The sequence below is a fragment of the Leptospira weilii serovar Ranarum str. ICFT genome (assembly GCF_000332415.1).
Classification (GTDB): Bacteria; Spirochaetota; Leptospiria; order Leptospirales; family Leptospiraceae; genus Leptospira; species Leptospira weilii_A.
Genome location: NZ_AOHC02000041.1, coordinates 207,501 through 322,843, shown reverse-complemented (window position 1 = coordinate 322,843; position 115,343 = coordinate 207,501). Strand labels below are relative to the sequence as shown.

99 protein-coding genes, 1 tRNA gene and 8 pseudogenes (2 of these 108 cut by a window edge) are annotated in these 115,343 nt (G+C 42.1%); 51 read left to right on the top strand and 57 right to left on the bottom strand.

The annotated features are described in order from the left end of the window. The 9 genes from LEP1GSC060_RS14740 to LEP1GSC060_RS14700 form a co-directional block, all read right to left on the bottom strand. On the bottom strand, positions 1–972 hold the 5' portion of the coding sequence (locus LEP1GSC060_RS14740) for an NAD-dependent epimerase/dehydratase family protein (RefSeq protein ID WP_003006680.1). The gene continues 66 nt to the left of window position 1, outside the view; 972 of the gene's 1,038 nt are visible here — the first part of the coding sequence; its start codon is at positions 970–972; its stop codon lies off the left edge, out of view. Between the two features lie 42 nt (positions 973–1,014). Beyond that, positions 1,015–2,460: a sugar phosphate nucleotidyltransferase gene (locus LEP1GSC060_RS14735; protein WP_080634584.1), complete on the bottom strand. Its 1,446-nt coding sequence runs from the start codon at positions 2,458–2,460 to the stop codon at positions 1,015–1,017. Between the two features lie 137 nt (positions 2,461–2,597). After that, positions 2,598–2,855, bottom strand: a complete 258-nt coding sequence (locus tag LEP1GSC060_RS14730) for a hypothetical protein (protein ID WP_003005925.1) — start codon at positions 2,853–2,855, stop codon at positions 2,598–2,600. A gap of 290 nt (positions 2,856–3,145) precedes the next feature. Beyond that, positions 3,146–3,817 (bottom strand): hypothetical protein, encoded by a 672-nt coding sequence (locus tag LEP1GSC060_RS14725; RefSeq protein WP_003006395.1) that lies wholly within the window; start codon positions 3,815–3,817, stop codon positions 3,146–3,148. 11 nt (positions 3,818–3,828) lie between these two features. Continuing rightward, complete coding sequence (locus tag LEP1GSC060_RS14720; RefSeq protein ID WP_036096652.1) at positions 3,829–4,035, bottom strand: hypothetical protein; 207 nt, start codon at positions 4,033–4,035, stop codon at positions 3,829–3,831. A gap of 198 nt (positions 4,036–4,233) precedes the next feature. Then, positions 4,234–5,250 carry an endolytic transglycosylase MltG gene (gene mltG, locus LEP1GSC060_RS14715; protein ID WP_003006225.1) on the bottom strand — a complete coding sequence of 339 codons (1,017 nt, stop codon included), beginning with the start codon at positions 5,248–5,250 and terminating at the stop codon, positions 4,234–4,236. A gap of 47 nt (positions 5,251–5,297) precedes the next feature. After that, positions 5,298–5,861 (bottom strand): phosphoribosyl-AMP cyclohydrolase, encoded by a 564-nt coding sequence (locus tag LEP1GSC060_RS14710; protein ID WP_003006571.1) that lies wholly within the window; start codon positions 5,859–5,861, stop codon positions 5,298–5,300. A 27-nt stretch (positions 5,862–5,888) separates the two neighbouring features. Then, a complete protein-coding gene (locus LEP1GSC060_RS14705) occupies positions 5,889–6,167 on the bottom strand; it encodes a hypothetical protein (RefSeq protein ID WP_051061445.1) in 279 nt (92 codons plus the stop codon). Between the two features lie 68 nt (positions 6,168–6,235). Further along, positions 6,236–7,633, bottom strand: a complete 1,398-nt coding sequence (locus tag LEP1GSC060_RS14700; protein ID WP_003006389.1) for a hypothetical protein — start codon at positions 7,631–7,633, stop codon at positions 6,236–6,238. A 148-nt stretch (positions 7,634–7,781) separates the two neighbouring features. Between LEP1GSC060_RS14700 and LEP1GSC060_RS14695 the strand changes: the two genes are divergently transcribed. The 10 genes from LEP1GSC060_RS14695 to LEP1GSC060_RS14650 all read left to right on the top strand — a co-directional run bounded on the left by LEP1GSC060_RS14695 (position 7,782) and on the right by LEP1GSC060_RS14650 (position 17,659). Next, complete coding sequence (locus LEP1GSC060_RS14695) at positions 7,782–8,726, top strand: helix-turn-helix transcriptional regulator (RefSeq protein WP_003006466.1); 945 nt, start codon at positions 7,782–7,784, stop codon at positions 8,724–8,726. Positions 8,727–8,848: 122 nt separating this feature from the next. Continuing rightward, positions 8,849–9,742 (top strand): 4-(cytidine 5'-diphospho)-2-C-methyl-D-erythritol kinase, encoded by an 894-nt coding sequence (locus LEP1GSC060_RS14690; RefSeq protein ID WP_003006186.1) that lies wholly within the window; start codon positions 8,849–8,851, stop codon positions 9,740–9,742. A gap of 4 nt (positions 9,743–9,746) precedes the next feature. Next, positions 9,747–9,822, top strand: a tRNA-Gln gene (locus LEP1GSC060_RS14685). A 24-nt stretch (positions 9,823–9,846) separates the two neighbouring features. Continuing rightward, the gene (locus LEP1GSC060_RS14680) at positions 9,847–10,605 is read left to right on the top strand and encodes a sugar phosphate nucleotidyltransferase (protein ID WP_080634587.1); all 759 of its coding nucleotides are present in this window, start codon (positions 9,847–9,849) and stop codon (positions 10,603–10,605) included. After that, entirely contained in the window at positions 10,602–11,540 is a 939-nt protein-coding gene (locus tag LEP1GSC060_RS14675) for a ribose-phosphate diphosphokinase (RefSeq protein WP_003006227.1), read from the top strand. The genes LEP1GSC060_RS14680 and LEP1GSC060_RS14675 overlap by 4 nt, the downstream gene beginning before the upstream one ends. 18 nt (positions 11,541–11,558) lie before the next feature. Continuing rightward, positions 11,559–12,191: a 50S ribosomal protein L25/general stress protein Ctc gene (locus tag LEP1GSC060_RS14670; RefSeq protein ID WP_003006749.1), complete on the top strand. Its 633-nt coding sequence runs from the start codon at positions 11,559–11,561 to the stop codon at positions 12,189–12,191. Between the two features lie 47 nt (positions 12,192–12,238). Continuing rightward, entirely contained in the window at positions 12,239–12,802 is a 564-nt protein-coding gene (pth, locus tag LEP1GSC060_RS14665; protein ID WP_003006538.1) for an aminoacyl-tRNA hydrolase, read from the top strand. Positions 12,803–12,967: 165 nt separating this feature from the next. Then, positions 12,968–14,926: an ATP-dependent zinc metalloprotease FtsH gene (ftsH, locus tag LEP1GSC060_RS14660; protein WP_003005765.1), complete on the top strand. Its 1,959-nt coding sequence runs from the start codon at positions 12,968–12,970 to the stop codon at positions 14,924–14,926. Then, positions 14,923–15,393 carry an EVE domain-containing protein gene (locus tag LEP1GSC060_RS14655; protein ID WP_003005914.1) on the top strand — a complete coding sequence of 157 codons (471 nt, stop codon included), beginning with the start codon at positions 14,923–14,925 and terminating at the stop codon, positions 15,391–15,393. The genes ftsH and LEP1GSC060_RS14655 overlap by 4 nt, the downstream gene beginning before the upstream one ends. A gap of 52 nt (positions 15,394–15,445) precedes the next feature. Continuing rightward, positions 15,446–17,659, top strand: coding sequence for a 7TM diverse intracellular signaling domain-containing protein (locus LEP1GSC060_RS14650; RefSeq protein ID WP_003006773.1), 2,214 nt, complete (start codon positions 15,446–15,448; stop codon positions 17,657–17,659). A gap of 87 nt (positions 17,660–17,746) precedes the next feature. Here the strand turns inward: LEP1GSC060_RS14650 and LEP1GSC060_RS14645 are convergent. Continuing rightward, positions 17,747–18,121 (bottom strand): annotated as a pseudogene (locus LEP1GSC060_RS14645) (hypothetical protein). Positions 18,122–18,410: 289 nt separating this feature from the next. On the opposite strand from LEP1GSC060_RS14645, the gene LEP1GSC060_RS14640 reads away from it, so the two are divergent. Next, positions 18,411–18,629: a hypothetical protein gene (locus LEP1GSC060_RS14640; RefSeq protein ID WP_036096553.1), complete on the top strand. Its 219-nt coding sequence runs from the start codon at positions 18,411–18,413 to the stop codon at positions 18,627–18,629. Between the two features lie 382 nt (positions 18,630–19,011). On the opposite strand, the gene LEP1GSC060_RS14635 is transcribed toward LEP1GSC060_RS14640, so the two are convergent. Next, the gene (locus tag LEP1GSC060_RS14635; RefSeq protein ID WP_003005836.1) at positions 19,012–19,347 is read right to left on the bottom strand and encodes an LIC10421/LIC12816 family protein; all 336 of its coding nucleotides are present in this window, start codon (positions 19,345–19,347) and stop codon (positions 19,012–19,014) included. 1,379 nt (positions 19,348–20,726) lie between these two features. Here LEP1GSC060_RS14635 and LEP1GSC060_RS14625 point away from each other — a divergent pair. Next, positions 20,727–21,149: a VOC family protein gene (locus LEP1GSC060_RS14625; protein WP_003006550.1), complete on the top strand. Its 423-nt coding sequence runs from the start codon at positions 20,727–20,729 to the stop codon at positions 21,147–21,149. Between the two features lie 181 nt (positions 21,150–21,330). Here LEP1GSC060_RS14625 and LEP1GSC060_RS14620 read toward each other — a convergent pair whose 3' ends face one another. After that, entirely contained in the window at positions 21,331–22,377 is a 1,047-nt protein-coding gene (locus LEP1GSC060_RS14620) for a helix-turn-helix transcriptional regulator (protein ID WP_003006284.1), read from the bottom strand. 108 nt (positions 22,378–22,485) lie between these two features. Between LEP1GSC060_RS14620 and LEP1GSC060_RS14615 the strand changes: the two genes are divergently transcribed. Both LEP1GSC060_RS14615 and LEP1GSC060_RS14610 read left to right on the top strand, forming a co-directional pair. Then, positions 22,486–22,701 (top strand): hypothetical protein, encoded by a 216-nt coding sequence (locus tag LEP1GSC060_RS14615; RefSeq protein ID WP_003006481.1) that lies wholly within the window; start codon positions 22,486–22,488, stop codon positions 22,699–22,701. 1,280 nt (positions 22,702–23,981) lie between these two features. Further along, entirely contained in the window at positions 23,982–24,197 is a 216-nt protein-coding gene (locus tag LEP1GSC060_RS14610) for a hypothetical protein (protein WP_196221655.1), read from the top strand. 26 nt (positions 24,198–24,223) lie between these two features. Here the strand turns inward: LEP1GSC060_RS14610 and LEP1GSC060_RS20640 are convergent, their stop codons facing one another. Beyond that, positions 24,224–24,385: a hypothetical protein gene (locus tag LEP1GSC060_RS20640; protein WP_003005748.1), complete on the bottom strand. Its 162-nt coding sequence runs from the start codon at positions 24,383–24,385 to the stop codon at positions 24,224–24,226. 197 nt (positions 24,386–24,582) lie between these two features. Here LEP1GSC060_RS20640 and LEP1GSC060_RS14605 point away from each other — a divergent pair, with 197 nt between their 5' ends. From LEP1GSC060_RS14605 to LEP1GSC060_RS14595, 3 genes are all read left to right on the top strand, one after another. Continuing rightward, a complete protein-coding gene (locus tag LEP1GSC060_RS14605; RefSeq protein ID WP_036096647.1) occupies positions 24,583–25,686 on the top strand; it encodes a DegT/DnrJ/EryC1/StrS family aminotransferase in 1,104 nt (367 codons plus the stop codon). Between the two features lie 455 nt (positions 25,687–26,141). Continuing rightward, the gene (locus tag LEP1GSC060_RS14600; RefSeq protein ID WP_003006269.1) at positions 26,142–29,462 is read left to right on the top strand and encodes an efflux RND transporter permease subunit; all 3,321 of its coding nucleotides are present in this window, start codon (positions 26,142–26,144) and stop codon (positions 29,460–29,462) included. A gap of 254 nt (positions 29,463–29,716) precedes the next feature. Further along, positions 29,717–30,517 (top strand): enoyl-CoA hydratase/isomerase family protein, encoded by an 801-nt coding sequence (locus LEP1GSC060_RS14595; protein ID WP_003006580.1) that lies wholly within the window; start codon positions 29,717–29,719, stop codon positions 30,515–30,517. A gap of 166 nt (positions 30,518–30,683) precedes the next feature. Here LEP1GSC060_RS14595 and LEP1GSC060_RS14590 read toward each other — a convergent pair whose 3' ends face one another. The 3 genes and pseudogenes from LEP1GSC060_RS14590 to LEP1GSC060_RS14585 all read right to left on the bottom strand — a co-directional run bounded on the left by LEP1GSC060_RS14590 (position 30,684) and on the right by LEP1GSC060_RS14585 (position 33,786). Further along, on the bottom strand, positions 30,684–31,082 hold the full coding sequence (locus LEP1GSC060_RS14590; RefSeq protein ID WP_003005912.1) for a DUF3052 family protein: 399 nt from the start codon (positions 31,080–31,082) through the stop codon (positions 30,684–30,686). Continuing rightward, positions 31,082–31,273: pseudogene (locus LEP1GSC060_RS20635) on the bottom strand (LIC10604 family protein); the annotation flags it as partial. The gene LEP1GSC060_RS14590 and the pseudogene LEP1GSC060_RS20635, both read right to left, overlap by 1 nt. A 128-nt stretch (positions 31,274–31,401) precedes the next feature. Beyond that, the gene (locus tag LEP1GSC060_RS14585; protein WP_080634583.1) at positions 31,402–33,786 is read right to left on the bottom strand and encodes a sulfatase; all 2,385 of its coding nucleotides are present in this window, start codon (positions 33,784–33,786) and stop codon (positions 31,402–31,404) included. A 171-nt stretch (positions 33,787–33,957) separates the two neighbouring features. Between LEP1GSC060_RS14585 and LEP1GSC060_RS14580 the strand changes: the two genes are divergently transcribed. From LEP1GSC060_RS14580 to LEP1GSC060_RS14570, 3 genes are all read left to right on the top strand, one after another. Next, complete coding sequence (locus LEP1GSC060_RS14580; protein ID WP_036096543.1) at positions 33,958–34,902, top strand: alpha/beta hydrolase; 945 nt, start codon at positions 33,958–33,960, stop codon at positions 34,900–34,902. A 116-nt stretch (positions 34,903–35,018) separates the two neighbouring features. After that, complete coding sequence (locus tag LEP1GSC060_RS14575) at positions 35,019–35,471, top strand: FAS1-like dehydratase domain-containing protein (RefSeq protein ID WP_003006787.1); 453 nt, start codon at positions 35,019–35,021, stop codon at positions 35,469–35,471. A gap of 1 nt (position 35,472) precedes the next feature. Continuing rightward, complete coding sequence (locus tag LEP1GSC060_RS14570) at positions 35,473–35,889, top strand: MaoC family dehydratase (RefSeq protein ID WP_003005987.1); 417 nt, start codon at positions 35,473–35,475, stop codon at positions 35,887–35,889. Here the strand turns inward: LEP1GSC060_RS14570 and LEP1GSC060_RS14565 are convergent. Then, complete coding sequence (locus tag LEP1GSC060_RS14565; protein ID WP_036096542.1) at positions 35,886–37,985, bottom strand: SpoIIE family protein phosphatase; 2,100 nt, start codon at positions 37,983–37,985, stop codon at positions 35,886–35,888. The genes LEP1GSC060_RS14570 and LEP1GSC060_RS14565 overlap by 4 nt on opposite strands. 487 nt (positions 37,986–38,472) lie before the next feature. On the opposite strand from LEP1GSC060_RS14565, the gene LEP1GSC060_RS14555 reads away from it, so the two are divergent. Then, positions 38,473–39,252, top strand: a complete 780-nt coding sequence (locus LEP1GSC060_RS14555; protein WP_003006158.1) for a tetratricopeptide repeat protein — start codon at positions 38,473–38,475, stop codon at positions 39,250–39,252. Between the two features lie 579 nt (positions 39,253–39,831). Here the strand turns inward: LEP1GSC060_RS14555 and LEP1GSC060_RS14550 are convergent. Then, a complete protein-coding gene (locus LEP1GSC060_RS14550) occupies positions 39,832–40,887 on the bottom strand; it encodes a 2-dehydropantoate 2-reductase (protein WP_003006611.1) in 1,056 nt (351 codons plus the stop codon). A 631-nt stretch (positions 40,888–41,518) separates the two neighbouring features. Here LEP1GSC060_RS14550 and LEP1GSC060_RS14540 point away from each other — a divergent pair. The 3 genes from LEP1GSC060_RS14540 to LEP1GSC060_RS14530 are packed head-to-tail and all read left to right on the top strand — an operon-like array spanning position 41,519 to position 45,280. Further along, entirely contained in the window at positions 41,519–42,883 is a 1,365-nt protein-coding gene (locus tag LEP1GSC060_RS14540; protein WP_003006467.1) for an MBL fold metallo-hydrolase RNA specificity domain-containing protein, read from the top strand. Between the two features lie 8 nt (positions 42,884–42,891). Next, entirely contained in the window at positions 42,892–44,394 is a 1,503-nt protein-coding gene (locus LEP1GSC060_RS14535; protein ID WP_003006047.1) for a thymidine phosphorylase family protein, read from the top strand. A gap of 10 nt (positions 44,395–44,404) precedes the next feature. Further along, positions 44,405–45,280: a ribose-phosphate diphosphokinase gene (locus LEP1GSC060_RS14530; RefSeq protein WP_003006640.1), complete on the top strand. Its 876-nt coding sequence runs from the start codon at positions 44,405–44,407 to the stop codon at positions 45,278–45,280. Between the two features lie 84 nt (positions 45,281–45,364). On the opposite strand, the gene LEP1GSC060_RS14525 is transcribed toward LEP1GSC060_RS14530, so the two are convergent. Together LEP1GSC060_RS14525 and LEP1GSC060_RS14520 are read right to left on the bottom strand one after the other, a co-directional pair. Then, on the bottom strand, positions 45,365–47,968 hold the full coding sequence (locus LEP1GSC060_RS14525; protein ID WP_003006518.1) for a SpoIIE family protein phosphatase: 2,604 nt from the start codon (positions 47,966–47,968) through the stop codon (positions 45,365–45,367). Between the two features lie 213 nt (positions 47,969–48,181). Continuing rightward, the gene (locus LEP1GSC060_RS14520; RefSeq protein WP_003006355.1) at positions 48,182–49,546 is read right to left on the bottom strand and encodes an OmpA family protein; all 1,365 of its coding nucleotides are present in this window, start codon (positions 49,544–49,546) and stop codon (positions 48,182–48,184) included. Positions 49,547–49,690: 144 nt separating this feature from the next. On the opposite strand from LEP1GSC060_RS14520, the gene cutA reads away from it, so the two are divergent. From cutA to LEP1GSC060_RS14505, 3 genes are read left to right on the top strand one after another with little or no spacing between them, the layout of a single operon-like run. Then, the gene (gene cutA, locus LEP1GSC060_RS14515) at positions 49,691–50,011 is read left to right on the top strand and encodes a divalent-cation tolerance protein CutA (RefSeq protein ID WP_003006014.1); all 321 of its coding nucleotides are present in this window, start codon (positions 49,691–49,693) and stop codon (positions 50,009–50,011) included. 24 nt (positions 50,012–50,035) lie between these two features. Further along, positions 50,036–50,869 (top strand): patatin-like phospholipase family protein, encoded by an 834-nt coding sequence (locus LEP1GSC060_RS14510; protein ID WP_003006625.1) that lies wholly within the window; start codon positions 50,036–50,038, stop codon positions 50,867–50,869. Between the two features lie 5 nt (positions 50,870–50,874). Then, positions 50,875–51,618: a GNAT family N-acetyltransferase gene (locus LEP1GSC060_RS14505; RefSeq protein WP_003006469.1), complete on the top strand. Its 744-nt coding sequence runs from the start codon at positions 50,875–50,877 to the stop codon at positions 51,616–51,618. Positions 51,619–52,286: 668 nt separating this feature from the next. Here LEP1GSC060_RS14505 and LEP1GSC060_RS14495 read toward each other — a convergent pair. Beyond that, positions 52,287–52,544 (bottom strand): LIMLP_16025 family protein, encoded by a 258-nt coding sequence (locus tag LEP1GSC060_RS14495; RefSeq protein WP_003005960.1) that lies wholly within the window; start codon positions 52,542–52,544, stop codon positions 52,287–52,289. A 133-nt stretch (positions 52,545–52,677) separates the two neighbouring features. On the opposite strand from LEP1GSC060_RS14495, the gene LEP1GSC060_RS14490 reads away from it, so the two are divergent. Next, positions 52,678–53,748, top strand: a complete 1,071-nt coding sequence (locus LEP1GSC060_RS14490; protein WP_003006042.1) for an NHL repeat-containing protein — start codon at positions 52,678–52,680, stop codon at positions 53,746–53,748. A gap of 76 nt (positions 53,749–53,824) precedes the next feature. Here the strand turns inward: LEP1GSC060_RS14490 and LEP1GSC060_RS14485 are convergent, their stop codons facing one another. From LEP1GSC060_RS14485 to LEP1GSC060_RS14465, 5 genes are all read right to left on the bottom strand, one after another. Then, positions 53,825–54,475, bottom strand: coding sequence for an SGNH/GDSL hydrolase family protein (locus LEP1GSC060_RS14485; RefSeq protein ID WP_003005788.1), 651 nt, complete (start codon positions 54,473–54,475; stop codon positions 53,825–53,827). After that, complete coding sequence (locus LEP1GSC060_RS14480; protein WP_036096536.1) at positions 54,472–55,971, bottom strand: ArnT family glycosyltransferase; 1,500 nt, start codon at positions 55,969–55,971, stop codon at positions 54,472–54,474. Before LEP1GSC060_RS14480 ends, LEP1GSC060_RS14485 begins: the two co-directional genes overlap by 4 nt. A 35-nt stretch (positions 55,972–56,006) precedes the next feature. After that, a complete protein-coding gene (locus LEP1GSC060_RS14475) occupies positions 56,007–56,342 on the bottom strand; it encodes an STAS domain-containing protein (RefSeq protein WP_003005878.1) in 336 nt (111 codons plus the stop codon). Positions 56,343–56,406: 64 nt separating this feature from the next. Then, the gene (locus tag LEP1GSC060_RS14470) at positions 56,407–56,985 is read right to left on the bottom strand and encodes a tyrosine-type recombinase/integrase (RefSeq protein WP_003006631.1); all 579 of its coding nucleotides are present in this window, start codon (positions 56,983–56,985) and stop codon (positions 56,407–56,409) included. 481 nt (positions 56,986–57,466) lie between these two features. Continuing rightward, the gene (locus LEP1GSC060_RS14465; RefSeq protein ID WP_036096642.1) at positions 57,467–58,150 is read right to left on the bottom strand and encodes a hypothetical protein; all 684 of its coding nucleotides are present in this window, start codon (positions 58,148–58,150) and stop codon (positions 57,467–57,469) included. Between the two features lie 629 nt (positions 58,151–58,779). Between LEP1GSC060_RS14465 and LEP1GSC060_RS14460 the strand changes: the two genes are divergently transcribed. The 8 genes and pseudogenes from LEP1GSC060_RS14460 to LEP1GSC060_RS14425 all read left to right on the top strand — a co-directional run bounded on the left by LEP1GSC060_RS14460 (position 58,780) and on the right by LEP1GSC060_RS14425 (position 67,731). Next, entirely contained in the window at positions 58,780–59,064 is a 285-nt protein-coding gene (locus tag LEP1GSC060_RS14460; RefSeq protein ID WP_003006342.1) for an LIC10235 family protein, read from the top strand. 285 nt (positions 59,065–59,349) lie between these two features. After that, a pseudogene (locus LEP1GSC060_RS14455) lies at positions 59,350–59,902 on the top strand (tetratricopeptide repeat protein). Between the two features lie 48 nt (positions 59,903–59,950). Then, positions 59,951–61,168, top strand: a complete 1,218-nt coding sequence (locus LEP1GSC060_RS14450) for a cyclic nucleotide-binding domain-containing protein (protein WP_003006165.1) — start codon at positions 59,951–59,953, stop codon at positions 61,166–61,168. 19 nt (positions 61,169–61,187) lie between these two features. After that, entirely contained in the window at positions 61,188–61,874 is a 687-nt protein-coding gene (locus LEP1GSC060_RS14445) for a DNA-3-methyladenine glycosylase family protein (protein WP_003005827.1), read from the top strand. 140 nt (positions 61,875–62,014) lie between these two features. Beyond that, positions 62,015–63,472 carry an SBBP repeat beta-propeller lipoprotein, LipL53 family gene (locus tag LEP1GSC060_RS14440; RefSeq protein WP_003006688.1) on the top strand — a complete coding sequence of 486 codons (1,458 nt, stop codon included), beginning with the start codon at positions 62,015–62,017 and terminating at the stop codon, positions 63,470–63,472. Between the two features lie 75 nt (positions 63,473–63,547). After that, a complete protein-coding gene (locus tag LEP1GSC060_RS14435) occupies positions 63,548–64,246 on the top strand; it encodes a hypothetical protein (protein ID WP_003006155.1) in 699 nt (232 codons plus the stop codon). A gap of 82 nt (positions 64,247–64,328) precedes the next feature. Continuing rightward, entirely contained in the window at positions 64,329–65,414 is a 1,086-nt protein-coding gene (locus LEP1GSC060_RS14430; protein ID WP_003005856.1) for a metallophosphoesterase family protein, read from the top strand. A gap of 1 nt (position 65,415) precedes the next feature. Further along, positions 65,416–67,731 carry an ATP-binding protein gene (locus LEP1GSC060_RS14425; RefSeq protein WP_003005796.1) on the top strand — a complete coding sequence of 772 codons (2,316 nt, stop codon included), beginning with the start codon at positions 65,416–65,418 and terminating at the stop codon, positions 67,729–67,731. A gap of 182 nt (positions 67,732–67,913) precedes the next feature. Here the strand turns inward: LEP1GSC060_RS14425 and rlmD are convergent, their stop codons facing one another. Then, the gene (gene rlmD, locus LEP1GSC060_RS14420) at positions 67,914–69,095 is read right to left on the bottom strand and encodes a 23S rRNA (uracil(1939)-C(5))-methyltransferase RlmD (RefSeq protein ID WP_003006656.1); all 1,182 of its coding nucleotides are present in this window, start codon (positions 69,093–69,095) and stop codon (positions 67,914–67,916) included. A 59-nt stretch (positions 69,096–69,154) separates the two neighbouring features. Then, complete coding sequence (locus tag LEP1GSC060_RS14415; protein WP_003006309.1) at positions 69,155–69,757, bottom strand: ankyrin repeat domain-containing protein; 603 nt, start codon at positions 69,755–69,757, stop codon at positions 69,155–69,157. A gap of 136 nt (positions 69,758–69,893) precedes the next feature. Between LEP1GSC060_RS14415 and LEP1GSC060_RS14410 the strand changes: the two genes are divergently transcribed. After that, on the top strand, positions 69,894–72,032 hold the full coding sequence (locus tag LEP1GSC060_RS14410; RefSeq protein ID WP_003005780.1) for an adenylate/guanylate cyclase domain-containing protein: 2,139 nt from the start codon (positions 69,894–69,896) through the stop codon (positions 72,030–72,032). A gap of 128 nt (positions 72,033–72,160) precedes the next feature. On the opposite strand, the gene LEP1GSC060_RS14405 is transcribed toward LEP1GSC060_RS14410, so the two are convergent. Next, on the bottom strand, positions 72,161–73,429 hold the full coding sequence (locus LEP1GSC060_RS14405; RefSeq protein ID WP_003005945.1) for an amidohydrolase family protein: 1,269 nt from the start codon (positions 73,427–73,429) through the stop codon (positions 72,161–72,163). Between the two features lie 102 nt (positions 73,430–73,531). Further along, complete coding sequence (locus LEP1GSC060_RS14400; RefSeq protein ID WP_036096638.1) at positions 73,532–74,143, bottom strand: LIC_10572 family protein; 612 nt, start codon at positions 74,141–74,143, stop codon at positions 73,532–73,534. Between the two features lie 156 nt (positions 74,144–74,299). Here LEP1GSC060_RS14400 and LEP1GSC060_RS14395 point away from each other — a divergent pair, with 156 nt between their 5' ends. After that, positions 74,300–75,589, top strand: coding sequence for a homoserine dehydrogenase (locus tag LEP1GSC060_RS14395; RefSeq protein WP_003006621.1), 1,290 nt, complete (start codon positions 74,300–74,302; stop codon positions 75,587–75,589). 79 nt (positions 75,590–75,668) lie between these two features. Beyond that, complete coding sequence (locus LEP1GSC060_RS14390) at positions 75,669–76,040, top strand: STAS domain-containing protein (RefSeq protein WP_036096533.1); 372 nt, start codon at positions 75,669–75,671, stop codon at positions 76,038–76,040. Positions 76,041–76,132: 92 nt separating this feature from the next. Here the strand turns inward: LEP1GSC060_RS14390 and LEP1GSC060_RS14385 are convergent, their stop codons facing one another. Beyond that, the gene (locus LEP1GSC060_RS14385; RefSeq protein ID WP_003005897.1) at positions 76,133–77,056 is read right to left on the bottom strand and encodes an Rpn family recombination-promoting nuclease/putative transposase; all 924 of its coding nucleotides are present in this window, start codon (positions 77,054–77,056) and stop codon (positions 76,133–76,135) included. A gap of 111 nt (positions 77,057–77,167) precedes the next feature. Further along, positions 77,168–78,995 (bottom strand): annotated as a pseudogene (gene hflX, locus LEP1GSC060_RS14380) (GTPase HflX). Between the two features lie 93 nt (positions 78,996–79,088). Between hflX and LEP1GSC060_RS14375 the strand changes: the two are divergent. Then, a complete protein-coding gene (locus LEP1GSC060_RS14375; protein ID WP_036096530.1) occupies positions 79,089–80,537 on the top strand; it encodes a HEAT repeat domain-containing protein in 1,449 nt (482 codons plus the stop codon). Here the strand turns inward: LEP1GSC060_RS14375 and LEP1GSC060_RS14370 are convergent. The 5 genes from LEP1GSC060_RS14370 to LEP1GSC060_RS14350 form a co-directional block, all read right to left on the bottom strand. Further along, complete coding sequence (locus LEP1GSC060_RS14370; protein WP_003006544.1) at positions 80,526–80,939, bottom strand: response regulator; 414 nt, start codon at positions 80,937–80,939, stop codon at positions 80,526–80,528. The genes LEP1GSC060_RS14375 and LEP1GSC060_RS14370 overlap by 12 nt on opposite strands. Beyond that, on the bottom strand, positions 80,936–82,834 hold the full coding sequence (locus LEP1GSC060_RS14365) for an ABC transporter ATP-binding protein (RefSeq protein WP_003006653.1): 1,899 nt from the start codon (positions 82,832–82,834) through the stop codon (positions 80,936–80,938). Before LEP1GSC060_RS14365 ends, LEP1GSC060_RS14370 begins: the two co-directional genes overlap by 4 nt. After that, the gene (locus tag LEP1GSC060_RS14360) at positions 82,831–83,409 is read right to left on the bottom strand and encodes an anthranilate synthase component II (RefSeq protein ID WP_003006421.1); all 579 of its coding nucleotides are present in this window, start codon (positions 83,407–83,409) and stop codon (positions 82,831–82,833) included. The genes LEP1GSC060_RS14365 and LEP1GSC060_RS14360 overlap by 4 nt, the downstream gene beginning before the upstream one ends. Continuing rightward, positions 83,409–84,830 carry an anthranilate synthase component I gene (trpE, locus tag LEP1GSC060_RS14355; RefSeq protein ID WP_036096635.1) on the bottom strand — a complete coding sequence of 474 codons (1,422 nt, stop codon included), beginning with the start codon at positions 84,828–84,830 and terminating at the stop codon, positions 83,409–83,411. Before trpE ends, LEP1GSC060_RS14360 begins: the two co-directional genes overlap by 1 nt. Before the next feature lie 86 nt (positions 84,831–84,916). Continuing rightward, positions 84,917–86,080: an acyl-CoA dehydrogenase family protein gene (locus tag LEP1GSC060_RS14350; protein WP_003006024.1), complete on the bottom strand. Its 1,164-nt coding sequence runs from the start codon at positions 86,078–86,080 to the stop codon at positions 84,917–84,919. 133 nt (positions 86,081–86,213) lie between these two features. On the opposite strand from LEP1GSC060_RS14350, the gene LEP1GSC060_RS20080 reads away from it, so the two are divergent. Continuing rightward, positions 86,214–86,381, top strand: a complete 168-nt coding sequence (locus tag LEP1GSC060_RS20080; RefSeq protein WP_003006262.1) for a hypothetical protein — start codon at positions 86,214–86,216, stop codon at positions 86,379–86,381. A gap of 349 nt (positions 86,382–86,730) precedes the next feature. On the opposite strand, the gene LEP1GSC060_RS20625 is transcribed toward LEP1GSC060_RS20080, so the two are convergent. The 5 genes from LEP1GSC060_RS20625 to LEP1GSC060_RS14325 form a co-directional block, all read right to left on the bottom strand. Beyond that, positions 86,731–87,144 (bottom strand): hypothetical protein, encoded by a 414-nt coding sequence (locus tag LEP1GSC060_RS20625; protein WP_036096634.1) that lies wholly within the window; start codon positions 87,142–87,144, stop codon positions 86,731–86,733. 60 nt (positions 87,145–87,204) lie between these two features. Then, complete coding sequence (locus LEP1GSC060_RS14340) at positions 87,205–87,921, bottom strand: YwaF family protein (protein ID WP_003006444.1); 717 nt, start codon at positions 87,919–87,921, stop codon at positions 87,205–87,207. 73 nt (positions 87,922–87,994) lie between these two features. Beyond that, entirely contained in the window at positions 87,995–88,675 is a 681-nt protein-coding gene (locus LEP1GSC060_RS20075; RefSeq protein ID WP_003005883.1) for a vWA domain-containing protein, read from the bottom strand. Between the two features lie 157 nt (positions 88,676–88,832). Then, on the bottom strand, positions 88,833–90,014 hold the full coding sequence (locus tag LEP1GSC060_RS14330; protein ID WP_003006762.1) for an acetyl-CoA C-acetyltransferase: 1,182 nt from the start codon (positions 90,012–90,014) through the stop codon (positions 88,833–88,835). 117 nt (positions 90,015–90,131) lie between these two features. After that, a complete protein-coding gene (locus tag LEP1GSC060_RS14325; RefSeq protein ID WP_003006357.1) occupies positions 90,132–90,815 on the bottom strand; it encodes an acetoacetate decarboxylase family protein in 684 nt (227 codons plus the stop codon). 434 nt (positions 90,816–91,249) lie between these two features. Between LEP1GSC060_RS14325 and LEP1GSC060_RS14315 the strand changes: the two genes are divergently transcribed. Next, positions 91,250–91,864 carry a TetR/AcrR family transcriptional regulator gene (locus tag LEP1GSC060_RS14315; RefSeq protein ID WP_003006190.1) on the top strand — a complete coding sequence of 205 codons (615 nt, stop codon included), beginning with the start codon at positions 91,250–91,252 and terminating at the stop codon, positions 91,862–91,864. Positions 91,865–92,141: 277 nt separating this feature from the next. Here LEP1GSC060_RS14315 and LEP1GSC060_RS14310 read toward each other — a convergent pair whose 3' ends face one another. From LEP1GSC060_RS14310 to LEP1GSC060_RS20070, 3 genes are all read right to left on the bottom strand, one after another. Then, positions 92,142–92,477 (bottom strand): rhodanese-like domain-containing protein, encoded by a 336-nt coding sequence (locus LEP1GSC060_RS14310; protein WP_003006244.1) that lies wholly within the window; start codon positions 92,475–92,477, stop codon positions 92,142–92,144. Between the two features lie 204 nt (positions 92,478–92,681). Continuing rightward, positions 92,682–94,616: an ABC-F family ATP-binding cassette domain-containing protein gene (locus LEP1GSC060_RS14305; protein WP_003006200.1), complete on the bottom strand. Its 1,935-nt coding sequence runs from the start codon at positions 94,614–94,616 to the stop codon at positions 92,682–92,684. A gap of 75 nt (positions 94,617–94,691) precedes the next feature. Beyond that, positions 94,692–94,862: a hypothetical protein gene (locus tag LEP1GSC060_RS20070; RefSeq protein WP_003005939.1), complete on the bottom strand. Its 171-nt coding sequence runs from the start codon at positions 94,860–94,862 to the stop codon at positions 94,692–94,694. Between the two features lie 430 nt (positions 94,863–95,292). On the opposite strand from LEP1GSC060_RS20070, the gene LEP1GSC060_RS14300 reads away from it, so the two are divergent. Continuing rightward, positions 95,293–95,742 (top strand): DoxX family protein, encoded by a 450-nt coding sequence (locus LEP1GSC060_RS14300; RefSeq protein ID WP_036096528.1) that lies wholly within the window; start codon positions 95,293–95,295, stop codon positions 95,740–95,742. 108 nt (positions 95,743–95,850) lie between these two features. Here the strand turns inward: LEP1GSC060_RS14300 and LEP1GSC060_RS14295 are convergent, their stop codons facing one another. Next, positions 95,851–96,903 carry a FecR family protein gene (locus LEP1GSC060_RS14295; protein WP_003005756.1) on the bottom strand — a complete coding sequence of 351 codons (1,053 nt, stop codon included), beginning with the start codon at positions 96,901–96,903 and terminating at the stop codon, positions 95,851–95,853. A 161-nt stretch (positions 96,904–97,064) separates the two neighbouring features. After that, positions 97,065–97,613: an RNA polymerase sigma factor gene (locus LEP1GSC060_RS14290; protein WP_036096632.1), complete on the bottom strand. Its 549-nt coding sequence runs from the start codon at positions 97,611–97,613 to the stop codon at positions 97,065–97,067. Between the two features lie 103 nt (positions 97,614–97,716). On the opposite strand from LEP1GSC060_RS14290, the gene LEP1GSC060_RS14285 reads away from it, so the two are divergent. Next, positions 97,717–98,559, top strand: coding sequence for an LA_0442/LA_0875 N-terminal domain-containing protein (locus tag LEP1GSC060_RS14285; protein ID WP_051061441.1), 843 nt, complete (start codon positions 97,717–97,719; stop codon positions 98,557–98,559). Between the two features lie 262 nt (positions 98,560–98,821). Here the strand turns inward: LEP1GSC060_RS14285 and LEP1GSC060_RS14280 are convergent, their stop codons facing one another. After that, positions 98,822–100,840 (bottom strand): hypothetical protein, encoded by a 2,019-nt coding sequence (locus LEP1GSC060_RS14280; protein ID WP_003006547.1) that lies wholly within the window; start codon positions 100,838–100,840, stop codon positions 98,822–98,824. A gap of 274 nt (positions 100,841–101,114) precedes the next feature. On the opposite strand from LEP1GSC060_RS14280, the gene gpmI reads away from it, so the two are divergent. Then, positions 101,115–102,755, top strand: a complete 1,641-nt coding sequence (gene gpmI / locus LEP1GSC060_RS14275; protein ID WP_036096526.1) for a 2,3-bisphosphoglycerate-independent phosphoglycerate mutase — start codon at positions 101,115–101,117, stop codon at positions 102,753–102,755. Positions 102,756–102,816: 61 nt separating this feature from the next. Here the strand turns inward: gpmI and LEP1GSC060_RS14270 are convergent, their stop codons facing one another. From LEP1GSC060_RS14270 to LEP1GSC060_RS14250, 5 genes and pseudogenes are all read right to left on the bottom strand, one after another. After that, positions 102,817–103,425 (bottom strand): DUF1003 domain-containing protein, encoded by a 609-nt coding sequence (locus LEP1GSC060_RS14270; protein WP_230458335.1) that lies wholly within the window; start codon positions 103,423–103,425, stop codon positions 102,817–102,819. A 210-nt stretch (positions 103,426–103,635) separates the two neighbouring features. Further along, on the bottom strand, positions 103,636–104,235 hold the full coding sequence (locus tag LEP1GSC060_RS14265; RefSeq protein ID WP_003005776.1) for a hypothetical protein: 600 nt from the start codon (positions 104,233–104,235) through the stop codon (positions 103,636–103,638). A gap of 320 nt (positions 104,236–104,555) precedes the next feature. Continuing rightward, positions 104,556–105,101: a YceI family protein gene (locus tag LEP1GSC060_RS14260; protein ID WP_036096628.1), complete on the bottom strand. Its 546-nt coding sequence runs from the start codon at positions 105,099–105,101 to the stop codon at positions 104,556–104,558. A gap of 24 nt (positions 105,102–105,125) precedes the next feature. Then, positions 105,126–105,353 (bottom strand): annotated as a pseudogene (locus tag LEP1GSC060_RS14255) (hypothetical protein); the annotation flags it as partial. A 126-nt stretch (positions 105,354–105,479) separates the two neighbouring features. Continuing rightward, a complete protein-coding gene (locus LEP1GSC060_RS14250) occupies positions 105,480–106,445 on the bottom strand; it encodes an NAD-dependent epimerase/dehydratase family protein (RefSeq protein ID WP_036096523.1) in 966 nt (321 codons plus the stop codon). Between the two features lie 202 nt (positions 106,446–106,647). Between LEP1GSC060_RS14250 and LEP1GSC060_RS19595 the strand changes: the two are divergent. From LEP1GSC060_RS19595 to LEP1GSC060_RS14230, 3 genes and pseudogenes are all read left to right on the top strand, one after another. Continuing rightward, a pseudogene (locus LEP1GSC060_RS19595) lies at positions 106,648–108,317 on the top strand (efflux RND transporter permease subunit); the annotation flags it as partial. Between the two features lie 341 nt (positions 108,318–108,658). Then, positions 108,659–109,207: pseudogene (locus LEP1GSC060_RS14235) on the top strand (TolC family protein); the annotation flags it as partial. Positions 109,208–109,332: 125 nt separating this feature from the next. Next, a complete protein-coding gene (locus LEP1GSC060_RS14230) occupies positions 109,333–111,093 on the top strand; it encodes an acyl-CoA dehydrogenase family protein (protein WP_003006115.1) in 1,761 nt (586 codons plus the stop codon). 107 nt (positions 111,094–111,200) lie between these two features. On the opposite strand, the gene lfb1 is transcribed toward LEP1GSC060_RS14230, so the two are convergent. The 3 genes from lfb1 to LEP1GSC060_RS14215 all read right to left on the bottom strand — a co-directional run bounded on the left by lfb1 (position 111,201) and on the right by LEP1GSC060_RS14215 (position 113,240). Next, a complete protein-coding gene (gene lfb1, locus LEP1GSC060_RS14225) occupies positions 111,201–111,563 on the bottom strand; it encodes an LIC10280 family protein (protein ID WP_003005754.1) in 363 nt (120 codons plus the stop codon). Positions 111,564–112,003: 440 nt separating this feature from the next. Continuing rightward, the gene (locus LEP1GSC060_RS14220; RefSeq protein WP_003006595.1) at positions 112,004–112,420 is read right to left on the bottom strand and encodes a hypothetical protein; all 417 of its coding nucleotides are present in this window, start codon (positions 112,418–112,420) and stop codon (positions 112,004–112,006) included. Between the two features lie 31 nt (positions 112,421–112,451). Beyond that, the gene (locus tag LEP1GSC060_RS14215; protein WP_036096521.1) at positions 112,452–113,240 is read right to left on the bottom strand and encodes an ArsR/SmtB family transcription factor; all 789 of its coding nucleotides are present in this window, start codon (positions 113,238–113,240) and stop codon (positions 112,452–112,454) included. A gap of 183 nt (positions 113,241–113,423) precedes the next feature. Between LEP1GSC060_RS14215 and LEP1GSC060_RS14210 the strand changes: the two are divergent. From LEP1GSC060_RS14210 to LEP1GSC060_RS14200, 3 genes and pseudogenes are all read left to right on the top strand, one after another. Further along, positions 113,424–113,669: pseudogene (locus tag LEP1GSC060_RS14210) on the top strand (SRPBCC family protein); the annotation flags it as partial. A 439-nt stretch (positions 113,670–114,108) separates the two neighbouring features. Continuing rightward, positions 114,109–114,324, top strand: a complete 216-nt coding sequence (locus LEP1GSC060_RS14205; protein ID WP_036096519.1) for a hypothetical protein — start codon at positions 114,109–114,111, stop codon at positions 114,322–114,324. Continuing rightward, entirely contained in the window at positions 114,321–114,842 is a 522-nt protein-coding gene (locus tag LEP1GSC060_RS14200; protein WP_155119690.1) for a hypothetical protein, read from the top strand. Before LEP1GSC060_RS14205 ends, LEP1GSC060_RS14200 begins: the two co-directional genes overlap by 4 nt. Positions 114,843–114,858: 16 nt before the next feature. On the opposite strand, the gene LEP1GSC060_RS14195 is transcribed toward LEP1GSC060_RS14200, so the two are convergent. Then, positions 114,859–115,343: the 3' end of a potassium/proton antiporter gene (locus LEP1GSC060_RS14195; protein WP_003006406.1), read on the bottom strand. The gene runs 982 nt beyond the window's last position; 485 of the gene's 1,467 nt are visible here — the last part of the coding sequence; the start codon falls outside the window, past its right edge; the stop codon is at positions 114,859–114,861.

Here is a 115,343-nt window from a genome sequence, read left to right as displayed (position 1 = left end):
TTTCGGTTTGAATTTAGGATTGAATCCGAATCCTTTCGCCTTGGCGATATCGCAGATAAAATAACGCATATCACCCGGTCTTTCCACGTCGAATACAATCTCCTGTTTTTTACCGAGGATATCTCCAATCATATGAATACATTCTAATAAAGAAATTTTATGATCCGGACCTCCGCCGATGTTAAAAACTCCCGGAGTCTGATGTTCGAACCATCGGAGATAACTTTCCGCTCCGTCGGCCGCGTAGAGAATATCGCGGGCTTGTTTACCGGTTCCGAAAATCCGCAAAGGCCAACCGAACACGGAACGAATCGCAAAGTTCGCGACCCAACCGTGATCCTCCCCGCCAAACTGGCGTTCGCCGTAAATTCCGGTAAAACGAAACGAAGCGGCTTTAATCTTATACATGTCCACATACGTTCGGACGTAATATTCCGCGCTCATCTTAGAAGCGTGAAGAGGAGAAATTTCTCCGACCATCACCGGCTGATCCTCTCCGATCGCGATCGGATTTCTTTCGTAGGAAGTGGCTCCTTCTTTGAGAGTGTCGTTGATCGAATTGCCGTATACGTGGATGGAACTCGTATTAACGACGGGAATGTTCCGTCTGCGTGCGACCTCAAGAACATTAAAGGTTCCTAATGCGTTTGTGGTAAAATCAAGTTCGGGGTCTTCCCAAGAAATGGTCATCGCGGGTTGTGCGGCGGTATGAACGATAAAATCGCAACCTTCCGTCCGATCCATAAGATGTTCGAGGTTTCGGATATCCCCTTTTACCGTCGTAACTCCCAGGGCTTTTAAAAAATTCCAGTTGTACTCGCGGGTGGCCTCGGTTCCGTATCCGGTTCTTTTCAATTCGTATTTGGTCATACTATCGTAGCTGATCACGTCCCAACCCTGTTTACGAAACGTTTCACAAACGTGAGAACCCAGAAATCCGCATCCGCCGGTCACTAAAACTTTTTTTGCCATATATATCCCTTTTCTAATATTCTATAATTACAAAATTCTAAATTAGTTGCCGAACCATTTTTTCTTCAGCATCAAACGGACGATCGAGAGAAATTCGCGGACCGTGTTCTTCGGGATGGATTCGATCGGACGATAATAGGAGATCGGAATTTCGATACAACGCATATAAGAACGAACGGTTTCCATCATCAGTTCGGGAATGATTCTCCGGTCATTCATCTCCAGATCGGGTTCGATTTTAGAGTAAGAATCCTTCCAGATCGCAAAGTAAGAACACATCGCATCCGTAAAACGCGGTTCCATTCCCCACCAAAAAACCTCAATGAGTTTTCCGAGGATCAAATTGACCACACGAACTCCGGGAAGAAGATTGGAACCTTGTTCGATCATCTGTCTAGTGGTTCTAGTACCGATCACCATATCGGAGTCTTTCAGATATTCCAAAAGTTTCGGATAATCCTTGGATCGGTACGATCCGTCGGGGGTAACGATCACTGCGATATCTCCGGACGCGGCCCGGATTCCTTCCCGAATCTGTTTTCCGAAATGATCCTCGTCTCCCGCGGTTTTACAGGAAAGAACTTTAGCTTTTTCTTTTTTAGAAATTTCTAATGTTTTATCCGAAGATCCGGCGTCGACCACTAAAATTTCATCCACCTTCCCCCGAAAATCAACGATCACGTCCGCGACGGATCTTTCGTTGTTTTTAGTGGGAACGATCAACGTCGTTTTAAAACGAGCAAATTCCTCGTTACGGATCTCGTAAACCGCGTGATGATAATCCTGCATGGAATTGATATTGAAGTATTCCACGTCGAGTTCCGTCGCAAACACCTTGCCGCTTTCCTTTGCCATCAGATCGATCACGTCCGTGATTTCGATCACGCCGCTTTTGAGAGAAGGAGAAGTTTTTTTAAAATATTCGAAATAGGCCGGAGTAAAAAGATAACTTCCCAAACCGAGAAGGTCGTTCGGAGGATCGGAAGGTTTTTCCACGAGTTCCAAGATCCGATCCCCTTTCAGTTCCACGGAATAATTCTTTCGGATTCTGGAAAGAAGGGTGGTCTTTTGAACGCCGATCGAAGCGATCAGTTTCGGGTGTTTTTGAAACGTTTGAATGAATTTTTTATGATCCGGATGAAAGTAAAACTCGTCCCCCAGGATCGTGATAAACGGAGAACGGATTTGTGGTTCCAAACTTGCGATATCACTCGCAAGACCTTTTGTGGTCCAAGGAGAAGGAATGATTTCCACGTTGTGGTGATTCTTCCGAATCCTTTCGATTTCGGAGACGACCATCTCTTTGAGATGACCGACGAGTACGTAGATTTTTTTTACGCGGAACGTGTTTTGCATCAGTTCGACGTTTCGTTCCAGGATCGTTTTTCCCTGAAACTCGAACAAAGGTTTAGGAATGTATGTCGACCGGGGGTAGGCCCGTGTTCCTTTACCGGCCGCGGCGATGACTCCTACTTCAATTTTTTCCACTGGGGGATACGCTATTTTTACAGGCCCGGGAATGTCAAAAACGATACGGGGATTCGTACGTTATAGGAAGCTTTTTTTAAGGCACAAGACTTTCCGTCGAAAGCGAATATGAGAACTTGAATATACGAACAGAGATTTCAAGAAGCTTGATTTCGAACTAAAGAGGCGCGGATTTTCAACAGATTGTTTTTGATTCTTCTCTTTTGATCGTCCGTCAAAAAAATTTCATTTCTTTCGGCCCTTTGGACGACCAAATCCGCCTTGGTTACGAATTCTACCGCCGCTTCGTCCAACGATTCCCGGTTCTTTTGCTTTTCCCGAAAAACGTTCAAAGCCTTTTGAACTTCCATCAATTCCTGGGTAACATTTTTGATTTCCAAATCCGGAGTAGCCATGTTTATCTACCTGCCAAACAAAAGTTCATAGAGTTTCTAAAAAGTGGATTTGAATTCTCTTCCATTTAGAATTAAGGCGCGATGTTTCATTTTCTGTACAGAAGAATTTTCCTTTTTCAAAAAGTTTCCCTGAGGTTTCGATTCGATTTCCGTTTTACAACCGCGAGGGATCGATGCGGGTTCAAGTGATTGCACCCAACTTTAAATTCTGAAATACCGTTCAAACCCAATAACTTGACCAAAGCGGAGAGCCCGACCTCGCAAATTGTGTCAAAAAAATAAAAACTAGACTACTTATGAGATTTTACGATTGATTCGTTGGCGGTTGACAAGGGGAAAATTTTCCAAAACATGTCTTTAATTAAAGACATGTTTATAGAGATGCAGGATGCAAAAACTCCAATGAAAAAAGAAGCAAGAATTTGTATTACATTAGATTTTATCCAATTCCATACTCTGAATCGTACAAAAGAATTGCTTTTTAATTTATCATGTTTTTGTATTATTTCCCAGGCACAGTTGATTGCATTGTAATAAGACTCTATACAACTTTCAGGACTTATACCCACATTCTGTAGTTCGCTTTTTCTTGCTTCTTGACCTTTTATAAGAAATTCATTATATAACCTTAAAAATTCAGATTCCGAGAGATTATAACTATATTTTGAAATTGAAAATTTTTTAAATTCATTATCTAAATGTTTCTTCATCTCTATCCAAAGCATTTTTGAAGCATCAATAGTACAGCGAACTAAATGATTATGTGCTTTCGTTAAATTATCTTTTCCGGTTTGTGATTTAGGATCTGATAAATAAACTACAAGATGAGCATTTATATTTTCATTTTCAATGAGTAGCTGAGTTGGCTTTACACCAACAAAAGAAGTAAGATCGGAATAAATTTTTACATATTTATCTTTGTAGAAATTTACAAAGTTTTTTACAGAAGGAGTGGTCGTCACAATAATCGAAATTACAAAAATTTATCTATGTCAGTGTTCAATTTTTCAATTTGAAAGACATTACCTCTCATCGGCGTAAGGTTACTCCCACTTTCTTTGACAATGGTCTTTGTAATATTTTTCTTTTTTACTATTACTTTCCAAGAAGTTAAAACTGAATTTGGTAAAGATTCTTGAGTTATTGCTTCAAAGATATGCCCATAATTGATAAGAGCCATATTTAGTATCCTTGCCTTTTTCCCAGGCTCGATTTGGATAAAAAGTAACAAATGTTGCTTTTTTGTCAATAGTGAAAAACAGATTTTTGCTATATTTATAATAAGTAAATATATGTTGTCGGAACCATTAACATATATTTACTTATTATTTATTAAAAAACCTAATGCGAAGGGCGCGGCAATAATTTTTTTTTCGGCTCAATCGTAAAGAACGTCGATGTATTTCTTCTTCGCTTCCAAATGTTCTTTGAGAGATTTTGCGAAGTAATGATAACCGTCCCCTTTTAAGAGGAAAAAAAGATGTTCGGTTTCTTTAGGATAAAATGCGGCTTCCAAGGCGGGAAAACCGGGATTGGAAATCGGTCCGGGAGGAAATCCCTTGTTCAAATACGTGTTATACGGAGAAACGATTTTAAGATCCTTCTCGAAAATCCTGCTGTGCGGTTTATCAAAAAGATATTGAATCGTAGCGCAGGATTCCAAGGGCATATCCCGTTTTAAACGGTTGTTAAAAACTCCCGCCATCAAAGGTCTTTCTTCGTTTCGTTTCGCCTCGCGTTCCACGACGGAGGCAAGTATTACAAATTTATGAAGTTCTAAAGGAGAAAGGTTTTTCGCCTTTTCGATTTTTGCGACTCGAACATAAAATCTTTTGATCATCATACGAACGATTTTATCGACCGGATAATGGAACGGAACGCTGTATGTTTCCGGAAAAAGATAACCTTCGGCGGAAGTCGAAGGAATTTTGAATTCTCTCAAAAGCTCCGGCTCACTCGCCGCGAGTAAGAAGTCCTGACGTCTGGAAATGATTTTTTTGGAAACGAGAAGATCGCCGATCTGACGATTGTTGTATCCTTCCGGAATCGTAAAGTTTACGAGTTTTACTTTTCCTTCCGTGATTACCTGAAGGATCTTTCTGGAATCCATTCCGTCGTTGATCTCGTAAAGCCCTTGTTTGATTTTCCCGGAGCTTCCCGTAAAACGAACCAGATAAAGAAAATATTTGGAGGACTTGATCATTCCGTGTGTGGAAAGGGTTTCGACGATCTTTCCGGAAGTATCCCCGGATTCGACGAGAAGATCCATCTTAGTTTGTCCGGAACCGACCGCACCTCCTTTGAGTTCGTCTACGACAAAAAATGCAGTGACGGCGATCAAAAGTAGAACTCCGATGAAAAGCCCGGAAAAAATCAAAAATTTCTTAATATTCATAAATTCATCTATTTCCTTCGACAGGTTTCAAAAGGCAGAATACGATTTCAGCTCTTTTCTGGAAGAAAATTTCTCGGGATCGGAAGCGGTTTCCACGTAACTCCGGCGATCCTTTCCCTAAAAAAACAACTGTAGTATCCTTCGTGACAGGCCGCAACCTCCTGCTCCACTTGATAGACCAAAAAAGATCGATCGGGCGGCGAGAGGATTTGAAGAATTTTTTGAGTATGTCCCGAAGTATCTCCCTTTTTCCAAAGTCGGTTTCTGGATCGACTGAAATAATGCGCGTATCCGGTTTTTAAAGTCAGCCCTTGGCTTTCCTCGTTTCCAAACGCCTGCATGAGAATTTGACCTTGGGGATCGATCGCAACGATGGGAATCATATCGTTTTTCGGGAGAATGAGGAGTTCCCGCATTTTTTCGAACATTAACGGCGAGAAGTCGGGATGCAAAAACAAAACCGTGTCCTCGTCGCAGTCCACTTCTTCTCGAAAACCTGGGGGAAGGCCGTTTCGATACCGAGGTAATTCTTCCTCGGAAATTCGAGTGAGGGACGAAATCGATCGAGTCGGTTCCTGAACTTCTAAGATCGTGATTTTGCGGGAACTCATACGGATCTGAAACTTTGAACGGAGATTTTACCGATTTGGTTTATACAAAGCCGGATCGACGAGATTCGGATTGGCAAAACAACTCAAGGAAAGGCCCTCGACCATATAACAAATCGCCTCGGCGGACACACATTTATGACCGTCGTCGTATCTCTGTCCGTTAACGATGAGTTCGATCTTTTGGCAGATCATTTTTTCCTTTACGATTTGATTCTCTTCTTGAGCTCGCAAGTTTGAAGAAAAAACCGCGATCCACAAAAAAGGAAAAATCAATTTAAGAAACATAGTGTACGAATTCAATTTCATAACGATTCTTTGGATACCTTTACTTTCAAATATTGGTTCTCGGAACGTTTCCATGTCAACCAAAGGATTCAGACCGATTTGGCTTTACGAATGTTCCGAATCCACAGATAACTCAGTGTTAATATCGGCAGAAAAAAAATTCCGATCCAGATCCAATTTACGAAAGCCTTCCCGGACAAATCCGGATCGGTCCAGGACGGTAAATAAGGAAGAACTTTTTCCGGAAAAAAGCCGGGTCTTTTTTGAGGGTTCGGTTCCATAACGTGATACAAAGAACTAGTATGATCGAACCAATACTTTCCGATCCAGATTTGATAAACGACATAAAGGAAAAGAATTTTCCAAGCTATTATTTTAGAAAGGGAACCGAACATTTTCCAACCCGCGAGAAAGGGAAGGAAGAATAAAGCCGCGGCGCCCCACTGAAATCTACCGGGAAGAGAAAGGCAACCGTAAGAGCAAGGATGTCCCGCGTTCAAACCGAGTTGCAAAATCAAAACGAATAAAAGAAGGATTCCGATTTGTTTTAAATTTTTCTCACGAATGAGAAAAAGAAATCCGACGATTCCCGGAATCCAAATCAAAGGATTTTGAAAAAAGAGTCCTTGGTTCCGATCCATAAAAAGACCGAGAAAAACAGTGATCCAATGCGAAAAATTCGGATCCAGCGTCGGCGGAGAATTTGTTCTTCCGTAAGGACCGAGGATCGAATCGAACCAAAAAAAGTTACAAATCAAAAAACAGAAAATGAATAAGATCGGAATTCCGACTAGAATCGTTTTGGATCGTAGATTCCGTTCTTTTTTGATCATAATTCCGAAAAGAATCGGAATTACGATCGGAAGATTTTTAGCGTGCAACCAGGTCAAACATCCGATCGCGGTTCCACATGCAAAAAACAGAATATTCCGTTTTTTGAACGATAATTTCGTTTCCAAAGAAAGCAGGATCGTAAAAACGCCGGTTAAAAAAACGCCGGTCGGTAAGTCCGGAAATATTTGTCCCGCGGCCATGGGAAACGGAAGACCGATCGAATAAAAAACGGCGATCAAAGCGGCTTCCTTCCTCGAAAGACGAAGGATTCTACCCATTCGATAGAATAAAAAAGGAAGAAGTCCCGCCAAAAGCGCCAGACTGATTCGAGCGCCCGTGATTCCGAAAAATGAATATCCGATTAACGTAATATACGAAGTACCGATCGAATGAATGCTGTGATATTTACCGTTCCTTACGACCGTATGATTTTCCACGTCTACGGGACCGATGATTTTTTGTGTGATCCGATCTTCTTCGTAGTTATTCTTAAGATCGAAATCCCCGTCTTTTCGAATACTTTCCGCGATCATCAGGTAATGGGGTTCGTCGCCGGTGATCGGAATTTTCTTTTTTTTCTCCCAGCTTAGAACGGTTCCGACGTAATAGAAAACCGGCAAACAGAGAACGAAAACGAGAAGAATTTTTCGCATCCTTGAAAGAATCTTTTTTTCTATCGGATTGTCAATCAGGATGCAACTTTTTGAATTTAAGGAAATTTCTTAAAGATTCTTTGATTGGGCGCCTACTTTTTATATTTCCGGTTTACAGAATGCGCGGGATTTTTATTTTTGAGGCTCCATGAATCCAAGTACGGTCCGACTGAATTTCAAATTGAATCTGATTCGTCATCTTCGGGACGGCAAACGATTGACCCTGGAAGAACTTTCCGGCATAACCGGAATAGGCAATCAAAAGGATTTGAAGGAGCAATTGGGAGAACTTTTTTTCATAGGAGCCACTCCTCACGTCGCCGATTTGATTCAAGTCGATTACGATTCGCAAACCGATACAGTCGGTTTGATTTTGCCGTTTCGTTTCGATTCGAGTTTACGTTTGAGCATTCGAGAATGGTTGGTTCTCCGAAAAATTCTGGAAGAGATTGTCGAAACCGGCGCCGATCCAAAGACAAATTCAATCGCTCGAAAGATTCTTGAGAAGATCGTTTCGATCGTTCCGGTGGCCGGACAGGACGCACTTTCGACTTACAAAGCCGATATTCAGGAGGCGATTCGGGGCGGAAAATCAGTGATCCTTGAATACCAATCCAGAACCGAGGAGAAATTTTCTCGGAGAAAAGTGGACCCTTGGTTTTTATTTCATTCATTAGAAGATTATTTATTAGGATATTGTCATGAACGAAAAGCTCCCCGCAATTTTCGCCTGGACAATATTCTTTCCTTGGAAATAGGCGCCGATCCGATCTCGCAATCGGCCGGTCAAAAAAAATCGGAATACATTCGCGAGTTCGAAGAGTTTCGTAAAAATCGGGAAAATTCGTCCGGAGTCGCCGAAATCTGGCATACAAAGGAAGTGTTTTATAATCTCGATCGAAAACTCGGTTTGAAAAGAACGGCTGAAACAAAAACGCTGGATAACGTCGTTTATCATTTATCCGAGGCGAAAATCCGGGAGGAAAGCTGGTTTTTAGAGACGATCCTTCCATTCGGAAAAAACGTGATCCTCAAAAATCCTCCACACTTAGTAAAACGGATTTTCGGCGAAATAGAATCGATCCTTCGCTAAAAAACGACACGGACATCCTCTTTCGCTAAAACATTAAAAAAACATGAAATTTGAATGTATTCAAAATACTCCTATATTAAAATTCAGGAGCGCGGCATCAAACTCGATCAGGGGACTTTTTTTTGTTATCTCCCGCTAAGATCAATCTCGGATTGGAAATTCCGTTCCGACGTCCGGACGGGTTTCACGAAATTCGGAGCGTATTTTTAAAAATCTCCTGGGGGGACGATATCCAGATCGAACCCGCAAACAACGGAGTTTTCGAACTTTTTTCGGAAAACGAAATCATATTAGAAAAACGTAAATTATACGATCAGGTTTCGGAGATCGGAGATATCAAAAAGAATATTCTTTATAAAACCTTTACAAAGGCCAGATCTCTTTTTCCGGAACTTCCCGGAGTCAAAATCCATCTTACAAAACGAATCTCTCCGGCGGGAGGACTCGGCGGAGGAAGTACAAACGCGGCCTCTCTTTTGAATTTTCTTTTTTCTTTGCGTCCTTTTTTTACATCCGACGAAATGCGCGCGCTCGCCGCCGAAATCGGATCGGACGTTCCTTTTTTTCTGGGCGAAGGACATGCGTTTGTCACAGGAAAAGGAGAAATTTCGGAAGAGATCGAAGTACATCCCGGTCAGGGAATTCTCGCCTTAACTCCGCAGGTGATGAACACGGCGGAAATGTACTCCTTGTTGAAAAAACCTTTACAAGAGAGCGCTTCTCGGAAAAATGGAAACACGCTGTCGGAAGATCTGATGTCTGTTCTAAAAAACGGGGATTGGAGCGAACTACAGGGTAGGCTCTTGAATGATTTTGAACCGGTTGCCTTCCAACTTCATCCGGAATTGGGAGTTCTTAAGGATAGATTCCTGGAGTTTGGATCCAGTTATTGTTCGTTGACCGGTTCGGGTTCGAGTATGTACGGACTGGTTCAGGGTCTTGAGATCCAAGAAGAACTGCTGCACAGGCTGAGGCAGGAATTCTCAAATCTCACATTCGTACGATTTAATTTTTAGAAACTGGGCTGTCGCCAAGTGGTAAGGCAGCGGTTTTTGGTATCGCCATTTCCTAGGTTCGAATCCTAGCAGCCCAGCCATTGAATTACTAACATTGATTGATGATGAAACCTAATCAGGATAAGGTCGCTGTGGTATTGGCCGCAGGGAAGGGCACCCGTATGAAAACGGATCAGCCTAAGGTTGCGGTAGAGCTAAATGGCAAACCGCTACTTCTCCACGTACTCGATCACCTGAAAACATCCGGCGTGGAACGGATCGTAGTCGTAGTAGGTTACAAAAAAGAATTGGTTCAATCCCTTTGTTCCGGAATTTCCGGAGTTTCCTTTGCGGAACAAAAAGAACAACTGGGAACCGCTCACGCACTCCTCTGCGCAGAACCCGGACTCAAAAACTTTCAAGGTTCCGTAATCGTTGCTTGCGGCGACGTTCCCATGATCACTTCCGAAACTTTTGCCGACATCGTAAAAGAACATAAAGAAAATGAATTTTCCGCGACGATACTTTCCGCTGTTGTCGAAAAACCGACCGGTTATGGAAGAATCATACGCAACACATCCGGCGATGTTACGGCTATCGTGGAAGAAAAGGATTCGTCCGCCGAAGAAAAAACGATCCGCGAAATCAACACGGGAACTTACGTATTCGACGGGGACGGTCTTTTTGAGTCTTTGAGAATGATCGGAAATTCCAATGCGCAGGGAGAATATTATCTTCCCGACTTAGTGAAATTATATAGAAACTCCGGAAAAAAACTCGGAGCCATGAAACTGAAAAACCACCTCGAAAGTCACGGAGTAAATTCTCCCGAGGACCTACAGATGCTCTCCGCTTTGATCAAGGGGGAGGCAGTCCATCCATGAACGGAGACATCGCGGTATTTGCGGGCAGTTCCAACAAACAAATCGCCGAGGAAATCTGCACTCATCTTAACATCCAACCCGGCAAGATGAACTTAAAGAAATTCTCCGACGGAGAAATTTCGGTTAAGATCGAAGACAACGTTCGAGGAAGAGAAGTTTTTATCGTTCAATCCACTTCCGCTCCGGCTAACGATCATTTGATGGAACTGATCCTGATCATGGACGCGTTCCGCAGAGCTTCCGTATCCAGCATCAGCGTCGTAATTCCTTACTACGGTTACGGACGTCAGGATAGAAAGGTGGAGCCTCGTGTTCCTATTTCCGCGAGAATCGTAGCGGATCTTCTGGAAGTTGTGGGTCTCGACAGAATTCTTACGATGGATTTACACGCGGATCAGATTCAGGGATTCTTTCGTGTTCCGGTGGATAATCTTCACTTTGCTCCCGTTTTAGCGGAATACGTCAATACGAAAAACATCGACGACCTTGTGATCGTTTCTCCCGACTCGGGCGGGGCGGAAAGAGCGAGGGCTTTCGGTAAAAAAGTAAATGGTTCATTAGCAATCATTGATAAACGAAGACCGAAGGCGAACGTCTCCGAAGTGATGAACGTGATCGGCGAAATCGAAGGTAAGAATTGTATCCTTCTCGACGACATGATCGACACCGCCGGAACGATTTGTAAGGCCGCGGACGCTCTTTTGAAACACGGGGCCAAGTCGGTTTATTGCGCGGCGACCCACGGAGTTCTTTCCGGAGAAGCGGTGGATAAAATCAACGCGACCGACTTCGCCGAGGTCGTTCTCGCCAATACGATCGCGATTCCCGAATCCAAAAAGATTCATAAATTGAAATCATTGTCCGTAGCCCCTCTGTTCGCAAACGCGATCAAAAGGATTCATACAAATCAATCAGTCAGCACTTTATTCGATTAAGGTTAGGTAATTAAAAATATGAGCCAAAACACGATTCACAAAATTGCGGTTAAAAAAAGAACGGAAACCGGTAAAAACGAAAACAATCGTCTCCGTTCCTCCGGAATGATCCCCGTAAATATTATCGGAGCCGGAGTTGCAACTTCCGGCGCGGTCAACGAGAAAGAACTTGAAAAGATGGTTCATTCCGGAATCCGCCAGTCCACTCTGATCGAACTCGACGTAGAAGGTCAAGGCCGACAAAAAGTATTCGTGAAAGAAATCCAAAGATTTCCCGAAATCGACAGAATCCGTCACGTGGATTTTTATAAGGTCGTACCGGGTCAAAAGATCGTTACCAAAATCGGTATCGAAACGACCGGAATCGCGAAAGGTTCCAAAACCGGCGGCCAATTCGAACATATCATTCACGAACTACGCGTTAAGACGATCCCTGAAGATCTTCTGGAAAATCTTACGATAGACGTTACCGATCTCGACGTGGGTGATGCGATTAAGATCAGTCAATTGAAAGTTCCTGCGAGTTGGGAAATTTTAATCAACGGTGATCCGATCGTGACCTCCGTGAATAAAACAAAAGCTCTTCTTGCCGCTGAAAGAGCGGAAGCTAAAGGCGCTGACGACGCTAAAGCTAAGAAAGGTAAGAAGTAATACGAAACATCCGTCAGATCTAATCTGATAAAAACAGATAGGTATTCATGAAGCTGATCGTCGGACTCGGAAATCCAGGGGACAGATACAACAATAACCGCTCAAACATCGGTTTCAAAATTTTGGATGTTATCGCAAATAACATCAATGTTGAAATTAAGACCAAGAAGAAGAAGTCCCTAATCGGTCGCGGTGATTTTGAGGGAGAAGAAGTTGTACTTTTAAAGCCTCAGACCTTCAGTGATCTGTCAGGCGAGTCCGTTTTATACATCGCTTCGTTTTTAAAAATCCAAGTGGGGGAAATTCTTGTCATCCAAGAAGACTGGATTCTTCCGCTCGGAAGAATCGTCGTCGATAAGGGAACCCAAGAAACCGATCACCCCGGAGTGAAATCCATCATTCAATCTCTTCGTTCCCCTAATTTTATTCGAATTAGAATCGGAATCCAGAACGAAGGATTCAATCTGAAAACTCGGGATTCTTTTTTGAAGGAAGATTTCGAACCGATGGAAAACTTAAGTTTGATTCAGATCATCAACGACGCGGAAGCCGCGATTCGTTCGATTTCTCTCGGAGATATCGACGACGTAATCGAAAAATATCATCTTTGACTTAAAAAAAAATCCGCAGGATTTTTCGTTTCCTTCCGAATTCCTTTTAGAAGGTTTCGGCTAATTCTTCCTTGCCTTTTTGAAGAAACGTGAAATCCTATCAGAGAAGGAACCTCTTGCCTGTTTTGTGTATCTCACAGGCGTCTAAGTTAACGGGAGAACTCCATGAACAAGAACTTAAAAAACGTATTTTTCGTTTTAATCATTATGATGGTCGTTTTGATCATCGCCTACAATTATGAAAATAACGCAGGCGCAACCAAGGATATCTCCTACTCCGACTTTTTGAATATGGTCGAACCCGTGGAGGGAAAAAAACCTCTCGGTAAGTTGTATAAAGGAAACGTTGACAAGTACAACAAAATCCAAATCGAAAAAGACGTGATCGAAGGTTTTTACATTCCTTCCGAATACGCGGAATCCAAAACCGCAAAACCCGTAAAGTTCAGAACGACGGTCGCTCCTTTGGACAAGGATCTGATCTCTTCGTTAAGAAGAGCTAACGTTTCCTTCGACGCTCGTTCCGCAGAGGAAGGAAAATTTTGGAGTGTGATCGGAAGTAATATTCTACTTATCGTAATTTTAATCGGTCTCTTCTGGTTCATCATGATGAGACAGATTCAATCCACCGGAAACAAAGCGTTCTCCTTTGGGAAATCCAAAGCGAAGATGAGCGTGGATCCGAAAGTAAAAATCACCTTTGAAGACGTCGCGGGTTGTGAAGAAGCCAAAGCGGAATTGGTCGAAATCATCGAATTTCTCAAAGATCCTAAAAAGTTTCACGCGATCGGCGCGAGAATTCCCACCGGTGTTTTGTTAGTCGGTCCTCCGGGTACGGGTAAAACCTTACTCGCAAGAGCCGTTGCGGGGGAAGCGGGTGTTCCCTTCTTTTCCATTTCCGGTTCGGATTTCGTGGAGATGTTCGTCGGGGTCGGAGCTTCCAGAGTAAGGGACTTGTTCGACCAAGGTAAGAAAAATTCTCCTTGTATCATTTTTATCGACGAGATCGACGCGGTCGGCCGTTTGAGAGGAGCCGGACTCGGAGGCGGTCACGACGAAAGAGAACAAACTCTGAATCAGATGCTCGTGGAAATGGACGGTTTTGAAAAGAACGAGGGTGTGATCGTAATGGCTGCGACAAACCGCGCCGATGTTCTCGATCCCGCTCTTCTTCGTCCGGGTCGTTTCGATCGTCAGGTCATGGTGGATCTTCCGGACATCCGAGGAAGAGAAGAAATTCTAAAAGTACATTCCCGTAAGGTTCCGATGACCAGCGATATTTCCCTGCATTCGATTGCGAGAGGAACCCCCGGTTTTACGGGAGCGGATCTTGCGAACCTCATCAACGAAGGCGCGTTACTCGCCGCTCGTAAAAATAAAAAAAGAGTCACTCAAGACGAACTCGAAGAAGCTCGCGATAAGGTAATGATGGGACCGGAAAGAAAATCATTTTTCATTTCCGAAAAGGAAAAAGAAGTTATCGCGTATCACGAAGCCGGTCACGCAATCCTCGGAACCCTTCTTCCATACACCGAGCCGGTTCATAAGGTTACGATCATTCCCAGAGGACGCGCACTTGGACTGACACAATCTCTTCCAAAAGAAGACAAACACATTCTCCCCAAGACATATTGGTTGGATCAGATTGTCGTGGCGATGGGAGGTTTTATCGCCGAGGAATTCAAGTTCGGCGTAACTTCCACCGGATCCAGCAACGACATTCAACAAGCTTCCAACATCGCGCGTAAGATGGTTTGCGAGTGGGGAATGTCCGAAAAACTCGGAACCGTAAATTACAGCGGAGACCAAGCAAACGTTTTTATCGGAAGAGACATGGGTCATAGCACCAAATATTATTCCGAAGAATTTGCGGCGATGATCGACAAGGAAGTTCGTGAAATTATTTTGATCTGTTTGAACAAGGGGCGGGATCTGGTTCGTAAAAACGCTTCCAAGTTCGAAGGTTTAGCGAAAGCTCTTCTCGCCAAAGAAACCATTTCTCACGAGGAATTGATGGCGATCGTACATCCGGCGAGCGAAGAAGGCACAAAAAAAAAGCCGGAAAAAACCGTGAAATCTAAAAAACAAAACGGAATTAAAACGAATCCAGCTTACAACGAATGAAACATTGGCTGTTTAAGACGGAACCCGACGTCTTTTCGATCGACGACCTTTACAACGCTCCTTCTCGGATTGCACCTTGGGAAGGTGTCAGGAATTATCAGGCCCGAAATTTCTTGCGTGATAGTATTCAAAAAGAAGATTTGGTTCTCTTTTATCATAGCAGGGCCAATCCCCTTTCCATTGTGGGAATTGCGGAAGTTGTAAAACCCGGTTATTCGGATCATTTCGCTTTCGATCCTAAGAGTAAGTATTTCGATCCTAAGAGTAAAACCGAAAACCCGACGTGGTATATGGTGGATATTAAATTCAAAAAGAAATTTCCCGAGCCCGTTACGACGGAAGAAATGAAAAAACACAAACAATTGAAGAATATGGTGCTTCTACAGAAAGGATCGCGCCTTTCCATCCAACCTGTTTCCCCTGCGGAGTTTCAGTTCATTCTGGGACTTGCGGGTGTGAAACTTTGACTCCCCAAAACTCAAATTTTCGATTTCGAAAAAACTCAAAGTCGGAAACTCAATGTTACGCTTTTTGCATATTCAGGAGCTCGGACGGCTTTACTTTTTGAATCCCATGCGACGCTATCTACAAAACGTATTGCAGATGATCGGCCGGGATTCTTTTCATACCCGTTGCGTCGGGCAAGGTATAACGGAATTTTTGTCGAGACGGTTTACCGATGTTTTTTCTTTTCTCATCTTGATCTTCATCGGAATTCTTTTTGCGGTTCCTAAGGACGTTATCTCCCAGACAAAAACGAACTTTTTAACCGAAGAATTCGTATTCTTTCTTTCGAGTGAAATGCGAGGAGAATATCTCGGAAAGAATCTTCAAATATTAGAAGATTCTAAAAATGTAATTCGAATCGAGGACTTTTCAAATTTAAACTTTAATCCCGATTGGAAAAATTTCCAAAAGGAAACTCTTTCCAAAGGATTTACGCGTTCTTCCTTTTGGATTCGATTCAAGACGCGTTATAAAAACCGCGAATTGGGTTTTCATCCTTGGTTTTTGGAATTAGCCAATCCGGCGGCGGAAGAATTTGTAGTTTATAAAAAAATTTCCGGCTTTCCGATTCGTTACGAAGAGATCCCAAAAGAACAGAATATACGTTATTTTCATCCCGTCTATCGTCTCGTTTCCCAAAATTCGATCACGGACGAATATCTAATTCGCGTATCGTCTCGTAGATCTTTGATTTTGAATTTTAAGACCTGGAGCGTGTACGAGTTCATCGTAAACGTTCAGATTCAAAATATTTTGTTCGGTTTATTTTTCGGCGCGATTTTGGTGATGCTTGTTTACAACGGTTTTGTGTTGTTTACGGTAAGGGAAGCGGGTTATCTTTTTTACGTTTTATATCTTTTGTTTTTTACGTTGTGGCAGTTGTCCGTCACGGGCGTCGGCAATCAGTATCTCTTTCCGGGCGTTTTAAAAATTTGGAACGACTTTTTGGTTCCGTTCGCATACCTTGCAATCGTTTTTTCGATTCAATTTACGAGGTCGTTTTTACACACATATCGGAATACGAAGGTTATCGATCGAATTTTGATTCTTTTTACGATTCCAGGTTCGGTCGGATGTATACTTTCCATTTTCGATATATTCTATTTTTGGAATATGCAGGCTTTAACTTTACTTCCGATTTTTGCTTCGGTGATAATCATCTACGCGGGAATCGATCGTTATCGGCGAGGATATAGACCGGCCCGATTTTTTCTTTTGGCTTGGTCGGTTTTAATCGTTTTTATTCTCGTTACCGTTTTGAAAAATTTTTCCGTTTTGCCGAGTAATTTGTTCACCGATTGGGGATCTTTGATCGGTTCTTTGTTTGAAATGACACTTCTTTCTTTTGCGCTGGCGGATCGATTTAAATCCTTACAAGCGGAAAGCCTACAAACGAACGTTGCCGCGTACGAAAATCAGATCAAACTTTCCGAGATCGAACAGGAACTCAGGATCGCCAGAGAACTTCAGAAATCGATTCTTCCCGATAAACTTCCGAAAATAGAAGGGATCGAACTTTCTGTGAGGACGGAATGCGCCAGTTTCGTGGGTGGAGACTTCTACGACTTCCACGATTACGGAGACGGAAGACTCGGGGTTTTTATCAGCGATGTTTCGGGTCACGGAATTCCCGCCGCGATTATTGCTTCAATGGTTAAGTTGGCCTTTTCGATCGAAGTGAGGAAAATGGCCGAACCGGCGGACTTATTAAAGAACGTTAACCGCGCTTTGATGGGAAAATACGGAAAACATTTTATTACCGCCGCCTATTTGATCGTCGATTTAAACAAAGATATCATAACGTATTCGAATGCGGGTCATCCTCCGATTGCGATTCTCAATCAATCCGGTGAATTCAGGGAAATATTTTTACCCGGTTGGATCATGGGACTGGACGGAAATCTTAAAAACGGAGAACTGATGATTCCGATCAAACGGAACGATCGAATCGTTTTATTTACGGACGGCGTCACCGAAGCTCGCAATAAGTTCGGTCAGATGTTCGGTTATCAAAAGTTTTACGATCTTTTAAAATCCAATTCCAAAATTCAAGGTCGAATCTTAAATCAAATCGTGTTCGATACCGTAAGAACTTGGTCCGGGAGAGAGGATCAATTCGAAGACGATATCACTCTGTTGATTCTGGATTTGAACGGAAAAGGGGAGAAGGATGCCGAAGAAGCGATTGCTTCTCCGTATCAGGAGATTTCCAAAACAGGAAGTTAAGCAGGTCTGATCTCCGCGAGTTTGTCGAATGGCGGCTAACGTGATCAAACCCGGATAAGATCCGTCCGCGGCCGAAAGGTTTGATCGTTATTTCTTAAGATCCTTCAAATAAGAAATCAGTTCCGGAGAAACCTGAATCGGCCGTTTGCGGTAGGTTTTTTGTATTCCTTCTTGAATTCCTTATGACAAGACTTACAGGATTGCTCATAGTCTTTCGACTTCAACGCTTCCTGGGAAATTTCGTTCCATTTCGCTTTTTGTTCGTCGAGCGCAAAGTTCGGAAGTTCGATTAGAATCTTTTCGATGTATTCCGGTTTTCCCTTTTTGGCGGCTTGACAGCGGGTTTTGCATAGTCTTCCATAAAATTATGAACGTTGTTTCGATTTTGCGCACCGATTGGGCTGAAAGAGTTGCGGTTAATATAATGGAATAGATTGTGAAAATGTAGATCGTTTTTTTCATTTGGTTCTCCTGTGTAGAGAATTTTTTGAAACGAATATAACCTTTAAATTCTAAAAGATTTTAATTCTTATTTTACGTATTCATTATGAAGGTTATTTAAGATTCTAATTGCAAAGAATTCTGTCAATCTTAGAAGAACCTGATAACGTCCAAATTCTTTCGTATATTTAAGCATCGACGAGAAGGCTCTCCTTGCGATTGAGAATGTATAAGCAAATTCAAAAAAAGAAGAACCTGAAATGAGGGCGGAAGAAGAGATAGAAACTATTTACGCAACTGGAGGAGGAAAATGGTGAAAAAAATCGAAATTCCCTTAGACGATCTAAAACGTATTTTTAAATTTTTAGAAAACGTTCATGATTGGATGCATCAGCCGTTGTACTATCGAAATATAGAACTCGTTGAAAAGTTTGTTAATGAAAATTATGAGGAAGTAAAAGAACTCTATTATCATGTTATTTGGAATCGACTACCTGAGGGAACTCGGAATGAAATAGAAGAAAATTAGTTTTTTCTGATTTTATATACCGACTTTGTTTTTTGGAAACTCAAAAGATACGTGTTTACAACGCGGAAACGACCGAGGCGGGGTCAAGAAATTGGTATTATAAAAATAGCATATTGAGTCAATGGAACTCAATTTCTTGACCGGAGCTGAGGGCGCGGTCCTGCCGTTTCGCCGAACTGTGATTTCGGATTGATCCCGGCAGGAGCCGCCCCTCTCAAACAAATCGGTAAAAAAAAGAGACGCCTTAAAGCATCTCTTTTTTATTCTTAATTTTCAGCGCGTCCCAAAACCTAATTTTACTTTATCAGAAAGATCAAGCTTGCTGGGTAACTAAAACGTCCCGCTTCTTTCGGAACGGGTTCTTATATGAAAAGAAAATGAATTAAAGATTTCCAAGAACGGACTGATATCTTTGAGCTTCTTTTTCGAGCGCTTGCGCTTGTCTCAGATATTTTTGAGATTGAACATTGCTCGTTACAAATTTTCCGCCTGTGGACCTTCTTGCAAGTTCGCGCAGTTCTTCCGATCTAGTCGCTTTTTGTTGCGCAATCGCTTTCAAATAATTTCCAACGGCCGTTTTCTGTTCCTTAGTAACCGCACTCTCAACGATCGCTTTTTCCAAAAGTTGATCCTCAACTTCTTCCGATACGGCAAATGCTGCGCTCGTAGCGAAAAAGCCGAGAAGGGAAATTACAGAAATCAGTCTGCTTATTTTCATGATTGAAACCTCAGATGAGTATTTTTTTGAAGAACGAATCTTCAATACTCATTTGACCTACCTACCCCAAGAAATAAATCAAAAAAAATTTTCTTACCTCCTTTTATTAAAAATTCATTCAAATACTTTATAAATTCTGTATATTCTATTTTTATTAAACATATCCGACTAAAAGCGGCTCGAAAAATACATTATTACTTTAGTGAGCTTAGTTTTTAAGATTTCACCTTTGCAATTGATCACGATGAATACAATATAAGAAAGTATGCCTAATCGGAATACGATTGTCCGACTTGGATACAATCATCTTCATTTTATAAACAATTCCTCTTAAAATTGCTTTTAAAAACGGAGAAATTGCATTCATTATAATCACTTAAAGTCTCATTTTGAAAAAAATAAGAATAAATGTTAAACTAATAAACATTGCTTAATTTTTAAGCATTTATTTTTAAAAGAAACTGAAATAATATTAAGCAAATTCTCGAAAAAACGAAGAGATCTTATCTAAAGTGAAATTGAGTTCTCCAAAATTCGTCAAACTGACTCATTTCAGCTTAAGGATTTTTTAGTTGAGTTTTTTGAACAAGCAGGAGTTCCCACATTTCAAATGGCGAGCGATTATAACGAACCCATAATTCTTGGATCTGAAGATAAATCTGTCGGAATTACGACAATCCTCCGTGAAAAGCTCGGCCCTATCGAACGACCCTTAGGGAGTGAGATTGAGTTTAGGAAGCGTTGTGCTTTAGTTTCCCCCGCATTTGGGCGGCGGAGAAGAAACTCTATTTCGCTCTCTAAGGATCGCGAAATAGGTGGTGGGAAGACTCGTGAGACTTTTCCCTATCAGAAAATCATACTTTCTGCGAGTAAAAAGTTTCATTCTTGTCGGAACACTTGAAAAATGTGCGTTTTTGATCCTTCTGATTCCAAAACCCATCTCAACTTGCGGGGCGGTTATGGTTAGTGAGTAGCAGTTAGGTCAAAATTTTTCCAGTTGTGGCCTTCAATGAGACATAATAATTATCCTCAATAAAAGTCTTTTGAGGAAACCTCTAAAACCCACATTTTTTAAAAATCTATATTCTAGAATTCTTTAGAAGAGCGTATTGCGTTTATCCAAAGATTAAAACGAAAGCTTTAGAAGGTTCCTTAGAAAAGGAAGATTCTACTTTTTCGGCCTACAAAATCCAGATATTGTAAAGAGCAAAAAAAAATTCTCCCAAAATCCTCAAAACAAGATAAAACCAAATTGAATATTGAAAACTTTATGGGAGTTCCCGCAAAGTTTTCAAAAAATTAAAAAGATAAACCTAAAAAAATTTCAATTTTACGAATCGCCGTTCTCCAAATCATGAGAATTTGGAAGAGGAGAAACCATGAAATACCTTCACACCATGATACGAGTCTTAGATCTTGAAAAAGCTCTCGATTTTTTCTGTATGACTCTTGAACTCGTCGTCGTTCGTAAAAAAGAACACCCTGAAGGTAAATATACTTTGGTGTTTTTATCAACCGGAGAAACCGACGCGCCTGAAATCGAATTAACTTATAACTGGGGACAAAAAGAAACTTATACAAGCGGAAGGAACTTCGGTCATTTGGCGTTCGAAGTGGAAAATATTTACGAAACTTGTTCCAGAATCGTTTCCAGAGGAATCACGATCAACCGCCCTCCCCGCGACGGAAGAATGGCTTTCCTACGCTCCCCCGATCTCATCTCGATCGAACTCCTACAAAAAGGGCACGCACTTCCACCGGAAGAACCTTGGATGTCCATGCCCAACACGGGAGAATGGTAAATTCGATTTTTTCCGTAAAAAATAACCTACGGATCCTATTCGACTTTCAAAATCGAACAACTTCTTCGTCCATACAGGAATAAATCGATTTAAAAAACAGAACGCAGAAACGAAAAAAATAATTATAAAATTATAATTTTATAAAATACTAATTCAATCCTGCGATATCTCAAATCGACTTTCAACCCTTTGAAAAGGATTTATAGTTGATTACGATTTGTTCCACATTTTTTCGGAAGTCTGCGGCCATGGATTCCGGGAGAATTTTCCGAATCGAGTCCCTTGCTTCGATCAACAATGGAAAAAGTCCTTCCCGGTTTGTGACCTTAAGTCGAAACGAATCCCTGGAAAATTCTTCATAAGGAATTTCCGATATTGAATTTCGAACTTTGTAAGAGAATTCGGGATCGCAAACCAATTCCACTTCCATCGGATCGTGAACCTGAAAAAGCGCCGGATGCAAAACCCAGTCCTGCGAATTCTCTCTTTTTTGTCCTTGAGGTTGATAGAGTGAATTTTCCGCAATCGTTTCCACTCTCGTGATTTTCGGAATGATAAATCTTCTTCTTTCTTTTTTCTTTCTGTCGTAAGCGAGAAGATAATAGTCCTCGGAATTTTTCCGGATCAATCGAATCGGATCGACTTCCACTCGATAGGTTTCTTCCGGAAACGTTTTGTAATATAAAAACTGAACGGGAGATTTTGTTTTTAAAGCCTCTAAAAGTTTTTTTAAAAGTTCTTCCGACGCGCTTCCTTCCGCCTGACTCAAGGACTTCTGCGTTTTCAAATCCATTTCCAACTCGGGATAAACGTCCAATTTACCTTCAAATAATTTTTGAGACAAGGAATACAATTCTAAAGAAGGAGCTTCCTGATACGATCTGAGAATCGTTTCCGCAAGAACCCGCAATTCTTCCTTTTCCAATCGCAATTCCCGATTGGCTACGTTTCGATCGAGAACGTAACCTTCCTGCGTGGAACGTACAAAAAAACCGAGTTCTCCCAACTCCTCCAGGTCTCTGGAAAGTTTTTTTCGATCGGAATCCGGATTTTCCAAATTCTGATAATGATCCGGAAGCAAAGAACGGATTTTTGTAAAACTCATCGGGGAATGCCGACCGAGTAGATTGAATAATAAAGCGGAAAGCCTGGATTCCGTTTTTCCGGCTTCTTTTACGGGAATCGGAAAATCTTCCTCATCCTCGTTCCAGTTTTGAGTTTCTGACATAGCTGAAACTTTCCGAAACTTCAAATTCTAATCAACTCGAAAACCACTTGAACCCATTCGCTTTTTCTGCAAAATCTCCCATTGTAAACTTTACTCAAAGGAATTAAAATGAATACGATTTTGAATTACATCATTCCCCACACGATCGGTCTCATTCTCATCGGGATCGGTTGGTATATCAGCATCTTGAATGTGGGATTGACCCGTTTTACGGAAAACGTCCTGATTACGAAATGGACGATCGGCGGCCTGGCCCTGATCATAACTGGCGCTTATCTTCCTGAAATCTGGATCGGCATCCGAAATCTTTTCAAGAAGAAGTAAAAATTGAAAAATCCAAAGAACCGGATGATGAGAATCCGGTTTTTTCTTTTTTACTACGCAACTGCAACCGGTAATTTTGAGCTGCGCGCTATCGCCGGATTTTCATGATTCAAAAAGGTTCGTCTCGACCTGTTTCCAATAACGTCGCTTATTAATAAAATTAAACAGACACGAATTAAAAGTTAGTAGGTAAAATAAAACAACTAAATACTCAAACTTTTATTTCACAAACGTTAACTACTCTCTTTTAAAAACAAAAATCATTGACTTGAACAATCGCTTCTTTTTTATGCCTTCTCATAGGAGTTTTTTAGTGAAAAAAATCACATCATTCTGTTTTACACTCACATTAATCTTTACCATGATGAACGGCTGTAGTTCTTTAATAAAAGAAGCAGAGGACGAATCCTTCAAAAATCTTTTGCTACTGATTGCGCTTAGTCGTGTTAGCACCCAACCGTCATCATACTACGTTTCAGCCCAAGTAAACGCATCTTCGCTTAACAATCAAGGTGTCGCAAATATTTCGGTTCACAGCGGATCCTCCTGTACGGGTAATATTGTAACGAGTGCAAATAACGTGGCTGGGCTAAATGTAAAAACCTTAAACGTAACCAAAGGCACATTTTCAGTGAGAGTTTTTTCTGGGACCGATAGCTATTGTTCATCTGAATTTACTCTCAGTGAAAGTAAATTTGCAGCATCTTGTTTCGTGAACACAACTTCTATAACCTGTTTATAGATATCCTTCAAGGGAAGGAGTAAAACTCCTTCCTGAAATCTGGATCGGCATCCGAAATCTTTTCAAGAAGAAGTAAGAATTAAAAAATCCAAAGAACCGGATGATGAGAATCCGGTTTTTTCTTTTTTGGCGTATTTTTTTGATCCGCCGGTCTTCTTTACTTTACAAACTATTGAGTATATTATAATGTACGAATATATAGTCATTCCAAACACGTCGAAGGAAGCAATTTTCTCAATCTTTTAAAAATATTCCCCACAGCAAACCATATTCATAAATTCAATTGTCAAACTAAAACAAATTCCAAAGCCGATTTGGCTTCTGCGTAAATTTATTTTTTCCTTACTGCAATTACAATTGGAGGATTTTATGAAAAAGAAAATTTTCGTTGGCTGCGTTACGCTCATCTTATCGATTTTTTTTTCGGATGCAATCCAACCGGAATCGGCACAAACGATACGTAGAATCTCAAGGAGCAAGCCTTACTCGCTTCGTTGTTATTTTTTTGGAAGGAAATAAAAATCGAATTTCCGTTTCGGTGAACAGCACATCCTTAAACAACCAAGGAACCGCAAATGTAAGCGTTTACTCGGGAGCAGGTTGCACCGGAACTTCGATCTTGAACGAGAATGGTATCGTAGCGACAACGTCAAAAACGTTTATTCTTGCGGACGTGGGAACCTATTCCGTCAAAGCAAGCGCCGGAGCGAAACACCGCATGTTCGGCTCCCGCAATTGTACTTTCCGAAAGTAAAAGATCCAGCGTTTGTTCCGTAAATCTTACGACTTTGGATTGCCTCTAAAACTTTTAGCGTGAGTTCCTACTTTTGTTTTTTGAACCAAATGACGGGATTCGTATTTGTAGGAACTGCAACGTCTTTCTGAAACTCGTTTTATCTTTGCAGGAGTTCCTACTTTTTTACGGAAAACGACTTCACTCATGAAAAATTCCGTCCTTTCCAGGACGAATCTCAATTTTCGCTGGAGTTCCCACAAAATCCCGGTTCCAGAGCGAATTTTTCTTGTACTTTTTGGATCCTCCCACAACCTGCGTTTGTAAGGCAAAGAAAAAGATCTTTACGAGATCGAATTCAAGTGCATAATGCGACATAATTAAATTATAAGAGCCTATGTTGGATATGAGTAGCACCGAAACTGAAATTCTGGAAAAAAATCCCAAAAAAAAGACAGAAATCGAATTTCACAAACCCACTCTTTCCAGAGAGGACTTGAAAACCGTTCTGGAATGTCTCGTCGAAGACCACCTAACTACCGGAAATGTAACGACACGTTTTGAAAAAACGTTCGCCTCCACCTTTCGTTACAAACAAGTCATTTCCAGCAATCATCTCACTTCTGCCTATCACCTTGCTCTTCTTGCGCTCGAAATCCAAGCGGGCGATAAAATTGCAATTTCAACCTTCGCACCCGTTTCCGCACTCGATGCGATTTTTCTCTTAAAGGCCACTCCGATCGTAATCGATTTGGACAAAAATTCTTTCCATTTGAGTCCGGAAGGACTGGCTGCGGCTTTGGAAGAATCTTCCATAAAAGCGATCATTCTGGATCATTCTTTTGGATCCATCGCCGACGCAAAACGTTACGACTTTAAAGGAATTCCGGTTATCGAAGATATTTCCGAAGTTTTAGGTGCGCAAAGCGCGACATTCACTCCGGGGAAACAGGGAAACATTGCGGTTTGCGGACTATCCGTGGATCAGATGATCACAACCGGAAACGGTGCGATGATCATTACCGATCAGGAAGCGCTGGCTAAAAAAATACGCGCAATGAAAGCGGGAAAAGAACCCTACCAAAGAAAAGAAGGGCAACCGAAATTGGATTACAATTTGATCGACTACCAAGCCGCGCTTGGAATCGAACAACTTTCCAAAATCGGAATCATCTTAGAAAGAAAAAGAAAAATCGCACAGGTTTATCTTCAATCCATCTCCGGAACTTCGGTAAAAACTTGGTACGGGGATCCGAACCTGGACACGTTCAATCGTTTTATCATTCTCGCTCCGGGAAGTTACGAGCAGGTGGAAAGATATTTCCGTTCCTTACACATCGGAACTCAAAAAGTAACAGAAGAACCGATTCATCATATTTTAGAACTTCCGAATACGAATTTTCCCAATGGGGAAAGGCTTTTTCAAAGAGGTCACTGTATTCCGGTTTATCCTAACTTGACAAAAGATAATATCCAAAGAATTTCCCAGGCAATTCGTAGAATTTACTAATCAAGAAAAACGTTACGGTTTTTCCGAATACTCTATGTTCGTTTCAACGAATAGTATGATTAACGTGAGTTGGGTTTAACCCAATGCGAAAGCGATTGTCCACAAAAAATAGAGAAGAATACTTTTCCCTATTTTGAGTAAAGTTATGCTTCTTATGGATCGGCATTCAAAAAAAGATTGAGTTCTTTCGATTCGCAAATATCGATTTCCGAAAGATTTTATTCTTTCGAGGTTGTTTTTCAAATCGATGGATTTCCAAACAAACTATCTATAAATTCGCAGATTCTATTCCGATAGAAAGAGAACTTTCATTGGATTCGAAAATAACAATCAACAGAATACGATGATAAACTATTTTGAGAGTAAAGATATTCAAAATTTCTTTACAAAAATTTGATATTGATATCTTTTTTAAGAAGTTCGGCGTCCATTGGTAAGTTATACTGAGGTAGTCCATGAATATCGCCCGCCTATCGATCAAACGACCTATTTTTATTTGCAGTATCGTTCTTCTAATGCTTCTCACCGGTTGGGTCGCTTTGGGAAGAATGGGAGTGGATCTTTTTCCGGACGTAAACATTCCCGTTGTCTCCGTTGCCACCATTTATCCGGGAGCCGGTCCGGAAGAAATCGAAGAGCTCGTTTCCAAACCGTTGGAAGAAGAACTCTCTTCCATCTCCGGTCTGAAAAAAATTTCTTCCAGAAACCAGGAAGGTGTCTCGGTCGTATTCGGCGAGTTCACGCTCGACACGGACATCAAATACGCGGAACAACAATTCCGAGATAAAGTCGGTCTCGTAAAACCGAAACTTCCCACGGGAATCAAAGAACCGAAAGTGGTTCGTTTCGATCCGGCGGATCAGCCGGTTGTTCGTCTTGCCTTATTTGCGGATTTGGATCAGTCCAAACTTTACGACCTCGCAAAAGAAACCGTTAAAGCAAGATTGGAACAGGTTCAAGGAGTCGGCTCGGTTAAACTCGTCGGCGGAACCAGAAGGGAAATTCAAATCGAACTGGACCGAGACAAACTGATTTCCTATCAAATGCCGACGGTCGTGATCGCCAATAGATTGAAAACCGCAGGTTTGAACGTTCCGGTCGGAAAGTTCGAGACGGGTACTAAAGAAACTTCTTATAGAACTTTGGGTAGATACGAATCTCTTTCTCAAATCGAAAACACGATCGTTTCCTTCAGCGGCGAAGTGGGGAACGCGATTCTCATCAAACAATTAGGAACCGTCCGCGACGGTACGGAGGACGAAGAAACCATCGGTTATCTCTGGGCTTCGAAAGAGGACAACACCGTTGGAGAAAAAGTTTCCTTCTTCACAAAAATCGGAAACCTCTTCAAAGGAAAAAAAGATAACGCAGCTTCGGTGAAGGAGATCAAACCGGCTCTGTTCATCGACGTTTACAAACAATCGGGCGCCAATACCGTTTCCGTTGCGGACGAGGTTCTCAAACGAATCGGTAAACTCAACGAAGGAATTCAGAACTTAGACGGAAAACCGAAAATCCGTCTGATTCGGGACGGATCGAAATGGATTCGTTATAACGTAGAAGACGTGACCGAAGCGATCGTAATCGGAATTTTACTCGCGGTCATTACCGTTTACTTCTTTTTAGGAAACTTTCGTTCTACGGTTATTACGGGACTTGCGCTTCCGAACTCCATGCTCGGCGCTTTCGTTTTAATGTGGGCGATGGGTTTTACCATCAACGTTATGACTCTTTTGGCTCTTTCCTTGGCGGTGGGCTTACTCGTCGACGACGCGATCGTGGTTCGGGAAAATATTTTCCGAAAACTGGAGGAAGGAAAAGGAGTTATGGAAGCGGCGGAAACCGGAACTACGGAAGTAACGTTAGCCGTCATCGGAACCTCCTTAACTGTGATCGCGGTGTTTTTGCCGGTGGGGTTTCTTTCCGGGATCGTAGGACAGTTTTTCAAACAATTCGGTTTAACGGTCGTATTTGCGATGCTCATTTCTCTTTTCGACGGTCTCGCGGTCGCACCGATGCTTTCCGCCTATTTCGCCGGAAAAATCGATCACAACGCAAAACCGAATAAGGCCGTAGAACTTTTCGACAAATTCCAAACCTGGCTCGAAAGACAGTATGGAAAAGTAATGAAAGTCGCACTGAAAAGACCGGGAATCGTTCTTTTGATTTCTCTCGGAATTTTTATTCTTTCGATCCTTTCCTTAAAATTGGTGAAAAGTACATTCTTACCCGCAAACGATCAGGGAGAGTTCTTAGTCACGTTGGACTTACCGCCCGGAACCAGTCTCAACGGAACCAGACAGGTCGCGGATCAGGTCCTGGACGTTTTGAAAAAAATTCCGGAAATGGAAATGATCGCGGTAACGATCGGTAAACCGGACGGAGGAGAACCGAACGCGGGAACTCTCGCCATTACATTAGTAGATTCTAAAAAACGAAAACGTAATACGACTCAGGTAAAGGACGAAATCCGCGAACTTTTACAACCTTTCGCGTATGCAAGACCTGCGGTATCCGATTATAGCGCCGTCGGCGGAGGAATTCAATATCCGTTCCAGCTTGTGATCAAAGGAGAAAATCTCGCCGAAATGGAAGCGTATTCCAAAAAGGTGGTCTCAAGATTAAAATCCCTATCCGATCTTGCGGACCTCGATACGGATTACAGAGCCGGAAAACCGGAATATCAAATTCATTTGGACAATATGAAAATGCAACTCGTGGGAGTTCTTCCCGGAGTTGCGGGTTCCGAACTTCGTTATCAGATCGCGGGCGACGAGGTCAGTAAATTTTACGATAAAGGAATCGAATACGTAGTCAAGATGAGACTTCGTCCCGATCAAAGAAACTTGAGAATGGCGTACGGACAAACCAAAGTTCCGAACATCGCCAACAAACTCATTCCACTTTCCGCGATCAGCGTCGGAAAGGAAACCGCCGGACCTTCTCGGATCAACCGAATCGATCGTGCAAGAACCATCGTGATCCAGGCGAACTTAGCGCCGGGAGGTGCGGTCCAAGACGCGACCAAAATTACGGATGAAATTCTCAGAAAGGAACTTCCTCCGCCGCCCGGAATTCGATACAACTTCCAAGGACAGTCCGAAGACTTCAAAGAACTTTTGGCGAACATCGTTCTCGCATTCGGCTTGGCTCTTGTGTTCATTTATCTCGTACTCGCTTCCTTGTATGAATCTTTTATCACGCCGGTTACGATTTTGTTCGCGATTCCTCCCGCGATCTCGGGAGCCTTCTTCGCACTCGCGCTTACGAACGAGATGCTGAATTTATTCTCGATGATCGGTTTGATTCTTCTCATGGGTCTCGTTGCAAAGAACTCGATTCTTCTTGTGGATTACGCAATGCAAGCGATGCGTGAAAAAGGTATGTCTCGAAACGACGCGATCTACGAAGCGGGACTGGTCCGGCTTAGACCGATCTTAATGACTTCCCTTGCGATGATTATGGGAACCGTTCCGATCGCGCTCGGATTCGGGGAAGCGGCTAAATCCAGAACCGCGATGGGGATCGCGATCATCGGAGGATTGATTCTTTCCACGGTAGTAACGCTCGTGGTTGTACCGTCGATTTTCGGATTTATCGATCGATTCAGAGAATGGATCGAAAGTAAATTCCGGCCCGAGTATGATATGAACACGGCTCAACACGGACATTCTTCCGGTAAACAAGAGGTTCGCGAAAAACAATGGAATTTCATTCAGGAAGAAGTGGAAGTGGAACTTCCCAAAAAATCCGAGTCGAAAAAACCCAAAAAATAATATTAGATTTTTTGAATGGAGAACCCGTATCCAACGGGTTCTCCGCAAATTTCCCGCCGATTAAAAACCTTTCCGAACCGCCGCGATTGAAACGATCGAAATTTCAATAGGAGCCTCAAACGATAGTTTCAAATTCAAACCTTTTATTTCTTTCTCCGGAAGGAAATAAGTTTGATCCAAAATTATCAAACATCCACTTTGGAAAATAAGAAAACGAACGGATTTGAAAATTCGGGGAGATCGATAGAAATCGTATGAAACTTGCAAAGGAAATAATTACTTCCAAGGATTCAAAAATCGGAGTGATGAAGTTGGTGTCGGACGGACCGATGACGCTTACACTTCCGTTGATACGCGAAATGGGTAATATCCTGGGGGAATTTACCATGGACCAAGACATCCGAGCGGGAATCATTTCCGGACCCGACGGGGATTTTTGTGTGGGCCTTGATCCGGACGCGATTCTCAATGCGTCCACCGATGAGATCTCCAAAATCATGGCCGGAATTTTTGAGATGTTCGGATCGCTCATGAGTTTTCCAAAACCATTGATTGCGGAAGTGGGCGGAAACGCGGTCGGAGGCGGAGCGATCATCGCCTATTGTTGCGACTACAGATACATGGTGGACGGAAAGGGAAGAATCGGTTTCGCGGAACCGTTAGTCGGCTTGCCGATCACAACGGCGTTGATTCTTAGAATGAGACAGGTGATGGTACCGTCCTTCGTATCGGAAGCGGCGTTGGAAGGCGCGCTTTACAAACCCGCTGAAGCGGTACGGAACGGATTGTTAAGCGAAGTGGGCGTTTCCTTAGAAGAATTGAGAAAAAAATCCTTGAGCAAGATCAATGTCCTCAACCGAATTCCCGCGTCTGCGACGGTCGAAACAAAAAGAGCTTTGAACAGAGAAGCGTTGGAAGCGGCAAAGGCCGCGCCGAAAGAACTCGGCGAACTTTTTAAAAAACAACCCGCTATGCTCAAAAACCTTTTGGAAGCGATGAAGGCGAACAAAGAAAAAAGAAGACCTTCGATGACCCACGAAGCGAACTACGCATAAGAAAAAACTAAAATGCCACTGTGACCTGAATTGCGACCCTTAGAAAGTAATTCATTGAGTTCAAGGAGCCGTGGCGTTTTAGTTTCCCCGCTATTTACATTTTCGATAAAGTAAACCCGATAATATTTTGAGGCGGCTCCCGCTCCATTTTTTTGGAATTAGAATCTTATGTTTTTCTTCTATAAAACTTCAATCCGGACCAAATATCCGAAACGGCGCAGACTTTTACGTCCACAATTCCCAATTCCAAGCCGATTTCACGAACGATATTTTCATTGATATCGGTCTGGACCTTCGAGGAACCTTTGGGCCAGGAAATCCAAATCATACCCTTTTTCCCCAAGTGTTCCACAAGTTTAGGAAACTGTTTCCGTAGATCCTCGGATTCTTTCACAAATATATGCAAATAGTCGAATGAACCCTTTAAGGTTTTTATCATTTCCACGTTTCCAAGATGATCCGTAAGATCCTTTTGAACTTCTTCCGGAAGATCTTTAAAAAACGCTTTCATACCCGCTTTGAGTCCGAGTTTATCTCCCAAAGATTTGCCTGAATATCCCGCCATTATTTTTCCCGATTTTCCCCGATTCTTTTATCCATAAAATCCAAATATTCTTTTATCGTTGCCGTATGACCGAAAACGAATTTGAAAAAAACGAAAGACCGGAGAAAAAACCTTATCGTTTTCGGTGATCTTCAGTTTTTCCCTCCGACAACGGAACTCAATTCGAAAGTCCAAGAACCTCCGAATGTTCTTAAAACAACGGGAACGGCCGCTTAAAAATATATTATAATCTTTTAAAACATCGTTTCCGTTTTGAAAAGCCTTTATCTACGTTGATACGTAAAAAATCCGAGCTTACCGTAAAACAAAAACCTTTCGATTATTGATGGATATAACCCCAACTTTCCAAAATCTTACGCACTTCTTTTCCCATAGCCGCCTCTTCCTCGGACTCTTTGCCGCCGGAGAAACCGGTATGATAGTATAAAAACGGAATTTCGGAAGAAGTATATCGATACGGATCTTTTCCCAGAGAAACGTAATCCGGTTCGTATCGTAAAATTTCCGACACAACGTCGGAACGAATCCCCCACTTACCCACGCGATAATCCTCGTGTTTCCCGTCTCTCAAAATCCGAAGGTTAAAACTCGGGGAAACGTCCACGGTTTTTACGGTCAAAACCTGATCAGAATCGTTTGATTCATTCAAAATTCTTAAAGTAATATTTTTCGAATCCTCTTGTAAAACGTTCGAACTTCCCGTAAAATCATAACGATAAATTCCACCCTTAACAAAAAGACGGACTTCACGATCGCAAGTTTTTTCACACTTGGGAAGTCGCAAAAAAAAGGAATTTTTATCCAGATGATTTTCTTTTAAGACGTTCCTCGCTTCGTTTAACAAGGGAAGATCGGAAGAGGAAATGTTTTTCAATTCTTTCGGATCCTTTTGCAAGTCGTACAATTCTTCGGGCATCTTGTGTGGAATTCCTTCCCTTGACCTCCGAACGGAATCGTAACCCGGATATCTTCGTATGTATTTAAAATCCTTGGTGAGAATGGATTCGGAATATCTTCCCTCTGTATAAATGACGGGCTCGAACTCCGGTCCTTTTTCACCGAAAATCGCTTTGGAATAATCGTTTCCTTTTAACTTTCCTTCCGGATACGAAATCCGATTGAGACCGAGCAAAGTAGGCGTCAAAGAAAGAAGGGAAACCTGATTTTCAAATTCTCTTTTTTGAATGCGATTCAGGAACGACTTCGGCGGATGTATGATCCAAGGAACTCGAATCTCTTTTTCGTAATGTGTTTCCCCGTGTGCGTAAACGGTTTCGGCAATAAAATGATGATGGTAATAATGCGACTTCTCAAGCAACTCGCCGTGATCGCTCGTAATTACGATCCAAGAATCCTCGAAAAGACCCTGCTTTTTTAATTCCTCGAAAATTCTTCCCAAAAGAGCGTCCGTGTAACGAATTTCTCCGAGATATTTTTTTTGGTATTCGTCCAACTCGTTCCAAAGCAAAGGATCGGACGCGTCTTTCAATTCCTGCAAATATTTTGCGGGAGGTCGATAACCCCAGTGCGGAGTATTCAGATTGAGATGCAAAAAGAACAAGTCTTCCCTGTGTTCTTGAAAGAAAGTTTCCGCCCTGGAAACCAATTCTTCCGTATCCAAAGTATCCTTTCCCACCTGTTGAATATTATGAAATCCTAAATCGACTCCCACCGAAGTATAGTCCATTAGAAAAACGTTATTCATAATACTTTCCGTAAAATATCCCTCTTCTCGAAACGCGTTCGGTAATGTCAGAGGTTTTTTGGAATAGAAAATCTTTCTTTGTTGGCCGGAAGTATAAAACCAGGCGTTTCCAAGTCCGAGATTGGACGCGATCTCGGAAGTAAAAAAGGAAAGCATAGAGGGTTTCGTCCAATTTCCATTTGCGATCGTTTTTTTGAATACGATTGATTCCTTGGAAAATAAGTCCAGCGCCGGCGTTGTCGGAAACGGGGAACCGCCGGACGACAAGGAATCCTGCCTGAACGCGTCGATCACGATCAAAATCACATTCTTTTTTTCTGTATTTTGTTTTTCTAATAGAACCGGAGAACCCAAAAACAATCCGGAACCGGACTTGGAATCCCATCGAATTTTAAGAAACGATTTCGATTTACAATTCATCTTTTCCGGCACATCTTGCGTTCCGAAAAGTTTTAAACTTTGCGGACTCTGTTTTTCATTCTTACTTAAGTTTTTGTCGTTCCGAGATTGTAAAGAAACGGAATAACGATTCCATTCTTCCTTTTGCGATTTGAAATTTTGTTCGAAGATTTTGATATCATCCAATAAGATCCGCAAATCTCCGTCCCCGGCGGTTCCGTTCGAAAGCAGCGCGGCGTAAAATTGAAAAAGATTTCCGCAAACGTCCGAACTCGAATCCTTTAATTTTAGAATACATTCCTCTCCGGCCGGAACAAAAACGGAATCCTGCGACTCGTTGATATAAAGAGACTCGTCCGTATAAAGAGTCATCTGAACGTTCTTCCAACGATCCTTAGGATTTAAATGAGAATATCTTCCCGGATTTTTTTTCCAATGAGATCGAAACTTCTCGATCTCACGATTCGTATCGCCCGTACATTGAAACTCGTCGTTTTTGAGAAGACGCGTAAGATCCCCTTTAACCACGTTCTTATCCGAACTCGAAATTCGATTACATCCTTCCAAAATCGGAATTGAAAGTACAAGAATCATAAACATCCGATCGAACGACCCTAAGAGTGAGATCTGAGTTAGAGAACGAGCCGCCGAGTTCACGCGGCTTAACCTCTCTGATAAAGAAAAATTAAGTTTTTGAGAAAGGTGCGAGAACATGAATCCAAGAAACTCGTTTCGTTTTTTGAGACAACAGAAAAGAACCTTCTGATCGGAATGAATTTTTCCCAAACGAAATTTTTTTCTCTTTTCAAAGGAGTCTTTGTGTTTATAACACGTCTCGCTATGTCATGGGTTAATTCTTACAATCTACAAGACGATGTTTTCGCGGGAAGCGGAGAATCAAAAATCTTTTATCGTACCTACCAACCTAAGGAAGGTAGGAAAGGAAACCGAGTTCTCGTCGTTCAACACGGAATCGGAGAACACAGCGGACGTTACGAATTCTTAGTGGAAGCTTTTGCAGGAACCGGAACGGCGTTTTATCTCATCGATTCCAGAGGACACGGACGTTCCGAGGGAAAACGAGGCGCGGTGGATTCTTTCTCGGATTTTCTTTCCGACTTGGACAAACTCATTTCGATCGCAAAGGAAAAAGAAAAGGTTTCGAAGGTCACTCTACTCGGTCACTCGATGGGAGCCGCAATTTCCACATTCTATGCCGAAGAAGGCAGCAATCAAGGAAGTCTGAACGCGCTCGTTATTTCCGCCCTTCCGATCCGAGTGAAAACGGATCTCGTGATGAAAATCAAAAAGGGAATCGCTCCTTTGATGTCCGATCTTTTGCCGAACCTGACCCTTCCTACCGGATTGAACATTCATTTCTTGAGCCATGATAAGTCCGTGGTCGAGGCTTACAGAACCGACCCGCTCGTTCACGGAATGGCTTCGGCCTATCTCGGTAACATGCTTTTGAACAGCGAAGAACCGATTTTAGCCAACGCCGGAAAAATCAAAATTCCGATTTATATCTTTCACGGAAAGGAAGACAATATCGCCGATTACACCGGAAGCGAAAGTTTTTTTGAAGTTGTAGGCGCCTCCGATAAAACCCTCAAGATCTACGAAGGTCTTTATCACGAAACGATGAACGAACGATTAGAAGACAGAACCAAGGTTTTAACCGATTTAAAGAAATGGTTTGAATCCCACTCCAACTGACAGACAGAACGTTTGTTCTGTTTTTCTCTAAAAAAATCATCGACCGGATTCTTCCGTTCCGGTAAGATTGAATTCGGTCAAAAGCCCTTTTTAAAAACAAAACTCAGGAACTTTATATGTCAGTAAAAGGAATATCCAAAGACCTGATCGGAACCAAACTGGATCGCTACGAATTCGACGTAGAAAGAGGAAAGATCCGCGAGTTCTGTCAGGCAATCGGAGAAACCAATCCGATCCATTTCGATGTGGAAGCCGCTAAAAAAGCGGGTTACGAAGATATCACCGCTCCTCCGACCTATCCGACCGTAATTCAATTTTGGGGTTATCCTAAAATTTGGCAGGATATGGAAAACATGGGAGTGGACACTTCCCGGATTCTTCACTTAAAGGAAAAATACACGTATCTAAAACCGATTTATCCGGGAAGAGTTTCTTCTCAAGGCGAATGTATCAACGTAACCGTCGGCAAAATGGATACGATGACGTTCAAAACTACGGTTAAAAACGCAAAAGGCGAAACGATCGTAGAACAGGAAATGTCCATCTTCATCAGAAAACCGGAGGTATGATATGAGTAAAATTGAATATGATAAAATCGAGGTCGGATACGAACTTCCTCCCTTAAAAACGGACGTTATCACCCACGCAAACTTGGTTCGTTACGCGGGCGCATCCGGAGATTTTAATCCGATTCACAACGATCCCGACTTCGCTCGTAAGACCGGACTTGACGGAACGATCGCACACGGTATGTATGTGATGGCGCAACTCGGAAAACTCTGCACTTCTTGGGTGGATCAAAAACAAATCAAAGAATTCGGAGTTACGTTTAAAAACATGACCAAACCCGGCCAAAAACTCACCTGCACCGGAAAAGTAAAACGTAAGAAAGAAGAGAACGGCGAGAAATTGATTACGGTTTCCCTGGAAGTCGTCGACGATTCCGGAGAAATCAAATGTTCCGGCGAAATGGTAATTATCGCTTAAACTTTTTTGGACGAATAAGATTCCACGGCTATGACGGTGATATCGTCGTAACGTGGATTTTCCCCTCTCGTTAATTCTTCTATTTTAATGATCTCTTGGATTAATTCGTTCAGCCCGCGTTCTCTTCCTTCGTGAAGGGTTTTTGTGATCAGTTCCATGTTGTACTGTTTCGTATTTAAGGAATCCTTCATGCGATTTTCTATCAGTCCGTCCGAGAACAATAAAAGTCTCGAACCCGTCGGAAATGCGATTGTTTTGGAAACGATCTCCAAAGATTCGAACAAACCGAGAATCGGCCCGGTCTTGTGAATTAAGGAAGGAAATTCTCCGGGTAGTTGAAGAATTTGATCGGGATGCCCCGCGGACGCGTATGTAAATTCCTCTTTTTGAATATTGATGTCCCCGATCATACAAGGAAAGATACTTTCCAAAGAATCGAATTTTTTTAAGAACCTGAAATTCAATTCCTTAAGAATCTGAGCCGGATTTTCCAGATTCTTCAGCTCTTCGTATTCCGTCTTTAAAGCCATCGTCATCAAGGACGCCTGAACTCCGTGACCGACCGCGTCCGCAATCACCACTCTTACTTTTCCGGGCAAAATTTCGGATATGTCCAAAAAGTCGCCTCCCACTTTTTCAAGAGGTTTGTATTCGTAATAAAATCGGATTCCGGAAATGGTTCGATCCAAAGGAGTCAAAATTTTTCTCTGAACGTTCTGAGCGATTTCCAATTCTCGATTGATCTGAACGATGTTATCGTTTAAAACGCGGGTTCTATCTTCGATCTTTTGAACCAACTGCTCTTTCATCTCGAACAACTCCAAATTCGAAGTTCTCAAGTTAAGAGCCAATTCCCTCGTTTCGGCGAACTTTCTGGATCTTTCGGAGGCGAGAAGAAGAGACTGGAGAAATACGAAAAAAACGAGGGCGTAATGCGAAGTTTGAATACTGCCCGTTTGTAAAACTCTCGCATAGAATAAATCCACAAGCACCGCGATAAAAAGAATTCCGGAACCGTAGAGAATGTAGGTGTAATTTCTTTCCTTATCGAAATCGATCTTCAGAATCGTGTAAAACAAATAACAAATCGTAACGAGAATGAAGTAATGATAGATCGAAATATTCCGATTATTGAACTCCATATCCCCGAATAAGGTTACGATGGAAAACAATATCGAAAAAACCACTCCCGCATTGATGAGTTTTCGGCTTACGTACGGAGCGAATACCGAACTGAAAAACAAAAGAAAAAACGGAACTCCCACCGACAAAGTCAAATGATTGATCTTATTGATCCAAGTCCAAGGGATCTGAGGAAAAAATAACATGAGTATTTTAGAATTTATTAAAGATGTTCTGAGGCAAATCACAAGGCTGTACATTCCGAAATACAGAGGGGACACGCTACTTCTTAAATAAAGATATTGGAATATATGATAAATTCCCATGATCAGGAGACTGCTGAAAGAGAATATGTCGAAAAACAGGGTGATCGCCCTCGAAACTCCGGCGGAATCGGAAGGCCCGATCGAAATGGGAAGTAAAACTCCCGGCATCGTGGAGGCGTAATTTGATACGAAAATTTCGATTTGTATTTCGTCTTTGTCCGCAAAAAATAAAAAGTCTCTCGGTTCGATTCTTGGAATCGTAGAATCGGCGTCGAAGCCGGGCGTTCCGCATTCACCGACGGTTTCTCCGTTAATCTTAACTCGATACGCGGAAGCTACCGCTCCCAAAGTTACGGAAAGAATTTTCTTTTTCCAAACTTCCGGAAGAAAAACTTTCAATCTATACGTGGCATAACCGAACTTCGGATAAGCCGGATGATTTTTGGATTCGTTGGTCCAAGCGCCGGGGATTCCGATAAATTCGTTGGAATGATTTTCGATTCCCACACCCGGTTCCTGAAGCCAATGGAACTCCCATTCTCCGTTGAGTTTGGTCATCCCGAAATCCGGGTCTTGAATGCCTCTGAGATCGATTTTACCTTGGTAGGCCCTGAGTCCGTCCCGCGCTTGCCAAGGAGAAGAGATCATGACAAGAATGATGAGCGCAAACGGACCGATTAAGAAAAAAAATATTTTTGAAAATTGCATCTCGAATTCAGATCCGTTCGGAATTAAAATTGGAATTCAATTCAAAGGCGTCAATTGCATATAACAACTGACGTAAGATTAAATCTAAAAAAAATATATAGGCTCGGGATCTTTTTTGTTTTTTTAAAGAATCTTATGGAAAAAGAAATCATACTTTGAAAAAAATAAGTATTATTTCCAAACTGATGCAACAACTTCATCGATTCTAAAATCGAAACGACTGCTCTTGGCGGACGATCGGCTCGAGAAGGAAGTAATTCGGTTTTACGGACATGTTTTTCGAAGTTGGTCGTCGTTTTGCGAAGGATGGAGTTCCCACATTTTAGGATTCAGGTCTTTACATTCCAAGAGGAACTTGTGGATCGTATTTTCGGATTGCGTTATCAAAACGATCTTGGATTCTTTCTGAGTGGGGAAAATCGAATTCCGACTTTCGCAAAATTTCGAACGGTTCCGTAAAAAGAAAAATAAGGATTCAAAATAAAACATGAATAGACTCCGCGGTTTAAGAACTTTTTTTCACTCCTTCTTGATTACGATTTCGTTATTTTTTTCGATCGTAAACTGCGATAAAAAAGAATCGATTTCCATCTTGGAAATTCGGGACCTCACCGAAAAAGAAAATCTAATGGAAGCCCTTCAAAAAGCGGATGAAAACCTGAAGCAAAAAGGTGATACCGCCGAATTACTCTACGTCCGCGGTTGGATTCGTTATCTTCAAAAAAATCAAGAAGCGGCGTTGAAAGATTTCAAAAAATGCCTCGTTATCAACTCCAAATCTCCGGATTGCAAAAGAGGTCTAGGTCTCGTATACGAATCCAACAAAGAATACAAAGAAGCGGAAACCGCATACCAAGAAGCTCTCACACTTGCTAAAGAAAAAGGGCCCGATTTTGAAGCGCTTATTCATGAAAATATCGGAAGTCTTTATCTCAGACAAAATCGGAGAAAGGAAAGTTTAAGCGAATTTCAAAACGCAATTTCCATTTCCGACAAGGGCGACGCGTACTACGGTTTTAGTTTGTGTCTGATTATGGAAGGAAACTCGGAAGGTGCGATCGCTTCTTTGGAGAAAGGAATTTCCAAATCGTTTCGTACCAAAGCCTTCCAATCGGAATCTCATTTCCTGTTATCTAAATTCTACTTTGAAAAAAGAAAGGACCCCGCAAAGGCCCAAGCGGAAATCAAAAAGGCGATCCGGATATTCCCTCTTCATAAGGAATACTTAAACGCGTTACAAACCTATACGATCGAATCCGATTTTTAATTTCAAACATGATAAAAACGGCATATAGACTCGTTCATCGATAAATCATCGTTCCGTTTCAACAATCACATTCAACGGATTCGGGAAAACAAGCCGCACAAGAAGGCATCCGCCTGAAAGAATGGGAAGAAAAATACGTTCGAAAAGAATCGAATTCAATCGATCATTTTAGAATATTCTAAAAAATTAAATTACCGTGAGTTCGGTATAACAAATGCGAAAGCGATTATATATTTCGACCTATCTCACGACTCATAGGGAGTGAGATTGAGTTTAGGAAAGCTCTGCGTTGAGTTACTCGAACGACTTGGGTAACTAAAGTGGCACTGCTCCCTAAGGGTCGCAGCACCAGGGAGAAATATTGAGTTTAATTCCGAAGGAATTGGAGCGAAAACGAACAACTCAGCGTCTCGCTTCTACGGTCGCTCGGGAAACTCAAAACGTTGCTGCCTGCTGTCGCAACGTTAGGTCGCGAGCCCATTTTAGCTATGAAATTCGCGAGCTGCGGAGCGACCCGGGAAACTCAGTGAACGCACCTGAGTTTCTTATTCGCCCAAGATTTCAACCGTCGAACTCACGTTAATTTAGATTGATTTTCAGTTTTTGGGCGAGTTCTTCCGGACTCAGATTTAGAATTTCGGGATTCGATTCGGCTTTTTTGATCAAACTTACGATTTCCCGATTTAGAGGAGCGGGATGTCCCATCACGTCCGCGAGTTTGATCACTTCTCCGTTCAAAGAATCGATTTCGGTCGATCTTTTATGAATTAGATCCTCCCACATAGAAGATCGCGCCTGCGGATCGATCTTGACCATACCCGAAGCGATTCTGAAAAAGAGAAAATCCGGAAGATTCAAAATGATCGGAGCCAAACTCGGGATCATCTTTCCGGAACGGATCGGCCTGATTTCGGCGAGTCTCAGGATTTCAAGGGCTTCTTTCATCAATCTGGAAAGAATTTTTCGATAACCCGATTTTGATATTTCGGTTTTTAAGGTGAGTCCCGAAAGAGCGTTCAAAGAATTATTCAAATTGAAGACGAGTTTGCCCCAAAGAATTCCGCCGATATTTTTATGTGTACAGGTCGGAAGTCCGGCTCGATTGAAAATCCCGGCCAGAGAACGGGAAGATTTGGAAGATTCGATCACGAGATTCCCGCTCGTCCCTTGGTGAAAATGACCGTTTCCTTTCGAAAGGACGTTAAAGGGAACCATTCCCGCTAAAACTTCCACGGGAAGATCCCGGAGTCCTTCCTTTAAAATCTCGGCGTTTCGAACTCCGTTTTGAAAACTGATTACGATCGGAATCGAACGCGAAACGGAATGTTTGTTTTGTCTTTTTTCAAGAATTCCTTTGAGTTCCTTGGTAAGATCCTTCGTATCCTTGGATTTTACCGTGACTAAAAAAACATCGGCGCCGGAAACACTCGAAAGAGAAGTGGAAAAAGAAATCGTTTCGGGAGAAATGCGGATTTCCCGATTCGTATAATCGGTGATTTTGGCGCCGAAGGTTTTCAATTCGTTCCGAATTCTTTCCCGCCCGTACAGTGTAACCTCGTTCCCAGCCGCCAGCAACCTACAACCGATATATGTTCCGATACTTCCGGAACCTAAAACCGCAAAAGAAAAATTCATGGGATACGCATCCAATCAGGATTTAAGATTTAATTCTACAACTATTGGTAGTTTTAGTCGGGAAAAAAATAAAAAAAGACTCCGCAAACTGCGGAGCCAATCTAGCAAGGTACAGGAATTTATAGCTTACGGCTTCCCAAAACTCAAAGCATTCTTCTTACCAAAACTTCAAAGTTTCACGAGCCATTCTGCATCGGAGAGTCGATGATAAATTTTTGTAAAAGCTCAATTCTCTTCACTATTCTGATTTTTTTTTAAAAAACTTCACTTTATTTTTTTAATTATAAAGTTTGTCTCACCGTAGTGAAAACTTAAACGGAGACGATTCACTGTCAAGAGGATTCGGGATATTTTTTGCTTTTTAAAATAACAAACGATATTTAACTATTTCAAATACATTCAAATTGTTTTATTAAATCTATAGACTCCAGCCGGTTCATAAAAGATCAAGAATCGCCATTTTCGCCGATTTTATCCATAACAAGCGATTCATAATACTCTTTGTACTCAATAAAATTCTAATATTGCCGATCTTCTCTCCTCTTATTTTGCAGTTAGGTACATTCGATTTCGATTCCAAATTGGAAATTTATGATTTCATTTTAACGATCCGGCGATACTCCATTCCATCATGAAACCTTCCCTCCATATTCATTTCTTAGGCGCTTCGGGAACCGTAACCGGTTCCAAATATCTGATCGATACCGGCACGTTCAAAATTCTTGTGGATTGCGGTTTATTCCAAGGGTTGAAGGAACTCAGACTTCTGAACTGGTCCCCGCTTCCGGTGAAAGTTCCCGAAATCGATATCGTTCTTTTAACCCACGGTCATCTCGATCACGTCGGTTATATTCCTCGATTGGTCAAAGAGGGATTTCAAGGAAAAATTTTCGGGAGCGCTCCTACTTTAGAAATCACTGAAATCATTCTCAAGGATTCCGCCAAAATTCAGGAAGAAGACGCGGATCGCGCCAATCATTATTCCAAACACAAACCGGCAGTTCCATTATACGATCTCAAGGACGCTGTGGATTCTCTTTCCTATCTTCATTCGATCGATTTGGATCGTTGGAAGGATCTTGCGGAAGGTATCCGGACCCGATTCAGATACAACGGACATATATTAGGAGCTACTTATATAGAATTGGAAATTTTCGGTAAGTTATTCGTCTTTTCCGGAGATATAGGAAGACCCGATGATATTCTTTTGTATCCGCCCAATCGTCCCGAAAACGCGGATTATCTTTTTATCGAAAGTACTTACGGGGGTAAAATTCACGCCCAAAATTCCGAAAGTCAATTGCTTACGATCTTAAATGAAACCTTGGAAAACAAGGGAACCGTAATTCTTCCCAGCTTTGCCGTGGAAAGAACGCAGAGTCTTATGTACCTCCTTTGGAAATTAAAATCCGCCGCTAAGATCCCGAACGTCCCTATGATTTTGGATACTCCGATGGGGAAAAACGTATTTGAAGTTTTTCAAACTTATACGAAATGGCATAAACTTTCTCCGATGGATTGTTCTCAAATCTGGGATTGTTTCCAAAAAACGGAATCGATGAAAGACACTTACAAACTCGCGGAAGATCGATCCCCAAAGATCGTAATCGCCGGTAGCGGCATGGCGACAGGAGGTAGAGTGCTTACTTATCTTCAGTATTATTTAGGCGATCCGAACTCGACGATTCTTTTATGCGGTTTTCAAGCGATGGGAACGAGAGGGAGACAACTTCAGGATGGAAATCACGAAATCAAGATTTACGGAAAGTTCTACGAAGTAAAAGCGAAAATAAGCTCCGTCGACGGTCTGTCTTCCCACGCGGATCAAAAGGAAATTTTGTATTGGTTAGGCGCGTTAAAAGGAAAACCCGAAAAAGTTTTTATCGTTCACGGTGAAAAAGGATCTTCGGACGCGCTCCGCGTTAAACTGACCGACAGCTTGGGATTCGAATGTGAGATTCCTACGTTATTCGATATCGTAGAATTAAGATTTTAAGAGATACAATGTCCGAAAAAAAAGAACCTCTCTCTCTAATCAATTTGGGAATCGATACCAATCAAGAGTACGTCGTCTTTTTACGAAGAGATTCTCCCGTTTGTAAGTCCGAAGGATTTATCGCGCTCAATCGAATCGAAGTAGATGTGCGTAACAAAAAGATCATCGCGTCCTTGAACATCGTCGAAACCGAAATTCTCCAGATTGGACAAGTCGGCTTATCAGAAAGCGCCTGGAAAGCGGTTAATGCAAAGGAAGGAGATCCCGTAATTCTTTCCCATCTTCAGCCCGTTTTGTCCATGCACGACGTCCGATCAAAAATTTACGAAAACCGTCTGAACGAGGAATCCTTTCGGAGGATCATCCAAGACATTAAAGATGAAAAATATTCTAATATTGAAATCGCTTCCTTTATCACGGCGTGTTCGGGCGATCATCTCAACTTGGACGAGATAAAATCCCTCACTAAAGCGATGATCAAAGCCGGTTCCGTTTTAAAATGGGACAAACATCCCATAGTCGACAAACACTGCATAGGCGGTCTGCCCGGAAACAGAACGACTCCGATCGTCGTTTCCATCGTGGCCGCCGCCGGTTTGACCGTTCCTAAAACTTCTTCCAGAGCGATCACTTCTCCAGCGGGAACGGCGGACGTTATGGAATCGATTACCGATGTGAACCTTAAACTTTCCGAAATGAAATCCGTTGTGGAAAAAGAAGGAGGTTGTATCGTTTGGGGAGGTTCCATCGGACTTAGTCCCGTTGACGATATTCTTATCCGAGTGGAAAGAGCTTTGGAAGTGGATAGCACGGGTCAAATGATCGCTTCCGTTTTATCCAAAAAAGCCGCCGCCGGTTCCACTCACGTCGTGATCGATATCCCGATCGGAAAAACGGCAAAGGTTCGTACGGAAGAAGATGCAGAAAAGCTAAAGTATTATTTTACGGTAGTCGGGAAATCGGTCGATTTAAAAGTCAAAGTATTGATTTCGGACGGCTCTCAACCGGTCGGGCGAGGCATCGGTCCCTCTCTTGAAATTAAGGATTGTATCGAAGTATTAAAGAACGATCGAAACGCTCCTCAGGATCTGAAACAAAGAGCTTTGACGATCGCCGGTGAAATGTTGGAATTTGCCGCCCCGCATCAATTCAAGAACGGAATTCAAACCGCGTCGGAAATTTTAGAATCCGGAAAGGCATGGAAAAAATTCGAAAACATCTGTAAGGCTCAAGGCGGATGGAAAGAACCTTCTCTCTCAAAATTTCACCAGAACGTGATTTCCAAATCTTCGGGTATGATTTCCGAAATCGACAATCGAAAGATAGCCAAAGTGGCAAGACTCGCTGGAGCGCCTAACAGTTCTTCGGCGGGCGTTTATTTCCTTTCGCCTATCGGTAAAAAAATCGAAAAAGGAGACGTTCTTTATACGATTCATTCCGATTCGGAAGGAGAGTTGGAATACGCTTTCGAATATCTGAATTCACAAAACGGAATCATCACAATTCTTTAATGGAAGGATCATGAACAACATTCTATTCCACTTTCCCGAAAATTCGTCTTTGGCAAAATCCGTCTCCAAATTTTCGGGGATGAAAATCGGCAACGCGGAGTTCGGAAGATTTCCGGACGGGGAATCCAAATTCAGAATCGAAGAAGATCTTAACGGTTCGCAAGTTTATCTGCTCTGTTCTCTAAACCAACCCGATTCCAAAATCGTTCCCTTGATATTTTTTTGCGAAACGGCAAGACAACTAGGGGCGGGAAAAGTCCATCTCATAGCGCCTTACCTTTGTTATATGAGACAGGACAAAGTTTTTCATCCAGGCGAAGGAATGAACGCTAGATTTTTTGCCGCTTTGATTTCGCGTTATATCGATTCCATACTGACGATCGATCCACATCTTCATCGAATCGGCAATCTGGAGGAAATCTTTAACGTCCCCGCAAGGGTTTTACATTCTACGGAACTTTTTGCAAACTATATTCAAAAAAATGTAAGTAATCCCGTATTGATCGGACCGGATAACGAAAGCAGTCAATGGGTTCGAGAAGTGGCGGGTTATTCCGGCGTTCCTTTTACGATTCTTGAAAAAAATCGAAAGGGGGATCGAGACGTGGAAGTCAGCGTTCCAAAAATGGAAACTTATCCGGATCGTACGCCCGTTTTGATAGACGACATCATTTCGACGGGAAGGACTTTGATTCAAACGATCATTCATCTGAAAAAAACGAAAATGTTACCGCCCGTTTGTCTTTGTGTTCACGGAGTTTTTGCCGACGATTCCTTTCAGGAACTGCTACGAAGCGGAGCTAACGCCGTGATTACCACAAACACGATAGAACATAGCAGCAACTTGATCGACGTCGGAAAGTTGATCGCCGACCGTTTGTTCTAAGAACCATCCCAACCTCAAAGGAAATCGGAGATAAGGCCGACAACAATAAAAATCTTGTAGGTTTTGGAACGGGTTCTAAGGATTTTAACGATCCGGAATCGGGGAATCCAATTGAATTCTGATCTTTTTTGCCTGAGAATTGTTCGGATCCAACCGATCGATTTTTTCCAACAACTGAACGGTTATTTCCCGTTTGTCGACAGAAAGATAAGACTCGGCAAGGTGTACGACGTTGTTTAGAAATTCAGGTTCTCTTAACATAACTCTCTCACCCAACTCGATCGCCTGATCAAAACGTTTGAATCTTTTATGGATCAAAGACGCGTTAAACATCATTTCAACGTCTTCCGGAAACTCGGAAATCAACTCTTCAAATAAAAAAAGCGCTTCCTCATACTTTCCGATTTTATAATATACTTCAGCCAGTTCTTTTTTAAAAACGGGAGGTATCATTTCGCCCGTAATCTTACTTTTCAGATTTTCGAGATGATAAATCGTATGTTCCCAGTTTTCGTCTTGAAGATATTTCAAATACGTTTCGTCCGGAAATTTAAAAGATAAAGTATCCACAGTCGATTCTAAACGTGCGGGCTCCTTGAGATAGAACAATTTGACGAGGCTTAAATCGTCGGTCAGTTCTCCGTAATTTTGCAGACCTTGCACCAATAATTCGAGATCACCTCCGGATTCCTCCACTCTCTTTAAAAATTGAAATTCGTCCTCGTTGATCAAGGGAATCCCGTCCGGATCGATTCCGAGTAATAGATCGTCCCTTCCGTCCGAGCCGATAAAAATAGAATCTCCTTTTTCCAGAAAGAAGGTTTTCACTTTCATCTTACTTTCCAAACCGGTAATTCCTATTTTACGAAGTTCTAATTTATCCTCTATAAAAGAAGCCTTTCCGTTTCTGTAAAGAACCGTAGGAGGATGTTCCGCATTCAAAAAAAATAAAATGCCCGACTTCAAGTCGACCAATCCCAATACGACGGAGGCCAACATCGAACCGTCAAAGGATTCGAAAATATTCTGAAGTTCTAAAAAACATTCTTTGAGCCACAACTCGGGGGGTTGAGAATGATAAGAAGAAACGGTTTTTGTCCTAGACACGAATGAACGAAATACAACTCCTAAAACCAAGGCTCCGCCCGCTCCTTGAATGGATTTTCCCATCGCATCCCCGTTTACAAAAACGAGATACTTTCTATCTTTTAAAACGATTTCATCGGCAATGACGATGTCCCCGCCGATTTCCTTTTTCCATTGTTTAAATTCGAATTTTTTTTTCTGACGACTGAGACCGTCCACGAGGATAAAATCGTTTCGGACCTTATATCGGTTCAAAGGGTCCAGAATTAGGGAGGTTAAAAAATAATCCCCGTCCTGATGTATCTTTAACTCCCGAACTTGTTTTAACGTGGTTTCCAATTGATCGGTTCTTTCTTTTACTTTTCGATCCAAGTCGAGATTCAATTCCTCCACTTCGTTATGAACTTTTAAAAATCGATTCGCCAAGATGAACGCGATCCCGAGTTCGAAAGCAAAAAATCCATACTTTAGAAGTCCATAATTTTCTAAATTATGAATCAATTGCATAGAACCTACAAGATCGGCGATCCCCGAAACTAAAAGGATGATAAAACCCGCAATCAAACGAATAGAGTCCCGATTTTTCCGAATCAGAGCTTTTACGATGATAAAAAGACAATAGAATGAGAATATAAAAACGGAAAATTGCCAGATCTGCAAAATTAATAAACAGACAGCCCTATTTGAAAAGGGAATCAAAGACGTAAGCGCGAGTGCGAAAAACCGATAGAAGCGGGTAAAGAAGCCGACCTTGGATTCGAAAAACGTATCAAGAAACAAAAGGAAAAAGGTCGTTATGTTGAAAACGACCATATATTCCAACTTCATCTGTAGAAGCGGATCTAAATCGAGTTCATAGACGGCATTACTTCTAAGATAGATATAGATCGAAAACAACATCGAAAAAAGTCCGAAGAACAAATTGTATTTTTGCCGAGGACCTTTGAAATAAAACAGGAAGTGATAAAACCCTACGAATAAATATAAGAACGCAAGTATCAACCTGGGACTCTCGAATAAAATCGATACGTTCCTAGATTGTAAATCCACTACGAGAGGCGCGGAATCAAAACTCGCATACACATCCAACTCTTCCCCCGGGTTCCATGACAAAATCACTCTGATTTCATTCTTACCGATCTTGATCTTGTTCTCGGGAATCGGGAGAATCACGTGTCTCTTAAATCCGTTCCTAACGATCTTTTCTCTTAAAACGAGACCTCCGTCTCCGATTTTTTCTCCGTTGAAGTAAACTTCGTAGACGTTTGACAAGAAAGGAAAATGGATCGAGAGCCCGTCTAAAGAAAGTTCTTGAACTTCCCGCGCGGAAACTTCGAAAGTTTTCAATAAAGTTAAAGTAGAGATCGCATCTTTCGGAAAAGAAAACAAATCAACCGTGTCTTTGGGAATCGGAAGGGATTTTAAATCTTTCCAAGAAACGTCTTCGATCGAAGCGTTTAAATTTTTTCCCGCAACGATTTTCCAATCCGTTGTGAGGTTAATCGGAAATGCGAAAACCGGAGTGGAGAATAGAAAGACTACGAACCAAAAAAATCGATCGTAAAAAAATTTCCGATTCGGTTTTATAACGTAATTCGCCATTGTTGCGTTAAAAATCCCCGATAACGTAACGGAGAACTCGGGTTTTGCAAGAATTAATGACCGACGTTCGCAATAAAATAAAAGTTAAAATCGATCTCATTTTAGAAATCAAACTCACGTTAGATTATGGTAATGATCGTTAAGCGGTTTTACTAACGCGACGATCTTTTTTATGAAATATCTTTTTTCCAAAAAATATGCCAGGATTTTAAACTACTCCATTACAATAGTAATATCCACTCGACGATTTTTCCGTCTGCCTTGAATCGTGGAATTATCGGAGATCGGTTTTGATTTTCCGTATCCTTCGTAAGACATCCTCTTTTCCTCCAAACCTTGTTCGTCTCTAAGCTCTTTTAAAACGGAAAGAGCTCGTTCTCTGGAAAGTTTTCGGTTGTATTCTTCCCCGCCCGAGTTGTCGGTATGACCGCTGATCCTGATTTCCCTATCTTCGTATTTTTTCAACACGGATGCGATTTTTTTTAATTCGAGTTTTGCTTCCTCTTTGAGTTCGGAGCTGTCGTGATCGAACAAGACCGAGTTCAAAGAAATCGCGATTCCCTCCTCCGTTCTTCGAATTTCAACCGGAGGAGCGGAAGATTTTTCCGGTTCGACCCGATTCTCGTCCTCGTCCGGCCATGAAAGAGTTTCTCTTTTGGATTTTTTTTTCGGATAAGAATTCGATTCGATTCCGGTGGTAAGTTCTCCGCCTAAAATTTTTCGAATTTCTTCCGCGAACTTATCCTTGTCGTTGTCCGTAAGCTTTACATTTTTATTATATAATCCGTGAATGTCGAACGACATTTCCTGAGCGGCCCCGTTCGCATAAACGAATGTGTAAACCAACTGAACTCTTTTGTATTGAGGAAGACCGAGTTCACGATCGAAAAAAACCATCCCTCTCGCAAACCCGTGGATTTTTAAAGGAACTCCTTCTCGGCCCGTTTGAGAATCGTAATATAACGTATAATTGTATTCGATACGATCTCCTTTGCCGGAAAGTTTTTGAAACTCCCATTCGTCCATTCCGTGATACTTGTACTTTGCAAATACGGTAATCATTACCCTTCCACCCGGAAACTGAAAACTTTCCGTTGCGGGTTGAACCCACTCTTCTCCGATTGAAACCGGCTTTTCGGAAAAACTCGGAAGAGAACGGAGATTCGGCATCGCGTATTCTTGCGGAACCTTATATTGCCCCAAGTCGGTAATTTGAAATTTGCTCGTAAACGTTTTATCTTTTCGAAACGCGGGATCAACTTCCGGAAAACGACTGTAGGTATCGAAAAATCCGTCCAGCAGACACGTTTTATTTTCGCACGAGAGGGTTTGCAAAAGGATCCGATTCTTATCCTCTCTTTTGATCTTTTGTCCGCGGTTTACCAATTGAACCCTATGATATTCGTTCAACTCGACGTTCTCTCCGGGAGTTAACTTCCAACGAAATAAAATCTTCTCCGGTTCTTCCGAAAAAAGAGGATCAAGATTTATAAACGCGATCATAACGCAGAATAGGATTTTAAGAAGTCGGAGTTTCATAGTTTCGGATTTCAAATATTGATTCGGAAGTTTCCTCATAGTTATAGTTTCGTAAGTTTTCAATAAAACATAAGAAAAGCGTAAAAAACTTTCCGAAAAAAATGGATTCCGGACGAAATTTAAAATTAACGTGAGTTCAAATGCGAAAGCGATCGAAACGAGATCAACAAATTGGAGAATGAAATGGAAGCGAGACTCGTTTACGTTACGGTCGGTAACGAAAAGGAAGCACTTAAAATCGGAAAAACCGTCGTAGAGGAAAGACTGGCGGCGTGTGCGAATATTCTTCCCAAGATCAAGTCGATTTATCATTGGGAAAAAAAATTGGTCGAAGAAGAGGAAGCCGTTTTGATTCTGAAAACAAAAAGCGACCTCATGACGGAACTTACATTAAGAATCAAATCCTTACATAGTTATTCCGTTCCTTGTGTAGTCGGACTTCCTTTATTGGAAGGAAATCGGGAGTATTTTTCATGGATCTTCGGCGAAGTGATCGCGGAATAAAATACATTCAAAAAAGGTTATATTGTGCAAATCCACGTTAAACAAAAATTTACGGCTCTTACGTTTAACTCCGCTTTTTTCGGCTTTTACGCGCATGCCGGTTTTGCGAAAGGACTTTCCGAAATCGGCTTTCGTCCTTCCAAAATCACCGGTTGCAGTTCCGGGGCTTTGATCGGTTCTCTCGTTGCGGCCGGGGTGCCTATCGATACCATGAGCGATCTAATTCTGAATTTAAAGAAGAAAGATTTTTGGGAAGGGAATTTGGTCACGAACTTCGTAAAACCGATTCGCAAAGGACTCAAAAATTATTCCGGAATTCTTTCGGGTAAAAAGGTCAAAGAATTATTAAAACCTCAGTTGGGTCATAAAAAGATAGAAGACCTTCCCATTCCGATGGGAATCTCCGTTTCAAACATCACGAAACAAATCAGAGAACTCAAAACAAAAGGCGATTTGATCGATCAGATTCTCGCTTCGATGACTTTTCCTTTCCTTTTCGAAATTCAAAAGTTGGGCGAGGAGGAATTCATCGACGGAGGAGTAGCCGATCAGGAACCGATCAAAGAATTGATCTTGGATAAATCCATACGTAAGATCGTCGTCCACAGCGTTCGCACAAAAAAAGACCGTTCGGAAAGGGCGATGATTCGCGCCTTCCATTCTTCGGTTCAGATCATAGAAAACGAAACGAGGGAACTGAAGGAACTCCTCGCAAAACATTACAAAAAACAAATATTACGAGTGGAAACGATAACTCCTTATATAGACGCAAATCAACTTAAACACGGCAATGAAGCGTTGGAAGAAGGGAGAAAAAACGCGCATCATTGGAAGAAAAAAATTCTCGCTCTCGTTTAATTCAAATGCAACCGAAAGTCGTAGAGATCACGGAGAATTACGTAAAACTTCATAGGACGCTTTCAGACCTAACGAAAGCGCCGATCTTCAACTATAAAAGTTTCGATTTCTACTCGAATCCGGATTCGAGTTGGTTTACGAGAATCGTCTTAAAAGGAAACCTTAACCCTTCCGATTTAAGCTCGGAAATCAAAGACCTGAGAAACAAGGAATTTAATCCGTATATTTTAGATTTTCTGAATACAAGAACCCACGAAACTACGATCCGCGAACTCGGATATAATTTCTGCAACGAACAAATCGGGATGTTTTTAAAAGGAAATCCGACTTCGCTTAACAAAAAACGGAATTTCAAACTCGATATTCGAAATATTGAAACCGAAAAAGATCTGAAAGTTTGGCTGAGAATTGTAAACGATTCTTTCGAATCCGAAGATCGGGAAAATCTATATCTTAAATTATTGGACCAAGATTCGTTTCGTATATACGGCGGCTTTGTAAACGGGGAAATGATCGCGACCGGAATGACATTTTACGACGGGGAATCCTTCGGTTTGTATTCGATCACAACCGATCGGAATCATAGACGTTTCGGTTACGCTTCGGAACTCGTTGAACATCTATTAGGCGAAATTAGAAAGAATTTTTCAGGATTTATCGTGTTACACGCGACTGAGATGGGCAAGGAAATCTACGAAAAGTTCGGTTTTGAAAAGTCGATTCTTTTGAGACATTGGAGTTGGGTTTAAGCCGATTTTAAAAATCGAATATTAAATAAAGATTAACTTAACGTGAGCTCGGTATAACCGATGCGAAAGAGATTGAAGCGGAATCAACAAATTGGAATGAAAAAAAATTTCTCTTTTAAAGCGTTCTATCAATTTGTTGATTGGAGCGGAAAGCGCGGTCCGGTTCCGGTTTTTTCTTACGGAAAATACCGGAACCGGATTCGCCCAAGATTTCAACCGTCGAACTCACGTTAATTTAAACCAGGAATTCCAGAGTTCCGCTAATTCATCCTAATTGTTTCTTAGGAGTAAATTTACAGAATAAGGAAATTAACTTTTGATAAAGTCCAATCGCTTCTATTAGGAAAAGATAACCGACCTCTGAAATCTATTCACTGATTCCTATTACATTTCAGAAATCAGAGTTCAGAATAATTTACAGAATTGGAAAATCAGCCTTTGTCAAAGTGCAATTCGGTTCTATTAGGAAAAATCCTCTGAACCCTGATTTCTAACCGCTGATATCTGGAAAGTGTATTTGAAGTTTCCTTTGAAAAACCGTTTCTCCCCGAAAACTCGGGGAGAATTCTGCGAAACGGGAAATCAATGTAATTTCCTTGGATCGGATTTCTCCGACGGAAATTAAAATTCGAATGTAAAAAATAAAACTCTGACGTTGAACAAAAGTTTTATTTTTTAATGAAGTGATTGAGGATATTGTCCCGGATCTCTTCGAACCGAACCAATCCCCAGGCTAAGTTGATTTTTAATTTAAGGGCGTTATCGCTCATATCCTTTTCGCCCTGGGTCTTTAACTGATCAAATCTGGCTTCGATCTTTTCTTTGCCTTCATTCAGGTCGTCCACGAGTTTATCAAAAATCTCGCGTGAAGTCTGAACGGCTCCGATTCCTACATTGATTATGTCGTTTAATTTTTTGTTTTCCATACAACAACCTCTCAATTTGCTTTCGAGGATCTCGTTCACTATTTTTGTGCAGTGCATAAAAATAGCAATTACTTTTTTCCTTTTTTTTCTTACTTGCCCACTGATTTTTAGCAAGTTCGGAGACCTTAAAACAATGAAACATTGCAATTTATTAAAACGGCCTGAAAAATGTGGGAACTCCCAGCTCCTTTTTTTCGGTGCGATCCTCCTATCCCTAAACCTGTGGAATTGCGGCGTGGAAATTAAAGCTGTCGGTCCTTCGGGAGCAGCCTGCACAAAAATCGAAGGAATTCCCGGTCCCGAAGATTTGGCGATCGATTGGGAAGAGAAAGTTCTTTATGTCTCGAGTCATGAAAGAAGAACCAAAAATCAAACCGGAAAAATCTTTACGATCGATCTGGGGAATCCTTCCGCTCCGACGGAACTTTCCGTAAAATACCCGCCGGAGTTCCGACCACACGGGATCAGTCTTCTCAAAACCAAGGACATTTATAGGCTTTATGTAATTTCCCATCCAAAATTGTACGAGGTTCACACGATTGAAATCTTCGAACGCAAGGGAAAAGAATGGTCGCATGTGGGAACTCTTACAGATCCTCTAATTACAAGCCCCAACGATCTCTCGGTCGTGTCGGAAAATGAAATTTTTCTCTCCAACGACCACGGAACGGGAGGAATCCCAAGATATCTCTGGGACGATTTGTTCAGATTCAAACGTGCGGAAATTTCTTATTACGACGGCAAAAACTGGTCGAACCTCGGAAACCCTCTCTCCCTCGGAAACGGAATTTTATACGCGAAAGATTTTCAAGGAAACGAATTTTTGTATCGATCCGGTTACTCGGACAAAAGCGTGTTTCAATTTGCGATCCGCAGAGAACAAGGAAAACCGATGCTCGGAGAACCGAAAAAAATCCCTATCAATTTCGGTCCCGACAATCTTACGTTGGACTCCAAGGGAAGAATTTTCGTAGTCAGTCACGGTTCCACGTATCAATTTCTAAGACACGTGAAAAACCACGATTATCTCTCGCCGACTCTGGTATTTCGAATTTTTCCCGACGGAAATTTTCAGGAAGTGTTCACTAATTCGGGAGATTTAATTTCAGCCGGAAGTACCGCGATTCCGTTCGAAGGAAGATTGTACATAGCCCAGATATTCAACCCGTATATTCTAAATTGCGAATATTCAAATTCGGATTAACATGAATTCGGCCTAAGAAAGTTTGAGCGAATCCGGCCCTTGACATGCAAGGGCCGGATTCTCAATGAAAACCGATTTATCGAACGTAAAGTTTACGAATGGAATCGGCGTAGGCGGTTCCCATCAAATCGTATCCGACGGGATTCGGATGAACAGGGTCCGTTTGTGAATATAAGGGAACCGTCTTTTCCGTTTCTAAAAAAACCGATTCCATGTCCGCAGTCGGATAACGGGAATTCAACCCTCTCAGATACGGATTGATCCGAAGAATATTCTCCCGGTAACCGGATTGAATCGTCGGCGGAAGAATCGTCACCAAAATCGCCGCGTTGCTATGAATTTGGATTGAAGTAAGAAGATTCTCGTAGTATTCCGGAAATTGATCGACCGAATAATGCGCAACGTCGTTCGTTCCCAATTCTAAGATCAACAAATCCTGACGTTCCGTTAAAGCGGTTCCGATCATTTGTGTCCAACCCGGAACGTCCCTTCCGGAAACCGAATAATCCGTGACCGTAAATCGCAACCCCAGTTTTTCCCTCAGACCGAATCCGTCCGATCTTTGGGATAGAGAATCCCCTATGATCCCGACTTTCAAAAGCGGGCCGGCCAAAGGCAACAGAAACGAAAGCCCTTGTTGTTCGCGTTCCTTAGCGACACAGGAAATAAATAATAAAAATAGAATATTCCAAAATTGAAAAATTCCGCGGAATTGAAAATATCTCATTTTTTCTTCCGGAGATAAATTTCCGCCTGAGCGCGCACCAATTTTCGAGTTGTGGAAGGAGAAACGGATACGTTTCTTTTATAAAAAGAGGACGAATTTTCCTTAAGATAATTTTCGACGGTTTCGTTCCGTTTTGTTCCTTCGCTGAAAACGAACGTGTCGATGGAATCCAAAGTGGCTGAAAACATCTCCGGAGGAACCGGAAGTTCTCCCGGAATGAATTCCAAAATTTTCTGATTCGGATATTTTGCTCTCAAATGGAAATACGGATCCGGAATCGCTTGCAGGTAAACCTTTTTGGAATATTTCAATTCCGTCGCAATTTCCTCCGAAAACTTCTTTCCGAGATCGAACTCCGGATTGATAAAACCGACCTTTCGATACGCCAAAAACAAGACGATCAAATTACAAAATAAAAGTCCGGAGCCTATATAAATCACCCTTTTACGATCGGATTCCTCCATCAAGATTCCGCCTAACGCGGAAAGCGGAAGGGTAAGATACATCACGTAATAAAATTCAGTGGATAAAAACAGGAACACGAGAGTCCCTAAGATCCAAACGAAAAGAAATAAGAATCGTTCCTTTTTTTCCTTCCATAATTCTCGATTGATTCCGATTCCCGCCAAAAGAAAAATATAAAATAAAATTCTAACTCCCGGATTTTCATAGCCTCCGATTAAAATTTTGATCTTGGTCAAAATCGAAAATACGGAGAAAAGTTCCTTCTTTCTTCCGAACTGCAACCCGAACTGAAATAAGAATAAATTCCAACGAGGAAACAACCAAACGATCCAAACCGTTATCGGAAGTATACCTCCGATCCAAAACAATGGAGCCGACAAAGATTTCCTTTTCCAAAGTAGATACAACGTGGGAATTCCGAACACCGAGCCGAACGGATGCGAAAGAAAAGAAAGCCCGAGAAAAACTCCGGAAAACAAGGCCGCAACTTTTTCGACGGGTTTTGGATGTTCGTCAAAAGCGGTTCGGATTAAAAAAAATAAACTCGTTAATGCGAAAAACAGACAAAGCATTTCCATTCTCGCCATCGTCCCCACTCTCAAAAATAAAAGATCCGTAACGAGCAATAAACAGGAGAATAACGCGGAGAAAAAAGAGAATCCGATTCTAAGTAGAATTCCATAAAAAATGAATATACAAAAACCCGCGAGGATCAGCGTAAATAAACGGAGTCCGACAAGTCCCGGAAACACATACTTCATCCAAAAACCACCGGAAAAAAAATACAAGGGGGGCATCCACAATGTCGTTTCTTCCATCCCCGGAATCAAACCTTCCAAAACTTGAGTTCGAAGCGTTCCGAACTCCGCAAAATCTTGGGAAGGTGAAAAAAACAAAACCTCATCCGGCCAAACCGGCGGAAATTCAAGTCGATCGTTATGCGAAATCGATACTAAAAGAAAAATTAAAAGGCCCAATAAAACCCAAGAGAGCGTTTTGGATGGAATCAAGGTGAGCGTTTTCCGGGACATAAAACCCGAAGAGGCATCCGGGGCAAACCCGGATTTTATGTGAGCGAATCGAGTGCGGAACTCTCTGTTTCGTAAACTTCAAACAGATCCAAGAGTTCGACCACGTCGAATACCTTTTTTACGGGAGGAGTGATACAACAAAGTTTCAGCTTTCTTCCCTGTTTTTCCAATTCTCTGACCATACCGACAAAGATACGAATTCCAGAGGATGAGATGTAAGAAATATTTTCCAGGTTGATCAAAATATCACCCTGTCCGGACTGCACATCGTCTAGCAATTTCGCTTCCACCTCGTCTGAATGTCCGATATCCAGCCTACCGTTGAGCGCTACTAGTGTATGTTTACCGATCTTTTTCGTTTTGATTTCCAAAGATGGCTTCCTTTTGGAGAGTTAGGACTAAATTAAGTTTTCGGAACGCGTTTACAACTCATTTTTAAGTTCCGATATCCATAATTTCATCCAAGGAAAATAGTCTTACCAATTTGGGGTTCCATCTTTTCCCGATCAACTTATAGACGGCGCGTCTTGTTTTTAATCCCAGAAATTCGCCGATAAATTTTATCGAATACCCTCTCGAGTGAAGTTGAACGGCAATCGTTTCTCGAATTTTAGAACAACTCGCTTCAATACCCGTCTTACGTTTCAATTTTTCGAAAAGTTTTTGAATCGTTTTAGGATGTAACTTTCCTTTTCTTCCCGGGAATAAATATTCTTCGGGTTTTCTGCCTCGAATCGCTCCGTAAATATTCCCAAGTGAAAAAGGAGAAATCTTCAGATATCGATCGCTCCGTCCTTGAGGCCCGCGAATTTTTAAGAGTTTATTTTCGAGGTCGACGTCGCCGCAACGTAGAGAGATCAATTCTTCCGGTTTTAACCCGAACACGATAAGAACTCGTATCATTACAAAATGATCTGGATTATCTCTGACCGCTTCGATCAAACTTCTGATTTCAAAATCGGTGAGAATTTTTTCAAATTCATAAATTTCCATATCCTTTTTTTCCAAACTCATCATCAATTTCCTGCCTTTTAGTTTTGGACTCACTCGTAGTTATCGTAACAACGATACCTGGAAAATTAGTTTTTTTATAGTAGTCCTAAAATATTTTAAATCTTTAAAACATATTTTATGAATATTCAAAAAATATAAAATATTCTATTTTGGAATATTTATATTTCCATCATTCATCCGTTCGTTTCAAAAAAGGGCGGGCATAAAGAGGTGCGTGGCTGCTTTTCGATTGCACGTAACAAATTATAATTATGAATTAGCGTATTTTAATATTTTAAAAATAATATGATTCTAAAATTGGAATATTCTAATTTTACAGAATATTTAGATTTTTTCTTCAACGCGGCCCCGTAGGGAGGCGTTTTAGAATACGAGTGAGTAAAACCGCCTCCGCCAAAACCAAGGGGAAAACTAAAGCACAACGCTTCCTAAGGGGCGCGTTGTGGGAAACAAATGGAACTTCCTGCGGCAAAGAATTTTATCAATTCAGTTCCACGCGGTTCAATTCGTCCAGTTCCACTTTCCAAGATTGAACGATTCGAACCATTACGTCCAGAACGGCGGGCTCGGGAGAATCGTAGGAATCCGCGGCAAAAGAATCCACGGTTTCAAATCCTTGGATCCGAATCAGAGAATTTTTTTCCATCGTTGCCCGAAACACTTCGAACTCTTCAATGGAATCCGTAGGAGAATTTTTCACATAATACGGTTTTATAATGCTTACCCGAAAACTTTCTATAGGAAGATTTTTGAGAGTTTGCAAAATTCGAAAGGATAACAATGCCACTTCCAATTTCATTCTTTCCTTATATTCTTTTTGTCCTAAAAAAGTAAGAGCCGTATTCCCACCCACAGCAACAGTCACCCTCACCTTATCCGTCGTATTTCCGTCGGGAGTAATACTCGGAGATATTTCGATTTCTTTCAAACGGTCGCCTAACAACAGAAACGACGTTTGACGAATTTTTTCCTCGACCGGAATTTGGCGATCGGACAATATTTTTTGAATTTGATCTTTTGCACTCGGCTTACAACCTACGTTCGTGAATAAGACAAAAAGAATAAGAAAAAAAACACTATATGTAAAACTGAAATTCCTAAGAACTCGTTTCCTTTGCAAAGAGCTTTGGCGTGATTCCTTTGAGAACAATCCTCGATTTTCCATACAATCCTCCTTGATTTCTTTCGAAAAATTTCCCCTTAATTCTGAAAGACTTTTCGTTTTTTGCAAGCCATTCGTCGTTTTCGCCGCTTTTAATCTTAGAATTCATAGGAATCATTTGGTTCTTTTCAAAAAGAATCCGGAATCTTCGATCATCGACGACTTGTGTCGCCTATAAATCGAAACGAACCAATCCTTCCGATTTTCTTAAGGCCCGTTCCAAAAACTCGGTTTCCGTTTTGACAAGAATTTATTTCTAAAATTCGTCCTAAAACCGTCCCCTTCCGGCAAGAACGAAAAAGTTGTTGGATCGTGAAAGTCTTAAGATGAACTTATAATTGTCCCGGCTAACGATCCGACAGAAAAATTGCTTGATGGCGATCTCAAGTCTTATGAAATAGAATCAGGTAAATCGTTTTTTTACTAGGAAAGAACGTTACCACTTTTTAATTTGAGTTCGCTAAGTTTTGGAATATGAATTTTTATTTTAGAAAAAATATTTCAAATGATTGCGTTTTAAACTCGGTTCAAGAGGAAAGAAGTTTTATTTTTTACGTCATTCGTAAAAAAAAAGACTTAGTCTTTGTTTTTTTCTGTAATTTTAATTAGGTGATTTCGTCATAAATATCTGTATGAAACCGAAAAAAATCTCGAACGATGATCTTGAGTCCCTTGTAACGGGTGTTAAATCCCAATCCATCGAAGCGGTGGGAAATTATTTATATAAAGGATTCAGAATACAGGTCAGTAAATACAACCTGTCCGGGGCTGAAAGAGTTCAACTTTTGTATCAAAAAAGAAGAAACAACGGCCTTTGTATCGTATGCGGAACGAAAGTTACCAAGAAAAACCCTTCTTCCGGAAAACTCTACAGGCTTTGCGAACACCATCGTAAGACAATCGATAAGAAAAAGTAATCAACCTTTTCGAAAAACCTGCAGATAATCCTTATAGTAGGAGAAATGTTTCCTCCGGAGTTTTATCTTGCAGGCCATAAGATTTTTCATTTTACTTACAACTCGTCATAAGTTTCAAACTTTCCTTTCTGGAAAGGCGATTCAGTTCCGATTTGCGAATGGTGATATTCGGAACCTTTCCCGAAAGAAACTCAACCGCTCGTCCTCTATCGGAATCTTTCCTGCAAGCCATCCTTCCCCGGCCAATCGAATCTTCGTAGGAGTTCCCGCATTTTAGCGCTTTTTATGGATCGTTCCGCAAATTTTGGAAGAGTTCCTATTATTTTTTTCCTAACTTGGATTTTCTTTTCCGGGTCTTTGCGAGCCGATCTCCTTCAGGAAACCCAGGCCGAAAATCTTCTTAGGATCGCGGAAGAGGCGTATAAGGACCGGAAATTTCATAAGTCCATTGAGGAAATTAAAAGTTTCCTGATTCTTTTTCCATCGAGTAAATTTAAAAACAAAGCGTATCAGATTTTAAAAAATAATTATTCCAGACTGGGACGTCCTGAAAAAGTTTTAGAAATCAATCTACATCAGTATTCTCAGGAACCGACTTCTTCTCCGGGTTTAAACGCATTTTTCGAGGCGGGTAAACTCTATCTTGAAATCGGTGAAGAGAACAAAGCAAGAGAGGTTTTTAAATCGATCTGCACTCAGTCCTTTTCCAGAGAACTCGCCGAAAAAGCCTCCTCCGAACTCTCGGAATGGGAGATTTTAAACGATTCAAAGACGGAAATGTCGGAATGCGGAGAAAAGTAGTTCTTTTTTTCGAGATTCGATTCCTGAAAACCGATAATGAAAACAGTTGAACTCTGATTTTCAAAAAAAATATTAACATAACAGCATGTCCACAGGGATCTTCCAAATCGTTAATTTCCAGAAGGGCTCCTACATTATCGTAGAGGGTAAAAAGGATTCTCCTAGTTTCTTCATTATTCGAGAAGGGAAGGTAAAAATAGGCAGAGAAAACCCGGTCGTCGGCGAAGACCCGAATTCCGTTCAAGGTCCGGGAGACTTTTTCGGAGTTGTCGCCGCCATGAGCCAACACGCTCAAATCGAATCCGCGGTGGCTCTTACAGACGTTTCGGTGATCGAAGTGAGTTACGATCAATTCGGAACCCTCATCCAAAGAAACACCCCGGTAGCGATGAAAATCATCCGCTACTTTTCGATGAAACTCCGCCAATTCGACCAGACGATCACACGTCTTACGTTTCGTTCCGCAGTCGAAGAAGATCCGAACGAACTCTACAACATCGGTGAGAACTACTTCAATCAGAAGAACAACCCTCACGCCGCTTACGCATTCCAAAAATATCTTCAATATCTTCCGAACGGTCCGTTTGCGACTCAGGCAAAACTGAAATTACAAACGATGAATCAACCGATGCAGGCTCCCGCGATCGATCTCACCAAGTTCAATCGTATGTATGCCGATAACGAGATGATCTTTTGCGAACACGAACCCGGCAGAGAACTGTATATCATTCAAAACGGTAAGGTTAAAATCACTAAAATCGTGGATAAAAACGAAGTACTGCTCGCGGTTCTTCAAAACGGAGATATCTTCGGAGAAATGGCCCTTCTCGATAACAAACCTAGATCCGCGTCGGCGATCGCGTGGGGCCACGTTCAAGTTCTCGCGATCAACAAGGCCAACTTCGAAGGGATGGTCAAAGCGCAACCTCAACTCGCAACCCGTCTGATCACACTTCTCTCCGAAAGAATTTGGACCGCTTATAAACAACTCGCGAACTTGATGATCAACGATCCTCAGGGAAGAATCGCCGATACTTTGTTGACTCTCGTTGAAAAGAACAGAATCAAAATCACTGCGAAAGTTTTGTATAACTTTGAAATCGGCACGAAGGACTTGATCAAAATGGTCGGTCTTTCCTATCCTAAGGACGAGAACTTGGTTTTGGACCTTTTGACCAAAAACAAATGGATCAAACTCGATCAAGGCAAACTCAGTTGTACCGATTTGGTCGAACTGGAAAAATTAGTTCATGTCTACAGAAAAAAATCTCAGATGGAAAACAAACTCAAAAAAAGAGTATAATCAGTGTCAGTTGACTTGAATGCCTTTTCCCGATTCCTCCCGATCCGCCAATCCTAAAAAAAGTCCTTCTGTCGTTTTAAAAGATAGGGACGTTCGTCTTAAAAAAGCGTCCGATTGGCTCCGTAAAAAAGATCCCGTCACAAAAAGATTGATCGATCACGTCGGACCTTGCAAACTACGGACCATCGGAACCCCTTATCAGGTTTTGATTAAATCCGTCCTGGGACAACAACTCTCCGTCAAAGTAGCCCTGACCTTTGAACGTAGATTGATCGCCTTAGCCGGAGGCAAAAAAATCCCTTCTCCGAAACAAATTCTTAGGATACAAACCTCGGATATGAGAAAGATCGGAGTTTCCCAAGCTAAATCCGAAACGATCCAACGAGTCGCCGAAGCGTATTTTAAACGGAATATCACGGATTCCAAACTTCGTAAATTAGAAGATTCTGATGTTCTAAACCTTCTTTGTTCCTTAAAGGGTGTGGGGCCTTGGACGGCGGAAATGGTCCTGATCTTCGCCTTGGATAGTTGGGATCATTTTTCTATCAACGATCTGATTCTTAGAAAATCGGTCGAAAAACACTATGGGATTTCCAAGGAGAACAAAAAGGAAATTCAACATTTCTTAAAGAGTTATTCCCCCTATAGAACGATTCTTTCCTGGTATCTTTGGGCGGACGTGGACGGGGGCGAAGGCTGGGGTTGAAGGCGCCTTCCCTCTTTCATTCCCACATCCTATTCCAGTAGGATGGAATACCCTATTCGTACCGAAATTTCTATACAAAATCTCCCATAATTCCACATTAACGCCCTTGAAATTGAAATGGCTAAATATGGAAAAATATTATGATTTTGAGCTTCCTTTTTCTTTTTATACTCCTTCAGACTTGTTCTCCAACACGAATATCCAATCCGTCCAATCCGGAAACAAAAGACTACTGGCTACAATTTTTATTTCGAGGGGTTGTCACCGAAGTAAAAACGGGAACCGAAATCGAAGGAAAAAATGAAACCGAAGACGAAATCGAGACCGTCTCACTGCGTAAAAATTTAAACAACTTAGAATTAGAATGGACTTTGTTAGTCGGAGCCCCGAACGCAAGAAGCACGGACGTAAGCTTTGTGTTAGATAAAAACGGCTTTGTCTACGCGGGGGGAACGACGAACCGCGCGCTTTACAATACAAATCGTATCGGAATCAGGGATATCATCCTTGGAAAGTATGATTCCAACAAAAATACAATCTGGACCAAACAAGTAGGAGCCCCGGGCGGGACGCTAAGTGTTGCAGGTATCGCAGTCGATCCGAACGGAAACTTGTATGTCGTCGGCAATACAAAGGGCGACTTTGCAGGCCCACATTCAAGCGAACAAGACATGTTCCTAATCAAATTCAATTCCGACGGAACCCAAGTCTGGGCCAAACAAACGGGCGGTGTGGGAGAAAAATTTCTAACGTACCCCGCGGGAATCGTGGTAGATACATTCGGAAATTCTTATATAGCTGGAACTTCCACCGGACCCTTCGGCGGCCCGAGGATAGGGCGCAACGGTTTCATCGTCAAATTCGATACGGACGGAAACCAAGTTTGGGTCCAACAGATTGCAATCGCGGGAGGGCAAGTTTATTCGAACGCAGTAACCGTTGATAAGGTTACGGGTCATATTTATATGACCGGTCAGGTAAGCGGAAACTTGGCGACGGATACAATTCCAGGCATCGGACATTTCGACCTTTTTATTCTTAAATACGACTCTGACGGTAATCGAGAATTTTTCGCTCAACTCGGCCGCGCTTTAAGTTGGGTTGAAGGTGCGTCCATCAGCGTAGATCCGTTGAGTAACGTTTTTGTGGGCGGAAATAGCAACGGTAATTTAGAATCAAGTGCGGAGACCGGAAGGAATTTTCGTGGAACCTTAGTAAAATACGATTCGTCCGGCGTTCTACAATGGGTCAAACAATTCGGTCCGATCGAGAAAGGTGAGTCGCGAAAAGAGACCGTGATTACAGATATACGAAACGATGAAGACGGGAACATTTTTACGACCGGTTGGAGCACCGGAAATATCATAAATGGAAACGACAATTCTAAGGGAATATCCGACGTTTTTTTGACCATACACAATTCTTCCGGAGAAATCGTTCGGGCGCGACAGATCGGAACTTCCAATGTGTCCATGTACGGCACGGGAATCGGACTCGACTTAAAAGGAAATCTCTACTGTTCCGGATATACAAACGGCGCAATCCACGGAGTTCCCATCCGAGGATCCCAGGACTTATTCATTCTGAAATACAAATAACCGCGAACCGGGATTCCATTTCTTTTCTGTTCAAAAAAGATCCGTTTGAGACAAAGGACTCAAAGAGTACAAATCATGAACCGAAATCGAAACATCATTCATGTCGGACTCAGCGACTTATACTTACCGATCGTCGTTCGATCCAAATCCGAGATCCTTCAGTTCCAATCCAACCTGGAAGAATTAGGAATCGAAATCACGGGAACCAACTACGGACCGAATCAAAACGTATTCACCAGACAACTGTCTCAATCGGTCTTAACCGTTCAGATCGTCAACGCCGGACCGAATATCACACAACTGCTCGTCATTTCCGAAAATCCGGAAGGTTCGTTGGAATCCATAGAAGAAGATTTTGAAAGAGTCATCGAAGCGTTCGACAAGGTCTGGCAGATCCAAGGAAAAAACGTGGTCAAGAGCGACCTTACCGTTCGTCTTTTAACGGACTCTTCCACAGAACACGCGTTTGGCGAGATTTGGGAAAAAAGACTTCGTCAGAGCAAAGACAGTCTGCAACAACTCGGAAGACCCATATTAGGCGGCGGACTTCGATTCGTTCTGCCTCCGCTAAATCCCCAAGACCCGGAAGACCACGGAATCGAAATCAAAATCGAATCTTTCTTTCCGGATCCTCGCAAAGTTTTTATCGAAGCGATTTTTCTTTGGGGCGCGCCTCGGATGATTTCCGAAAAATGGAACGCTTCCGATCGAATTCAAAAAGTCATTCAATACGCGGAACAACATCTGATTTCTTTTTTAGATCAGGCGGATTAAAAATTCAACGAATTGGCGCTTAGAGGGTTAGAGGAATCAGCGGTTTAGAAAGAGGATAAACTTTGACGACAGGAACCAGATCATGATTCGATTTTTACACACGGCGGACCTTCACCTCAGTCAAAAGGAAAAAGATTATTCCCTTTGCGTCTTGAAAGAAATCATTTCCGGCGCGACGGAAGAACGGTGCACTCATATCCTTTTTTGCGGAGATCTTTTCGATCGAAACTCGGATATTGCCGCGTTAAAAGAGGAAGTGAAGGAGATTTTAAAAACTTTCTCCGGAAAAATTTTTTATATCCCCGGAAATCACGAAGAACTCGGTATTCCCGAAGGAACGTTTCCGATTTCGGCGGATCTTTCTCCGATGTTGTATCCGCAAAAAAACGATTCCTACAAACTTTGGACCGAGGAAGTCGACGGTGTCGACGCGGAGTTTTTCGGTTTTCCGTTCAAAAGAACTTTAGATTATTCGAATATTCAATTTAACGAAAAAAAGGTTCAATACCGGATCGCGCTCCTACACGGTACCGATACAAAACTCGTGGAATACCTCGGCCCTTCCCCCGAAGAAGCGGATTCGATTTTGGATTCCAATCCTTTTGCGGAAGCCAAGTTCGACTACTTGGCGCTCGGACATATTCACTGCGAACGTTCCGAAAGATCCGGGGCCCTTCTCAAAGCCTACCCCGGTTCGCCCAGAGTCGTTTCCTCCGGCGAGTTCGGTCCGCGTTCCGTCAACATCGTGACCCTCGGAAAAAACGGAACTCCCGTCCTTCAAAAAAAGATCCTTTCCTCCGCCGGAGAATTTAAGGAATTTTCCGTTTCTTCGACTCTTACGGGTGAAGTTCCGGAACTTTCCAAAATTCCCGCGCTCGTTTCCGAACAGGATTTCGTTCGTATCAAAGTTTCCGGAATCGTGGAAGACGAACATTCCGTCTCTGAAATTCTGGCTCGTTTCGAAAAATCTCTCGTTTGTAGAAAATTGGATATCAAAACGGGAGATCTCAAAACCTCGTCCACTTTGATCGACAACCCGATCGCAAAACTATTTTACGAAAAGCTAATGGATAAAAAAACAAACTGGGACGGCGCGGATTCTCTCGATTGGAACGAAATTTTAGTTTTAGGTCTCGAACAAATCGAAGAAAATGCGGGGAAAAATTAAGATGATCTCGGGCGTTCAACTTCTCAAATTCGGTAAATTCGAAGGGAAGGATTTCGATCTTTCGGAAAGTGTCACCGTCTTTTTCGGTAAAAACGAATCCGGAAAAACCACCGTCTTCGACGCGCTCCGACTCGCAATCGGTAGTAAGTTTCTTACGGCGAGTCAAGAACCGAAAAAAAGTATTCTTGCCCGTTACGGCGAGAAATGTTTGGACGGTTATAAAATCCTAGGAAACGTTCCCGATCTTTCCAAGGACGCGGCTCCTCAGTACGTTCACTGCGTTTCTCTCCGGGAAGGCGAACTTGAATTTGCGTTTAACAACGATAAGTTTATCAAACCCGATTTTCTTCGGAGCAAACTTTTAAACAGCGGAGTCGACTTGGAAGGAATCTCCGGTTCGTTCAAAAAGATCCATTCCCCAAAAACGGGTAGTAAGGACGCGAATTTTTTCGAATCCCTGAAAAAAGAAATTTCGGATTTGAAAACCAAAAGAATCGCGTTGGTTTCCGAAATCGAAAACTTACATTCCAGAAATAAAAACAAAATTGAAAAAGAGGAAAAACATCTCAAAGACCGGAACAAAGAAACCGAGATCAAAAACAAACTCGCTCGGATCGAAAAGGATTCCGCTTTGGATTCTAAAATTCAAAAGAAGATTCAACTTTTGGAATCTCTTTCCGAAATTCAAAGGTTAAAATCCATCCAAGAATCGATCCAAAAAAACTTCCTTTATACAAAGGACGAATCCTCCGCTTTCGAAAGTTTTCAAAAAGAAATCGAAAAATCCGGGAGTGTCGTCTCTTCTTCCCAGTCCTTACTCAAAGACAAAGAAAACGCGATCGATTCCAAAAAGAAAGAATTGGATCGGCACCTAAGTCAAATTTCCGTTCTTCAAAAGAAAAAACAAAAAGCGGAGGAATGGAACGAAAAAATCGACAAAACCCTTCGTGAAGACGGTTTTAACGAGGAGATTCGATCGGTTCATTTCGATTCCTCGAAAAAACTTTTAGGATTCGTTTTAGTCGGACTCGGTCTTCTCGGCGTGTTCGGGTCGTTCGGAGCGTTTTTATTTTCCAAACTTTCTCCCGTTGCTACTTTGAGCGGAACCTTGATTTCCGGCGGTTTGATCGCTTTCGGAATTTTTCTAATTTCACAAAAAAAAGAATCCGTCGTTTTTCGATACAGTTCCGTTAAGGAAAAGGACTTTGTGGTCAAAATTTCCGGACAATGGAACTTAACATTTCCAGAATATTCTATTTCTATCATGAATAAAATTGAAAACCTGAGGGAATTTTTCGGAAAACAAATCCAAAACTACGAACTCAACGTTCATAGGATAGAATTTTTGGAAAAAGAAATCCGTACGTTAGCCGGAGAATTGGATCCGATTCGATCGTCCTTAAAACTCGAATCCGAAAAAATTTCCGGACTTGAATCCAAAAGAAATTCCTGGTTGAACGATAGACGTTCGGCTACGATCCAAGACTATCACAAACTAGTCGCGGAGTTTCAGGCTCAATCCAAAAACTTTTCAGAGGGTTTGAAAAAAATTCTTACGGATAACGCCGCCAAAAGTTTGGAAGACCTGGAAATTAAACAAAAGACTACGATCGCAACGATGGAAGACGTTCCGACTCGATTTCCGAACGACCCGGAAAGACAATTCAGAGATATTAAAAAAAAGGAACTCGAAAACGAACTTCAATCCCTGGATAACGAATTAAGAAATTTGAATACTGTAATTCAAGTGGAAGACGCGCGGATTCGGGATTCCCTTCCCGAAAAAGAAAAGGATCTGATCGATACGATTCAATCCCTGAGTGAAAAAGAATTAGAATTTTCTAAAATAGAATCCAGACGGAAATCAGCCAAAATCGCCCAGGAACTCGTCGAAGAAATATCCAAGGATCAATCGGCTCAGTTTGTGTTTGTCGCTTCCGAGATCGGAAAGGAAATCAATCTGATGCTTCCGAAACGGGAAGTTTCTTTCGAAGCGATCGATAAAAAAGAATCGATCAAGATGAAGGATCAATCCGGAACATTCCGATCCATCGATCATCTTTCCGGCGGAACTCTCGCGACTTTTTATCTGATTTTCAAGTTATTTTTGGCGCGTAAAACCGTTCCTAAAAACGGAATGTTACTTCTCGACGAACCCTTTGTTCATCTCGATCAAACCAGAATCGAATCCGCTCTTTCGTATCTCAAAACGTTTCAGGAAGAAACGGAATATCAAATCTGCTTTTTTACGAAACAGGAAGAACTCGCGGAAACCGTTTTCAAGTTTTTTAGGAATTCGAAAAAGATTCCTCTTTGAAGATTCGATTTCCGCTCCAATCGTCGATCGTTAAAGTTTATCATTCATTGATATTTTGATTTCCTTTTTCAATAGAGTTGTTGAAAAATTCCATAGTTCAGATTAACAAAACTGCTTCAACCGACCATTTCAATGAAGCAAAAACAGATGAAGAATTAATTTTTCGACAACTCTAATAACAATCATCTCGTAAAAACGGAAACACTTTCCAGATGACTCGTGTGTGGAAACAAATCCACCGGAGTTATTTTGTCGTATTTAAAATTTTTTGTAAGTTCGATCGCGTCCCTTCTCAGAGTTTCCGGATTACAAGAAACGTAAAGTATCTTATTTACTTTAGAATTTAATAATATCTTTTTCGTTTCCGGATCAAGCCCCTCTCTCGGAGGATCCAAAATCACAACGTCCGACTTTTCGTTCAAGGCAGTTTGTAAGGAATGTAAAACCTTTCCCTTGATAAACGTTACGTTCTCGATTCCGTTCGCTTTGGCGGCTCCGATCGCGGAACGAATCGAATTCGGATTTTCCTCCAGACCGATTACTTTTTTGGATTTTGCGGCGACATACAAGGAAATCGTACCGATTCCGCAATAAGCGTCGATCACGTTCGAATCCTTCGAAAGTTCCTCCAATACGAGATTATAAAGATTTTCGATCTGAAACGGATTGATTTGAAAGAAAGTGGAAAGACCGATCTGAAAATCAAGATTGCCGATCTTTTCCTTTACGAAATGTCTTCCGTACCAAGTCGTTTCCTTTTCGCCTAAAACGACCTTCGTATTTCTCCGATTCACGTTTTGTAGGATTCCTACGACCTCGGCCTTCGACTTTTCCTTAGTTAAGAATTGTTTAATATACGAATGTAGACTGTTGGTGAGATTTTTTCTTCCCGGAATCTCGTCTGTGTTCGTGACGATTCCCGCCAAAATCTCCTGGGAAGCGTTCGCTTTTCGGAGTACGATATGTCTTAAAAGTCCGCTCCCGTTTTTTTCATAATACGGTCCGAGGTTTTCGACACGCGCCCAGTGTCTTATCGCCGCGGCCACGGTAGTCAAGTCGGCGTCTTGAATTCTACATTCCTTTTGATCGATGATGAACGTATTTTCCTTGTTATGAAGCCCGAGTGTTAGAACGGTTTTTTTTCCGATCTTACGATGTCCGAAAGGAAGTTGAACCTTATGACGGTACATCTGTTCCTTCGGACTTTTTACGATTGTTCGGATTTCAAGTCCCTTAAAACCTCCGAACCGTTTTTCGATCTCTTCCTGTTTGTGTTGCAGTTGTTTTTCGTAACCGATATGCAGTCGGTCGCAACCGGCACATTCCGGATAATGTTGGCAGGATTGACTCGCGGGAGGTTTCATTTTATTTTCAAACTTTCGCTCCTCGATAACCTGTCAAATGAATTCGTTTTTAAAGCCGACTACATCAGATAGTTTTTTCCGTGTTTGTCTTTGATCGTCGGATCAGCTCCGTGTTTTAAAAGTAGTTCGGTAAACTCGGACATTCCCTGAGAAGACTTTGCAAGATGAATACATGTAACTCCGTCAAAATCACGAACGTTCGGATCGGCTCCGTTTTCCAAAAGTAAACGTAACGGTTCAAGTTTCCCTTCGTTCATACAATGATGTAAAGGACTCATTCCGTTTCCGTCCTTTTGATCGAGATCGGCTCCACCTTCAATCAAAGCCGACATCGTCTCCGGAGAAAAATCCTCCGAGATACAATGTATGAGCGGAGTCAAACCGGTTTTGTCATCGGAAAGATTCGGGTCCGCGTGAAATTCCATAAGTATGCGAACGATTTCCAATCGATCGTATTTCACCGCGAGTGAAAGAGGAGTTATACCACGATAAAAATTAAGATTCGGATCCAATCCGTTTTGCAAAAGAGACTGAATTCGTGGAACGTTTCCGTGTTGAACGGCGCCGAAAAAAATAAACCGTTTCCAAAAGGATGCGGTTCGTTGTTTTTCGGAAAAATCGTTCTTCTTTGCCGTTGCGTTTGATTTTTGATATTCCTTCATCTGTGTGTAGTGTAAGAGATTTTGTATAAATCACAATCGTTAAAAAAGAATCGAATATCCATCGGTTTTCGAACGTCGAAGTTCCCACACGACTTTTTACTTGCAAAAGTATGATTTTATGATAGAGAAAAGTTCCATGCTTTTTTTAACTTCTTTCCAAAGACGAGTTCTGTTTTTTTTCGGACTCTTTTTTATTTTCAATCAATGTGCGCTAGAATCGGAGCGACCTCGTATTTCCGCCGCATCCGGAGTGATCGATCTTTCCTCTTGGAATTTTGAAGCGTACGGCCCGGTCGCTTTGCAAGGAGATTGGAACTTTCGTTGGAATGAATTTATCGAAAATCCGAATATCGATTCGGAAAAAAATCGAATCATGCCCGTCCCTAAGGCTTGGACTCGAATCCAAGAACCGGACGGAAAAAATTATCCCGGCACCGGAATCGCAACGTACTTTTTGAAAGTGATTCTCCCCGAAAATCAAAGTTCGGCACACCTTGCCATTTTAGCGGAAACCTCCGAAACCGCGTACGAGGTTTGGATCGACGGAATTAAAATCGGCTCGCAAGGTGTTCCCGGAAAAACACAAGAGACTTCCACTCCCGAATGGAACGTAAAAATTTTACCGTTCCGAGTTCAAAAAAAAGAATTTCAAATTCGAATCCCCCTTTCCAATTTTTATCACGCGAGAGGAGGTTTGACCGCGCGTTTGATCCTCGGAAACGAAGATCAAATCATTCTACTTAGGGCAAAAAGAATAACCGTGGACGTTTTTCTTCTCGGGTTTTTAATCGCGATGGCATTGTATCATTTCACTCTTTATTTTTTGAGAAAGAAAGACGCGGCTCTTTTGTATTTCGGAATTCTTTGTTTGGTGTTTTGTTTCAGAGAGATCAGTACCGAGCAAAATCTGATTCATGTGATTTTCCCCGGAGTTTCGTATCTGGTACATATGCGAATCGTTTACTTAAGTTTTTATCTGATTCCTCCGATTACGACCGCGTTTTTGCGAGCCTTATTTCCGGAAGAGATAAAAAAGGAAATTCACTACACGATCGCATTTATCGCTTCGATTTTTTCCTTGATAGTCGTTTCTCAAGATCCCGTATTATTTACGGGAACCATAGAATCGTATTACGTTTTTACGTTTTTATGTTTTGCAATCGGTTTTTACGCATTGGCGCTCGCATTGATTCGAAAAAAGCCCGGTACGATCCCGATCCTAATCGGAATGTCTGCGGTTTTTCTCGCATACAGTCAGGATATTTTTTACAATAAAAGAATCATTCCTACGTTTATTCTCGCTCCGTTCGGATTGATCGCTCTCATTTTTTCCGAAGCGTATCTTTTAGCTAAAAGATATTCTCTGGCTTTCGACGCGGTGCAAGACATGTCCGAAAGTTTAAAAAAAGTGAATTCTTCATATAGACTTTTCGTTCCACGAGAATTGTTAAAAATATTAAATAAACATGATATTCTTGATATCAAACTCGGAGACATCGTGGAAGAAGAGATGAGTCTTCTTTATAACGAAATCCGAACTTTTTCCGATCATTCCGAAAAGATGATCGGAAAGGAAAATTTCGAATTCATCAATTCCTTCTTAGGTAAGGTCGGTCCCGTAATTCGCGAAAGGGACGGATTTATCGACAAATATTTCGGAGAAGCTTTTCTCGCCTTATTTCCTCCGGAGCCAAAAAAGGCTTTGGAAAGCGCCGTCGAAATTCAACGAATTTTAAGGGAGTTTAACCGAGAAAGAATCGCAAACGGAAAAGATCCGATCCGTTCCGGTAGCGGAATTCACACCGGACCGATTTTACTCGGAACCATCGGAGAAGCCGAAAGGATGGAAAGCACCGTTATTTCGTCTTCGGTGAACGTCGCTTCAAAAATAGGACAACTTTCGAGAATGTACGATTCTTCCTTATTGATCACCGATTCGACCTTATTTCGTTTAACAAATGCATCCGGATATTTTTACAGAGTTGTGGATCGGATTCAGATTCGAGATCAAAGAAGCGTTTATACGGTTTTGGAAGTATTCAACGGACTTCCCGAAAATTTAATCGATTCTTATATGAACACAAGGGAGGAATTCGAACGTGGAATTCTTTTGTTCAGAGAAAAACATTTCGAAGAGGCGTGCGTCGTTTTCAATCGAATCCTGGAAAAAAACCGAGCCGATCAAGCGGCAAGAGTGTATTTGGAAAAATCGGTGCATAACTGCAGGTTTGGAGTTCCTGAAAACTGGCAAGGGGTTACGGTTTTAGGAGATTGACGTAGTTGAATTTGTATGAGTTCCGCGTTTCAAGTAGTTAGTTACATTTTCCTAATAGAACGATCAGACTTTAACAATGTAGAATATTCCTCTTCTGTAAATTTCCTGAAATCTGACCCCTAGTACAATCACTTCACACGAGCTCCCCGAAAAAAGACCGCCTCAATCGAACCCGGAAATTCGAAATTTTCAAAAGGAGACCAGCCGGATTTACTTTTGATTTCTTCTTTGAGAAATTTTTTCGGCTTTTTTAAATTCAAAACGGTGAAGTTCGCCGAATATCCGGGTTCGATTCTTCCGAAACCTTTTCCGAATTTTTCGGGAAGATATTCGTTCACAAAGTCGCCCGGGTTTTTCCCGCAAATTTTTGCGATCGTTTTCAATTCCACACCCGCTTTCAAAATCAACCATGTTACAAAAAGTGAATATGTATCCAGTTGGGAAATCCCGCTTGTACCTTTTTGTTTTTCTTCGATACTATGAGGAGCGTGATCGGTGGCAAGATAATCGATCCAACCTTGTTTGATTCCTTCCAACATTCTTTCCCGATCTTCCTTGTCCCTAAGAGGAGGATTCATCTGAAACCAATGGCGATTTTCGGGAGTCAACATGGATTTATCGAAAAACAAATGTGTGGGTGTGACCTCGCAGGTGATTTTGGTCCCTTTTTGTTTGGCGAGTTTGATCTTGTTCAAACCTTCACCCGTGGAATAATGACAAAGTTTACCTCTGAGATCGTATTTTTCGATCAAATATAAAGCGAAGTCGGTCGCAGTCGTTTCCGCCTCGGAAGGTCTTCTGTCCTCGTGAAATTTTTCGTTCTGATGTTTTTCCAGAACGACCGGATCTTCGCAGTGAAAACTTATATTCTCTCCCGTATAATTGCGGATCGTATCTTCCAAAGTTTGATTGTTATGAAAGAAAAGTTCTCCGATGCTCGGCCCCATAAAAACCTTATAAGGGACGGATTGTTTCAAAGGTTTTGTGTTCGGCCCGATCCCCGCGTACAACGTTATGTGTATTGGAGAACGATCGGCTAACTTGCGTTTTTTTGAATATGTATTTTCGTCAACGGGAGGAATCGGATTGTTCGGCATATCGGCGACGTGAACGACTCCTCCGTTGACCGCCGCGGCGCTTGCGGAAATAAAATCCTCCTTGTATGTGTGTTTGCCGCTCTCGTCTTCGCGAGCGTGAATGTGAATATCTCCGAAACCCGGAAAGATCACGGTCTCGGAGGAATCGAATCGGATCTCTTCGTCCTTTGACTTTACGTTTAAAACCGCGTCGGTATCCTCGCGAACTTCGAGAATCAGTCCCGTATTAGGATCCCATTCCACGGTTCCAAAAAAATCTTTGTCGTGAGTGACGATTCTACCGGATATTTTTTGAATCATGAAAGGGTTCCTGGAAATTCTCATCAATACGAACTTGGAAAAAATCCGTATCGAATGAGAATTGCGTCTTACGTTTTGGACTTTGAAAAGGGCTTGTCGATTTCACTTAACGCAGATCACGTTATACTTCATCGTTCCCGGACTACTCGTTTCCGAACCGTCCTTGAAATTAACCGAAAAGTAATAACCCGTTTCTCCGTCTTGGCCGGAAGACCAGAACACTCCCGCGCTTTTTAATTTTTGATCCGCTCTTTTACTGAAAGTCTTAAGTTGATCTTTTCCGGGAAGACGTTTTCCCTTTTCATCGCAGATTGCGTTCGCTTCGACCCATGTTGCGGATCGATGAAACGAATCGTCCCAGCCGCGTTTTCCGTAAACTGGAGTTTTTGTATGATAGTTTTCACAAATGAAATAACTGAAGACACCTAAAAGTAAAACGCTAACGCTAAGAATCGCGCGCATCACAAACTTTCCGCTTTCTCGCGTTACTCTTACCTTGGGAGCGGCATCTTTTTCCACGGCGAGTTCCTGACTTCTACGATGGAACTCTTGATTTCTTTGAAAATTCTTTCCTTGCTGCTGACGTTGTTGGTGAGAATGTCTTCCTCTCTGTTCGTTCCCGCCTCGGTTGGAATCGGAGTTTTCCCGATTCCCCCCCGAACCCTTTTGATTTGAATTATGCTTTTTTCTAGGAGGCCTTCTTTTGTTTGCCATTTGGACCTGTATTTTTGAATTTAAGAACTTATCTTTGATTGGTACCAGAAAAATGATTCGTTGTAAATTAAAATAAAATTTCAACCCTTTCCGGAACGCCGCTTCACCTTTGAAAATTGAGTGAATCCTCCCTGCAAACTACGAAGATGGTAAACCATGGAACGCATTCGTATTGGATTGATCGGAGCCGGAACCGTCGGGTCAGGCGTCATTGAAATTCTTAAAAAAGAAAGTATCAAATACCGCGAAAAATTCGGAATAGAACTGATTCTTTCCTCCGTTTGTACTCGAACTCCCGAAAAAATCAGAAAGGAACTTCAAAGTTTTCCAAGTTGTAAACTAGAATCCGATTATCAAAAAATCGTTACCGATCCTGAAATCGATATGATCTTAGAACTCGTCGGCGGAACGGACATCGCCGATTCGATCGTAAAAGCCGCGTTAAAGAACGGGAAAACGGTGATTACTGCAAACAAAGCCTTACTTTCTCAAAAAGGGGACGAGTTGTTCTCTCTTGCTCGGGAGCAAAATTTGGAAATCGGAATGGAAGCGTCCGTTGCCGGGGCTATTCCGGTAATTCGCTCGATCAAATCCGGTCTTGGTTCCGATTCGTTTCTTTCGTTATACGGTATTCTCAACGGAACTACAAATTTTATTCTTTCCAAAATGGAACTCGAACATCTGGATTATTCGGAAGCTTTACGTATCGCTCAAGATTTGGGTTTTGCGGAAAAGGACCCGACCTTTGACGTGGAAGGAATCGATACCGCTCACAAGATCAGCATCTTAGGAAGTTTGGCATTCTCCGAAAAAATTCCTTTACAGAGTGTACAAATCGAAGGTATAACAAAGATTAGCGGATTGGACATTCAATTTGCGAGTGAACTCGGTTATAGAATTAAACTTCTCGGACTCGTACGGAAGTTGTCTCATAAAATCGAAGCCCGAGTCCAACCCGTAATGATTCCGGTCAAACATCCGTTTGCGAATATTATGAACGAGATGAATGCGGTTTATTATCAAACCGTTTATGCAGGACCGGGAATGTTTGTGGGAAAAGGAGCCGGAGCTTTACCGACCGCTTCTTCGGTCGTTTCCGACGTTTTATATTACGGAGCGAGAAGAAACAAAGGGATTTTGGCGGAAAACAATCTTTTCCCGCAAGCGACCATCTCGGAAGCGAACGGATCTTTGGTACGTTACTATCTCAGATTTACAACCGTGGATTTGCCCGGGGTTCTTTCTGAAATTTCCAAGGTATTGGGAGATCACGGAATTTCGATCTCTTCCGTGAGACAAAATGAGGCTGAAAAAGAACCCGTTGAGGTTGTTGTGATTACACATCCTGCAACGGAAGAAAATATAAAAAAGTCATTAAAGATCATAGACCAGTTGTCTTTAATCCGACATACTTCGGTTGCCATTCGATTGGAAGACAAACTTTGAGATCGATATGATATTTACGGGAAAGTCGGGCTTCAATGATTAAGAGGGAAAATTTACTCAAAGAGATAAAGGAATTTTCATGGCGAGAGTAGAATTCGATTCATTGTACATTGAGACGACAAGAACAAGTCTCCCCGATAAGGAAGTCCAACTCGTTGTGTTCAACGGAAAGGTGACCAACTCCAACTCTTTCGAGATTTCCCGCAAAATCCATTTCATCTTCGAAGACGAAGTTTATAACATCATCTTGGATCTCTCGAATCTCGAATACATCAACAGCGTGGGAGTCGCTATGATTCTTACCTTGATCAAAACCGTGGATCAACATTCCGGCAAAATCGTAATCGGCGGTCTCAATCATTTTTTGGAAAACGTAATTCGTCTGATGGAACTTCCTAAAAAAGTACAGATCTATCATTCCGTTGAGGAAGCTCAAAAAGCTTTTTCTTGATAGCCGACAAACGACCTGACTTTCGGTCTATAACGCACAAAAGAGTTGGATGAGAATTTTTAAAAGAGAGAATCCTTTTTATTCAAATTGATTCAAAGGAATCCATGATTTTTGAGATCTTTTTCGGTTAATCCGGTGACTCTAAGAATTACTTCGATTTTGATCCCTTCATCAAACATTTTACCGGCCGCCTCCAGTTTTTCTTTCTCGATTCCCTTCTCGATTCCCTTTTGCATTCCTTCTGCGATCAATTGCTCTGCCGTTGTCATGGTCAACTCCTCGTATTGTTCCAATTTCGCCGTATGAAGGACTTCCCTCAATGCGGATGGTTTCAAATCCCGCACCCAATAAATATACAATAACAATTTCTTTAGGATTGCAACTCTTTTAGATTCGTCCTCTATGTTAACTAAAACGGAAAATAAAACAGGTAAGTGAGTTATAAAATCCAATTCGCCATCGCGAATCCTCTGCACCACTCCAAAAACTACTCGAAGCGTTATACTTTCCAGTTTATTTTTTAAATCAACCCCGGATAAATCAAAAAGGTCGATCCTAAAATTTGGGATAAAGTCTTTTAAAATTCGTTCCTCTTCACTGAGTGAAAATTGATTCAGGAAATACTCTCCCAACATCCATTTCATTTCTCCGTGATAAAATACAAACGGAATCACTACGAAATAAGAACCGTTATTCTTGATTTGGCTATTGTATATTTTGGAAAGATAACCCAAGAGTTGTACGTAGATATCGGGATCTAAATAACTTTTGTGTTCAAAAAGGATATAGATCTGCGCCTCCTTTCCGGACTTTAATCGCACTGAATAAAGCATATCCGCCTGTTCTTCTTTCAACTCTTCAGAAATGAAGTTAGATTTCAGTAATTCTAAACTTCCCAAGTCCAGTAGATTTACGACTTCCGATGGAAGTGTGTTTTTGAAAAAAGATACAATTTCCACTTTATCCTGAAACGTTTCTCGAATCAGTCGGTCGTGAGGATTGTTAATTTCGGACATACGGTATTTTGGAAAATAAACGATTTTTGTATATTATAAAAAAAGAATGTTTATGAGAATTTTTAGTTCCGCTCTTGATACTCGATAAACCATTCCGGAAAGATAAAATATCTAAATTCGAAGGTTCCCGTAGCGGGAGTGATCGTAGATTCTTTGTTCCAAAAGATCCAGAAAAGTTTTCAAACCCCAACCTTGATACGCGGAAACTAAAACCGTATCGGAGTGAATGTCGATTCCCAAATCCTCTTTCAAATCCGCGATCACCTCCAATCCCGGACCGTGATTTACGGATGGTCGGGAAGATTTTTTATAACCGTTCGAATCGTTTTCAACCGCCCAGGTTTTGAACTTTTCGAGATTATCGATTTTGTTGAACACTTGGATCATCGGTATATGAGAAAGTTCTAATTCTTCTAAAATTTTTTCGACCGCTTCCATCTGAAGTTTATAATCCGGGTTGGAAACGTCCACGACGTGCACCAAAAGATCGGAGTCTCCCAGTTCCTCCAAGGTCGCTTTGAACGCGTTGGAAAGTTCGGGAGGAAGATCGTGAATAAAACCGACGGTGTCGGAGACTACAATTTCCCTTTCTTCGGGAAAACGAATTCTTCTGGTGGTCGGATCGAGTGTGGCGAAAAGTTTGTTCTCGGAAAGAACGTCGCTGTTTGTCAGAGCGTTTAAGAGAGTGGATTTTCCCGCGTTCGTATAACCAACGATACCGACGGAAGGCAATTCGTTTTTCTTTCTTTGTCTTCGACTGATCTCCCTTCGTTTTTTGAGAGACTTAAGTTCCACTTCAAGCCTTGTAATTCTTTCTTCGACTCTCCGTTTTCCGATTTCCAGTTTTGTTTCTCCCGGACCTCTTCCTCCGATTCCCCCGGTCAACCTGGACATGTTATCGTCCAACTCCGTTAGACGCCCTTTGAGGTATTTGAGCTGAGCCAATTCCACCTGAAGTTTACCGTCTCTGCTTTTTGCATTTCGCGCAAAGATATCGAGAATGAGTTGTGTCCTATCGATCACCTTGATGTCCGCGATATCCGAAATTTTTTTGGCTTGAGAAGGAGTGAGCTCCAGATCAAACACCAGAAGCTCCACGTGTTTTTGAATCGCTTTCAAAATGATCTCTTGCAGTTTTCCTTTACCCAAAACCGTAGAAGGATCGAGACGATTTTTTCTCTGCATAAACGTATCCACGACGTGAACCTCCGCGGTTCTACAGAGTTCCTTCAATTCTTCCATGGATAAAGAAGGATGTCTGCCTACGTTTCTTTCGGGATAAACTCCGACTAAGAAAGCGCGGTTTTCCTTCTGAGCGTCTTTGAGATTTTTTTTCGAACGGGAAAGTCTGGATTCTATTTCTAAAATTTCATCCAGGATTCCTTCCTTCAGTTGTCCGGGGTATCGTTTGGGAAGAACGATCCAAAGTTCGTCTTCCGACTCCGGATTGAGATGCGCGGAATAGTATCCGTTCGGATTTCCGGAAGAATCCATAACGACCGCGGTTAAATAATCCAAACGCAACAAAGCCAAGTCGGTCAAATCCTCTTGGTTCAAAGATTCTCCCTTTAAATGTGTGTGGACCAATCTGAGACCTCGGAGCCTCGCTTCGGAAGTACGGAGTCGATCCAAAAAGGGAATTTCGATCGAATTGTCGGAGCCGACCAACACATGCGTTACGTGGCCGGAGCGATCGATTAGGACTCCGATTTGTTTGCCGATTTCTAAGGACAATTCGCAGAGAGTGCGCGCCAATTCTTGACTAACGATTACGTCTTCCCGAATTCTTTTTTCGGAAATTTTTTTAAGTCTTTGAATTTGGTTGGATTTGAGACCGTTGAGGTTACCGCTGAGCTTGCTAATACGGAATGTTCTCCCTTTGCTAAAACGTAACAGCATTCTCGGTTTCCGTCAAGCATTCCGAGTTTTTGTAAATCATGCTTGTCATGGAAAAAAACAGGAAAAATCTGAAAAATCGGTCGAACTTATGAATAGCATACTTGCGAAAAATCTTAACCGTCAAAGGCACCCGATGTTCTCATTTTCCAAACTGCAAAACTTATCCCTTTACGTTATTTTTCTTTCCTCTCTAAATTTTGCCGGATTGAAAGCGGAATCGTTCAGCAAACTTTTTCAGGACCAAAGTTTTTTTCAGAGAACGGACGCTTCGGAAAATTCCACTGAAAATTCCGAGCCGGAAGAAGAATCGTCCGCAAACGAAAATACTTCGGGAAGTTTGAATATAGACGATCCGAGGAACCTTACGGAAGAATCGGACGGAATTTCCTCCTATGAAAAAAGAAAAAGAAAGGATCTCACTCCGAAAGAACGACAGGAAATCGAATACGATCTTTTGATCAAAAAAGGGATTCTTACGGTTTTTCGAGCGGAAGCTGAAAAACGTTATAAGGTTCTGGACCGAATGGCTCTCACTCATCCGATTCCGAGGGTCAGAGCCGCCGCGGTTTTAGCGATCGGAAGAATGGGCAAAGGCGGAGTAAAAACTCTACATCACGTTATCGAAAGGGACGGGGAGGCAGTCAGGCAAGCCGCCTACAAAGCGTTAGCCGATATCGGATCGCCCTCTTCCCTGGATTATTTTTTTAACGGAATCAAATCCAACGATCCGGATATTCAATTTTCCTCATGGAGAGGAATGGGTAAAACCAAGGACCCTTCCGCGAGGGACATTCTTCTGCGGCAGGGAATTCGTTCTTCCAGGCGCGAAATCGTAAAAGCCTCCATCCTGGGACTCGCCGCGTTTCAGATTAACGAAGACCTTAAACTTTTCAAAACGTATCTGAATTCCGACGATCCGGAACTTCAAAAAATCGCGATCGAAGCTCTTGGAGTTCATAAGACGCGCGCTTCCTTGAGAATATTGGAACAAACCTTGGAGACAAAACCCCAATACGTAAAAGATATCATCGAAGCGATCGGCCAGAATACGAGTCTTTACGGAACATATTCATTCATTAGAATATTAGAAAATTCGACTTCCGATGAATTATCTCAAAGAATTTTGGCGCAATTGCATCTTAGAAAGGCTTTTTATCAATTCGGAACCGTAAACATGGAAGGAGCCTCGTCTCAGGAAAATCCGTATCCAACTTCCCGTAAACTGCGTTCCCTTTCCGCCGGAGAAGCCGGAAAAATCCTGAAAAAAAGCGATCGCAGATTCATCCAAAAAGTCGGAGATAAATTCGCGGAAGATCATTATTATCTTCTTCTTTTGGAATCTAAAAATCCGGAAAGTTATTACGAAACGTTCGAGTCTTGGGTGTTTGGAGGATATCTGAAAATCAGAACGATCGTCCCTCCTCCGAAAGAAATGGGAAAGGGGATAAAAAGAGGAAAACGATTTAAAAGAAAACCGAACAACTTCACTCCCGCTTCCGAAATGGAAGAAACCGATCCGATCTCTCCTTCGAACCAAAACACGGAACCTTCCGCAGAAGAAGGCCCTCCCTTAGAGAACTGATTCGAAAGGTACGTTTTGTTTTAAAGAAGTGGGAAGGAACAAGGCGGTTCCTTCCTTCAAGGGAACTTTCGGAACCATCCAACCGATTCCCGCAAACCAAGGCAGTATCCAAGAGGAGAAAAACATCACACCCGCAAAATCGAAACCGGTTGTGGCGATGATTTTATTTCCCTGATAACCGTCCTTATGAATCTTTCGGATCATCCAAAGTCCGGACGTCTGGGTTTCCATCGTGATATCGGTTACGATCGTATGAAATCGATTTTTATCTTTGGAATAAATTTCCCAACCCTGAGCGGCGTCCACGGCTCTTACGGTTTCAAATCCCTTTTGTTCGAACCAAACTTTGAGATTGTTCGCGTAACGGTCGTTGTCGTCCACGATCAAAACGATCTTCTTCATGGTAATACTCCGTTATTGGCCGCAAATTGATTGTCGGAAAGTTTTCGGTAAATTCCGTTTTGCTCATATAAGGAATTATGATCCCCCTCTTCCGCGATCTTTCCGTTGTCCATCACGATGATTCTCGAAATGTCCTTGATCGTGGAAAGTCTATGAGCAATTATGAATGTAGTTCGGTTCGCATACAATCTTCGAAGTGCGTCGCTGACCAATCTTTCCGATTCGACGTCGAGAGCGGAAGTTGCCTCGTCCAAGATCATAATCTCCGGATCTCGAAGAAGGGCCCTCGCGATCACAAGTCTCTGTCTTTGTCCGCCGGAAAGATTTAAACCTCGAACTCCTAAGATGCTGTCGTATCCGTTATCCATCTTTTTGATAAAGTCGTGCGCGTGTGCAAGTCTCGCCGCACGAATCACGTCCTTACGGGTCGCACCCGGTTTTCCATAAGCGATGTTTTCCGCAACGGAACCGTGAAATAAAAAAATGTCCTGAGTTACGATCCCGATTTTTTTACGAAGATCTCCTAGGCTTAAATTCCGAATATCGATTCCGTCAAACTCGATCGATCCGGAAGTAGGATCGAAAAATCTCGGAATCAAATCCATCAAAGTGGACTTTCCGCAACCGCTCGCACCGATGAGAGCGATCGTTTCGCCCTTTTTCACTTTGAGATTGATATCCTTTAAAACCGCAGTCGCGGTTCCCGGATAAGAGAAGAATAAATTCTTAAATTCGATGTTTTGTGCAAGAGGAGCGGCTCCAACCTTACTTTCTTCACTATGATCTTCCGTTTCCAGATCGATGATCTCGAAAATTCTTTTTCCCGAAGTTATCGATTGAGTGATTTTTCCGACCATCTGAGAAAGTTGAGTCAGAGGTCTGAGTAAAAAAAGAAGAGTCAAAAGAAAGGCCATAAACTCGCCTTGAGTGAACCTTCCGTTGTAAATGAGGCTTGCGCCGGCCGCAAAAAAACCGAGAACCACGATCGAAGAGGTCAACTCCACAAGAGACGGAGCGATCTGAAGATAAAACTGACCTTTAAAATTTCTCCGGTAAACGTTTTGATTGATCTTTCCGAATTTTTCCTGTTCGTATTTTTCCGAATTAAAAACGCGGATTACCTTGATTCCGGAAATCATCTCTTGAATGTTCGCGTTCAGATCGGCCATCTTCTCCTGAAATCTAGAGGTGGATTTGGTGATCTTTCTCGTAAATAAAGTCACGGGAAGAATGATGACGGGAACCGTAAGACAAGCGATCAACAATAGTTCGGTATTCAAATATAATAAAACCATTAAGTGTGTTACCACGTAAAAGAAGTTGATCGTAGCGTCCCTGAAATTGCTGGAAATCACAGCGGCCACGATTTCCACGTCGTTGATGATTCTACTCATCATCAGACCGGTTTTTTCCTTAAAAAAGAAAGTTAAAGGAAGAAGTTGATTTTTTTCGAACAATTCCTGTCGAATGTCGCGTACGGCTTTGTATCCCGCGGTCGCGATACAAAACACGGATAACAAGTACGCGATCAACTTGAGAAGATACAAAGGCATCACGATGATACAAATCGCCCAAACGACCTCTTTCGGTTCGAGTCCTTTGGTTCTGCCATTGACCCATTCTTTTGCGTCGATCAAAAGAAGTTTGGTTCTTTCGAGTCCGTCCAAGGATTCTTTCCCAAATACTTTTTGTTTGAGAAGAATTCTCTGCTCGGGTAAGGTCGTCTGCAATTGAAACCGGGTTTGTTTGTCGTTTCCGAGAGAATCGAATAAGGGAATGAGCGCGGTGAGGGAAACCGCGTTTAAAACGGCGGTTAACAATGCGAATACGATCCCCAGTGTGAATCGATATTTGTAATGTACGGAATAGGATAGAAGTCTGAAAAAAAACTTCATAACTCCTGAATGATCGAGGAAAAGTTTCTGATCAGATCCAGACCCGCGCTGGTCATGATGGATTCGGGATGAAACTGAACTCCGTAAAGATGTTTTTTCGTTTTGTGACGGATTCCCATAATCACCCCGTCCGGAGTTTTAGAAGCCACTTCGAGTTCCGGCGGCATACTTTCCGGTTGAATTACGAGAGAATGATAACGAGTCGCGACAAAAGGAGAGGAAATTCCCTTATAGATATCCTTTCCGTCGTGTTCTATGAGAGAAATTTTTCCGTGCATAATCGAAGGCGCCGATACGATTTTACCGCCGTGAACGAGACCGATCGCCTGATGTCCGAGACAAACTCCGAGAATGGGAAGTTTACCGCCGAGTTCGCGGATCACGTCCAAACAAACTTTGGAATCCTCGGGACGGCCCGGACCCGGAGAAAGAATGATCGCTTTCGGAGCGAGTTCCTTGATTTCGGTTAACGTGATTTTGTCGTTTCGATAAACTTCGACTTCGTTTCCGATCTGACAGAAATACTGATAGAGATTGTATGTAAAAGAATCGTAATTATCGATCAGGAGAAGCATTATTTCCATTCCCCTTTGAGTCCGTTTCTGGCGAACTCCACCGCTTTTAAAAGCGCGGCCATTTTATTTTTTGTTTCTTCCAGTTCCAACTCGGGGACCGAATCATAAACAACTCCGCCGCCCGCTTGTAAGAACGCGGTGTCTCCGTAAAACACGATCGTACGAATGATGATCGCGAGATCGCTTTCCCCGGAGAATGAGATGTAACCCAAGGCGCCGGAATAAATCGCGCGACGAGTCGTTTCCAGTTCGTCTATGATTTCCATCGCGCGGATTTTCGGAGCGCCCGAAACGGTGCCAGCGGGAAGAGTCGCTCGGATCAAATCGTAGATCGTTTTTTCCTCGTCAAGTTCGCCCGAACACTGACTTACGATGTGCATAACGTGGGAATATTTTTCGATAACCTTAAAGTCGTTCACACGAACGCTCCCCGGTTTACAAACCCTTCCGAGATCGTTGCGTCCTAGATCGACGAGCATGATATGTTCCGAAATTTCTTTAGGATCGGAAAGAAGATTTTCCTCCAGAAATTTATCTTCGTTCGAATTTACGCCTCGCGGACGAGTTCCCGCAATCGGACGAAGATACGTCTGATTGCCCGCGTATTTAACCATAATTTCCGGAGAACTTCCGACGATCGTAATCTCGCCGAGTTTGAGATAATACATATATGGACTGGGATTAACGGTTCTTAGACCGCGATAGATTTGAAACGGAGAAACCTCCGGTTTGAACTGCAACTTTCGGGAAGGGACGACCTGAAAGATATCCCCGGCTTGGATGTATTCCTTTGCCTTTTCCACATTTTTCTTATATTCCTCGTCCGGAATATTCGGATTTAATTCTAAAACTCCGCTTACTTTTTTCGGATTTTTAATCTCTTCCGGAACGGTTCCGTTTATGATTTCGTTTTCGATGGAATTGATTTTGCGGATTACGGAATCGTAACATTCTTTCAGGGAAGAATGTTCTCCGATTCTGGCGTTGACCACGATTCTTAAAACGTGATCGATATGATCGACTACGAGAAGTTCGTCGCAGATCGCAAAGTAACAATCGGGGGCGTTTTCGTCGTCCGGCTTTGTGTCCGGAATATTCTCGTAATAACGAACCGCCGCAAAGGATAAAAATCCTACGGCTCCTCCCGAAAAAGGAGGAAGACGATAGTCTTGAACGTAAATGTCGTTTCCGAGAAGATTTTCCAAAAGAACCAAAGGATCGTAAGTGATGATTTCGGTTGCCGGTTCGTTTCCGACCGTGACGTAAAAAAGTCCGTTCTTTCCTTGAAGAAGACGAGAGGGATTTTTACCGAGGAAAGAATTTCTTCCCTGTTTTTCTCCGCCTTCCACGGATTCGAGAAGAAAAGAATTTTGCGAAGATTCGCACCCCCATTTTGCAAACAGGGAGACCGGAGTTTCCATATCCAGAAAGATCTGTTTGAAAACGGGAATCAAATTCCCGCGCTCCGCAAGCGCGGAAAATTCCTCGAATGTGTGAGAGAATTCTTTCAGAAGTTCGGCCCCTCGATTCCCTTTCCGTCGGCGAGGAAACGAGAAACGATCATTCTTTGAATTTGAGAAGTACCTTCGTAGATTTGGAAGATCTTTGCATCCCTCATTAATTTTTCAACCGGATATTCGGTGTTAAACCCGTACCCGCCGAGAACTTGAACCGCGTCGGTACAAATTCTCATACACATATCCGCGCAGAACATTTTCGCAATCGAGGCTTGGTATGTGTTTCTGAATCCGTTATCGATCATCCAAGCCGCTTGATAACAAAGAAGTCTTCCGGCTTCGATGTCGCGAGCCATCTCGGCGATCATAAAAGAAATTCCTTGGTTGTCCATGATCGGACGACCGAAAGTATTACGAGTATTTGCGTAGTGGATGGAATGTTCCATCGCGGCGCGTGCAACTCCGACGGCACCGATTGCAACTCCGGGACGAGTGTGATCAAAGGCGCCCATCGCGATTTTAAAACCTTCTCCCTCGCGGCCAACCATCTGCCACGCGGGAACTTTCACTTCTTCGAATGTGATTCCGCGAGTATCGGAACATTTCTGTCCCATGTTGATTTCTTTTTTTCCCAGGATAATTCCGGGCGATTTTGCATCCACGATAAACCCGGTGATTCCTTTGTGACCTGCGGATGGATCGGTTTTGGTAAGAACGAAAAACCAGTCGGCGTATCCGGCGTTGGTGATCCACATTTTAGAACCGTTGATGATATATTCGTCCCCGACTTTTTTTGCGGAGGTGCGAATCGCCGCGACGTCCGATCCCGCGCCCGGTTCGGTCACCGCGTAAGCGGCGAGTTTGAATTCCTCCGTCATAGGTTGTACGAATTCTTTTTTGATTCGATCGCTCGCTCCGAGGAGAACGGGCGCTAACGCGAGATTGTTCGCGAGAATCGCGGTTGCCATTGCGGAACATCCCCAGAAAAGTTCCTCTCCGATAATTACGTCGTCCAGTTCCGCCATTCCAGCGCCGTTAAATCGGGGTTCGATATGAATATTCATCAAGCCGATTTCCCAAGCTTTTTTTAAGACCTCCATTGGATATTCGCCCGTATGGTCATGATGTTCCGCACGAGGACGCATCTCTTCTTTGGCAAATTTTCTGGTGAGATCACGCAATTCTTTCTGTTCACTGGAAAGTGCAAATTCCATTTTATAGCACACCTTGTCGAATTTGAACTCATCCGATGGTTCCTGGCAATCCCCGTCTGGATCTCCGATAGCCGGTGATCTTTTCCAGTACGGCCTCGAAATCGATATTAGAACCTGGATTTAAGAGCTCTGTATGCAGGATTCGAAGACAATCCTTTACCGTCAAGAAGGTACGAAAGGAGAATCTCCTACGTCAAAACTTGAAAGAAGAATCACAAACGAATTCGAGTTCATTCTTCGTTTGAAAGAAGGTGTCTCCTTTTTCCAACAAGATTCCTTGATGAACTCTAACACCTTCTAAGATCGGAATCCAATCGTTTTTAAACCCAAATGAAAAAAGACAATCGGTTCCGTTCGAAGTTCTTTCGTTTTAGAAATGTGGGAACTACTGCATCTCGATCGTGTCACCGACTGATATCATTCTTCTTGAAAATGTGGGAACTATTACAAACTCAGTCGATTTCGAACTCGACATTCTTGTTCAAAAAATGTGGGAGCTCCTACAACGACTCTTTCCGAAAATCTACGATTTTCTCCACTCGGGCAATTTTTGCGCTAAGGGATAAAAATTCAGAATTTTTTTGAATGAAGTTGAATTCAACTTGGTTCTATCGAAAAATTCATCGCGAACCTTGAAGCCCCGGACTCGTTCACTTACAAAAAACGATCGGCGAATATACGTTCTGGATATGCCGGACAATCGTTATCCGACGAATTGAACTGACCTTGATTCGAATAGGTTTCTGTTTACTACAATAGGATTTATCCCCATTCACATCTACGGATCTTTCAATTTTCTGATACAAAGAAATCAACTCGATTTTCTTACCTGTTTTTTCAATTTGAAGCTGCCCAAAGTGACCCGAGCTACTCAAACGTATCGGAGGGAGACTTCCATTGGAATCTTCTATTTCCGGAGACACATCCAAGAAAAACTTTCCTTTTTTGCCGGACGTCTCCGTAACTTCGACATAGAGAATTTCATAACACATCGAACATTCGCAATCAACGTCCCAACTGAAACTCAAAAGGGCCGCTACTACGAATAATTGCAATTGCTTCATAAAATTTCCCTTATTAAAAAAAGCTATTTTTGTGATTTGAGTTTTTACCAAACCGTAGCATCAACCTTCTCTAAAATATTCGGAAAATCTAATTTTCCGATTCTTAAAATAAAACGGCAGATAAAGGAGAAAGAAAAACGCAAATCCAATGAGCTGCATCTGCATCAAGTAATAAGGCCACTCTCCTAAATAATCCAACGCGGAACCGGCGGCGGGTTTAGACATCATATAACCGTAATTGCCATCCAGAGCATAATCGACTGCAAATGCCGTTGCAAAAAAAGTCTGAGAATACAAAAACGCACGAAGAACAGCCCAAGGACGGGGTTCCAATTTTAAACCGAAAACAAGATACAAAGAAGCGATCACAAGACCCGAATGCGCGATAAAGAATATAAAGAAATAGATATGTGGAAACGTAACCTGAAGATCCGGAGTGATCACTCCATTGATCGAACCGCTCAACACCCAAAAATAAGAAAGTTCCGCAAACGTTCGATTGTGAGTCAGGAGCGCGATCGAAGTTACGATCATCGCCCAATTGCAAAATTCCATAGGCAAATCATAACGGATCTCCCAATGACCGGAATCGATCCTGTAGATCACGTAAACGATATAATTTAAAATCAAGATCCAAGCCAAGATCTGACCGATCTTCTTACTCACATTTCCGGAAGAATCTTTTCTCGCGATCGACAAAAGAACGAAGATCGTAAATCCGGTGAGAAACAAAAGCAGATAGTGAAGATGCGACCAAGATTGAAATCGTTGTTCCATGATAGATTTATTTTTGTGGTTCTGCAAGGACCGGAAATAATTCGGCTACGATCGTCCTCTATATTAGAATAAATTAATTGAGTCGAAATCGGATCATAAGTTCCCTGATTTCCGGAAACTTCAAGAACGAAAATTCTCCAGTCGTTGCGTTCAATTCCCCCAAATTCAAAGATATTTTATTAGATGAAATCGGAGTGTCGTCAGTGGCTCCGTAGATTTTCAGAATCTTATAACCCGGATTTGAATGTATATTTAGAATGACTTTCTTAGCGATTGGAACTACGAGAGTTTCAAAATCGTCTCTGATGATCTTAGTAAGAGTTTTGGCGTTATCCGCAAAATAATAGTGACCTTGACCGTTTTCAGCCACGGTTCTCAGTAAATTCTGATTCACGTCGTAACCAAGTCCAATCGTCGAAATTCTCGAACCTTCCAAATATTGAACCTTCGCTTTTTTTGCAATCTCTTCCGGATTTGGAAAACGAGTTTTAACGGAAATCTGAATCAGATTCGTATTCTCATTTGAATTCGGATTGTTTGAAAAAGAATGAACTTGAAGACTGAGATCCTGTTTTAGAGGAACCACAATTTCGTCCTGAGGGAACGCATTGATATACTCGTTGACTTTCAGAGTATGATGGAAATTTAGATCGCCATATTCAATTTGTTTCTGGGAATAATAGTAAGAAGAAGTATTCGAACTACAATTTTGAACCAATCCTAAAATTCCAAACGAGATAAAAAGAAACAGCATTTCAATCCGAGTTTTAAAGAATAAGACCGCATTTTTAAATCCATCCCTTCCGCATATTTCGTTATAGTTCTTTAAAGATCAAACAGGTCAGAAAATAAAGAAAAACAAAAAAGGCTCGGGATCCCGAGCCTTTCTAAAAAATTAAATCAAAAAGTTTTTATGCTTCCGGATTTTCCAAAACGAGCGCGATCCCTTGACCGCCTCCGATACAAAGAGAAGCGACGCCGTATTTTGCTTTTCTTCTCTTAAGTTCGTAAGCAAGAGTGATCGTAACTCTGGCGCCCGAAGCTCCGAGCGGATGTCCGATCGCGACGGCTCCACCGTTTACGTTGGTGATCGCAGGATCGAGACCCAATTCTTTTTGAACCGCAAGGTATTGAGCGGCAAAGGCTTCGTTGACTTCCACAAGGTTCATATCCGAAAGTTTCAAACCCGCTTTTTTTAACGCCGCAGGAATCGCAAGCGCAGGACCGATGCCCATCTTCGCAGGATCACAACCCGCGTGGCCGTAACCTCGAATGATCGCGAGCGGTTTTTTACCGATCTTTTTTGCGTAAGAAGCGGAAGTAACGATCGTAGCCGCAGCTCCGTCGTTCAAACCGGAAGCGTTACCCGCAGTTACGGTTCCGCCGTCGCGAAATACCGCTTTCAAGGACGCCAGTTTTTCCGCGCCCGCAGCGCCCTTGATAAATTCATCTTTTTCTAATGTAATCGGTTTTTTACCGCCGACCGTCACCGGAAGAATTTCCTCTTTCAAACGGCCTTCTATCGTTGCCTTCTCCGCGCGGGTTTGAGAGGTCGCCGCCCATTCGTCTTGTTCTTGTCTGGAAATTTTATACTGATCCGCAAGATTTTCGGCGGTCTGTCCCATGATCAAACCTACGTATTGATCGGTAAGACCTTGTTCCAAAGTATCTTCAAATTCCGCGGAACCGTAACGAACTCCCCAACGAGCATTTCGCACAACGTAAGGCGCGTTGCTCATCGATTCCACACCTCCCGCAAGAACCGCGTCCGCGTCTCCGAGATAGATTTTTTTTGCGGCCTGAATGATCGCTTCCATACCGGAACCGCAGAGACGATTGAGAGTTAATGCGGGAACTCCCAAAGGAAGACCGGTTTTCAAACCGATATGACGGGCGAGATAAATCGCTTCTTTTCCGGTCGGAATTACGTTTCCAAAGATGGATTCTCCGATCGCATCCGGAGAAACTCCCGTTTTTTCCAAGATGGCTTTAGAAGTCAAAACCCCCAAATCCACCGCACTGAGGTCCTTCAAAGTTCCTCCGAAATTTCCGAACGGAGTTCTAATTCCGTCCAGTATAACCGCTTCTTCCATAATTACTCCTGATAATTCTAATATTCCAATTTTTGAATTCTTAGTCGCTTGCGAAAGCGAACTCGTCCACACACATTACACGAAACCGTTCACGGTCGCGCAAAACAATCTCGAACGTTAGTCGATCTTGTTCGCCGGAGGAAATACGAGTTCGAACGGATTCGTATAAATTCCGGTCCTAAAAATTCCGCCTTTAATCGCGTCCGGAAAAACCGCCTCGTCGCTCCAAATTTCCAGAATCGTAGCGATTCTTCCTTTGCCCTTTCCGATAAATTGAGTTCGCAAATATCCATCCGAAGATTTTTGAAGCAGAGTATGGGGAAGAATTTTTGTCGTAACCGGAAAGAAAAAACTTTTGATCAAAATCGTTACCCGAAAGAATTCCTTTCCCCCGCGAAAAACGGAAATCTTCGTTCTATTTCCTTCCTGAGTCCAAATAAAATCCGCCTTTTCTTTGGGAATCGCCCAGTTACGAATTCCTTCTTCCACCGACTTCTGGCTGGAGACAAAAATGCGGGTAATCCGTTTGTAAGAATCGTTCTTATATTCGAAACTGCCGGGAATATACATAAGTTCGTAATCAGGACCTACATCGCTCGACTCATAGTTTACGAGCATTAAGGAGCCCAGCCCGCCTAAATATTGTTTGGAATCCTCGTCGGTAAAAAATCCCATTTCCCGGTTGTATTCCTTTTTGGCCCAAAGAGGAAATAAAAAACCTTCTCCGTTTAAATTCCAGGGCGCAGAGGCGCCGCCTTGGAAATCCCCTGACAAATCCATCGCTTTCTCACGTATGGACATGACGCCGTTTTTCTTCCTGTCAAAAGAAGAATCTCCGGCCGATTTGGAGGTCTTCCGACCTTTTGATCCCGGTTTCACAGAAGAAGGCGCTTCTTTTTTTCGAGTGGAAGTGGGAGTTCCCACAGATTTGTTGGAAACCTTCGAAGATTTAGATGTGGGAGTTCCCACAAATTTCTTTTTTACAGCCTTTTTTGCCACCCGATGCCACCTACAAAAACTAGGAAAAAACTCAAAAACAGACAATTCTACTCAGTTGACTCGTCTTCATCCAAGTCCTCAAAAAAAGCCTATTTTGGGAAGAGGATTTTTGCTTTCAGATCGCGTAGGGGTCGCGTAAAGTTGGGATCATCGGAACCGTCCTAAAAAAACCAAAGAGATACTGTTCTATAAAAATCACGGCCTGACCTTTTTGATAAAGTAAAAACTCAACACTTATGACTACAACAGTTCGCCACAAAAGAAGATCCAGAAACAGTCTGAATCGGGAAAACATCGTTCAAGTTGCGATGGAGATCCTACAAGAAGAAGGGATCGACGGACTTTCCATGAGGAAGATCGCCGAAAAATTGGATTGTAGCGTAGCAAGTCCGTATTCTCATTTTAAGAGCCAGGAAGAAATCATTCAGATACTAATCGCCAAGGGAGAAACCGAGCTGACCCAACGTTTGCGGAACGCTCAGAAAAACGGAAAGAACGCATTTGAACAGTTAGCCGCAATCGCACGGGCTTATTGGGATTTTTCCTTAAACAACAAAGAGCTCCACAAAGTGATGTTCAATACGGTTCACGGACATATGCACAGAAAAGCGTTTCCGAGTTTGCCCACCAGTTATCGAGTATTCTTAGAGACCATTCGGAACGGCTGCACCAACCGCGAATTCAAACTTCTTAAAGCGGAATATCCCGCGATCGCAAGAACGATGTGGGCTTGGATGTACGGATTGATGGTATTAGATCTTACGAATATGCTCAAACGCCGCCGAGGCGGGAAAGACGATCCTTTGGCGGAGGGTTTTTCTTATTTCCGAAAAATTCTTTTAGGAGAATGAACGTTGTAAACGGAAGTTACGTTTCACGAAAGAACACGGGCGCATGGTCGGGCTAAACTTTTCGATAAAAAAGAAAACCTTTTTGAAACCGCCCGACCACCAGGCTCTCAGCTTCAGTCAATAAATTTCAATCTCTTTATATATGAAAAAGAACCGAATCACAAATTTATTGACTCCGCATCGATCCTTTGCGCGTAAATCCCTCCGAAACATCGAAATCACATTCCAGAAATCTAATACGAAATCCCTCAATGACAAGGAAATTCATTTTCGACTTTCAGTATTTCGTAAGGGAGGAATCCACATCGTCCGAGTAAAGCAAAATCCCACCTTCCACGTTATGCGCTTTTGCAAAGCCGGATTGTTTTAAAATCCCGCAGGCAATGGCGGAACGTCCTCCGGAACGACAATACACGATCACATCCTTGCCGGATTCTTTCCAAGGACCGATCTCGGAAAGTCTGTTCGAAAGTTCTCCGACCGGAATCAAAAGATCGGTTCCTTCGATCGTACAAATTTCCACCTCGTTCGGGTTTCTCACATCCAAAAGGTAAAAGGAGTCCTTTCCCGATTCTCTCAGATCCAATCTCGACTTTAGTTCTCTAGGGGTCATACGACATGTTCCTTATTATAAAAATAGAATATGATATTCGCCGAACGGTCGTCCTACTGAAAACTATATAATAGAACACCAAAAATTCAAACGGATTGAACGTGGATCAATCTCAAAAGTCCCTTACTATGCGATAAACGTATTTCAAAACAAAGAATAGTTTTTAGAATACGTAATCGTCGTTTCAACGGAATTCCGATCGAGTTACTGTTCTGAAAGTTCCTCCAACTCGAATTGAAGGGACTCCCATTCGGATGTCAAACGTGTGATTTCGTTTCTGGTTTCGTTTAAATTGTCCAGTTCCAATTGATAACTACGATTCTTAAAAAAGCCCGGATCGGCCAACACTTCTTCCAAATTCTTTTTGGATTTTTCCAAAAGTTCGATTTTGGTTTCTATCTGTTCCAGTTCTTTCTGAATTTTTTTGATTCGGTTTTTATCCGAATTTTTTTTAGAACGAGTTTGATCGACTTGCTCTTTTTTCGAAGAGGAACTTCCGCCTTGTAGATTCGAAGGCGCCGTCTCTTCCAGATCGTATTTGAGGTAATCGGCGAACGTACAGTTAAAGTCCCGGATTTGCCCTTTATCCACGGAAATCGTACGATTACAAAGGTTCCTTAAAAATTCCGGATCATGGGAAATGATCAGAAGGGAACCTTCATATTCCATCAACGCTCTCAGCAAATTATCGCGAACGACAAGATCCAAATGGTTGGTCGGCTCGTCCAAAAAAATCGAGTTGGCGGGAAAACGAACGAGCATCGCGAGACGAAGACGACTTTGTTCCCCACCCGAAAGAAGACCGGTTTGTTTGTAAACGGAATCGTCCGAAAAAGAAAAATAACCGAGAAGACTTCTGGCCTGATGTTCCGTAAGATCCGGATAAACGGACATTACGGTTTGAAGCAGATTTTTGGAAGGATCCAATTCCTCGCGATGATTTTGAGAGAAGTAACCGATTTTTGTTTTCGGTCCGTAATAAATTTTTCCGGAAGTCAGTTTATGAATTTCTAATAAACAACGAAGGAACGTCGACTTACCCGCTCCGTTCGGACCGACAACGGCGATCTTGTCGCCTGCGGAAATTTCCAGATTAGCGCCGCTAAAAATGAGCGGAGTTTTACCGGAATACGAAAAACCTCCGTCTTCGATTCTGACTGTGATTTTTCCCGAGGAAATAAAATTAAAACGATAATCCGACTTGGAATTCCAGAAGGATTCCTGAGGCGCTTCCACCTTATCTCTTTTTTCGAGTTTTTTGATCGCGGATTGAACCTGTCTCGCCTTAGAAGCCTTGGAACGAAATCGTTCGATCCATTCCATTCTTTTTTCGAGATAAGCCTCTTCCTTTTGAAACTGGGCTTTCAGTTTTTCCTGAAGTTCGTTCTTGTGTTCGAAGTATTCTTCCAGCGTTCCCCGAAATTCGATTACTCCGGAAGGGGAAAGTTCGGCAATCGTATCGCAAGTCGCATTCAAAAATTCGGGATCGTGAGTCACAAGTACAAAAGATTGTCCGGTGGAATTAAGATAAGCCGCCAACCATTCCTTCGACGCGTTGTCCAAATGATTCGTAGGTTCGTCTAACAACAATAAGTTGCCCGGATTTAAGAGCGTGATAGCAAGACCTAAACGGTGTTGATAACCGGGGGAAAATTCTCGGACTTTCATTTCCATCTGAACATTAGAAAATCCTAATCCACTTAAAATCTTTCGGGCCTTGGCTTCAAGCTCGTGAACTCCGTATGTGAAAGCGTATTCTTCCAGAGAACTTTGTTCGTCCAGAACGGCGGCGAATTCTTTAGAATCATGAGACACAAAATCGAACTTGTGATTGATTTCCTTCAATCGATCCGAATATTCGCGATAATGTTTATGTTTTTCTAATGCAGTATCGATGACCGAGGCTTCCGGATCGAAATCGGGAATTTGCTGAAAAACCGAAATTTCGGTATTTTTCGATTTTGCAACGGTTCCGTCGTCCGGGACGAATTTTCCCTCTGCGATTTTGAATAAAGTCGATTTGCCGGATCCGTTCGGACCGACGAGACAAACGCGCGCGCCGGGTTTGATATGCCAGGAAAATCCGTTAAACAATACGGCCGAAGCGTACTGATGTTTTATGTCGATGAATTGAAGCAAGGGTAGAAAAGTTCGGAAAGGTAAAAAACGGCGCGGATCCGAACCGCCGAAAATCGACGGACCGGAGTTAGGAAATTATTTCTTACCTTTTGCAGCGAGTTCTTCCAATCTTGCATTGAGATGCAAAATGTATTTGCTGGAAGAGCCGTTCATTTTTTCTTTTGAAGCTTGAATTGCGGCGTTAATTTCCGCCACGGTCATTTTATTGATCTTTTTGTTTTTCTTTTCTTGAGTTTCTTCAGACATGGATGTTCCGCCAAATAATCTTATGCCAGATTTTTAGAATCGGGGGAATTCGACAACCGATTTTAACGGAAAACCCGGTTTGATCCGATCAAAATAGCCGGTGTCCAAGCAGTCCTCATTCACAAATTAGGATTTTAAAGATTCATTTCCGAAATCCGAAGCAGTTTTTCTAAAAATGAAGGAGTTCCCACATTTCCAACAGCGAAGGGGGCCGCACACGGTTGCGATGTTAGGGTAGGATTTTACACAACGCTAACGACTTGAAATGTTCCCAGACACTTTTTTCTTTAGAGTTTGTCCCAAAACCATCCGATTTTATAGAACGGCCGCAAGACTCTGCGATTGTTTTAAGTTTTGGGACAAACTCTTAATTTTTGTTTTCTTCCTTATTTCAAATATTGACAACGGGTAGAATTCCTAGGAGCCCATTATGATGCAAAGTTTCTTCTCAACCCAAGAATCCCACTCCCCTCTTTTTCTTAGATTCGGACTCGCAATCTGCATCTTTCCTCATGGCGCTCAAAAATTTTTGGGTTGGTTCGGCGGCGTAGGTTACGAAGCTTCCATGGATTATCTGGTAAATATCGCCGAATTTCCGATCGCACTCGCCCTCCTAGCGATCGTATCCGAATTTTTCGGATCTATCGCGCTCCTGTTAGGTTTTTTCACAAGACTTTCCGCATTAGGAATTACATGTACACTGGCAGTGGCCGGATGGACTCACAAAGAAATCGGCTTTTTTATGAATTGGTTCGGCAATCAAGGTGGAGAAGGATTTGAATATCACATCCTCGGGGTTTCCATAGGAATCGCACTTTTGTTTTTCGGAGGAGGCTCCTGGTCTTTAGATTCATGGATCTACGATCATATCGACTCTTAATTAAAACATTATAATTTTAGAATATTCTTTCATCAAAAATAAAAAAGCCGCTTGAAACCGACTTCAAACGGCTTTCTTTTTTATAAAGATGTAAAAGTTCGGGATCGGTCAATACTTGATCTTATCTACGGCTTCCTCATCCAGAATATAAGAACCTTTCAAAGTCTGAACCACGAGTTTTCCTTTTTTCTGAGAAACGACCACACCTCTCAATTCTCTTCCGTCTTTCATAATGATACGTTCGATGCTAAGGTCGTAAATCCTGCTCAATTCCTCTTCGGTTGTCGCGGATTTCAGATTCCGAACGTCGAAAAGAAGTTCACTATCCAGATTCTCAAGATTCTTTTTCATATCCTTATATTCGGGAAGTGTGGATTTTAATTTAGAAAGATCGATCGACTCGATTTCTCCGTCCTTATTTACGGTTACACGTTTAGCCGTTTCCAAGATATATACTTTCCCGCCGGCGTTTAAAGAAGTCACTTCCACCGCTCCTTCCACTACGAAAATTACGGATTCGCTCTCGGAAGCGCCTACTTCGAAAGAAGTTCCTCTTACGGCCGCAACTGCGGAAGCGGTTTCTATGTAGAAACTGCTCCCTTTCTTTTCCTTCTCAACTACGTTCAACAATCTACCGGAGGCTAAGTTCATTCTGATTTGAGACCCGTTGTCGTTTTCTCTGAGTTCTTTCAAAATCAATCTGCTATTTTCTTTTACACGAATTACGCTTGAATCGGTTAAGCCGATATCCAACGCTCCGCCGGCATCGGTCAAAACGATATCGGACTCGTTCAAAAGATCGCCTTGATGTAACTTTGTCTCAACGTCTCGCATAACAGAAACTTGACCTTTTACAAAAACGACCACCGCTTTTAGAGGAGTTCCTTGAACGATCTCAGGCCCAGATTTCGAAATCCGAAAGCTAATCCAAACTCCGATCGCAAATAATAATATGGCTGCCGCCGCGAATGACATAATCTTTGGAAAATGAAGAACTTTTGTACCGGTCGAAACACTCATAACTTTATCTTCCACGATAAAGCGAGGTTTCGCTCCGATCCAATTTGGATCGAAAGCAGGGAGTTGAGTTACGGAATCCTTTTCTCTAAGGAATCTCGCGTACCCTTCAAATTCGGTGAGATTTGTCTTATGTTCTTCCATATTCATGTTTCCCAGATTCTGGGATTCATTCCATCTGCTTCCTGTTTGTTAAACAAACTCAAGAAGTCTATTTGAGCTTTTTTTTTCATTTCTGATTTTTTTTATCACCAGTAGTCTGAATTCTTTCTTTTTTAAAATATAAGACGATCGGGCAGAAGATTCTATATGTAGTTTCCAGGTTGAAAGCCTATTTTTTTTCCTTCTTGAGCCAAGGCTTTCTCAGCTCTTTCGATAAATCTAGAAACGCCAGATATGCTCATCCCAAGAATTTTAGAGATCTCATCCAGTTTCAAATCCTGCTGATATCTTAAAAGCAAAGCCTCTTTGTATTCCGGAGTAATCTTCTCTAAAAGAGAATTCATCGTATTTTTGACGTCCGATTGATCGATTTTTTCCATTACTGAAAATTCCGGGCTTGGGGATTTAGACGCAAAATTATTTCCCGTATCTTCACCCACCAGAGATACATTTCGTTGATAGTAGGATTTTGCGTGGTTAATAATTAAATTCCTCGCGATTCTAAAAAGAATCATCCTGCAAGAGGTAGGATCCGGGATGTCTTTCTTTTCATAATATCGAAAAAAGTTTAGAAACGAATCGTGCAGAATATCCTGCGCAGAATTTTCGTCGTAGAACGACTTTTTTATATAATGAAATAAATCATCTTTATTGTGGTTATAGAGTTTTTCCAACTCGGAAGTGTTTGCCACGGTAATCAAGGGTTGCCGATTCCTACTTGTTTTTTCAAGCAAAAAGATAATTTCTTGTATAAAAGATGAATTCTAAAATTCCATGATTGAGAATCATAATTATATGTCTCGAATGTCTAAACGTATAACTCCTTCGGGAGTTTTCATTTTAATGATTCTGATCTCTTTACCGTTGCCGGCAAGTACGATCGTTCTTAAAAACGGAAAAACGCTCCAAGGCAAAATTATAAACCAATCGAGAACCGAAGTTCAAATAGAAATCAACGGAAAAATGCGGACCGTTCTTAAAAACGAAATTTCCGAAATCAATTTGAAAGATCCAAAAAAGGACGAACCAAAAAAAAACGTTAATACGAAATTACCCGTAGATAACAAAACGGAACCGACTGCAACTCGATACACTTGGAAAGAAACGAAATGGAGTGTAACCGGCAGATCCGCAATTCTTCCGGGTTGGGGTCAATGGAAAGTAGGACAAAAAAGATGGGCGGTGATCAGCTTTTTATTGTTCGCCGGCGCTGCGTTATACGCCAACAATTGTAAAGAAAAAGCCGCAACGGAAGAAAACAATTATAAAACCAATTCCGCCGCAATTACAGTGGCTGCGTTCGCCGATCCTAATTTAAATCCGGTCACTTCCGATGAAACGATCCGAGCAACCGCTCTGGTTACGAGAATTTTGGTCACGGCAACCGCGACCAATCCTTATTTCAACAACTATGATAACGCGACATCCCAATACAATCAAGCACAGTGGTTAGTAGGTGCGATTTACGGATTACAATTGATTCATACGTTTTTATTAGCCAGGGATTTCGAAAAGATACAATCCTTACTTTCGGATCCCAATCCGGAAGGATGGAAATTTTCAGCCACTGTAGTGAGAAGTCCGATCCATGGACATACGGAGATTACGCCTACCGTCGTTTATACGGTTCAATTTTAGTTTATAAGGTTTTGATAATAGAGTTGTTGAAGAATTCAATAGTCACGATTAACAAAAATGCTTCAATCGTCCATTTCAATGGAACAGAAACAAATGGAGAATTCATTTTTCAACAACTCTAATGTCTTTCTGAGCGCATTTTAAAATCGTCGCCGAACGATTCGTCAATCAAGTCGCTTTATATGGACGGAACGAATCGATTCGGTTTTTAAAATCAGACTGAATTTTGGAAACAAAACGTCGATCGAAACAACCCAACCGATTACAAAGAAACTTTTTCTTTGTCTTTAATTTTTACAATTTCCTTTCGAAAATTTTCATAGGGATCCTCGGTTGAATTTTTGGAAGTGTTCTTAGCTTCTTTAGAATTGAGTCCCTGATCCGGTTTGGAAACAAACCAAGAATCCAGATATTTTAAGATTTTCGTAATTTTTTCGTTCTGAAAATCCTCTTCTTTATTTCTAAGTTTAAATTCCAAATTCTTCTTTTTTTCGGTTAAAACCTTATGCATTTCTTTCGCTCTGAAACGAAAAGATTCGTCGTTCGGATAAATCAGAATCGAATCCGCTTTGTCTCCCGAAGGATCCGGTATCAAAACGAATTTTTCACGATCCACAATCTGATGGATCAGTTCGGGAGAATATCCGGGAACTTCGTAAAGAATATCCTTCAATGCAGGCGGAATATTTTTTTCAAAATAAAACAAATTGAGCGCTTCCGAAAGTTTCGACTTTTGTTCCAAAGATTTGATTTTTTCATCTTCTTTCAATTTTTCCTGGATTTTGGTTTGTTCCAATTTAAAAGCCGAGTCTCGATTTTTCGATTTGAACAAAGATTGTTCCGCCCGAATTTTTTCTTTTGCGGATTGAAAGAATACATCCTGAAGAAGTTTTGCGATTCCTATAAAATCCAAAATCGCAAAGTACCACGGAAAATATTTCACGTAACCTTTTCGAAGTATCTTTCCGTAATTCCTTACGAACTCTTCGTCGCGAAAAACCGACTGGATGGCGTCTTCGTTCAGTTCGATCAAATTACGAATTCCTAATACCTTCCACGCCTCTACGTTAGACGTCACCGTTAGTGATTTTATAACCGCCTTAACGGTTTCGACGTCGACTCTCATAAAACAATGGATCGTGATCCCCTTTGTTTCCCAAGGTGAATATGCGATATGTCGATCTTCCGTGAAAAGCTTTTTCAACTCGGGTGGAAAGGTTCTAAACTCCTCATCCGGAATGAATAATACTAGTTTATCCCAACGCCCGGTTTGTTTGGAAAGATGATCGCTCATCTCGTGAAAACGATTTCGAATCTGTTCTTGATACGAAGACTTAAGCGTATTTTCGATCTCATCGCTTAAATTTTGTATGAGTTCGACTCCCATTAATTTACGTTTGAGTTTTTTTTCCGGATCGGCTTGTACGGCCTTTTCGATCGCTCTGGCCCTTTTTTTACCGAAGAGTGTCGTCGGCGTAGCGGACGGATCGTTTGTGTGCATTCTTTCCTCTTGAGAAATCGTGGCAAACGAATCCGACAAAGCCCATTTGTATTTAGGAAATACTTTCTTAAAATGAAATTCATCTACGAGTTCGAATAACGCCTGAAGTTCCTTAACCTTTACGATCAAATATCCGAATTCCGGTATTTCCCTAATTCTCCCTTTTTTAATCAATCCGTCCGTGATTTCGATCAACATATCCTTAACGTATTCGGGATTTAATGGAATGCTAATATTCGGGGCTTGGAAAAAACTTTCGGGATTAAAAAAAAGTTTAAACTTCTGTATATTCTCGCCGTTAAAGTCCGCTTCCAAATCCTCCCATAGGATTTCCTTTCCAAGCGGCGGCCTGCTTTCCAAATAAGACTGAATCGAATTGACGGAAAGATCGACCAACAAAAGATAAATGCGCGTAAGATCTCCCAACTCCGCATCCGAATAGGCAACGTAACAAGGTTTTAATCTTAACTCGGACGTGGCAGGATCTAGGTAAAAGTATGCGAACTGAAGTGCGACTCCGTCTTCCAATAATCGTTTGATATGAAACGCCACTTCCGCAGTCGTAAGTTCGGGAGCTTCGGGAACCTTGGATTCTACTTGAAATAAATTTTGCGATTTAACGTTCTTATGACTGGTCTGAGTAACGACCGCCTTATAAACGGAATGCGTAAGCCGGTCGTTCAAATAATAACTGACTACTTCGTTGATTTTTTTAACTTTCAAGAAGTTTTGCGTTTGGCTTCCTCCACCGAACGCTTGATTTAAAACCGGCTTGCTCATCGCCTCTCCACTGTTAAACGATTAACTACTGAAATTTATTTACAAGTTCTTCAAAACATTCTTCGTATGAATAAAGTCCCGAAGTCGAAAACTCAAAGTGTGAGATCCTAAACTCCACACGTCGCCGTCCAAATACTACAATTCGTAAGAGCGGTACTTTGGGGTGGGTTCTTATTTTTTCATTTCAATTGGGAAAGGAAAGCAAATTTCAAAGTTTTTTTCAGATTTGAATCTCTTGACTTTTCCTATAGCCAACTGGTTCCATGAATCTAACATGAAGCTCTCAAAGAAATACTCCTTTCGATCTAGAAAGGTTTTGCTCGTGATCTTAGACGGCGTAGGTTATTCTTCCAAAGGCCCTGAATTCGGAAACGCGATCGCAGGCGCGAAACTTCCTTTTTTAAATCAAGTTTGGAACCGGTTCCCGACTCTTCACATTCGAGCTCATGGAAAAGCGGTAGGAATGCCCTCCGACGAGGATATGGGAAACTCGGAAGTAGGTCATAACGTTCTCGGTTCGGGGAGAATTTTCGATCAAGGAGCCAAGTTGGTTTCCAACTCGATCGCATCCGGAGACATTTTTCGCGATCGGGCTTGGAAAGATATTATCGATAATACAAAAAAGAATCGTTCCACCTTACACTTGTTAGGTCTTTTTTCGGACGGAAACGTTCACGCTCATATCGATCACACTCGGGCTTTGATTTCTCGAGCGATCGAAGAAAAGGTTTCTAAAATCAGACTTCATATTCTTCTGGACGGACGGGACGTTCCCGAAAAATCCGCATTCAATTATTTGAATCCTTTTGAAACCTGGCTGGATTCCCTTAGAAAAAACGGAACGGACATTCGTATCGCCTCCGGCGGCGGAAGAATGACGATCACGATGGACCGTTACGAAGCCGATTGGTCCATGGTGGAAAGAGGTTGGGCGATCCATGTTAAGGGAGAGGGCAGAAAATTCTCGTCCGCTAAAGAAGCGATCGAAACCTTTCGCGCCGAAGATCCTAAGGTGATCGATCAATATCTTCCTTCTTTTGTGATTGCGGAAAACGGAAGTCCGATCGGTAAAATTCAGGACGGAGATTCGGTCGTTTTTACGAACTTCAGAGGAGACAGGGCAATGGAAATTTCCTTGGCGTTTACCGAAAAAAACTTTAACAAGTTCGAACGCGGGCCTCTTCCCGATATAGTATATGCAGGAATTATGCAATACGACGGAGACCTCAAACTTCCGGAACGTTTTCTTGTCGCCCCTCCGGCCATCAATCGAACGTTAGGCGAATACATGGTCAACTCCGGAGTGAGACAGTACGCGTTATCCGAAACACAAAAGTACGGACACGTAACGTATTTTTGGAACGGAAACAAAAGCGGCTACTTCGATCAAAACTCGGAGGAATATCGTGAAATCCTATCCGACGTGATTCCGTTCGATCAAAGTCCGGAAATGAAAGCTCTTTTGATTACGGAAGCCTTGGAAAAGGCGCTGAGCGAAAACAAACAGGATTTTTATCGTGTGAACTACGCTAACGGGGACATGGTGGGTCATACCGGAAATTATCCGGCCACGGTTCAAGCCATGGAATTTTTAGACGGTTGTGTGGAACGTCTTTGGAAAACATGCGAAAAACAGAATATTGTTTTATTGATTACGGCGGATCACGGTAACGCGGATGAAATGTATCAATTGGACAAAAAGGGTTCCGTGGAAAAAGATTCACAAGGGAATCCGGTTCCTAAAACGAGTCACACTCTCAACCCCGTTCCTTTTTCCGTTTTAGATCCCGAAAACAAGATCCGTCTGAATGAGAATCTGCCCGATCCGGGTCTTGCAAACGTCGCGGCTACGATCTTGGACGTAATGGGTTTTGAAACTCCGGAAGGATATCATTCCTCTTTGATTGCAAATTAATGCGAAGTCGGGCCGAATCGTCGCACCGGCGATCTCTCCCATTTTTGCAGATCCATTCCTCTTATTTTTTTAGATGACTGCTGATCTCTCCCAAAATTTCCATTTGAATTTCTTGGATTTCAATCATCTTGGACCATTGATCTAAAAGAAGATGGTCTACTTTTTCGTGTAAGGTTCGGATCTCTATCTCCGCTTTTAAATTGATTTTGTAATCGTTTTCGGATCGGATTCTATCCTTCGCCTCCTGTCGATTTTGACTCATCATGATTACGGGGGCTTGAAGCGCCGCCAAACAGGATAGAATAAGATTGAGTAGAATAAACGGATAAGGATCGAATGGATCTTTTACTAAAATGGCTGCGTTAGCCGAAATCCAAACGATCATTACTATAAAAAACGAAATGATAAAACCCCAACTTCCGCCGAACTTAGCGACCTTATCCGCGATTTTATCTCCTAGGTTTAGTTTTTCGACGTAGGCTTCGTTATTATTCGAAGTGATCAAATTGCTTCTCTCGACGCTGTTTACAACCTCTTGTTCAAGCGTTTGGATACTTCCTATCTCTTGTTCCATCAGTTTTTTTACGTAGTCGACTCTAGCCAAATTGTAGTCGTTAAAGCAGACGTTGCTGGAATCGTTCCAATGGAAATTTTTTTCCTTAAGAATCATTTCAATCTCTTTACGGATCGCGAAAGAGGAAACGATTTTGTCCCTTGAATACATTTGGTTGCAAATGTCACATCGAATTAAATTCATCCGTTGATCCTTTTATAATCGATCTTGAATCTAAGACTTTCCGCCTTCCACCCATTCTTCGGCGTAATCTTTCTTTTCCAAAGTTATTGTTGTGTTTAAACTGCAAACGATTTTGTAGTTCGATCAATCGGAAATAAAAAAAGGAAGAAGATTTTTCATGGGAATGGTCGCGTTCGGAAGCCACATCAAAATTCCGATTCCGAAAATCAAAAGTAATAAAATCAATTTACGTTTTGTTACCGGGGTTCCGCTTAACGTTTCGGTTCGAACATACCAAAAAATACAAATTAGACTGAATACAAACTCAATCAAAATGGCAACGTGCGGAAAATGAGAGTAAGAATTCAGAGAAACGACCGCGGAATCGGGACTCAACAACTGATGTTCGAATCCCACGATCAAATCGCATAATACGTGTAATACGGTCAAAAATCCGCACCAAAGCGAAAACGAAACGTCTTTGTAAATCGTATAAATTACCCCGACGACGAGACCGCCCTGAATGAACGCGGGTATCAGGTTATGACTGTACGTCATGTGGACTTGAAGATTTTGAAACGTAGCGTCGAACAAGGAGGACGGAAACACGGGCTCGATTCCGACTAAGGCGAGAAACAGCCAAAAAAATTCCGGGACGTTGGCGCAGAGAAGAAGAATCCAAAACGGATATCTTTTAAACTTTGAATACGGGATCAGTGCGGATGCGTAATGACCTAAAATCATATTTCTTTTTTAGTTACCACGTAATGAATGAGATACATTCCTAAAATGTAAAATAAAACAAGGGTAAGCAATAACGAAGACATATCTTAAACCTTTCCGTACTTTACGAAACAATCATATCGATTTCACATTCGAGGGAATGTCAAGAAATAATTCTAGATTTCGATTTGAAACGTAAACTACGATCGAAAGCGACAACGCTCCGGTGATCCGCTCAATCATTCCGATGAGCGGAAGGAAACTCGACACTTCACTCTCTAAAAATCGCTCAGTGAGTTTTGGAACACGTTATAAGTTCGGAATGAAATTCTAAATTTCGATTAGATCTTGATTAAAAAGTCATAACCGATTTCGATCTCTTCTTTTGCCGTTATAAATAATAGAGACGGTTTTTCGAGTTTGAAATCCGAGAACCGAATATCGACTTTTCCGAATATTCGAATCTGTCCCGGATCCTTCGGTTCCACTTTACCGGAAGACTGAAAGTCTCGAGTCAATCCGTGAATCGTCAATTTACCTCGAATCAAATACGTTTCGCCGGAAGTTGTGACGGACTCTACGACCGCGACGATCTCGGGTGTTTCGGGATAACCTAAGATTTCCATGATATGAGAATCTCGACCTTCATCTCCGGAATGAATTCTCAAAATCGGAATTTTGATTTGAAAGGGAGAATTGAGTTTATATCCGCCTCCCGACATCTGAATCTGCGGAGATTCAACTTGCACTTCTTCGCATATTCCATGGACCTCTTTCATCGGATGAATCGCCAAAAAGTTGATTTCTTTTTTGAGAATCTCGGACGCGTATCCTTGAGAAGCGCCAAACGCTAAAAGTAAAAAAACGAGTCGATTGAAATTTTTCATCTCCATTATAACTCCTTAAAATGTAATCACAAGTAACGACAAAGAAAACGGTATCAACGCCTTGTGCGCAAAGATGGGACTGTAGATATTTACGTCCGAGTCTTCGGAGTCTACGATTCTTTTCGGCGCAAAATACGCAAGCCCGGCGGTCAACATATACATTCCAAAAATAGAATATTCTAATTGTTTATGAAAATCTCCCGAATGTTTCGTGTACCATTCCTCTTGAGATTTTAAAGCGAAATACAAGGGAGTATAAGGGAAAATTAAAATCTTACAATCGGAAAAACTTCGCTACAAACACAATGCGGAGATAATTCAAGCGCCGCACGCGAGTGCGGCAGGATAAAGCCGCCTTTACTAGAACAACTCTAAATTTTAAGAAGTTAGAACCGGCATTTCCGCAAGTCCTTGTCGAACCGTCAGCAACGGAGAATAACCCAAATCTTTTTTTGCGTTGTCGATTTTGATCGTACAATCTCGAGACATGATACTCGCGCTGAAACGGGTTAGAGGCGGTTCGTTTTTAATTCCGAAAAGTTTCCAAACTCCTTCGACGATCCTCGCTAAAAAACGAGCGAGCCAACCCGGAACGGAACGATTCGGAGCGACGACTTTCTGAGTCGCAAGAAGAGATTCCAGAAAATTACGAAAATGGAATACTTCGTCGTCCGTAACAAAATAAGCCTTACCGCCCCGACCTTTTGTTAGAGCGAGTTCGATCGAATGAACCAAGTTGTAGATATGAGTCGTGTTCGTAAGAGCCTTTCCGCCGTCGATCCAGGAAAAATTTCCGTCCGCGATCATCCTTAAAAGAACGGGAAGTACCGTTTTATCTCCGGGCCCCCAAATCAAACGAGGACGGATCGATAAAGTCTGCATCTCGGAAGAATTCGCTTTTAATACGAGTTTCTCCGCTTCCGCTTTTGTCTTGGAATAAGGAAAGGGAGAATTTTTCGGATAAGGATACGACTCGTCTATGTCGACCATCGGTTGTCCGTAAAAAAGAGCGGCCTCGGTCCCGATAAAGATAAACCGTTTAACACCGGCTTTGCGAGCAACTTCCAAAAGTTGAGCGGTTCCTTCCACGTTGACCTTCCAAAAATCCCGGAACGGTCCCCACTGTTCCACGTATGCGGCGCTGTGAATCACAACGTCGATTCCTTTCAAAACATTCGGATCCACGGAATTGAGTTCGCTGCGAACCGGTTCCCCTCCCGCCTTGGAAATTACTGCGTCGGTTTTTTCCGAACGAGACATCGCCTTCACGGTATGTTTTTTAGATAGAATCCGAGTCGCCGCCTCTCCTACAAAACCCGACGCTCCTGTGATAAAAATCTTCATTTTCCGCCTCCAAAAATTTGATCGTTTTGCCTACGGCAAAAATCCGAACGGCGACCATCGTTCCTTCTTTCTTTTTATCAGGAAAGCGATAATAAAGTAAATCGCTCGAAGCGCTTCCGAATAAAAAGAGGTCGAATCGATATATAAGGTTCGTTTCGATCTTCATTCATTCTTATTAAAATTTGAAGAGGTTTTTCCCTTGCTTTCCAAAAACGAGATCGCGGTGGACGACATCGTCAATACGTTGAAAGAACAAAACTTGGAAGTTCCCTCCGGGAGATTGGAAAACAAAACGAACGAAATCAGTCTTCGCGCCGTGGGAGAAGTCCCCACTGCGGAACAATTCGGAAATATATTCTTAAATTCGAGAAGCGGTTCTCCTTTGTTTAGATCGATCCGTCTCAAAGACATCGCGATCGTAGAAGACGGGTTAGGCGACGTACGGAGAATTTCCCGCTTTAACGGTATCTCCGCGGTTTCAATCGGAATCAAAAAACTCAAAGGAGCCAACGCGGTTCAAGTGGGAGATCTCGTTAAAACGAAGGTCCAAGAATTAAAACCGAAACTTCCGAAAGGTTACGATCTTACGGTCTCGAACGATAATACCGGCTATATTAGAGATAGCGTAAACGAACTCGAATTCACTCTGATCTTTTCGGCGATTCTCACCGGATTCGTTTGCAGATTGTTTTTGGGAAATTGGAAGAGCACGAGGAACGTTCTTCTTGCGATTCCCACTTCGGTGATCGGAACCTTTTTGTTTTTATACTTCGCGGGTTTTACGATCAACACCTTTACGATGTTAGGTTTATCTCTTGCGACCGGGATCGTCGTGGACGACGCGATCATGGTTTTGGAAAATATTACGCGACATCGAGAGATGGGAAAATTCTGGTTCGAATCCGCGTTAGACGGCGCTTCCGAAATTCGATTCGCCGCTTTGGCCGCCACGTTAGCCATCGTTGCCATCTTTCTTCCCGTCGCGTTTATGAAAGGAATTATCGGAAGATATTTTTTGGAATTCGGAGTTACCATTTCCGTCGCGGTCCTTCTTTCTCTTTTTGAAGCCTTGAGTTTTACTCCGATGCGGGCGTCCTTGTATGCCGAAGATAAAAAGAACGATGAAAAACGATCACTCGAATCAACCTAGAAAGAGCGATTCGTGTTTTTGGAAATCCCGCTCCCGCCTTAGGTCAAACCGTTTCCACGGAAAAGGCTCTTGAGATCGCAAAGGAAATTCTTCCCGAAGGTTATTCCGTCGCCGTGACCGGTTCCGCTAAAACGGCAAAAGAATCCGGGAACAGCCTGGTTCTCGCTCTTATATTCGGAATTCTTCTTTCGTATATGATCCTTGCGAGTCAATTCAACAGTTTGAAACAACCTCTGTATATCCTTCTCGCAATGCCTTTCAGTTTTACGGGCGCGTTAGTCGCTCTTTATCTATTCGGCCAGTCGTTCAACATGTACAGTTTTATCGGGCTGATTCTCCTTTTAGGTTTGGTAAAAAAGAATTCGATTCTTCTCGTGGAGTTCGTAAACCACGTTCGATCGACCGGAAAAAACATCCGAGAATCCGTCAAAGAAGGTTGTCCGATCCGTTTGCGACCCGTGCTTATGACTTCTCTCAGTTCGATCGCCGCCGCGATTCCTCCCGCATTGGCTCTCGGACCCGGCGCGGAAACGAGAATCCCGATGGCCGTGACGATCTTAGGCGGGATGACACTTTCCACCTTGATCACACTTTTGGTTGTTCCCGCCGCTTATTATCTCGGCGAAAAGGAAAAGAAGGAAGAAGTCGGAACTCCGACTTTCGTATTTCCGGAGCCGACTTTTGCGTCCAAACATAAAAAAACAAAAAATGAATCGAAGTAATATTAGAAAAAATGAATCTATTCGGTCGCCTTCCATGCCAAGTCAAAAAATCGGCCTTATTTTACCGGGAGACGGACTGGAGGTTCGTTTTCAAGAAATTTTTCAGCGAAACAGTTTGTCGGAACAATCAATACGGATCGGATAAAAAGTTGAAAGTAAAATCGCCGTCCAGTTTCGAGGTCCGTTCTAAATCCAAAGATCTTTTTAAAAACAGTTCTGATGAGGTCGTCGTTTCAAAATTTGAATTGGTATCTAAACGCGAAAAACTCATTGATAAAAATGCGGTTTCACAATTCATATTGAGATATAAGTCCGAAGATGTATTTTGTACGTTGAATCGGGCCTTTCTTTTTCTTTCGTTTTTTGTTTCCGGTTGTACGGACGACTCAACGATCAAAACCAACGACGGGTTTGTGGAACCGAGACTCGAAGAAGTGACCGGAGTTACGACCGAAAAAATCAAAAGTATTTCCCCGGAACAGGAGTTGACCATAGACGAACTTTATGCCTACGCCGTGGAAAGAACGGAACGAATCGCTCTCAAAGAAGAAGCGATCCAACAAGCGGATTCTCAAAAAGCCGCGGCTTTCGCGTCCTTCTTCCCGTCCTTGTCTTTGGTGTACAATAAATTTTATAGAATCCCCGGACCGAATTCTCACTTCAATCCGTATTATACGGAACCGAATCCTCTTACCGGAGGATTTTCCACAAGCAGTTTGCCGCCGACGGTCGGACCGGGAACGAGACTTTTACTTACGATTCCGATCCTGAACGGGGTCAGTCAATACACGACTTATAAAGCCGCGGGCGCTCTTACAAACGTGAGGATGAACGAGGCCCGATACGAGTCCGGACGCCTCTATCTCGAAATTGCACAAGCATATTATTCGGAGAATTGCCAAAATTAAAAAAATCGAAAGAAGAGGATAAGACGGGAGGTTAGTTCTCTTTGTACGCTTGACATCTCTTCCGAATGGTTTTAACTATTGGGCATAATTGAGAGGTAAGAATCCACATGATTATCAGTAATTACTTTCAGGACAATGAGGATCTCAAACTCGTTTTCGACGAGTTGATCGATTGGAAGGAGATTGTCCACGCATACGAACATCGATTCGAGGATGCGGAAGAATATAAAAATACCGGCAATGAAAGATTAGCATACGCCCCTTCCAACGTGGAAGAAGCAAAAGAATACTATAAATCCGTATTGGAATCCTTAGGCGAAATTATGGGAGAATTTGTGGCTCCCCGCAGTAAGGAAATGGATCAAATCGGACTCAAGTATGCGAACGGAAAGGTAACGTTTCCGACGGCTCAGGAGGAATGTTACAACACCTTGAGAGACGCGGGATTGATGCCGATTTCGATCAGCAGAAAATACGGCGGAATGGGATTACCCGCAACGGTTCAGTCTTTTATGATGGAAATTGCGGCAAGGGCCGACGCGGCGTTTTGTCTCGCTTACGGAAACATTAACATCGTGGAGATTATGGAGAGATATGCAACTCCCGAAATGTGCGAGAAATGGATTCCTGAAATTTCAACGGGAAAGTACAGCGCGGCGATGGCTCTTACGGAACCGAACTACGGATCGGATCTTCCGAACGTACAAACAAAAGCGACTCAAGACGCAAACGGAGTCTGGAGAATCAACGGAGCAAAACGTTTTATCACACACGCCTGCGGTTATATCGACGCGCCTTCCGTAATTCTTACGTTAGCAAGAACCGGAACTCCCGAAAGCGGAGCGAGGGGACTTTCGTTTTTTCTCGTAAAAGGAAGCGACGTATACGTTGCGGGTGTGGAACACAAGATGGGGCTTCATTGTTCTCCGACTTGTGAAGTTGTCTTTGAAAACTCTCCGGGAGAATTGATCGGAAAAACGGGATACGGACTGGTAAAATATTCGATGGGAATGATGAACGCCGCGAGACTTACGATTGCGACCCAATCTTTGGGAATTGCAACCGCCGCGTATTACGAAGGTAAAAAATACGCTTCGGAAAGAATTCAATTCGGAAAACCGATCGAACGAATTCCCGCGGTAAAGAAAATATTGGATCGTATGGAAAGGGAAATTCTCGCGACCCGAGTTCTCATCGCGGAAACGGGAAAGGCGATCGATCTGTATCACTGGCCGAAAGAACATCTCATCAAAATCGAAGGTAAATCCGAAAGGGACGCCAATCAAGACGAAACGATTCGTCGTTGGGAAAAACTCGCCGACCTATTTACGCCGCTCAGCAAGTATTACGCTTCGGAAGGATGTGTGATGATCGCTTCGGACGCATTACAGATTCACGGAGGAAGCGGATACACCGAAGACTACGACGTCGCAAGGATTTACAGAGACAGTCGTATTACAACGATCTACGAAGGAACGACTCAGTTACAAGTTGTGGCCGCGATCGGAGGAGTTGTATCGGGAATGTCTCCGACCGGACAACTGAGACAATACGCCGAAGGGGAACTCTCGAAATTATCCGCGTCGGAAGACCTCAAAAAAGTTTGGGGCGACCTCGATACAAGCGTGGGACTTTACAAATCGATCCATGACGGAAACGTAAAGGACTCTCTGGCGTTTGAAGTTGTGGAAATCGCCGCGCGTTTTTTATGCGGACTTCTTTTGGAAAGATCCCTCAAAGCATTGAGCGGTAAGGAACTGGAAAAACGAAAAACGATTTCGGGGGCCTACAACCTGGACAGCGTCGCAACCGCAAGCGCCAATTTGATCAAGTTGGAAAGAGCCGCAAAACAAGCGGTTCCCGCCTAACACAAACGATTCTCCGTTTAAGACGTTTAAACGGAGAATCGTCTTTCAGGTCGGCTCGCGCCGTCGCATATCGGCGCGATCAAACCCATTCGCACATTCGTATATTATTATTTTCTTAAGGTCTCGGTGGCGCTTCCTGCCGCCCAAGTTCCTTCCAAAAGTCTGCCGCCGTTTTTCACCTCGTAGATAACCGGATCCGCTTGTCCCCAATCCACGGTTAACGTAGTTCCGTCCAAACTCCCGGTTCCCGTAAAACTTTGACCCGCAACGGTCCAGGTAAAGAGATATTCTCCGTCGGATTGTGTGATCGTAACACTTCCGCCGTAAGACGAGCCGTCCGGATTGGTTCCGGTAACCTTATATTTACCGCTGATCGAAGAGGCGTTGATTTGACCGATCTGTGCGTAAGCGGTTGAAATAAAACCGAACACCAGAAGGACGAGGAATGATCTTGAAATGATTCGAAACATTTGGGTAATCTCCTTAAAGAGTGGAAGAAAGTCTGAGTGTGTTTTTAGAAAAGTCAATTCATTATCGTAAAAAATCCGAAGCCGAGTCGGAAATTTATTTCATGGAATGAAAAATCCAATCGCGGGAAAATTCGCGAGGTCGCTTCTTTTACAAAATGATTTGATAGGAAAAATAGGTTCTGAAAGATTCGATTGTCCGAAGCCGAAAGATATAAAACGGGCGAAACAACATCATGTTTGGAAAGAATGACCTACACGCGAATACCGAAGAACGGTCTTCCGGAGAAACCATCGTTTCAGGTCCGACGGAAAACACGGGTTGGTTCTGAAATAAAAATATTCGAAGTGTAGTTTAGTATTTTTTAAAGTTCTTATGTATTCACGTTAAGATAGAAAGAAACGCGCACCGATATGATATCGGTACGCGTCGTTTCGGCTTCTTACGCTTTTCTTTGAATACGGAGCGCTCCGATCAAAAGAAGAACGATCGAAGTGAACATTCCAAGAATACCCGGAAGTCCGACCGGCGGAAAATTTGCGGGAGCGCCGGCGGCGCCTTTCATCGCGAGACCGATCGGCAAAAGAAGTCCGCAGACCGCGGCCCAGGAAGCGATCAACTTAGCGCGATCCGAAAGAACGACTTTATCAATCCAAAGACCGACGACCATGTTATACATCGCGATCGGCATTCCGTGCGAATGACCTTCTCTCAGATAAAAACGAACGATGCTGAGAACGTATTGCCCGTCCTTTACTACATTTGCATCGAAGGTTGCGCCTAACGCAAATCCGCCCATTGCCGCTAACAACATCGCCGAAAATCCCGCGACCACGTTGATTTTACCGTAATTTATCATATTCATTTCTCCCAGTTCGTCCTTTTTTATATCAATGCATTTTCGGAAGGTCCATCGCCTTACCGGTTTCGACGAACGTCTTTAAGTTGCTTAAGTGCATCGGCCAACCTTGAGAAGTTCCGAGATAGGTCGGAGTTTTACCGTCGAAGTCGTCGTGAATCACGGTTAATTTAACGGAATCTCCCACGGGTTCCAGTTCATAACTGACTCTGGATTCTCTGTCCGCAGCCGCCTTAGGTTCCGCATCCAATTTGAAAGTATAAACCAATTTTCTCTTCGGATCGAACTCCAACACTTTTCCTTGAACGACCGACATCTTGTTTCCATCGGGACCGGTAACATCGTAGGTCAGTTTCGCTCCGACTTTCGGTTCGAAAGTCACTGCCATTCCGGCAAACCATTCGGGTGTGATCTTGGATTGAATCAAAGTGTCCCAGAGTTTATCCAGGTTCGTTTTAATATACAAAGTATAAATTTGTTTAACTTCTTCCATTTTACTTTCACCTTCCATATCGTATTTTAGTCGTGTCAGAGCGCTCGCCCAATGTTTGCCGTATTGCGAAATCCAACGATCGTAGATCATCTGAATCGGAATCGCATTGAGATGAATACTTCTGAACTTACCTTTTTTTTCTATCTTGAGAAGATTCGCTTCGGAGAGAACTTTGAGATGTTTCATCACCGCAAAACGGCTGAACTCAAAAAACTCCGTCAGTTCTCCCACAGAAATACCGGGTCGGTTCTTAATGATATCCAGGATTCGCCTGCGACTTTCGTCAGCGAGGGCCTTGAAAACCGGGTCTAATTCTTCCTCTGACATGTGACCTATTAGTCACATATAATTCAAAACGCCGATTTGTCAATCCGATTTGTTTTGAAGGAGTTCCCACAAATCCACTGAGACGGGAGAATTATGTCTAACTTCTCTATAAATGCGTTTTTATGGGCTTCTATGAGGGAGACGTTAGGATAAATCAAAGTTTAATCCTCAAAAAAAATATAAGACCACGGGACGATTCTCAAGTTGGAAAAGGAAAAGATATTTCAATACAGTTATTGGAGCGGTTTTTTAGGTGTTCCGGATCTTCCCGAAAAGAATTCCGTCATCACGTTTGAATTGAAAACGGACGGAACTTCGACCTCTCTTTCTTTGACCCAAGAAAATTTTCCCACTCAGACGTCTTATGAACATTCCGACAAAGGTTGGGATCAGGCTCTAAATATTTTGAAGGAATTTTTGGAGAAATAATCCGAGCGTTCAAAACCGAAATCGAAAAAAATCGCTTTCGAATATCATAAAGTTCTTAAACCCAATTATCCCTTATAGGACGAGATCTGTTTTGGAGTCGTGATGAAATGACTCTAAATGGAATTAATCTGTTTAAACTGCTCTTAATTATGAAAAAGGATCGACACTGACGAACTTTTTTAGGAAGTAGCCAAAGCGGTAAACGTATGTTTATTTGTAAAAATCGGTTAGAAATTACAGTCGAAAGAATCGTTGATTTATGCTTGAGGCTTTTTTAATAAAAAAAGATAAAAAAAGGAATATTATCCTTTATTAGGATAATGCAATCGTTTATTAGTGTCTATAAGTGGCTTAATTCGAATCATTATAATGTTTCGATTTGGGAAACTTTCATTAGATTCATAAAGTTTCAAAGAAAACCTCTTACGAAGGAGAGATTATGAGCGCGCCGGATCCTTTAACGAAATTTAAGGAACCTACACACAACCTAGAAACGCTTAATAAAGCTGTTCAGGAAATGGAAGACCATAATCACGATGAGCCTACATCTATGCCAAAATGGGTAGAGGCTTTTGATAATATCCAAGACAACTTTTCCATTGCATACGGAGAAGCTGTTGAGCTTATAAAACGCAACTATAATAAATCCCCTTGAAATCTACTCCAAGTAGTACGACTTCGGAACGTTTCGAAGCGATCCAAAGGATGGTCAATCTATGTTTCGAAAGAAATATTTTTCGAAATGGATATATTGACATCGATGAAAGTAAATTATATATTACAATATCAGAATATTTTGAAAGATTGAAGATATGGAAAAATCGTATCAACAACGATCCTGAGTCAATGAGATTGGATCGTCACAAAGTTGGTGCGTTGACTGCTATATGTATATTAGATATTGAGCCACTTGTTATTCTTAAACCAAATGAAGAATTAAACGCATTTGAAGTTTTTCCAAACGTGTATCTATCAATGAGGCTTGCAATAGCAAGAATTGTTCAAGAATGTCCTTCACATTATCAAAAAAATTTAGTTTATAATTCTCGGGAGATTGCCCTTTTAATATCAGGATTTAAAGAACGTTCTTGGAAACCGCGTGAACTTGCATTATTTCTTTTTGAGTTTGAAGAAAATATAAAAAATCAAATCGAAAAAATTCGCGAAATATAATTTATGGATTCGTAATTTAGATTACCGGTTCTATTTTAGAAAGAATTTTCCGGATCTTATCCTCGCTTCCTTTAGGAGTTAGAATCAAAAGGACATCACCTTCTTCTAATTTAGTTTTTCCTGTTGGAACGATATGTTTATCTCCTCGATAGACCAGGGTAATCAACGAATTCTCCGGAAAGTTCAAGGAATATACGGATTTTCCCACAGAATCCGATCCGTAAGGTACGATGAATTCCAGAAGATTCGAATCGCTTTGTTCCCGATTTTCGAATTCAAACGGATAAGAGGCCCTTTGTTCCAAGGGCGCGTCCAATCCGAGCCATCGAACGACTTGAGGAACGCTCGTTCCTTGAACGAGTAACGAGACGAGTACCGTAAAAAACACCAAATGAAAGATCTTATCCGATCCTTCGATTCCCTGCGCGAACGGAAAGGTAGCAAGTATAATCGGAGCCGCGCCTCTGAGTCCGATCCAAGAAACCAATAACTTTTCCTTAA

Excerpts from the sequence above, each read along its gene's own strand:
- LEP1GSC060_RS14730 (WP_003005925.1), bottom strand. The coding sequence starts at position 2,855 with ATGGCTACTCCGGATTTGGAAATCAAAAATGTTACCCAGGAATTGATG.
- LEP1GSC060_RS14720 (WP_036096652.1), bottom strand. The coding sequence starts at position 4,035 with ATGGCTCTTATCAATTATGGGCATATCTTTGAAGCAATAACTCAAGAA.
- mltG (WP_003006225.1), bottom strand. The coding sequence starts at position 5,250 with ATGAATATTAAGAAATTTTTGATTTTTTCCGGGCTTTTCATCGGAGTT.
- LEP1GSC060_RS14710 (WP_003006571.1), bottom strand. The coding sequence starts at position 5,861 with ATGAGTTCCCGCAAAATCACGATCTTAGAAGTTCAGGAACCGACTCGA.
- LEP1GSC060_RS14705 (WP_051061445.1), bottom strand. The coding sequence starts at position 6,167 with ATGAAATTGAATTCGTACACTATGTTTCTTAAATTGATTTTTCCTTTT.
- LEP1GSC060_RS14700 (WP_003006389.1), bottom strand. The coding sequence starts at position 7,633 with ATGCGAAAAATTCTTCTCGTTTTCGTTCTCTGTTTGCCGGTTTTCTAT.
- LEP1GSC060_RS14695 (WP_003006466.1), top strand. The coding sequence starts at position 7,782 with ATGAATCCAAGTACGGTCCGACTGAATTTCAAATTGAATCTGATTCGT.
- LEP1GSC060_RS14680 (WP_080634587.1), top strand. The coding sequence starts at position 9,847 with ATGAAACCTAATCAGGATAAGGTCGCTGTGGTATTGGCCGCAGGGAAG.
- LEP1GSC060_RS14675 (WP_003006227.1), top strand. The coding sequence starts at position 10,602 with ATGAACGGAGACATCGCGGTATTTGCGGGCAGTTCCAACAAACAAATC.
- LEP1GSC060_RS14670 (WP_003006749.1), top strand. The coding sequence starts at position 11,559 with ATGAGCCAAAACACGATTCACAAAATTGCGGTTAAAAAAAGAACGGAA.
- pth (WP_003006538.1), top strand. The coding sequence starts at position 12,239 with ATGAAGCTGATCGTCGGACTCGGAAATCCAGGGGACAGATACAACAAT.
- ftsH (WP_003005765.1), top strand. The coding sequence starts at position 12,968 with ATGAACAAGAACTTAAAAAACGTATTTTTCGTTTTAATCATTATGATG.
- LEP1GSC060_RS14655 (WP_003005914.1), top strand. The coding sequence starts at position 14,923 with ATGAAACATTGGCTGTTTAAGACGGAACCCGACGTCTTTTCGATCGAC.
- LEP1GSC060_RS14650 (WP_003006773.1), top strand. The coding sequence starts at position 15,446 with ATGTTACGCTTTTTGCATATTCAGGAGCTCGGACGGCTTTACTTTTTG.
- LEP1GSC060_RS14640 (WP_036096553.1), top strand. The coding sequence starts at position 18,411 with ATGGTGAAAAAAATCGAAATTCCCTTAGACGATCTAAAACGTATTTTT.
- LEP1GSC060_RS14635 (WP_003005836.1), bottom strand. The coding sequence starts at position 19,347 with ATGAAAATAAGCAGACTGATTTCTGTAATTTCCCTTCTCGGCTTTTTC.
- LEP1GSC060_RS14625 (WP_003006550.1), top strand. The coding sequence starts at position 20,727 with ATGAAATACCTTCACACCATGATACGAGTCTTAGATCTTGAAAAAGCT.
- LEP1GSC060_RS14620 (WP_003006284.1), bottom strand. The coding sequence starts at position 22,377 with ATGTCAGAAACTCAAAACTGGAACGAGGATGAGGAAGATTTTCCGATT.
- LEP1GSC060_RS14615 (WP_003006481.1), top strand. The coding sequence starts at position 22,486 with ATGAATACGATTTTGAATTACATCATTCCCCACACGATCGGTCTCATT.
- LEP1GSC060_RS20640 (WP_003005748.1), bottom strand. The coding sequence starts at position 24,385 with ATGAGTGAAGTCGTTTTCCGTAAAAAAGTAGGAACTCCTGCAAAGATA.
- LEP1GSC060_RS14605 (WP_036096647.1), top strand. The coding sequence starts at position 24,583 with ATGAGTAGCACCGAAACTGAAATTCTGGAAAAAAATCCCAAAAAAAAG.
- LEP1GSC060_RS14600 (WP_003006269.1), top strand. The coding sequence starts at position 26,142 with ATGAATATCGCCCGCCTATCGATCAAACGACCTATTTTTATTTGCAGT.
- LEP1GSC060_RS14595 (WP_003006580.1), top strand. The coding sequence starts at position 29,717 with ATGAAACTTGCAAAGGAAATAATTACTTCCAAGGATTCAAAAATCGGA.
- LEP1GSC060_RS14590 (WP_003005912.1), bottom strand. The coding sequence starts at position 31,082 with ATGGCGGGATATTCAGGCAAATCTTTGGGAGATAAACTCGGACTCAAA.
- LEP1GSC060_RS14585 (WP_080634583.1), bottom strand. The coding sequence starts at position 33,786 with ATGTTTATGATTCTTGTACTTTCAATTCCGATTTTGGAAGGATGTAAT.
- LEP1GSC060_RS14580 (WP_036096543.1), top strand. The coding sequence starts at position 33,958 with ATGAATTTTTCCCAAACGAAATTTTTTTCTCTTTTCAAAGGAGTCTTT.
- LEP1GSC060_RS14575 (WP_003006787.1), top strand. The coding sequence starts at position 35,019 with ATGTCAGTAAAAGGAATATCCAAAGACCTGATCGGAACCAAACTGGAT.
- LEP1GSC060_RS14570 (WP_003005987.1), top strand. The coding sequence starts at position 35,473 with ATGAGTAAAATTGAATATGATAAAATCGAGGTCGGATACGAACTTCCT.
- LEP1GSC060_RS14565 (WP_036096542.1), bottom strand. The coding sequence starts at position 37,985 with ATGCAATTTTCAAAAATATTTTTTTTCTTAATCGGTCCGTTTGCGCTC.
- LEP1GSC060_RS14555 (WP_003006158.1), top strand. The coding sequence starts at position 38,473 with ATGAATAGACTCCGCGGTTTAAGAACTTTTTTTCACTCCTTCTTGATT.
- LEP1GSC060_RS14550 (WP_003006611.1), bottom strand. The coding sequence starts at position 40,887 with ATGAATTTTTCTTTTGCGGTTTTAGGTTCCGGAAGTATCGGAACATAT.
- LEP1GSC060_RS14540 (WP_003006467.1), top strand. The coding sequence starts at position 41,519 with ATGAAACCTTCCCTCCATATTCATTTCTTAGGCGCTTCGGGAACCGTA.
- LEP1GSC060_RS14535 (WP_003006047.1), top strand. The coding sequence starts at position 42,892 with ATGTCCGAAAAAAAAGAACCTCTCTCTCTAATCAATTTGGGAATCGAT.
- LEP1GSC060_RS14530 (WP_003006640.1), top strand. The coding sequence starts at position 44,405 with ATGAACAACATTCTATTCCACTTTCCCGAAAATTCGTCTTTGGCAAAA.
- LEP1GSC060_RS14525 (WP_003006518.1), bottom strand. The coding sequence starts at position 47,968 with ATGGCGAATTACGTTATAAAACCGAATCGGAAATTTTTTTACGATCGA.
- LEP1GSC060_RS14520 (WP_003006355.1), bottom strand. The coding sequence starts at position 49,546 with ATGAGGAAACTTCCGAATCAATATTTGAAATCCGAAACTATGAAACTC.
- cutA (WP_003006014.1), top strand. The coding sequence starts at position 49,691 with ATGGAAGCGAGACTCGTTTACGTTACGGTCGGTAACGAAAAGGAAGCA.
- LEP1GSC060_RS14505 (WP_003006469.1), top strand. The coding sequence starts at position 50,875 with ATGCAACCGAAAGTCGTAGAGATCACGGAGAATTACGTAAAACTTCAT.
- LEP1GSC060_RS14495 (WP_003005960.1), bottom strand. The coding sequence starts at position 52,544 with ATGGAAAACAAAAAATTAAACGACATAATCAATGTAGGAATCGGAGCC.
- LEP1GSC060_RS14490 (WP_003006042.1), top strand. The coding sequence starts at position 52,678 with ATGAAACATTGCAATTTATTAAAACGGCCTGAAAAATGTGGGAACTCC.
- LEP1GSC060_RS14485 (WP_003005788.1), bottom strand. The coding sequence starts at position 54,475 with ATGAGATATTTTCAATTCCGCGGAATTTTTCAATTTTGGAATATTCTA.
- LEP1GSC060_RS14480 (WP_036096536.1), bottom strand. The coding sequence starts at position 55,971 with ATGTCCCGGAAAACGCTCACCTTGATTCCATCCAAAACGCTCTCTTGG.
- LEP1GSC060_RS14470 (WP_003006631.1), bottom strand. The coding sequence starts at position 56,985 with ATGAGTTTGGAAAAAAAGGATATGGAAATTTATGAATTTGAAAAAATT.
- LEP1GSC060_RS14465 (WP_036096642.1), bottom strand. The coding sequence starts at position 58,150 with ATGGAAAATCGAGGATTGTTCTCAAAGGAATCACGCCAAAGCTCTTTG.
- LEP1GSC060_RS14460 (WP_003006342.1), top strand. The coding sequence starts at position 58,780 with ATGAAACCGAAAAAAATCTCGAACGATGATCTTGAGTCCCTTGTAACG.
- LEP1GSC060_RS14450 (WP_003006165.1), top strand. The coding sequence starts at position 59,951 with ATGTCCACAGGGATCTTCCAAATCGTTAATTTCCAGAAGGGCTCCTAC.
- LEP1GSC060_RS14445 (WP_003005827.1), top strand. The coding sequence starts at position 61,188 with ATGCCTTTTCCCGATTCCTCCCGATCCGCCAATCCTAAAAAAAGTCCT.
- LEP1GSC060_RS14440 (WP_003006688.1), top strand. The coding sequence starts at position 62,015 with ATGATTTTGAGCTTCCTTTTTCTTTTTATACTCCTTCAGACTTGTTCT.
- LEP1GSC060_RS14435 (WP_003006155.1), top strand. The coding sequence starts at position 63,548 with ATGAACCGAAATCGAAACATCATTCATGTCGGACTCAGCGACTTATAC.
- LEP1GSC060_RS14430 (WP_003005856.1), top strand. The coding sequence starts at position 64,329 with ATGATTCGATTTTTACACACGGCGGACCTTCACCTCAGTCAAAAGGAA.
- LEP1GSC060_RS14425 (WP_003005796.1), top strand. The coding sequence starts at position 65,416 with ATGATCTCGGGCGTTCAACTTCTCAAATTCGGTAAATTCGAAGGGAAG.
- rlmD (WP_003006656.1), bottom strand. The coding sequence starts at position 69,095 with ATGAAACCTCCCGCGAGTCAATCCTGCCAACATTATCCGGAATGTGCC.
- LEP1GSC060_RS14415 (WP_003006309.1), bottom strand. The coding sequence starts at position 69,757 with ATGAAGGAATATCAAAAATCAAACGCAACGGCAAAGAAGAACGATTTT.
- LEP1GSC060_RS14410 (WP_003005780.1), top strand. The coding sequence starts at position 69,894 with ATGCTTTTTTTAACTTCTTTCCAAAGACGAGTTCTGTTTTTTTTCGGA.
- LEP1GSC060_RS14405 (WP_003005945.1), bottom strand. The coding sequence starts at position 73,429 with ATGATTCAAAAAATATCCGGTAGAATCGTCACTCACGACAAAGATTTT.
- LEP1GSC060_RS14400 (WP_036096638.1), bottom strand. The coding sequence starts at position 74,143 with ATGGCAAACAAAAGAAGGCCTCCTAGAAAAAAGCATAATTCAAATCAA.
- LEP1GSC060_RS14395 (WP_003006621.1), top strand. The coding sequence starts at position 74,300 with ATGGAACGCATTCGTATTGGATTGATCGGAGCCGGAACCGTCGGGTCA.
- LEP1GSC060_RS14390 (WP_036096533.1), top strand. The coding sequence starts at position 75,669 with ATGGCGAGAGTAGAATTCGATTCATTGTACATTGAGACGACAAGAACA.
- LEP1GSC060_RS14385 (WP_003005897.1), bottom strand. The coding sequence starts at position 77,056 with ATGTCCGAAATTAACAATCCTCACGACCGACTGATTCGAGAAACGTTT.
- LEP1GSC060_RS14375 (WP_036096530.1), top strand. The coding sequence starts at position 79,089 with ATGTTCTCATTTTCCAAACTGCAAAACTTATCCCTTTACGTTATTTTT.
- LEP1GSC060_RS14370 (WP_003006544.1), bottom strand. The coding sequence starts at position 80,939 with ATGAAGAAGATCGTTTTGATCGTGGACGACAACGACCGTTACGCGAAC.
- LEP1GSC060_RS14365 (WP_003006653.1), bottom strand. The coding sequence starts at position 82,834 with ATGAAGTTTTTTTTCAGACTTCTATCCTATTCCGTACATTACAAATAT.
- LEP1GSC060_RS14360 (WP_003006421.1), bottom strand. The coding sequence starts at position 83,409 with ATGCTTCTCCTGATCGATAATTACGATTCTTTTACATACAATCTCTAT.
- trpE (WP_036096635.1), bottom strand. The coding sequence starts at position 84,830 with ATGGAAACTCCGGTCTCCCTGTTTGCAAAATGGGGGTGCGAATCTTCG.
- LEP1GSC060_RS14350 (WP_003006024.1), bottom strand. The coding sequence starts at position 86,080 with ATGGAATTTGCACTTTCCAGTGAACAGAAAGAATTGCGTGATCTCACC.
- LEP1GSC060_RS20080 (WP_003006262.1), top strand. The coding sequence starts at position 86,214 with ATGCAGGATTCGAAGACAATCCTTTACCGTCAAGAAGGTACGAAAGGA.
- LEP1GSC060_RS20625 (WP_036096634.1), bottom strand. The coding sequence starts at position 87,144 with ATGAAGCAATTGCAATTATTCGTAGTAGCGGCCCTTTTGAGTTTCAGT.
- LEP1GSC060_RS14340 (WP_003006444.1), bottom strand. The coding sequence starts at position 87,921 with ATGGAACAACGATTTCAATCTTGGTCGCATCTTCACTATCTGCTTTTG.
- LEP1GSC060_RS20075 (WP_003005883.1), bottom strand. The coding sequence starts at position 88,675 with ATGCTGTTTCTTTTTATCTCGTTTGGAATTTTAGGATTGGTTCAAAAT.
- LEP1GSC060_RS14330 (WP_003006762.1), bottom strand. The coding sequence starts at position 90,014 with ATGGAAGAAGCGGTTATACTGGACGGAATTAGAACTCCGTTCGGAAAT.
- LEP1GSC060_RS14325 (WP_003006357.1), bottom strand. The coding sequence starts at position 90,815 with ATGTCCATACGTGAGAAAGCGATGGATTTGTCAGGGGATTTCCAAGGC.
- LEP1GSC060_RS14315 (WP_003006190.1), top strand. The coding sequence starts at position 91,250 with ATGACTACAACAGTTCGCCACAAAAGAAGATCCAGAAACAGTCTGAAT.
- LEP1GSC060_RS14310 (WP_003006244.1), bottom strand. The coding sequence starts at position 92,477 with ATGACCCCTAGAGAACTAAAGTCGAGATTGGATCTGAGAGAATCGGGA.
- LEP1GSC060_RS20070 (WP_003005939.1), bottom strand. The coding sequence starts at position 94,862 with ATGTCTGAAGAAACTCAAGAAAAGAAAAACAAAAAGATCAATAAAATG.
- LEP1GSC060_RS14300 (WP_036096528.1), top strand. The coding sequence starts at position 95,293 with ATGATGCAAAGTTTCTTCTCAACCCAAGAATCCCACTCCCCTCTTTTT.
- LEP1GSC060_RS14295 (WP_003005756.1), bottom strand. The coding sequence starts at position 96,903 with ATGGAAGAACATAAGACAAATCTCACCGAATTTGAAGGGTACGCGAGA.
- LEP1GSC060_RS14285 (WP_051061441.1), top strand. The coding sequence starts at position 97,717 with ATGTCTCGAATGTCTAAACGTATAACTCCTTCGGGAGTTTTCATTTTA.
- LEP1GSC060_RS14280 (WP_003006547.1), bottom strand. The coding sequence starts at position 100,840 with ATGAGCAAGCCGGTTTTAAATCAAGCGTTCGGTGGAGGAAGCCAAACG.
- gpmI (WP_036096526.1), top strand. The coding sequence starts at position 101,115 with ATGAAGCTCTCAAAGAAATACTCCTTTCGATCTAGAAAGGTTTTGCTC.
- LEP1GSC060_RS14270 (WP_230458335.1), bottom strand. The coding sequence starts at position 103,425 with ATGATTCTTAAGGAAAAAAATTTCCATTGGAACGATTCCAGCAACGTC.
- LEP1GSC060_RS14265 (WP_003005776.1), bottom strand. The coding sequence starts at position 104,235 with ATGATTTTAGGTCATTACGCATCCGCACTGATCCCGTATTCAAAGTTT.
- LEP1GSC060_RS14260 (WP_036096628.1), bottom strand. The coding sequence starts at position 105,101 with ATGAAAAATTTCAATCGACTCGTTTTTTTACTTTTAGCGTTTGGCGCT.
- LEP1GSC060_RS14250 (WP_036096523.1), bottom strand. The coding sequence starts at position 106,445 with ATGAAGATTTTTATCACAGGAGCGTCGGGTTTTGTAGGAGAGGCGGCG.
- LEP1GSC060_RS14230 (WP_003006115.1), top strand. The coding sequence starts at position 109,333 with ATGATTATCAGTAATTACTTTCAGGACAATGAGGATCTCAAACTCGTT.
- lfb1 (WP_003005754.1), bottom strand. The coding sequence starts at position 111,563 with ATGTTTCGAATCATTTCAAGATCATTCCTCGTCCTTCTGGTGTTCGGT.
- LEP1GSC060_RS14220 (WP_003006595.1), bottom strand. The coding sequence starts at position 112,420 with ATGATAAATTACGGTAAAATCAACGTGGTCGCGGGATTTTCGGCGATG.
- LEP1GSC060_RS14215 (WP_036096521.1), bottom strand. The coding sequence starts at position 113,240 with ATGTCAGAGGAAGAATTAGACCCGGTTTTCAAGGCCCTCGCTGACGAA.
- LEP1GSC060_RS14205 (WP_036096519.1), top strand. The coding sequence starts at position 114,109 with ATGAGCGCGCCGGATCCTTTAACGAAATTTAAGGAACCTACACACAAC.